Genomic DNA, 112782 nt, shown 5'->3' with positions numbered 1-112782 from the left:
TCCAGAAGGCGCCCATGATGGCCGCGACGAGCATCGCCGCCACGATCACGCCGCCCACCAGCGCGTTAGCTGCAATTCGCTTTTTCATTCGGCGGTCACTCTCGGGTCGAAGATGGGATAGCAGAGGTCGATCAGCAGGTTGACGATCACGTAGATCACGCCCACGAACAGCAGGCAGCCCTGGATCACGGGATAGTCGCGGGCGAAGATCGAGTCCACCAGCAGGCGGCCCAGGCCGGGAATGGTGAACACGGTTTCGACCACGGCGATGCCGCCGAGCAGGTTGCCCAGCACCAGGCCGATCAGGGTCCAGGTGGGGCCGAAGGCGTTGCGGAAGGCGTGGCGCATCAGCACCGCGGATTCCGACAGGCCCTTGGCGCGGGCGTGGGTGATGTAGTCCAGCCGCAGCACTTCCAGGGTGCTGGCGCGCGCCATGCGCATCAGCACGCCGATCTCGTGCAGGAACAGCGTCAGGATCGGCATGGCCAGGTACAGCAGGCCGGCCTTCCAGTCTTCGCCGATCGACACGTAGCCCACCACCGGCAGCCATTGCAGCTTCAAGCCGAAGAAGATCAGCAGCAGCAGGCCGAGCCAGAAGGTGGGAATGGACACCAGCAGCGTGGCGGCGCCGACCAGGATCAGGTCGGGCGCCTTGTTCTGCTTCCACGCGGCGATCATGCCGGCGGGCACGGCCACCAGGGCGGCGAACAGCACGGCCACCAGCACCACGCGGCCGCTGATCAGGAAGCGGTCCCACACCAGCGGCAGCACGGGCTGGCCGGTGTTGATGGACGAACCCAGGTCGCCATGCAGCATGTTGCCGAACCAGATGCCGAACTGGGTAGGCCAAGTCTGGTCCAGGCCCAGCCGCGCGCGCAGGTCGGCCAGGGCCGCCGGCGTGGCCAGGTCGCCCAGCAGCAGTTGCGCGGGGTCGCCGGGAATCAGGCGGATCATGACGAACACCGCCACCGCCACGATCAGCAGTGTCGGAATGGCCATGACGATACGGGATAGCGCGAAACGCAACATGGCCCTCTCCTATCGCGGCCGACAGGCGCAGGCGCGCCGGCGGCCGGTCTGGTTGTCGACGTTATTCATTGCGCAGCTTGCGCAGTTCGGCGGCCAGGAAGTCCTGCACCTGGCCGACGCACTTCAGGCCGTCGTGCGGCACGTTGTCGACCACGTCCAGCACGGCCTTGACGCCGGCGGCCTCGAACGAGCGGCGCAGCGATTCCAGGCGCTCGGGACGGGTGGCGCCAGCGGAGTTGGCGCCGGGCATGAAGAACTTGCCGCCTTCGCGGTGGGTGATCTCCCAGGTCTCCAGGTCGGCCTTGCCGACGATCATGTGCACCGCGACCTGGCGCAGGGCGTCGATGTCGACGCCCTTGCCGAAGCGGGCCTCGGCGTCGCGCACGCCGACCCACCAGTCCTGGGCGGGATCGAGCAGCGTGACCGAGCCGGGCGCGCCGATCGACACGGCCCACAGGGTTTCGGGATGCAGCAGGGCGTAGCGGTTGACGAACTGGCCGCCGCCGGAATAGCCGAACAGGGCGAAGCGGGTGAAGTCGCGGCCGAATTTCTCGCCGACTTCGGCGACCATGCCTTGCAGGATGTGGTCGTAGCGGATGTCGCCCTCGCGCAGTTGCTTGAAGCCGTCGCGGTTGCCGTCGCCGAGCGGGCTGACGGGAAACAGCGGGCACAGCACGATGCAGTCGTTCCAGCGGGCGAATTCGGCGAAGGCATCGCGGTATTCGACGAAGGCGCGGCCGGTGCCGTGCATGATCACGACCAGCTCCATGGGGTGCTTGGCCTGATCGATATGCGGGGGGACGTACATGCAGTACGAGAAGCGCGGGTCGGTGCGCGAGGCGAAGACGGTGCTGTGGCCGAGGTCGTAGATGGCGCGGGCGCGGGCGGCGTCGGGGGCCAGGGCGGGTGCTGCGGTGGACTGCATGGTTTCCTCGATTCCCGGGCGGGGTGTGCCGGGGGGTGTTGCGGGCGGGGGATGTTTGACTAAATTGGCGCCAATTTTAGGAACCAGGTTTGGGTTGGGGCAAGCGGGGGGAATCCCTAACCGGGGGGTTTGTCGCTCGGAGGGGGCGGGCGGCCAGGTCAGTAGTTCTTTTGACGCGTGGTGCCCGGGCCGGGCGGAGGGCGGGGCTACGATTGCGGTCCGGAGCGTTCGCTCCGGACTGCCCCTTCGTCATCTTCGTCACAGCCTTCGGCTGCTCCTTCAGATTCCCTCGGGCGCATCTACACGCCCCGCCCTCCGCCCGGCCCGGCCACCACGCTGCGTCAGTGTCAAGCGAAGCGCCGCTGGGGAGTCTTGCGTGCTTGGGCTTCGCGGCGACGCTGGTTTGTTCGATGGAAGATCTTGCGGGGTCGCCCAAGGCGGCCGCGCGGGCGGCCTTTTTGGGCGTTCAGTGGTGCGGCGTCGGCGTCCGGGTTTGCGGAGATGACGTAGGCGTCGTCAACAGGAAGGGCAGAGACAAGAGCGGCTATTCGCCGCTCTAAGTAGGAAAGTCGAAAAGATCGCGGTCGACTCAATCGAGCTTGTAGCTTTTCAGATGGATGCTGGTTTCCGTGGCGGAGATGGCCTTGATGAGACGGACGCGGTCCAGGACGCGGGACATTTCCTCGATGTTGGCGACGCGCAGTTCGGCCAGCAGGTCCCAGCGGCCGTTGGTGTCGTGCAGGGCGACGACGGCGGGATCGCCCAGGAGGATGCTGACGACGCGGCGGGTTTCGTTGCCGTCGACGGCGATGTTCATCCAGGCGCCGATCTGGTCGGGTTGGGACTCGGGGCGCAGCCGGACGGTGTAGCCGACGATGATGCCCTCGTCTTCCATGCGGGCGATGCGGTTGTTGACGGTGCCCCTTGATACGTCGAGCTTCTTGGCCAGGGTCGCGACGGTTGCGCGAGCGTCGGCGCGCAACAGACCCAGCAATTGCTGATCGAGTGTGTCCATGATTGTTCCAGCCTGAAAATTGGCGCCAATTTCACATCTTATACGGATTCGATGCGGCGCTGGCGCGCGCTGTCCGGCACGCGGGCCTGGCGGGCCATGGCGTGTTTTTGCCACGGCCCCAATTTACCCCGTTTGGATTGGCGCCAATTTTTGATATATTTCGGGCCGGTCCGACAGCGCCCTACTCGGCTCATGCATCCACCCTGGCTGACGTCCGTGCCGGACTCGTAAAGATTCTCAATGTGATTGACGCTCGTATTAATGACGAGCGCCCTTCCCCGCTTCCTGGACTTCCGATGCCGATTCCTTTTCCCCCGCGACGCCTGGCGCTCGCGCTGGCCATGTTGACGCTGGCCGCCCACAGCCAGGCGCAGACCGCGGCAGACGCCGCGCCCGCCGACAACACCCTGGGCGCGATCAGCGTCGTGGGCGACTGGCTGGACAACCCCAATGAAGAAAAGGTGCTTGAACACGGCGGCGCGCGCACGATCATCGAGCGTTCGTCGTTCCAGGATACCGGCGCGACCAACGTGCGCGATGTGTTGCGCCGGGTGCCGGGCGTGCAGGTGCAGGAAAGCAATGGCACGGGCGGCAGCGATGTGTCGTTGAACGTGGGCGTGCGCGGGCTGACCTCGCGCCTGTCGCCGCGCTCGACCATTCTGATGGACGGCATTCCGCTGGCGGTGGCGCCCTATGGCCAGCCGCAGTTGTCGATGGCGCCGGTGTCGCTGGGCAACCTGTCGGCGGTGGACGTGGTGCGCGGCGCGGGCTCGGTGCGCTATGGCCCGCAGAACGTGGGCGGCATCATCAACTTCGTGACGCGCGCGATTCCGGGGGACTTCACCGCCGACGCCACGGTCGAGACCGACATGTACAGCCACGGCGGTGTGAAGACCTCGCCCAGCGCGTTCATCGGCGGCACCAATGAGCGGGGCCTGGGCGGCGCCCTGCTGTATTCAGGCACGCACGGCAACGGCTTTCGTGAAAGCAACGACCGTGTGGACATCGATGACGTGATGCTCAAGGGCACCTATCGCATCGGCGCCGACGACAGCGTGTCGGCCGCGCTGCATCACTACGAAGGCCGCGCCGGCATGCCCGGCGGGTTGACCACCAGGCAGTATTCCGAGGACCCGTTCCAGTCCACCCGGCCGTACGACAGTTTCACCGGCCGCCGCACCGACGCCTCGTTCCGCTACAACCACGACGACGGCATCAATAAGTTCGAGCTGCTGACGTACTACACCGACAGCTTCCGCGGCAGCAGCATCGAAACGGAGGGCACCGGCGCCAACGCCGGCAAGCGCCGCCTGACCTTCAACCCGCGCAACTATCACACCTTCGCGATCGAGCCGCGCTATTCGCGCCTGTTTCGCGGCGCCGACGTGACGCAGGAGATCAGCGTGGGCTACCGCTACCTGAAGGAAGCCAGCGACGAGCGCGCCTCGCGCACCGCGTTCTACGTGCCGGACGGCGGCTTCGACCCGCTCGATGCCCCGAATCCGCAGTACCAGTACCGCACCGGCGGCACCACGGCGCATGCGGTCTACATCGACGACACCATCAATGTCGGCAACTGGACCATCACGCCGGGCGTGCGCTATGAATTCATCGACTCGTTCCTGAACGACAAGTCCAATCCCGCGGCCAGGACCCATACCAGCATCAAGTCCGAAGAACCCCTGCCCTCGCTGTCGGTGGTCTACCACGTCAGCGAACAATGGAGCGTGTTCGCCAACGCCGGCCAGTCATTCGGCCCGCTGCAGTACTTTCAGATCGCCTCGACCACCAACGGCCTGCATCCGGAAAAGGCCACCACCTATGAAGTCGGCACGCATTTCAATGGTGGCGGCTGGAAGGGCGAGCTGACGCTGTTCAACATCGACTTCGACGACGAACTGCAGCTGCGCGGCGGCACCAACGGCGGTTCGGACGCCTGGACCAACCTGGGCGCCACCCGCCACCGCGGCCTGGAAACCGGGCTGTCGTACGACCTGGGCGAACTGTCGGCGGCGCTGTCGGGCCTGTCGCTGTACGGCACCTATACCTACACCCAGGCCACCTACAAGGCCGGCGTGTTCGAGGGCCGCGACCTGCCCTTCTATTCGCGCAACGTGGCCTCGCTGGGCGCGCGCTACACGCGCAACCAGTGGACCTTCAACGTCGACACCTTCCTGCAGTCCAAGCAGCGGTCGCCCGGCGCGCCCGATCCCGGCGCCCGCTACCAGACCGAGGAAAGCGCCAACGGCGCCTACGGCGACATCCCGGGCTACGGCACGGTGCACGTGCGCGCCGCCTACGACTTCGGCAAGCAGATGCACAACCTGAACATCGCGCTGGGGGTGAAGAACCTGTTCGACAAGCGCTACTTCACGCGCTCCACCGACAACAACGCGGGCAAGTACGTGGGCATGCCGCGCACGGTGTACCTGCAGGCGTCGCTGGCGTATTGATCGGGCGCCGGCGCGTGCGGCGCCCCTTCGGCGCATGTGCCGGCGGCACGGCGGGCTGAACCCGCGCGTTCATGGCGGGATCACGGCGCCGCTATTTGCCCAACAGGCGCTTGACGCCAGCGACCACGCCCAGCGTCACCGCCCCCGCGACGATGCCGAACACGGCGCTGAGCAAGGTCGACACCAAGGGCGGCAGCAAGCCGCCGCCGCTGGCCGCCGCGACGTGTTCGATGGCCGCGCCCAGCGGCGCGATGCCGTGCGTCAGGATGCCGCCGCCGACCATGAACATGGCGGCGGTGCCCACCACCGACAAGGTCTTCATCAGATAGGGCGCGGCCGCCACGATGCGCTTGCCGAGCCAGGCGGCCAGCGCGGCGCGGCGGGCGCTCAGGTACAGGCCCAGGTCGTCGAGCTTGACGATGCCCGCCACCAGGCCGTAGACCCCCACCGTCATGACCAGGGCGATGCCGGCCAGCACCACCGTCTGGCGCAGCAGATCGGCGCCGGCCACCGCCCCCAGGGTGATGGCGATGATCTCCGCCGACAGGATGAAGTCGGTGCGCACCGCGCCCTTGATCTTGTCGCGCTCGAACGCCACCATGTCCACCGCGGCGTTCTGCAGGGCTTCGGCGCGGGCGGCGTGATTGCCCTCGGCGGTCTCGCCGTGCGGCAGGAACTTGTGGGCCAGCTTCTCGACGCCCTCGAAGCACAGGAACAGGCCGCCGGCCATCAGCAGCGGCGTCACCGCCCAGGACGCGAAGGCGCTGATCACCAGCGCCGATGGCACCAGGATGAGCTTGTTGATGAGCGAGCCCTTGGCCACCGCCCACACCACCGGCAGTTCGCGATTGACCGGCACGCCCGAGACCTGCTGCGCATTCAGCGCCAGGTCGTCGCCCAGCACCCCGGCGGTTTTCTTGGCCGCCACCTTGGTCATGACGGAGACGTCGTCCAGGATGGTGGCGATGTCGTCGAACAATGCGAAGAAGCTGCTGCCTGCCATGGCGGATTCCGCAAAGTGGAGATGCCCGAGTGTACAGGCGTCCGCGCGCCGGGAGCGGTCTGCCGGACGTGGCCGTTTCCGCCCGTTACCTGTCCGCGTGCGCGATGGGCGCGCCGCCGGGGCGCGGGTATGCTGGCGGACCGACCGTTCGGAGAGGACCGCCATGCTCGAATTGCGCCCCAGCTGTGAACATTGTGACGCCGACCTGCCGCCGGCCTCGACCGAGGCCCGCATCTGCAGCTTTGAATGCACCTTCTGCGCGCGCTGCGCCGACGAGGTGCTCGGCAACGTCTGCCCGAATTGCGGCGGCGGCTTTGCGCCGCGGCCGGTGCGCCCCGCCACCGACCGGCGCAATGGCAATTTCCTGGGCAGGTATCCGGCGGCGGCCGAGCGCAAGCACCGGCCGGCCGACCTGGCCGCCCACGCCGCGCTGCGGCAGGCGCTGCGCGGCATCCCGCCACAGGACCGCTGAAGCCGCCGGACCCACGCGCCGCGCATCCGTTGCCGCCACGGCGGGCCAGGGAGCCGGCGCGCATGTGTCCGCGCGCCGGCCGTGCTGGCGGCGCCGACTAGCCGCGCGGGCGGATCGCCTCGGCCTCGGCGTTCTCGAACAGGATGTTGTTTTCCAGGTGGATGTGGGCCATCAGGTCCTGCTTGAACGTGCCGATGCCCAGGTACAGCGCGCGCCAGGTGTTGCAGGCGGCGCGTGGCAGCGTCAGGTCATGCGTCAGGGCCATCAGGCGCTCCAGCGCCACGCCGTGGTCATCATGCTCCATGCGCATCATGGTGATGGGCATGACCGCCATGGCGCCATGGCCGCGCGCCAGCATCGGGAACAGCACCTGTTCCTCCTTCTGCATGTGGCTTTCCAGTTCCTGGTGCATATCGCGCAGGTGATCGGCCAGTCCGGCGGGGCAGTCGGGACTGTCCGCATGCACCTGTTCCACCTTCATCGCCAGCCGGATCAATTCGGGCAGCTGCTGCCGGTGCACCTCGTGATAGCGCGCCAGGATGTGATCGATCAGGTCGGCCGGGCTTGCCTGGCTCCAGTCGCGCTCGTCCGAGGCCGCGCCGGCCAGCGCCAGCAGCCGCGCCTCGATCTGGCTCGCATCCAGTGACCGTTGCGCCGCGGCCTCGGCCAGGCTTTTCTTGCCGCCACAGCAAAAATCCAATTGATATTCGTGAAACACCTGGGTGGCGCCGGGAATGCTGCGGGCCAGCTGGCCCAGGGACTGTTCAACCATGCTCATCGCGTTTCTCCATGCTTCATGAGGGTGCCTGATCAGTAGCGAGATCCGTGCCAGGAAAAACTTGCGCCAAATCAATGATTTGAAAATTAAAGGGTAAAAACCACCCGGCGCGCTTGCGGTATTTATCACCCCCAAGGGTACGATTGACCCATGCAGAACCTGTTGCTTACCGACCTGGTCGTGGACCTGCCCGCCGCCGTCCGCCTGCAGCGGCTGGCGGCCGGCCTGCGCGCCCATTTCCGCTGTGGCGCGGTCGCCCTGTTGCAACTGGAGGCCGACCACCTGCGGCCGGTCGCCGTCGATGGCCTGACCCAGGATGCGCTGGGCCGCCGCTTCGCGGTCCAGCAGCACCCGCGGCTGGCCGCCATCCTGGCGCGCCGCGGCGTCACCTGTTTCCATCACGACAGCACCCTGCCCGATCCCTACGACGGGCTGATCAACGGCATGGCAGGCGAACCGCTGCCGGTGCACGACTGCATGGGCACCAGCCTGCATATCGAAGGCCAGCCCTGGGGCGTACTGACGCTGGACGCGCTGGAGGTCGGCACCTTCGACGCCGAGGCGCAATCGGATCTGCGCGACATGATCGTGCTGGTCGAGGCCGCCCTGCGGGTGACGCGCCTGGAAGCCGAAACCCGCGCGCTGCGCGTGGCCCGCGGCGCGCTGCCGGCCGACAGCGCGCTGGCCGATGACAGCGAGATCCTCGGGCAGAGCGAGGCCATCGCCCGCCTGCTGCACGAGATCGAGGTGGTGGCGGACTCCGAACTGCCCATCCTGCTGCTGGGCGAAACCGGCGTCGGCAAGGAGTTGTTCGCGCATCGCGTGCATCGCCAATCGCGCCGCCGCGGCAAGCCGCTGGTGCACGTGAACTGTGCCGCCCTGCCCGAATCGCTGGCCGAAAGCGAACTGTTCGGCCATGCCAAGGGCGCATTCTCGGGAGCGCTGACCGAGCGGCCGGGCCGTTTCGAAGCCGCCAACGGCGGCACGCTGTTCCTGGACGAGGTCGGCGAATTGCCGCTGGCGGTGCAGGCCAAGCTGTTGCGCACCCTGCAGAACGGCGAAATCCAGCGGCTGGGCGACGACCGCCCGCGCACGGTCGACGTGCGCATCGTCGCGGCCACCAACCGCGACCTGCGCGATCGCGTGCGCCAGGGCGATTTCCGCGCCGACCTGTATCACCGGCTCTCGGTCTATCCGGTGCCGATCCCGCCGCTGCGCGAGCGCGGCCGCGACGTGCTGCTGCTAGCCGGCCGCTACCTGGAACTGAACCGCGCGCGGCTGGGGCTGCGCAGCCTGCGCCTGTCGCCCGAGGCCGAGGAGATGCTCAGCCGCTACCGCTGGCCCGGCAACGTGCGCGAACTGGAACATGTCATCAGCCGCGCCGCCATCAAGGCCGTGAGCCACGGCGCCCATCGCAACGAAATCGTCACGCTGGGCCCCGGCCTGCTGGACCTGGACGATGTCGCCATGCCCGTGCCCCCGCCCGAAACGCCCGCCTTGCCGGCCGGCGCCGCCCAGACCCTGCGGGCCGCGGTCGACGCCTGCCAGCGCCAGGCGATCCGGCGCGCGCTGGACGCGCACCAGGGCAGTTGGGCCGGCGCCGCGCGGGCGCTCGACATCGATTCCAGCAACCTGCACAAGCTGGCGCGCCGTCTCGGCCTGAAGGACTGAGCCTGCTAGCCAGCTAGGAGCGCGGCATGCGCTCCAGGCAGGCGTTCACCACCGTCATCACCGGTCCGCCGCGCAACTCGGCCTCGGCATGGGCCGCCCCCGAAGCCAGCAACTGGTCATAACGCAGGAAATCCTCCAATGGCACTTTCGCCTGCAGTCCGTCCAGCACGCACTGGCAATAGTCCTTGGCCTTGGCGTCGACGTCGCGCGCGGCGGCCGGCGCCTTGGCCTTGAAACCCTGCATGCAGGAGTTGTAGGTGGTGCGTTGCACCTCGGGCGGATACTCCGTCTTCTTGTTGCAGCCAGCCAGCAGGGCCAAGGCCATGGCACCGGCGCCCAGGGCGCGGCAGGAGCGGATCGGCATGGTATTCCTCGGATCGGGAGGGAATGGGAAACGCCGATTTTGGCACGGCGCGGCATGGCCGCATGCGCGGGCCGAGCCGGCGCGTCAGGATGCCTGGGGCGCGACTGGCATCCGCAGCGTGAAAACGGTGCGATCCTCGCCCGACCTGACGTCGATGACGCCTTGATGGGCCGTGGCGATGCACCGGCATATATACAGGCCCAGGCCGATTCCCGCCGCCATGCCAGTCCTGCCCGTGGCGCTGCTGGCCCGCGTCAGCGGGTCGAACAGCGTGGGCAGGGCGCGTCGCGGAATCGGCGGGCCGTCGTTCGCCACTTCCAGCCACACCCAACCGGCCGGCTCGGCCATTGCCGTCAACTCGATCTCGCCCGCGCCATAGCGAGCGGCATTGGACAGCAGATTGAACAACAGTTGGCCGATACGTCCGGGATCGCAGCGGACAATCAGGTTCTCCGGGCACTCGACGCGGATCACGGCCTCCGGGTAGAGCGCGCCGATCTCCTCAGCCGCGTGGCGGCATATCCGCGCCAGGTCCTGCTCGGAAAGCGCCACCGGCAACACACTGCCCAGCCGCGTCCGCGCGAACACCAGCAGGTCATCGATCATCCACTTCATGCGCACCGCGCTGCGCTGCACGTACGAAGTGGCACGGATACTGGCCGGCGAGAGATTGCGGTCGCGCGACAGGATCTCCGCGGAATTGAGCAACACGCCCAGCGGCGATCGCAGGTCATGCGCCAGCACGCCGGCGAACAGGTCGCGGATGCGTTCGGTGCGCTCGGAAAACTGGCGGACCGACTCGGTCAAGCCCTGGTCGATCGCCTCATTGAAGCGGATCATTTCCTGAAAGGCCTGCGGACCGGCCAGCGCGCTGTGTTCCCACCGGCGCAACACGCTGGCGCGCAGCGCCCGGTATTCCGCCAGCACTTCATTGATGCCGAACCCCTGTGACAGGCGGTCGTCGGCGTGCAACATGGAAACGGTGTCAAAGGCGCTGTCCTGCTCGCGCTTGGCGCCATGCGATTTTTGCCGCTGCTGCAGGGGAGTCTGCGCCTGGCGCATGTTGGCGGCCACCCTGGTCAACAGCTCGGCGCCTGAATTGCGCAGCTCGACGGCCGTAAGCCGGTGCTTGCCCTGGTTCAGCACCATGGCATATTCCACCCAGTCGTCGATCAGGGCTTCCAGATTGGCTTCGATGAAATCCGCCAGGTCCATATCGGTCTCCATGGATGAAGCGTGCGCGCCGGACGCACTAGTGCGCGACCAACAGCCGCGTCAGGGCTTCGATCGAATAAGGCTTCTGCATGACCTCCAGCGCCCCGGCATCGCGCCCCGCCAACGCTTCACTGTAACCGGTTGCCAGCACCACCCGTATCGCCGGCCATTGCGCCTTGATCATTTCAGCCAACTGCACCCCATCCATGCCAGGCAACACGATGTCGAGGATGGCGATATCGAAACGCCCCTGCCTCTCTTGCAACATGCGCAACGCGCTCTCGGCATCGGTGGCCCAGGTCAGGTCCTGGCCCAGATCGGTCAGCAAGGTCGACACAACCTCGCCGACCATGCGGTTGTCCTCGACCAGCAGGACGGCCTTGCGCGTCGTGACCCGGGCGGCGACGTCCGCATCGACAGGGCCGGCCACCGCGCTGGCCGGCGTCGCGGCGGGCAGGTACAGCGTGAACGTCGTGCCCTGCCCGACTTTACTGCGGACCGCGACATCGCCGCCCGATTGCCGCACGAAGCCCTGGACCTGGCTCAGCCCCAAGCCCGAATTCTGGTGCTTGCTCTTGGTGGAAAAGAACGGCTCGAAGACATGCGCCACCACATCGTCGGCAATGCCGACACCGGTGTCCTGTACCGATAGCGCCACCTGCGGCCCGGGTTGGCCGGGAGCGCCGTTCGCGGCGGGCCTGCCATCGACGTGCCGCACCGATATCGTCAGCTGCCCGCCCGCGGGCATCGCATCGCGCGCATTGATCACGAGATTGAGCAAGGCCGATTCCAGCTGGCCCGGGTCCGCGGAAATCGTGCAACTGCCCGGGTCGAGTTCATAGCTCAGGGCGATGCTCGACCCCAGCGACGCTTCGAACAACTGGCGCAACGACGCCAGGGTTTCGCGCACATCGAACACATGCGGCTGCAGCGGCTGCTTCCTGGCATACGCCAGCAGCTTGCGGGTCAGCTGCGCGGCGCGCTCGGTCGTATCGATGATGATTCCCAGGTAACGCGTGGCCGAGGCCGGCAGGTCCGGGGACCGCTTCATGAACTCGGCGGAAAACCGGATGGCGGTCAGGAAATTATTGAAGTCGTGCGCCACCCCGCCCGTCAGGCGGCCGATGGCCTCCATTCGCTGGGCCTGGTGCATGGCGTCGCGCGCGGCCTGGGATTCCTCGCGGCGCAGCGTTTGTTCGGTGATGTCCCGGGTGATCTTGGCAAAGCCCACCAGCCGACCCTGGCCGTCGTGGATCGGATCGATCACCGCGCTGCACCAGAAGCGGCTGCCATCCTTGCGCACCCGCCAGCCTTCGGTTTCGAACCGTCCAGCGCGCAATGCCGTTTCCAGGGCGCGCTCGGGCGCGCCGGCGGCGCGATCCTCTTCGGTGTAGAAGACGGAGAAGTGCTGCCCCAGGATTTCGTGCTCGGCGTAGCCCTTGAAGCGCTCGGCCCCGGGATTCCAGCTGCTCACCAGGCCGTTGGCGTCCAAGAGGTAGATGGCATAGTCCATCACCGCGTCCACCAACAGCCGGTAGCGCTCGTCGGAGGGAATTTGAGGGGCCATGTCTGCCTCGCGAAAGTCGAATGGATGCGATCCCGCCGCGCCAGCAAGAAACATGCCCCTTTGCGCGGCAGACGCCGCCGCAAGCCCACACCCCGGCCGCTCACCCCAGGCCGTGATACTTCCGGCCCATCTCCATGGTGGCGCGGTAGAAGCCCTCCTTGCTGCCACAGTCGTAGCGTTGACCCTCGTACTGGTAGCCAAACACGCGCCCCCGCTCGAGCAGGGCCGCGATGGCGTCGGTCAGCTGGATCTCGCCGCCGACGCCCGGCCGGGTCGCCTGCAACGCCGGGAAGATGGCGGGATCGAGGATGTAGCGTCCCACCACGCCCAGGTCGGTCGGCGCGTCCTCGGGCCGCGGCTTCTCGACGATGCCGGTCAGGCGCAGCACCCCGTACGAGGCCTGCGTGCCGGAGACGATCCCATACTGATCGGTGTTGGCCGGCGGCACCTTCTGCACCGCGATCACGCTGCCGTCGAACTCCCGCGCCACCTTCATCATCTCGCCGATGACGGGCGTTTCGGCGTCGATCATGTCGTCCGCCAGCAGTACGGCGAACGGCTCATTGCCCACGATCGAGGCGGCGCACAGCACGGCGTGGCCCAGCCCCAGGGCGGCGGGCTGGCGGGTATAGACGCACTTCACGGTTTCCGGAATGACATTGCGCACGCTGTCGAGCAGCACGGCCTTGTTCTTCAGTTCAAGGTCGCGCTCCAGTTCCGGCACGCGGTCGAAATGGTCTTCGATGGCGCGCTTGTTGCGGCCGGTCACGAAGATCAGCTCCGTAATGCCGGCGGCCACCGCCTCCTCGACGGCATATTGGATCAGCGGCCGGTCGACGATGGGCAGCATTTCTTTGGGCATGGCCTTGGTCGCGGGCAGAAAGCGCGTGCCGAGGCCAGCAACGGGGAAAACCGCTTTGCGTATGGGAAGCATGGTATGAACCTCAGTCGGGCGGCTCGCCGGAGCGGGAGCCGTGGCAGCGATTAGCAAATGCCGTGCCCGGTCGAGAGCTGCGCCGCGCCGGAAGTCCCGATCACCTGGCGGCGCCGAAAATGTAAGCGTCCATTACTCTGTCGGCGTCGGCGCGCCCAAACACCCGCGAGTGACGCCGCGTTCTGCCGCCGGCCGGTACATACGCACTGGTTTGCGGGCATCTCACCGGCCACGGGATGACGGCATAGCATGAAATTTAGTGAAACAAAGGTGAAGCATCCGTCCGACCACAGCAACTAAGCTGCCAGCAACAGGTTGAGGAGGACTCCATCCGTGACGATCCGCACGCCCAGGCAGGATACGGCCGGCACCCTATCGCAAAGCCCGCAGCCCGGAACCAAGGAAACAGGCCCGCCAATGCCGCTGCGGCCTTTGACCATCCTGCTCGCAGACGACAACCAGGACGCCGTCGAAACCCTGGCGGAAATCCTCAGGCTTGACCACCACCAGGTCCATACCGCGTTCGAAGGACGCACGGCCCTCGCCCTGGCGCAGGAGCACCGGCCGGACATCGTCCTGCTCGACATCAGCATGCCGGAACTGGACGGCTACACCCTTTGCCAACGGCTGCGGCGCGAACCCTGGGCAGCAGGCTTGGTGATCGTGGCGCTCAGCGGCTACGGCAGCCCGCAAGACCTCGAACGCGGGCGCATCGCCGGCTTCGACCGCTATTTCACCAAGCCTGCCGATCCCGGCGAACTGCTGGACTATCTGAATCGCTGCGCCGGCCACATTCAGGCAGGCACGGGCCGCAACGCCTCGCGCCCCACCTGAAGCAACTTGCGGTCAGCCAGGCGCAGGGCTGTCAATACGCCGCCGGATACGCACCCGGTGTCCAGGCACACCACGTCCGACCGCACCAGCAATCCCAGCGTTGCCCAGTGGCCAAAAAGGACCGGAGCCGGCCCCGCCTGCCGGCCCGGGACGTCGAACCAGGGCAGCATGCCGGATGGCCAGCGTCCCGGCGCGGCCTTGGCGTGCGGCGCCAATGTGCCGTCGGGGCGGCAGAGCCGCATCTGGGTGAACGCCCGGACAATGAACCTCAGCCTGGCCGCGCCCGACATCGTGTCGCGCCAGGACAGCGGCGACGGCCCCCGGATCCGCGGCAGGTGCTGGCGCCAGCGCGGATGGCGCAGCAACGCCTCGACCTCCCGCGCGCGCGCCATCGCCGTGGCAGGATCCCAGCGCGGATAGAGGCCGGCATGCACCAGCAGGTGGCCGGCTTCGGCGTGCAGCAACGGCTGTCGGCGCAGCCAGTCCAGCAGCGACGTGGCGTCGCGCGCGCGCAGCAGCTCGTCCAGCGTATCGCGGCGGCCCGGCCGCAGGCAGCCGGCGGCGACCGCCAGCGCCCGCAGGTCGTGATTGCCGAGCACGACGGTGGCGCGCTCGCCCAGCGCCCTGACCCGCCGCAACGTCGCGGCCGACGCCGGCCCGCGGTTGACCAGGTCGCCCACGAACCAGAACCGGCAGCGCGGATCGTCGGCGATCTCGGGACGCGCCAGCAAGGCATCCAGGGAGTCGCGGCAACCATGCACATCGCCGATCACCCAGATCGATTCCATGGCGTTCAGTCCTTCTGCACAGCGCCACGCGCAGGCACGCGCGGACGTCGGGACGATGTCAGCAATTGGCGCGCCCGGCCCCATCGCAAGATCCGGATAGCCGGCGCATCGCGGCTTGCCTATCGTCGCCAGGTCATTTACCTACAAGGATTCACCATGCATCAACTGACCGGCAAAGTCGCCATCATCACCGGCGCCAGCTCGGGCATCGGCTACGAAGCGGCAAAGCTGTTCGCCCGCGAGGGCGCCAGCCTGGTGGTGGTGGCGCGGCGCCAGGCCGAACTGGAACACCTGGTCGCGGCCATCGAAGCCGATGGCGGCCACGCCGTGCCGCTGGCCGGCGATGTGCGCGACGAGGCCGTCGCCGAGGCCGCCGTCACCCTCGCCGAGCGCCGCTTCGGCGGACTGGACATCGCCTTCAACAACGCCGGCATGACCGGCGACGCCCTGCCCCTGCACCAGGTTCCGCCCGATGCATGGCGCCAGATCCTGGACACCAACCTGAGCAGCGCCTTCCTCGGCGCGCGCCACCAGATCCCGGCGATGCTGCGGCGGGGCGGCGGCTCGCTGGTTTTCACGTCCACCTTCGTCGGCCACACGGCGGGCTTTCCCGGCATGGGCGCCTATGCCGCCAGCAAGGCCGGCCTGATCGGCCTGACCCAGGCGATCGCCGCCGAATATGGCGCCCAGGGCGTCCGCGCCAACGCCCTGCTGCCAGGCGGCACCGACACGCCGATGGGCCGCGCCTCGATGGACTCGCCCGAGGCGCGCCGCTACATTGAAAGCCTGCACGCGCTCAAGCGCCTGGCCAGCCCCGCCGAGATCGCCCGCTCCGCCCTGTACCTGGCGTCGGACGCGTCCAGCTTCACCACCGGCACGGCACTGCTGGTGGATGGCGGGGTATCGATCAATCGGGGGTGATGGCGCCCGCTCAACTCATGTACACGCCGCCGTTGATCGCATAGTTCGCGCCCGTCACGAACGCCGCCTCGTCCGACGCCAGCCAGGCGCACAGCCCGGCCAGGTCCTGGGCGGTGCCCAGGCGGCCCACCGGCACGCTTTCGATGATGCGGTCCAGCAGCGCCGGCGGGAACGCCTTGACGGTGTCGTCGGCGATGAAGCCCGGCGACACCAGGTTGACGGTGACGCCACGCGCCGCCACTTCCTGCGCCAGCGAGCGGGTGAAGCCGATCACCGCGCCCTTGGCGGTGGCGTAGTTGATCTGGCCGATCTGGCCCTTCTCGGCCGCCACCGAGCCGATGTTGATGATGCGGCCCCAGCCGCGGTCGGCCATGCTGTCGACCACCTGCTTGGTGCTGTTGAACAGCGTGTCCAGGTTGCTGCGCAGCACCGCCGACCAGTCGGCCTGGCTCATCTGGCGAAAGCGCATGTCGAGCATGGCGCCGGCGTTGTTGACCAGCACGTCGATCTCGCCGACCTCGCGCCGCACCTTGGCGAAGGCCGCCTCGGTCGAGGCCCAGTCGGTGGCGTCGCCTTCGGAGGCGATGAAGTCGTAGCCCAGCGACTTCTGTTCCTTCAGCCAGTGGTCCTTGCGCGACGAGCGCGGCCCGCAGCCGGCGATGACGCGGTGGCCCGCTTGGTGCAGCGCCTGGCAGATCGCGGTGCCGGTGTGGCCCATCCCGCTGGTGACGTAGGCAATGCGCAAAGCCATGAACGTTCTCCTTTCAAGAAACGTGGGAAGGCGCCGCCGTCAGGCGACGGCGCCGACCAGGGGGAACAGACCGAACGCCAGCGCGGCCGCCAGCATCACCAGGCACACCATGGTGGCCCACTTGAGCGAGTAGCGCTGGTGGTCGCCGAACTCCACGCCCGCCAGGCCCACCAGCAGGTAGGTCGAGGGCACCAGCGGACTGAGCAGGTGCACCGGCTGGCCGATCAGCGAGGCGCGCGCCATTTCCACCGGCGAGATGCCATAGCCCTGCGCCGCTTCGCTCAGGATCGGCAGCACGCCGAAGTAGAAGGCGTCGTTGGACATGAAGAAGGTGAACGGCAGGCTGACCAGCGCGGTGATGCCGGCCAGGTACGGCCCGAGCGCGTCGGGGATCACCGCCAGCAGGCTGCGCGACATGGCTTCGACCATGCCCGTGCCCGACAGGATGCCGGTGAAGATGCCCGCCGCGAAGATCAGCGACACCACCGACAGCACGTTGCCGGCATGCTGCGCCACGCGGCGGCGCTGCTCGGCCAGGTTCGGGTAGTTGATGATCAGCGCGACCGCGAAGGCGATCATGAACAGCACCGGCAGCGGCAGCACGCCCATCACCAGGCTCACCATCAGCGCCAGCGTCAGGCCGGCGTTGACCCACAGCAGCTTGGGGCGGCGCAGGTCGTGGTCGACTTCGATCTCGGGCAGGTTCTTGGGGCCGTCCTCGTCATAGCCGGCGTGCAGCGCGGCGCCGTCGGGCAGCGACAGCACGCCCAGGCGGCGGCGTTCGCGCAGGCCCAGGAAGACGGCCAGCAACAGGATCGCGACGATGGCCACGCCCATCACCGGCACCAGCGGCACGAAGATGTCGCCGGCGTCCACATGCAGCGCGCTGGCGGCGCGCGCGGTCGGTCCGCCCCACGGCGTCAGGTTCATGACGCCGCTGGCCAGCATCGCCAGACAGGTCATGGACAGCGCGTTCATCTTCAGGCGGCGATACAGCGGCAGCATCGAGGCCACCACGATCATGTAGGTGGTGGAGCCGTCGCCGTCCAGCGAGATGACCAGCGCCAGCACGGTGGTGCCGACCACGATCTTGAGCGGATCGCCCTTCACCGCGCGCAGGATGCGGCCGACGATGGGGTCGAACAGGCCGGCGTCGATCATCACGCCGAAGTAGAGGATGGCGAACATCAGCATGACGCCGGTGGGCGCGATCTTGCGGATGCCGTCGAGCATCATCTTGTCGATGCCGGCGCCGAAGCCGCCGAGCAGGGCGAAAATGATCGGAACAAGGATGAGCGCCACCAGGGGCGAGAGGCGCTTGGTCATGATCAGCGTCATGAACGTGATCACCATGCCGAAGCCAAGCAGGGTCAATAGCATGAGGGGGTATCTCCGGGCTCGTTGTTATTTGCGCTCGGGGCGCTGGGGCGGAAGACTAGGAAGAAAAGCTGTCTGGAACCTGTCGTTTTTTGGGGGCCGGGGTCGGGTGGGGAGTGGGTGACAAAGGAGATGTAGGCCGTCCGGGGCGGGCGGGTGTCGCGGGGCGCGCCTGCGATTGCGGTCCGGAGCCTTCGCTCCGGACTGCCCCTTTCTCATCCTCGTCCTCGCCTACGGCGACTCCTTCGGATTCCGTCGGGCGCATCTGACGGCGCGCCCCGCGACACCCGCCCGCCCCGGACTACCGGTTTCTGGGTTTGATGCGTTGCTGGACCTCGGCGGCATGGGGGAGTGGTGGCGGCCCGCCTTTTTGGGCCGCGCGGGCGGCCCAAACGGCATACGCGGTGGGGGATTGCGTGGCGGTGTGCGCTGCGCGCGGGTGGGGAGCGGGGCGCTATGACAGGGCGTTACAGGGGGACGGATGTGGCGGCGGGGGCCATGGGTGGCTGGGGACGCTATGCGACAATTCGCGCATGCGGATTCTGGTGATCGAAGATGATGAGGACCTGGCCGACGCGCTTGTGCGTCGGCTGCGTCGTCTTGGGCATGCCGTTGATTGCCAGAAGGATGGGTTGAGCGCGGATGGGGTGTTGCAGTACGAGACCTTCGATCTGGTGATCCTGGACATCGGCTTGCCGCGCATGTCGGGGTTCGAGATCCTGCATCGGTTGCGGGATCGGGGCAGCAAGACGCCGGTGCTGGCGTTGACGGCGCGCATCGATATCGAGGATCGGGTGCATGCGCTGGATACGGGGGCCGATGATTACCTGGCCAAGCCGTTCGACTTCCGCGAACTGGAAGCGCGCTGCCGGGCGTTGCTGCGGCGGCCCAGCGTGCAGGCGGCAGGGGTGTTGCGGTTTGGCGATCTGGTGATCGACAGCGCGGCGCGGCAGGTCAGCCTGGCGGGGCAGCGCATCGATCTGCCCAAGCGGGAGTACAGCCTGCTCGAGATCCTGTTGGGCGGCATGAACCGCGCGGTGAGCAAGGCCGAGATCGCCAACAAACTGTTCGCGTTCGATGATGATGCCGCGCCCAATGCCATCGAGGTCTACATCGCGCGCTTGCGCAAGAAGCTGGAAGGCTCGCCGCTGCGCATCGAGACGCAGCGCGGCACCGGCTACCTGCTGAAGGCGGTCGAGGATGCCGACGCCGACGCGGCGCCGCGGGACTGAGCCGGTGCCGTCCCGCCGCATTTCCGTGCGCCGGCGCCTGCTGGCGATGCTGCTGGCGCTGTTCGTGGTGGGATTGGGCGCGCTGTACCTGCTGGTGCGCGGCTATGCGCAGCAGACGGCCGACACCACCTACGACCAACTGCTGCGGGCCTCGGTGCTGTCGATGGCGGACAGCCTGCAGCTGGTGCAGGGCGAGTGGCAGATGGACATGCCGTACGCCGCCCTCGCGCTGTTGGAACAGGCGCCGCGCGACCGCGTTTTCTACCGCGTGGCGGCGGCCGATGGCGCGCTGATTTCCGGCTACGCCGACCTGCCTGCCCCGCCTGCTCACGGCGCCGACGCCAGCGCCGACACGCAACTGTTCACCGCCACCTACCAGGACCAGCCGGTGCGGGTGGCGTGGATGGAGCGCAAGATCGCCGGCCCGCGCGCCACCGAGACGGCGCTGATCCAGGTGGCGCAGACGCGCGAAGCGCGCAACGCGCTGGCCGCGAGCATCCTGTGGCAGGGCACGCTGACGCTGATCGGTTTCACCGCCGCGGCGCTGGCGCTGGCCTACTGGGGCCTGCAGCGCTCGCTGTCGCCGATCCAGCGCATCGAGCGCGAACTGGCCGCGCGCAGCGCCGCCGACCTGCATCCGATCGCCGCCCCCGTGCCCGAGGAACTGGACACGCTGGTGCATTCGCTCGACGGCTTCATGGCGCGGCTGTCCGAGAACCTCGACACCCTGCGCCTGTTCATCGCCGAGGCCGCGCACCAGCTGCGCACGCCGCTGGCGGCGCTGCACGCGCAGATGGAAGTGGCGCTGGACGAGGAAGATCCGGCCGAACAGCGCCGCAGCCTGTTGGCGGTGCTGCGCAATGCCGAGAAGCTGTCGCGGCTGGTGAACCAGCTGCTCAGTGACGCCAGCGTCATCCACCGCAGCAACGTGCGCAAGTTCGGCCCCGTGGACCTGGCCGAGCTGCTTTCGCAGGCCGTCTACGACACCGTGCCGCAGGCCGACCCGCAGCCCGATGTGCGGCTGCAACTGCCCGACGCGCAAGATGGCGCGCCGCCCCGCATCGCGGGCGACAGCCTGATGCTGCGCGAGGCCTTCAAGAACCTGATCGACAATGCCCTGCGCCATGGCGCCTCGGCGGACGGCCACATCGACGTGCGGCTCGAACGCGACGACGCCGGCTGGCGCATCACCGTGGCGGACCAGGGGCCAGGCATCCCGGCCGCGCTGGCGCAAAGCGCCTTCGAGCGTTTCTCGCGCGGCCCCAACCCGCGCACGCCCGGCGCCGGCCTGGGGCTGTCCATCATCAAGCGCGTGGTCGACATCCACCACGGCCGGCTCAGCCTCAGCAATCGCCCCGGCGGCGGCCTAGAAGCCGTCGTCCTCCTGCCCGCCAGCGCCCATGACGCCTAGATTTCCATTCCTCGCGCGCCTGGCAACGGCCGGCATTGCCCTGCTCCTGGCCAGCGCTGGCCAGGCCGCCGAGACCAGCGCCGACGGCCTGTCACTGGGCCCCGCCGACAGCAGGAACGTGCTGGTGCTGCACGCCTCCAACAGCGTGCAGGTGTTCCGGGGCGTGCTGGAGGACTTCAGCCAGCTCAATCCCGGCGTGCGCCTGGAGTACACGGAGCTGTCGACCCAGGCCCTGTATGCCGAAGTCGCCACTCGCGCCGCGCAAGCGCCGCGCGAGAAGGCCGGCCCCGACCTGGTCATCAGCAGCGCCATGGACCTGCAGACCAAGCTGGTCAACGACGGCCATGCCCAGCCGCACGTTTCGCCGGATACCCGCGCCCTGCCCGCCTGGGCCAACTGGCGCGACGAGGTCTTCAGCATTGGCACCGACCCCATCGTCATGGTCTACGACACCCGCCGCCTGGACGCCGCGCGCGTGCCGCGCACGCGCCGTGAATTGCTGGCGCTGTTGCAGGCGCCCGACCAGCCGCTGGCCGGCCGGATTTCGACCTACGACGTCGAAGGCAGCGGCATCGGCTACCTGGCCGCCACCCAGGACGCGCGCCTGGACAGCCTGGCCGGCGCGCTGCTGGCCGCCTTCGGCCGCAACGGCGTCGGCGTGCACGAGTCGACCGAACACGCGCTCGACAAGCTCGAACGCGGCGAAATCACGCTGGCCTACAACCTGCTGGAGTCATACACCCGTCACCGCATCGACCAGGGCGCGCCGCTGGCCATCATTTATCCGCAGGACTACACCCTGATGCTGTCGCGCTCGGCCATCATCCCGCGCCAGGCCCCGCGCCCCGACCTGGGCGCGCGCTTCCTCGACTACCTGCTGTCGCCGCGCGGCCAGGACATGATCGCGCGCCAATCCGGCATGCGGCCGGTCAGCGCCTCGGTCGTGCCGGCCGCCGGCGTGCGGCCGGTGGCGTTGGGCGTGGGGTTGCTGGTGTACCTGGATCCGCTCAAGAAACGACATTTCCTCGAAGTATGGCGGGCAGCGGCACAGGCGCCGCGCCAGGCGGACTGAAGCCGTCAGGCCAGGTAAGCCGTCACCTCATCCGGCGTCAGATAACGCACGAACGTCATCGACGGCTGCTGCGCATCATGGATCGCGCCGTTGAAACCCGACCAGTTGCGTTGCATGCCCTCTTCCGTCTCCAACGCGATCAGCACCCGCTTGCCATGCCGGGCCAGATTGTCGCGCAGCGCCGCTTCGCCCCAGGCAAAACGCATGTCGTTGACCAGCTTTCCCTGCGCATAGGCATCGGCCTGCAGCCACTGGAAATCGGCGCTGTCGCGTTCGGCGTCGGGTTCGCGCGCGGCGATCTCGCGGCGCACGCCCAGGGCCTGGACGCGGTCCCGCATCAGGTTCTGCAACAGCGTGAAGGCGTGGAAATTGTTGTTGATGCCGTGCGCCCGCGCCACGAAGCCCGTGCCGGAAGTGGGCAACACCACCACGAGTTCTTCCTCGTAGCTGATGCGCGAGGCCAGCCACAGGAAATGCAGCTGCTCGAACGGCAGGTTGTCGTTGAGCGTGGTCATGGCGTACAGCAGGTCCATCAGTTCGGCGTCGGCGACGAAGGCCTGGTGATTGCGCTGGTCGCGCATCAGCATGGCCATCATCGGCAGCACCAGCGTGTCGATGGCGGCGACCTGCGCATCGAGTTCCCAGCGCCGGTCCTCGGGAATGGCTTCAAGCCGCGCCACCGCCTCTTTCCAGGCCAGGCGGTCGGCTTCCTCGACCTCGGCGTCGTCATCCTCGACCTCCAGCGCGCAATACGGCCGCAGGGTCTGCAACCACGGGCCCAGCAACGCCTGCAACGCGGGGAACAGCAGCACGGGATCGGCGCCATCCTCCACCAGCGAACCGCACATCAGCGCCAGCGCCGCCGCCCGGCTGGGGTACAGCGACGGCAGCAGTTCGGCGCAGAACCGCAGGCTGGCGTCGGTGTGCGCCGGATCCTGGGCTTGCTCGTAGAACGCGCGGACCTCGGGGCGCTGGAAGAACGCGTCGAGGGTCTCCACGTCGTCGGCTGACGTGACCGGGGAACGGAGCGCGGCGGCAAGCGAGGCAAAAGAGGTCGGCATGGGCTGACAGGAATAGTGATTCGGGGGGCACCACTATGGCACAAACGGGCCCCACCCAAAACCGCCAGTTGCCGGCCGCGCCGACCGGCGCGGATCAATACCGGTAGTTCACCCCCAGCATCGCGCTGAACGGCGCGCCGTAGTAGTTGCTGTAGATGTTGGTGCTGGCGTAGTACTTCTTGTCCAGCACGTTGTTCAGGTTCAGCGTGGCGGACCACTGGCGGTTGAACTGGTAGCGCGCCATCAGGTCCAGCAGGGCGTAGCCGCTCTGCGACGAGTCCAATTGCTGGCCGCCCGGGCCGCGGCTGGTGAAGCCGCTCTGGCTTTCCCAGCGCACCCCGCCGCCCACGGTCAGGGCGCTCCAGTCGCCCGGCAGGCGGTAGGTGGTGTACAGCTTGGCGATGTGGCGCGGCAGCCCGACCTGGGTCGAGAAGCCCGTCGGCAAGCGGCGATCGACGTAGGCGTACGACAGCTGCATCTGCCAACCGGGCGCGAGTTCGCCGCTGAGCTCGGCTTCGACGCCGCGCAGCACGGCGCCGTTGGCGGCGACGTAGGCGCTGTCGCCATTGGGCGCCAGCTTGTCGCCGTCGACCATGGCGTAGTTGTCCTGGCGGGTGCGGAACAGCGCCAGCGCGCCGTTCAGGCGGCCGTCCAGCCAGGCACTCTTCAGGCCAATTTCGTAGGTGTTGCCCTTGATCGGCGCAATGCCGCTGCCCGACACGGTCTGCGCCTGCTGCGGCAGGAAGATGCTGGTGTAGCTGGCATAGGCGGACAGCGTCGGCGTCAGGTCGTAGACCAGGCCGGCATATGGGGTGTACACACCTTGCTCGCGCATGTTGTCCGGATAGGCCGAGCCGTCGTTGTAGGTGTATGAGGCCTGCTGGTCCCACCAGGTGACGCGCGAGCCCAGGATCACCGACAGCGCGTCGGTCGGCCGCAGGCGCAATGCGCCATAGACCGCGTTCTGCTTCTCGGTGTAGTAGCGCTTGCCGGTCGCCTGCCATTGGGGTTGAGGCATGTCGCCATCCCAGGCGCGCACGTCCGGGATGACCGGGTCATAGCCGGGCGCGGTCCACAGCGGATAGGTGTCGTAGTCGCCCCGGGTGCGCGACAGGCTCACGCCCAGCACCAGGTCGTGGCGGCGGCCCAGCGCGTCGAAGGCGCCGCTGAGGCTGGCGTCCAGCGCATTCTGGGTCTTGGGGATCGGCCATTTGGCGACCCAGACCGAGGCGCCCTGCCCGGTCTGCGGGTTGGCCCAGCCGTTGCTGCTGAACCAGCCATAGGTGCGGTCGTTGTCGTCGCCGGTGCGCGACAGCGTCAGCGACCCTTTCCATGATGACGAGAACTCGTGGTCGAGCGTGGCGAAGACGTTGTAGCGCGTGCGTTCCTGGCGGCTCCAGTTGGTGGCGGAATTGAACCGTTGCCGGAAGTCGGTCTTCGAACCATCGGCGTAGTACGCGGGAAAGCCGAAGTACGAGCACGCCGTGCACTTCTTGCGCTGGTATTCCGCGCCCAGGGTCAGCAGGGTGCGCTCGGTCAGGTCCGCCTCGATGACGCCATACAGCAGTTGCGAATCCTGCTTGACGCGGTCGATGAACGAGCCGCCCTCCTGCCAGGCGCCCACCAGCCGCCCGCGCAGCTTGCCCGACGCATCCAGCGGACTGCCCAGGTCGAACTCGGTGCGCTTGTAGTCCCACGACCCGACGCTGGCGCCGACGCCGGCCTCGAACTCGCGGGTAGGCCGCTTGCGCACCAGGTTGATGGAGGCGGCAGGATTGCCCGCCCCGCTCAGCAGGCCGGTGGAGCCGCGCACCACTTCGATGCGGTCATACAGCGCCGTGTCCAGCCCCAGGGCATTGAAGTCCTTGTGGGTCGGCACGCCGTCGACCTGCATGTTGGTGATCTCCATGCCGCGCGCATACAGGCCCTTCTCGTTGTCGTCGGCCGAGCCCTTCTTCTTGAAGGTCAGGCCCGGGGTGTTGACGATGGCGTCTTCCAGCGTGTTCAGGCCCTGGTCGGTGAGCCGCTGGCGCGTCATCACCGAGACCGACTGCGGCGTCTCGCGCAGCGTCATCGGCAGCCGGGTGGCGGTGTTCGACACGCCGACCGTATACGAATCGGTGCCTTCGCTGGGCGCGGGTTCGCGCGCGCCCAGCACTTCGACCGGCGCCAGGGTCTGCGCATTGGCGGCGCGCAGGCCATAGCGGTTGCCGCCCTGATTGACGGCCTCCAGCCCGGTGCCCGACAGCATCGCCGCCAGGCCCGCGGCCACGCCATAGTCGCCCTGCAGGCCGGCGCTCTGGCGGCCCTGGGTGAGCGTGGCATCGAACGACAGCACCACCCCGGCCTGGGCGGCGAACCGGCTCAGGGCCAGGCCCAGCGGGCCGGGCGGCACATCATAGTGGCGCGACGCCTGCGCGCTGGAAACGGCCTGTGCCTGCGCCGACGGCGTGGCGCCCAGGGCGCCCAGGGCGGTCAAGGCGATGACAACGGCGCGCGCCAGGGGCGCGAGTTTGGCGGAGTGACGAAGCAAGGGTACAGAAGGCATGGACTCAGGTTTCCGTATGGCAGATCCGACGTAATCCCTGCTAAGTCGGACGAGCGCGGAAAAAGGACAATGCCGAGCGAAAAAAATCAGCGGCGGGCGACGATGCGGACGTAATAACGGGTAAAGCGCGCGATGTTCACGGGCAGCGCGCGCGTCACGGCGGCCAGCGCCTGGTCGGTGTCGTCGACAGGAAACGCCCCCGACAGGCGCAGCGCCGCGACGGCATCGTCGCATCGCAGCAGCCCGGGCCGATAACGGTCGAGCCGGGCAATGAAGTCGTCCAACCGCCAGTTGTCGACCACCAGCAGGCCCCGCGTCCAGGCGTCGGGCTCGCCGGTGATGGCGCCGGCCGCCTGCGCCCCCGCAGGCGCCAGCGTGCCCTGCTCGCCCGCCTTCAGGATCACTGGCGCGCCGCCCGTGGCGGGTTCCAGCGCCACCGCATGGCGCAGCACCGCGACCCGCGTCAGGTCGTCCTGCCGCGTGACGATGAAACGCGTGCCCAGGGGACGCACCGCGCCGTGCGCGGTGAGCACGCGCAAGGGCGGCAGGCCAGAACGGACGTTTTCGGTATCGACCAGGATCTCGCCGGCATGCACGAAGATGCGCCGCTGGCCGGCGTCGACGGTCACGTCGACCGCGCTGGCGCTGTCCAGCCAGAGCAAGGTGCCATCCGCCAGCCGCAGTTCGCGGCGCTCGCCCGCCCCGGTGCGGTAGTCGGCCAGCATCCGCTCCATCGGCAGGTTGCGCCAGGCCGCCAGGCTGCCGACGCCCAGCAGCGCCACCGCGCCCAGTCCGTTGCGCAGCGCCGCGCGGCGGCGCGAGAAATGCTGGTCGGCACGATTGAGCGTGTCGGCAGCCAGGCGCGCCGGCGCGGCTCCCAGCGTGCCACGCAACCGTTCCACCTGCCCCCAGATGCGCGCATGTTCGGGATCGGCCGCCAGCCAGCGCCCATGCGCCGCCAGGTCGGCCGCGCTGACGTCGTCCGCGCAGAGCCGCGCGTACCATTGCGCCGCCGCGGCGATGGTCTTGTCCGCCATGGCCGCCTACTGCCGGGCCAGCGCGTACACCAGGCAATGCTCGGTGGCGCGCGCCATGTACTTCTTGATGGAACTGACCGTCACGCCCAGGCGGACGGCGATCTCGGCGTAGCTGGCCCCTTCCAGCTGGGACATCAGGAAAGCGCGCCGCACCTTGTCGCCCAGGCCGTGCAGCATGGCGTCGATCTCGCGGATGGTCTCGAGCAGGATGGCCTGCGTCTCGGGCGATATGGCGCTGGCCTCGGGCTGCTGCGCCAGGGTTTCGAGCCAGGCGCGTTCGAGCACCTGGCGGCGGATGTGGTCGACCAGCGTGCGCTGCGCCACCGTGGCCAGGAAGCTGCGCGGCTGCCGCACGCCCTGCAATTGCGCCATCGATGCCGGCGACGCCAGCAGGCGCAGGAAGGTGTCCTGGGCCAGGTCGGCGGCCTCGGCCGGCACGTTCAGGCGCCGCAGCAGCCAGCCGCGCAGCCAGCCGTGATGGTCGCGGTACAGCCTGCCAAGCTCGCGGTGTTCCAGGGATTCCGTGGACGACATGGCCGTCGCGTCAGCGCCTTGTGAATTTCGGTAATGGGAATTGTAATCATTATTGATGAAGGCGTTCAAATGCCCTTCCCATTACGGCCGACGCCGCCCGGTGTCTCACCACGTCACATAGAACATCGCCTTGGCCAGCACCACGATGCCGACCATGTGACAGAAAACGCTGATGTGAATGCGCCGCTGCACGGCCGGCGTCAGCCGCCGCTTGCGGGCCAGCGCCAGGGCCGTGACGACGTGCACCGCCACGCTCGCCGCCAGCGCGATCTTGATCGACAGCAGGATGCCCAGCGGCGAGCCGGCCGGATGCGCCAGCGCGTTGCCGTATTGCGATGCCAGGCCCAGGCCCGCCAGGTACAGCACCAGCACCGCCCACGGCACCGTGCCGCGCACGCGCGGGCCGAGCTGGGCGCCGAGCGCCTTGCGCACCTCGGGCGGCAGGCGCCGGTGCACCGGTTCCAGGAACAGCACCTCGAAGGTCACCGTGCCGACGAAGACGAAGGCGGCCAGCAGGTGCAGGATCAACAGCAAGGGATAGGTGTTCATGGCGGTGCCTGGATAGGTCATCAGAACCGGTAGGCCACGCCCGCGCTGAACGCCCTGCCGTTGCCTGGCAGGAAGATCGGCATGGCCGCCGTCGCGCTGTTGCGGATGGCGTAGCTGCTGGCGTAGGTCTTGTCGGTGAGGTTGTCGGCCTGCACGTAGGCGCTCCAATGCGCATCATGCTCGTAAGCGATCTTGAAACCCAGCAGCGCATAGGCGTTCTGCTGCGTGCCCGGCGCGTTGGCGTGGTTGGTCTCAGTGTCGCTCATCAGCCAGCGCAGGTTGGGCCCCGCGCGCCAGCCGCCTTTGCGGTACATCAACTCGGCGCTCAGCAGGTGGCGCGGCACCCCGGCGATGCGGTTGCCCTGGAATTCCCCCTCGCGGAAACGGAAGTCGCTGAAGGTGTAGGCGACGCGGTAGTCCAGCAGGCCGTCGCCCGGCGCCGGCAGGCTGCCGGACAGGCCCGCTTCGATGCCCTGGTGGCGGGTACGGCCGCGGTAGTTGTAGGTGCCGGCCGGCGTGCCGTTGGCGTTGGTGACGGACATGAGTTCATCCTCCACCCGGCTGCGATAGAGCGACACGGTCCAGCGCAGATCACGGCCGGCCACGGCGAAGGTGCCATCGCCGCCGAGTTCGACCGTCAGCGCGCGTTGCAGGTCGAGCTTGCTCATGGAAGTGACGGCGGTGGCCGGGTTCATGGGCGCGGGCACTTCGCCGTTGACGATTTCCCAGAAGGTCGGCGCCTCGTTGCTGCGGCTGACGTTGGCATACCAGCGCTGCGTCTGCGCCGGTTGCCAGACGATGCCCAGGCGCGGGGTGGCGTAGTTCCAGTCCTGGTCCAGCGTCTTGCCGCTGCCGCGCTCGCGCGCATCGCGCACCGCCTGGGTGTACTTCAGGTCGCCGACCAGGCTGAGCTGCCCGGTGAGGTGCCAATCCAGGCCGATCAGCGCGCTGCGGTTCTCGGCCGTCAAGGCATAGTTGCCGAAGCGTTGCAGGCGGCGGCCATCGGCGGGACGGATGGCGTAGAAGTCGCGGTCCATATTGCTACGCTGCCAGTCGAGCGCCACGCGGTAATCGACACTGCCCGCCTTGCCGGCCAGCTGCCACGCCAGGCCGTAGGTATCGCCGTCCGTGACGTTGGCGACCTGCGGGTTGGTGAAGTCGTCATTGGTGCGCTGCCAATAAAGGCCGGCGGTCTGGTTCAAGTCGTCGCTGCCCCAGTAGCTGCGGTTGGCGATGCGGAACTGGCTGGTCTCGCGGTGCGGGTCCCGGTTGTAGACGTTGTTGGCCAGGTCCTGCGGCGAATTGCCGTCGCCCAGCACGCCGCGCGGATCCGAATACATGCGGGCCTTGGGCACCGGCTGGGGAATGTCGAACCTGAGATCGGTGTAGGACAGATAGGTACGGTTCTCGAAAGTCCCGCGACGAAAGCCCAGATTGCCCTGGAAGCTGGAGCGTTCGGACGCCGAATGATGGCGATAGCCATCCGACTTGTCGTAGCCGAAGCTGAAGCGGCCATCCAGGCGCTCGTCCTCGAAGCCCTTGGACAAGGTGACCGAACGCGTGCCGAAGCTGCCAGTGCCAAGCCGGATCTGGTCGCCCTGGGTGCCTGTGAGCGACCGGAAGTCGACTTCACCGCCCAGCGTCGTGGCGCCGGGCGCCAGCGCATTGGCCCCGCGCCGCACGGCGACCAGGCCCGCGTTGCGAGGTTCGAGCAGGCTGATGACGAACGAGCCGTCGGCATCGTTCAGCGGCAAGCCGTCCTGCATCAGCAGGATGCCGCGGCTGAGGGGATTGCTCTGGATGCCGGAACCGCGGATGTTCAGCCGGGGCTGGTCCAGTCCGCCGAAGAATTCCTGCACCACCACGCCCGGCTGGTAGTCGAGCGCATCACGCAGCATGATCAGGCGCACCTCCTGCTGCGGCAGGATCAGGTTGGTGCCACCCGGCACGGCCTGTTGTTCGGCCTGGATCCGCCGGGGACCGGGATCGAGCCCGCGCGTGACGGACTCGCCGGACACGACCACCGGCGACAACGACGGCACGGCCTGGCCGGCCGCGGGAGGCTGCGGCTGGGCATGGGCCGCGGACAGGCCGAGCACGCCCAGGGTGAGGCTGGACGCCAACTGGCGTAGGAGGGGGGATGTCATGCGAGTACTTCCACGTAGCAAGGAAACAAAAGAGCGTTCATGGCGGAGCCGGCGAACGGGGAAATCGGAAAGACGGAAATCCTGGCAATGGCTGCGTCACGGCCCGGCGCCGGCCTCCAGCAACAGGGCGCGCAGGCGCACGGCCGACAAGGCGCCAGTGGCGTCCGGCTCGATGGCAATGACGCTCCCCTGCCGCACCAGCACGCAGCGGTCGACCAGGCCCAGCAATTCCTCGGGGTCGTGGCTGATGCACAGCAAGGCCGCGCCGCTGCGGACCAATTCCTCGCGGCAATTGGCGGCCAGCTGGCGGCGCAGCGCCGGATCGAGCGCGCTGAAGGGTTCGTCCAGCATCAGCAGGTCGGGTCCCAGCGCCAACGCGCGGGCCAGGGCGACACGCTGCGCCATGCCGCCCGACAACTCGCCCGGCCACGACTGCATCGCCGCGTCCAGCCCCACCCGGACCAGCCATTGCGCTGCCAGCGCCCGCGCCCTGGCGGGCGCATGGCCGGCAGCACGCAGCGGCAACGCCACGTTATCCAACGCGTGACGCCAGGGCAGCAGCCGCGGTTCCTGGAACATCAGCGCGGCGTGGCGAAAATCGTTGCGCAAGGAGCCGCCGCTGGGCCGCGCCAAGCCGGCGGCCAGGCGCAACAGGCTGCTCTTGCCGGCGCCGCTGGGGCCGATCAGGCCCAACCGCTCGCCCGGACGCAGGCGCAGGTCGACATCGCGCAACACGGATTGCGCGCCATAACGCAGGGACAGGCTGCGCAACTCAAGCATGGCTCGGCTCCATCCAGCGCCCCAGGCGCCGCTGCAGCGGTTGCAGGAAGGCGAATTCCAACAAGGCCACCAGGCCCAGGATCAGCAGCACCCAGGCATACAGTTCGGCCGTGTCGAAGGTGCTGCGGGCATTGGCCAGCGCGTAGCCCACGCCGTTCTCGGCGCCCAGCACCTCGGCCATGACCACCAGCCGCACGCCGCCGCAGGCGGCGATCAGAAGCGCCGCCAGCAACGGCGCGCTGAGCGCGGGCAGGTACAGGTGCCGCAAGCGCAGCCAGGGGCCATAGCGGTAGACCTGCGTCATCTCGATCAGCTTGCGATCCACGTGCAGCATGCCCTTGACGGTGTTGACATACATGCCGGGCGCCATCATCAGCGTGGTGATGAAGATCACCATTGACGAACCCAGGCCGAACCACAGCATTGCCAGCACCACCACGACCACCGGCGGCATCGCCATCAGCAGCCAGCGCAGGGGCTCGACCAGGCCGCGCAGGCGGGCGCTGTGGCCGGCCAGCATGCCCAGCGCGAAACCCAGCGATGCGCCGGCCAGCACACCGACGCCGATGCGCATCAGGCTGACGCCAGCGTTGGCGAAGAATTGCGGGCCGCGCACCAGCGGGCCGATGGCGCGCAGCGCCTCCCAGGGCGTCGCCATGAGCAGCGGCCCGAGCTGGCGCGCGGCCAGGTGCCAGGCCAGCAACAGCAGCAGCACGCCGGCCGCGCTCCAGGCGCGCGAGGTGCGCAGGGCCGGCGCCCCCTGGCGCGAAAAACGCGGGCCGCTCATGGCCCGTAGAAGCCGACCGGCGGCAGGCCGCCGCCGATGGCCTGGGGATAGCGGTTGGCCAGCAACTGGTACAGGGCCTCGATGTCGGCACGCGCCTCGCGAGCGCTGCGGCTCCGCAGGCGCGTCTGGCGGATCGCGGCTTCGAGGGCGGCCTGCGGCATGTGCGGCAGATGCTCGCGCACCAACGCCGCGCATTCGGCCGGATGATCCATGCACCAGCGCGCGGACGCGGCATAGGCCGTGTCGACCGCCTGGCACAGCGCCACGTCGTCGGCCACGCCCGCGGCGGCCATGATGCCCGCCTGCGGCAAGGCAGGCTGCGCGGGGAACGCGGCGCGCCAGGCCTGCTCCAGGCTCGGACCGCGGTGCAACGTGGGCGCGCCAGCCTGCTGCCGCGCCCGCCACAGCAGCAGCGACGCCATGGGTTCGACCAGCAGCGCCTGTTCGGTCTGGCCGTCCAGCATCAGCGCGATCGCGTCCTGGCCGTCGCGTGTGCGGCGCAGCCTGACGGGCGCCAGACCGCGCGCGGCCTGGGCCTCGAGCAGCGTATCCAGCAGCACCGCCGGCAGGTCGCGCTGGAATGGCACCGCCAGCTCGCGGCCGGCCAGGTCCTCGAACGACTGGATGGCGGGGTCGCGGCTGACCAGCCAGAGAATGCCCCACACCGAGATGTTCAGCAGCCGCACCGGCAGCCCGCGGTTGCGCAACAGCGCCGGCAGCGTGCTGGGCGCGGCGCTGAAGTCGACGTCGCCGTTCACCAGCAGCGTGCGCAGCTGGTCGGCGCTTTGCCACAGGCGAAAGCGCACCGCGTCCGCCTGCCCGGCCAGGGCGCCGGTCGCGGCCATGTGCATCAACGGATAGCTGACCACGGCGCCAGGCCCGGCCAGCGTGAGCGTGGCGCGTGGACGGGGGCCGGCCACGCCCCAGCGCGGCAGCAGCGCCGCGGCGCTGACCGCGGCGCAGAAACGGCGGCGCGTCGGGATGTTCTTCATGGAATTTCAAATGGGAATTGTTATCGTTTAAAATTTTCCCATTCACGCGCAAAGACCCAGAATGACAAATATCAATCTGCCCGACCCGGTCGCGGCGGACCTGCTCGCCCGCCATCCGCTGCTGCGCAGCCTGCCGCCGCCGGCGGTCGCCGAAGTCGCCACGTACCTGGTGGGCGACGCCGTGCCGCTGCGCGCCGAGGCCGGACAGATCCTGTTCGGCGAAGGCGACGTCGCCCGCCACTATCTGTTGGTGGGCCACGGCCAGGCCGAGGTCATGCGCTATGGCTACAACGGCGACGAACGCGTCTTCCGCGTGTTCGAGCCGGGCACGCTGATGGCCCATGCCGCCATGTTCATGCCGCATGGCCGCTATCCGATGCAGGCGCGGGCGCGCACGGCTTTCCAGGGCTGGCGGCTGTGCCGTCGCCGGCTGCATGAGGCCTGCCGCCAGTGGCCGGACCTGGCGCTGGCGCTGCTGGCAGGGCTGAGCAAGAACCTCTACGACCAGGTCAACAGGGTCGACTGGATGACGTCCAGCTCCGCGCCGGAGCGGCTGGCCAACTATCTGATGGGATTGCGCGAGCGCCAGGGCGACACGGTGACGCTGCCGCTGAACCAGCGCCAGCTGGCCGCGCACCTCGGTATCCGCGCCGAGACCCTGAGCCGCCTGCTGAACGACTGGCAGACCCAGGGCCATGTCAGCGGCAAGCGCCGCGAATGGATACTGCACACGCCGGCCTACCTGGAAAAACTGGCGACGACGGCCAAACGGCCGTTCTGACGGCCGGCTGCCACGCCCGGCGCGCCGCGAAGCCGGCCGTGATGCCGGGCCCGCCAATGACATTCGTCATCGGCGCCGCCCTCCCCTCCGGCCGACAATGGGACTGGTCTTGCCCCCTGCCCCATCATGCCGCCCGATTCCCCCGACCTTCCCGCCGCGCCGATCGGCGAGGATGACATCCGCCGCCTGGTCCACCGGTTCTATGCCCGCGTGCGCCAGGACGACACGCTGGCGCCTATCTTCGACGCGCGCGTGACCGACTGGGATGCGCACCTGGCCATGCTGTGTGATTTCTGGTCCGCGCTGCTGCTGGGCACGCGCCGCTTCAAGGGCGCGCCGATTCCGGCGCACGCCCGCATTCCAGACCTGTCATGGCCACTGTTCCAGCGCTGGCTGGCGCTGTTCCACCAGGTCACCGCGGAAGTCGGGCCGCCACTGCTGCAGGCGCAGGCCGACGCCATGGCCGAACGCATCGCCGCCAAGCTGTGGCACGCCTGGCAGCAGCGGCACGCCATGCCCGGCCTGCCGGATACCCTGCCCGCGAACGTGCGTCCCTACCGCGACAGCCCCATGTTCACGCTCGACAACCTGCCCGCCGCATTGCGCGCCGCGCATACGACCAAGGCGGGAACCTGGGGATTGTTGACCGTGTACAGCGGCGTGCTGCGCTACACGCTGGACGATCCGCCGCACACCGAAGTGGTGCTGGCCGCCGGACAGCGCGTGCTGATCGCGCCGCAAGTGCGGCATCACGTCGCCTTCGAACTGCCTGGAAGCTTCCAGATCACGTTCTGCCGCGCGGATGGGGCCTCGCCGGCAGACGCCGAACGTTCGGCGTAGTCGCCCCGGGGCCCTGGGAGGCCGCGCCCGATCGGGCGCGGCAGGTGCTTACTTCTTCTTGCCCGAGGCGTCCTGCTCGACCACCATGTCCAGCACGTACACCTTCGACGGCGCGTCGGCCGGCGGGTTCTTCCAGTCGTAGCGCTTGACCCGCAGCACGGTGCGCACGCCATCGCGGTGATCGTAGCCTTCGATCGACTGGTACAGCGGATGCCAGTCTTCCTGCGGTGGCAGCTGCACCCCGGCGTCGTTGTAGCGGCGCTCACGCACCATCAGGCACTGGTAGCGCGGAATCATGGGATGGCTGCAGTCGGCGCGCTTGGGCGCCACTTCCAGGAACATGATCTCGCCGGCGCTGCCGTACAGGGTCTCCGGCGTCGGTTCGCCGACGAACTTCAGCACGCTGCCGTCCCGCGCCACCAGCTCCAGCGCGGGCTCGGCCGGATCGCCGCCGAGCGTGGCGCGCAGGTCGCCCTTCAGGCGCTGGCCGATCTCGGCGTCCAACGTCATCAGGCTGGGCTCGCAGGCCTTCATGGTGGAAGCCAGATTGGCGACCTGCAGCACGCCGTTCTTGTAGGTATAGCCGCCGAACTGCGCATTGCAGCCGCCGCGCACGTTCAGGGCATCGGCCGTGAACGACAGGCGCAAGGGCTGTTCAATACCCTTTTGCAGGGCGGGGATGGATTTGCCGGCAGCATCGGTGGCCGACACCAGGCGCCAGTAGTAGGCGGGCAGGCTCACCGCGTTCGCGGCGGGCGTCGCGGAAGAAGTGGACATGGAGGACGATCCTTCGCCAGGGGTGGTAACCGGTGCGCAAGCCTGCAGCAGCGCGGCGCAGACAGACGCCAGGAGAATTGTTTTTTTCATGGTGGGTTCCTATCAGCCGTGCGGCACTGGTGAAAACCCGGATTCTACGTCCGCGCCATGGACGAAATGGACGGGTTCTGTCCTGGGACGTATCAAAATCTTGCCGCCTGACTGAACGCAGGCTGACACCTGCAAGCATCTCCGCCCGCGCCTTTCCCCTGCGGCGGCGCGGCCAATCCCGGTACGCGGCGCGGACGGATCGCGGCCCGCCGCGCAATTACAGTCTGACACTCACGGGCCACGCCCCGGCGCAACACTCTGCGCAGTAATGCAGATCTTTGCGGGCGCCCACGCGTGACGGGGCGCCCGCCGCGCTTCAATCCACCCGCAGCATCCCGGCATCGTCGCGCACCCGGCCTTGCGCCTGCAGCGCCGACAACGCCAGTCCCAGCCGCGCCTCGGCATCCGCCAGCGTGCGCGCCAGGCCCAGGAGGCGGCAGACCGACTTGATCACATCGGCCCGCGGCGCGTTGCCGGTCGTGGCCAGCACCCGCAGCACGCCGTTGGCCAGTTCTTCCAGGCAGACATCGTCGACGCGGCGGCGCGAGGCCTCGTCCTCGCCGGCGCCGCGAAAGTCCGCCCACGCCGCCGGCCGCGCGCCGGCGGGCCAGAGGAACGTGACCTCGCCTTCGCGCGTGCGGCCGCTGTCGGCCGGCGTCAGCTGGCGCAGGCGCTCGACGATGCGCGCGCCGGTGCGTTCCAGGCCCCAGGCCCGCGCCACCCGCCGATGCAGCACGCTTTCGGGCAGGGGGCCCTCGGTCTCGATCACCTGGCGCAGCCCGGCGGTCAGTCGCGCATTGCTGGCGCGGTCGTAGAACGCCTGCGCGTCGCCCGGCGCCAGGTCGGTCACCTGGTAGGTCGTGATGGCGCCCGCCGCCGTGTTCGGCCGCGGCGGCGCCTGGCCCGGCATCGTGCCGGAGCCGGCCGCGTCCACGCCATCCTCGGTGGTGATGGTGAAAGCCACGTCGTCCGCCTGCGCCGCGTCGTCCTCGCCGGAACCAGACTGTGGGCCAGGCTCCGGTTCGGGCGCGGGCGCTTCCTCCTCGCGCGCCAGTTCCGCGTCCAGGCGGGCCAGCAGCTTGTCCACTTCGCGTTCGGGATTGATCCACCAGTCGGTCGACCAGATCCGGTGCAGGCGCCACCCCAGCCCTTCCAGCACCACCTGCCGCAGGCGATCGCGGTCGCGCGCGGTGGCCCCGGCATGATAGGCGCGGCCATCGCATTCGATGCCCAGCAGGTAGCGCCCCGGCGCGCGCGGATCGACTACGCCCATGTCGATGCGGTAGCCCGAGCAGCCGACCTGCGGATGCACCACCCAGCCGCGCTCGCGCAGCACCTTGATCACCTGCGTCTCGAACGGACTGTCGGGCTCGCGGCCCGTGGGCAGCGACTGCGCCACCAGCGCGCGCGGCCCCTTCAAGGCGAACTCCAGATAGTGCTTCAGGTCGCGCACGCCGGCGGCGCGCACGCGCGACAGGTCGATCTGCTGCGGCGCCAGCGTGCTGTAGATCACCACGCCTTCGCGGGCCCGCGAGATCGCCACGTTCAGGCGGCGGTGGCCGCCTTCGCCGTTGAGCGGGCCGAAGTTCATCGTCATCTTGCCGGCCGCGTCCGGCCCATAGGTGATCGAGAAGAGGATCACGTCGCGCTCGTCGCCCTGCACGTTCTCCAGGTTCTTGATGAAAAGCGGTTCGCGCGCCTGCGCCGCAATGGCCTTGTCGAGCGCGGCATTGGCGCGGCGGCGCGCATCCAGCAGCGTTTCGATGAGCGACTGCTGCGGCTGGTTGAAGGTCACCACGCCCAGGCTCTGGCGGCGCCGCGCCGGGTCCAGGTAATGGCGCTCGATGCCCTGCACGATGGCCTCGGCCTCGGCGCGGTTGGTGCGGCTGCCGCCGCGGTCGTAGACGCCGGCCACGCGCTCGAGCCGCACCGCCACGTCGTCGGTGACCGGCGACGGGAAGGTGATGAGCTGCGAATCGTAGTAGGTCACGTTGCTGAAGGTGATCAGGCTTTCGTGGCGGCTGCGGTAGTGCCATTGCAGGCGCAGGCGGTTCATGTCGGCGCCCAGGCATTCGTCCAGGATGCTCTCCAGGTCTTCCACCTGGCCATCGTCGCCGGCGCCGTCGTCGTCGTTGGCCGACTTGCTGAAGAAGCTGGTGGGCGGCAACTGCTTGGTGTCGCCCACCACCACCAGCTGCTGGCCGCGCGCGATGGCGCCGATCGAATCCCACACCGGAATCTGCGAGGCTTCGTCGAACACCACCACATCGAACTGCGAATGGCCGGCGTCCAGGTATTGCGCCACCGACAGCGGCGACATCAGCAGGCACGGCTTGAGGCGCGGCAGCAGCGACGGCAGGCGCTGCATCAGCTGGCGCACCGGCACGTGGCGGGCCTTCTTCTGCAATTCCCGGCGCAACAGGCCCAGTTCGCTGTCGGGACTGACCAGGACGGCATTGCTGGCCGGCACCTTGCCGGCCAGCAATGCCGCGATATGGGCCGACGTGAGTTGCTGGAAGCGGTCATCGGCCTGGCGGAACTCGCGGATCTTGCGATCGTGGTCCGCGCTGGAGAACGACCGCAGCAGCGGCGAATGGTCGATGACCTTCTTGACCCACCAGTTGCGATAGCTGAACTCGAAATGCGCCTCGACCCGGGCCAGCGGCACGCGACCCTGCTCCAACGTCGCAACCAGGCCCTGCAACTGCATGCCGATGGCCTGCTCGCGCGCCTGGCGCCAGACGCACCACGGCATCAGGCTCTGCTTGTTCAGCCGCCATCCGGCCAGCACGGCCTGGATGCGTTCGAGCGCTCCGCCGTCGTGTTCCTGCCCCTGCAGCGGCATGGTGGGATGCGCCAGGCCCTCCACCACGGCAAGCTGGTCGCGCAGCGCGCGCCAGGCATTGCGGGTGTCGAGCAGGCGCCTGCCAAGCGCGGCGCCCGGCTGCAGGAAGGCGCGATTCTCGCCCACCAGCGGTTGCAGGCGCGCGCGCAGCGCGCCGGCCGCGGCCGGATCGCCGGCCATCAGCGTGACCGCCTCGGCGAAGCGTTCGGCCCATTGTTCGTGGCGCCCGACCTGTTCCCAATCCGTGTCCAGGCCGGCGTAATCGTTCAACAACAGGCGTTCGGCATCGGCCTTCAGGGACGCCAGTTCCCGGTCTTCGGCATTGACCCGCGCCAGCGGCGCCAGCATCGCGTCAATGGCGGCATCGTCCGGACCACGCGCGTCGACACGAAACGCCGCCAGCCGCTTGCGCAGGCGCCGCTTGGCGAAGGCCGACTTGGGCCACCAAGCGGCACGCGCGGCCTGCCATTCGGCCTGCAGCGCGGCGCCGTCCAGGTCCGCCAGGCGCGCCTGCCAGGACGCGCCGACCTCGGCCCAATGCGCATTGCGCGCCAGGCCGTGGCGGGCCAGCGCCTGCACCCGCTGGCGCGCCGCGGGATCATGCGCCTGCGCGGCCAGGCCTGTGGGCACCCGCGGCGCCGCCAGCAATACGTCGATCAATGCATCCAGGCGCGCATAGGCCTCCAGGCCTAGGCCGGCGACCGGCACGCCCAGTTCGGCGCCGGCGACGTCCACGCAGGCCTTGAACGCGTCCGCCGCCCGGTCCAGGGCCTGCGCCGCCGCCAGCAGCTCGTCCTGCCAGCTGGGGCTCCACCCGGTCATGCCGATGTGGGCCAGGGCGTGGCCATGCAGCGCGCCCAGTTCGCCCGACAGCGTCGACATGCGCCGCGCCGCCTCGCGCAACTGCGCCAGCTCGTCCTCGCCATGCGCCTGGGCATCGGGCCAGGACAGCGGCGACGGTTCCTCGCCGCTGTGTTGGATGCAGGTGCCGATGGCGTCGTAGACCGTCAGGCCGTTGCCATGCCGCTGATGCAGGGCTTGGACCAGGCCGTTCAGCTCCTGGCGCAGCGCCGCCAGGCGCTCGGCTTCGCGGTTCCATTCATCGCTGCTGCGCTGGCCGCCCAGTTCCAGCGCCCGACCGAGCTGCTGCAGCACTTCGGACTTGCGCGCCTTGGACGAATGCAATTCCAGGCAGAACGGTCCCAGGCCGATATTGGCCAGGCGGCGATGCACCACCTCCAGCGCCGCCATTTTTTCCGAAACGAACAGCACCGTCTTGCCACGCGCCAGCAGGTGCGCGATCAGGTTGGTGATGGTCTGGCTCTTGCCGGTGCCGGGCGGGCCTTCGAGCACCAGGTCGCGGCCGGCATCGACCGCGCAGATCGCCTTCAACTGCGAGGAATCCGACAGCAGCGGCGTCAGCAGGTCCTGCGGCCGGTAGTTTTCGTCCAGGCGCTCGAAGCGCGGATCCCAGGGTTCCTGCGCGAAAGCCTGGCCGGGGTGCTCGATCAGGTGCCGCACCACGCGGTTGGCCTTGAGCTGGCCGCTGCGGTCCTGCAGGTCCTTCCACATCAGGTATTTGGTGAACGAGAAAATCCCCAGGTGCACCTGCTCCAGCACTTCCCAGCCGACGATCTCGCGCACCGCCAGGCGGAACGCCTGCAACACCCGCGCCACGTCCACGCCCTTGTCGTCGGCCGGCAGCGCATCCAGGCCGGGGATGCGCAACTCGTAGTTGTTGCGCAGCATCTGCAGCAACGTGGGGTTGATGATGGTCTCGTCATCGTGGCGCACCAGCCGGAAACCGCTGCGCACCGACTGGCGCTGCAGCGACACCGGCACCAGGATCAGCGGCGCCAGGTGGCTGCTCTCGGCGGCGGGATGCTCGGTCCAGCGCAGCATGCCCAGGGCCAGGTACAGCGTATTGGCGCCGCCTTCTTCCAGCCCGGTGCGCGCGGCGCCGAAGATGGTCAGCAGGTTGGCGTCCAGCGCCTCCTGCGCCACGCGGGCGATCAGTTCCTTGTTGCCCAGCGCCTCCAGCGCCATGTCATCCAGCGGCGCGCGGCCGCCACGGTCGACGTGCACCTGCGCCACGCGCGGGTCGCTGCCCTCCATCAAGGCAGCGGGCAAGGGACGGATGCGGAACTCGCCGCCATCGGCAATGGCGTCTTCCAGCCGTCCCAGGTCGGGCACCACCAGCGGCAGGGTCGACTTGGTGTTCTTGAAATTCAGCAGCCGGTTGCGCAGCGTCAGGTCCAGCAGGCGCGATTTCCACTTGGCCAGGCGGCCTTCGGGCGTGTCGTCGGCCGGCTCCAGGCTGATGACGAACTCCGGATCCAGCGGCGGCAGCTGGGGCGTGGGTTCGATGGCGGCGGGCGCCTCGGAGGCATCGGCTTCGCCCGGCGCCGTGGCGCCGGCGCGCGACGGCAGCGGCTTGATCTGCAGCTCGCGCGCCCGGTGCACGTCGATGGCGTAGCGGAACGTATCGTCTTCGCGCAGGTGCGCGGCGCCCTGTTCCAGCGCCAGCCGCAGCGACGGCCGGAAACTCGGATGCTGGGCGATGCCGGTGGTCTCGAAGGCCAGGAATTCGCCGCTGTCCACGCGCTTGCGCACGGCCTGCACGTCGTCGGTCAGCGGATCGGCAAAGCAGGCCGGATGCAGCCACACGCCCACCCAGGCGTGGCCTTCCTTCATCAGGATCACGGGGCGCAGCCCGGCCTGCTCCAGGCACGACGAAAACAACATCGCCAGGTCCAGGCAGGTGGCCACGCGGGCCTCCAGGATGCGGTCGGGCGTGCGGATCTTCTGGCCGTCGACGCCGAACGATGCGGGCGGCTCGGCGTAATGCAGCGTTTCGGCCGCCAGCGTGCTGTAGATGGCCGACACCTGCTTCCAGACCACGTCTCGGCTCTTGGACTGGTAGCCGTTCATGGTCAGGTCGCTGTGCTGTTCGCGCAGCAGCCGGGCGGCCTTGCCGATGAGCCCGTCAACGGCCGGGTTGTTGGGCATGGAAAACGCGGCCAGCAATTCCGGCAGCGCGCGGGTGCCGGCCCACTGGTCATAGGCCAGCACCGCCACGGGCTGCGCGGCGCGGCCCACTTCGCGCCCATTGGCCTGCGCCGTCACCTCGATGGCGGCGCGCTGCGCTTCCTGCAGATCGGCCAGGTAGCCATGGTCGGGCGCCAGGTCCAGCGGCGCGATGCGGCGGATTTCGCCGGGCACCAGCACATCGAAGCGCAGCCGCACCGGCTGCGCGAAGGCCGGATTGCAGCAGATCTGGACCTCGACGTTCTCGAAAGTCTCCTGCGAGCGGTTGACCAGGCGCAGCGATCGCAGGACCGGCACCGCATTCTGGATGGAGGCGTAGCCCAGCGTCGGATCGGCCTCGATCTCGATCATCACGCCATCCCGTGTCGCGACGTCCTGTCCGACCGGCTCCAGCGCCGCCATGCCGGCGCCATGCGCGGCGCCCTCCCGCATCGCCGGGGATTCCAGGTCCAGTCGCTTGTCCATCGATTTCTCTCTGCTCGGTTCTTCGCCCATTGGGCAGGGACTATAGACCGAAATCGATGGAATATTCGCGTCCGCCCCAACGTCCACAACAGGAGGGACCCACGCCGCGACGGCGCCGCGCCTCGTATCCCAACCCACCGGCCAAGCGCCTCGGCGCGCTGGCCGGCCCGCCGGAGAATCCCCGACATGAAATCGAATCGATCGACATTGCAACAGACACTGGCCGGCGCCCTGCTGGCGCTGGCCGCCGTGTCCGGCCCCGCCGCCTGGGCCGCGCAGGACCTGAACGTCTATGGCCCGGGCGGCCCCGCCCCGGCCATGAAGGAAGCGGCCGAGGCGTTTGGCAAGCAGCGCGGCATCGAGGTCAAGGTCACCGCCGGCCCCACGCCGGCCTGGGCCGAACAGGCCCGGCAGAATGCCGACGTGCTGTTCAGCGGCGCCGAGAACATGATGAGCGGCTTCGCCGCCGCCCTGCCCGGCGTGTTCGACCTGCGCGATGCGCGCACGCTGTACCTGAGGCCATCCGCGATCCTGGTGCGGCCGGGCAACCCCAAGGGCATCCAGGGCTTCAAGGACCTGCTCAAGCCGGGCATCAAGGTCATGGCCGTCTCCGGCGCGGGCCAGACCGGACTGTGGGAAGACGTGGCCGGCCGCCTCGGCGACATCGAGACGGTGCGCGCCTTCCGCGCCAACCTGGTGCTGCCCGAAGCCGGCAACAGCGCCCAGGCGCGCAGCCAGTGGACCGAGGACAAGAGCATCGACGCGTGGCTGATCTGGAACATCTGGCAGGTGTCCAATCCGACGCTGGCCGACGTGGTGGCGGTGGAAGAGCCCTACCGCATCTACCGCGACGCCGGCGCGGTGGTGACGCGCCACGGCAAGGCCAATCCGCAAGCGCAGGCCTTCGTCGAATTCCTCGCGTCCGCCGAGGGCCGCGCGATCTTCAAGAAGTGGGGCTGGAAAACGGACTGACGCCGACGGCTGCGCGTCAGCGGCATTCGGCGATAATCGGGCAACTCCATGACCGCCCGGTCGCCGCCGGGTCACGCCGATGCGTATCCGCGCCGCCCTGCTGCTCTGCCCGCTGGCCCTTGCCCTGCACGCCCCGATGACGCGCGCCGACACCCGGGTGCAATCCCTGGACCAGGTGCCGGGCGCCATCAAGACCCAGGACGCCCGCAAGATGTACGACAGCCAGATGAGCGGCGCGACCCGACCCGACGGCCTGGGCGTGCAACTGCCGGCGGGCTTCAGCAATGCCTTCCTGTTGCAGCAACTGGCGCCCGGCCAGAATCCCGCGCGCCTGCTGCTGGCGGGCGCCAAGGCCTGGCCGCAGCGCCCCGGATCCTACGTGGCGCTGGTGTGCCTGGCGGCCAGCGCCGAACGGGCCGAGCGCCTCAAGCAGTTCGGCGGCGGCGACTGCGCCAACCTGTCGCGCGACCAGGACAGGAACGAGATATGGGTCGGCGTGTTCGAATCGACGCCCGGCGCCGCGCCGCGCCTGGTGGCGCGCACCGAGGCCCCGGTGACGGAACCGACCGACTGGAGCGACACCGACATCGACCCGCCCATGGACCTGGCCATGCAGGATGCCGGCGCGCCCATGCTGTCCACGCCCGACAGCTGGAAGCGCTTCGATCTGGCCGCCTACAGGATCGCCCCCGACACCACCGCCTTCGGCCTGCGCGCGGGCTGGAGCGAGGGTTATGCGGGCGGCGGCGCCGATTTCGAGGCCCTGTACCTGTTCCGCATCGACGGCGCGACCCTGAAGGTGGTGTTCGCCCGGCCCATGTCGTTCGTCAAGAGCATCGCGGGCGACTGGAACCCCGATGGCACGCGCGAACACGACGAATCCGACGCCAGCAATTCGCTGCTGGTGCTGCCGGGCAAGACCGGCGGCTACTTCGACATCCAGCTGCGCCAGCAGGGCGGCAAGTGGAAGCGCACGTTCAAGTGGTCGGCGGGCAAGCAGGCGTACGAATAGGTCCCGCGCCGCCGTTCAGGCCGCATCCACGTAATTCGGTTTGCCGCCCAGGAATTTCAACAGTTCCTCGGGCTGGCTGACCTGCGCCAGCGGAATGAAATACACCTCGTCCGCCACATCCGGACGCTGCACCGGAATGATCTGCAGATAATCCGGCGTCAGCGCGATCAACGAGATCTTGTCGTCTTCATAGCCGGATTCGAAATGGCTGCCGTTCTGGTCCAGCACGAAGCGGTCCGGGTAGAAACGCGCCGATCCCTTCAGGCTGGCGGCGCCCTTGAAGATGGTCTTGCGGATCATGCGCCTGAGCACCCACTTGGGCGTGGGCTGGCCGTTGCCCAGGCCCTTGATGATGCGCCGCGTCTTGGCGGCGGCGATGAAGCTCAAGGCCATCAGCAGCATCACGCTGGCGAAGACCGCCGTGTGCGCGCCCACCTTGCCGGTGGTCAGCTTCTCGATGCCGACGATGACGATGGAAGCCAGGAAGGCACCATGCCGTATCCAGGTCCAGGTGCGCGTGGCGGCGTTGACCACGTCGGCGGCGCGCTGGCGCTGCGCCAGCAGATGGGCCTCCAGCGTTTCCAGGGGCAGGTCGTAGTCGGCTTGGCTGATCGGTACGGCGTCGGTCACGGCGGGGCCTTTCTCTTTCTATATGCGGGCGGAAAACCCCGGATTATGCCTGCACGCGCAGCGCGTCCCGCTGCCGATGGCCGCATACACGGCGTCCCAGGGTCTGGCCGCCCGCTGTCGCCGGCCAGGGTTCAGCCAAAGAAAAACCCGCAGGTCCCGGAATCGGGACGTGCGGGTTTCGAGAGGGGCGGCCCGGCGCGGCGCGCCAGGCGCGCGCCGGTTCAGCCGACCACGCGGAAGCGCTCGGCGTCGTCCATGAAGGCCTTTTCGCCGAAGCCGTTTTCGTTCGAGCCGAACGGCATCTGCGCGCGCAGCTTCCAGCTGGCGGGCACATTCCATTCACGCGCCACGCCGGCGTCGATGAGCGGGTTGTAGTGCTGCAGGCTGGCGCCCACGCCGGCATTGGCCAGCGCGGTCCAGACCGACAGCTGGGCCATGCCGCCCGCCTGTTCCGACCACACCGGGAAGTTGTCGGCGTACAGCGCGAATTTTTCCTGCAGGCTGCGCACCACGTCCTGGTCTTCAAAGAACAGCACGGTGCCGACGCCGGCGGCGAAGCTCTTGAGCTTGGCTTCGGTCTGGGCGAAGCTCTCGGCCGGAGCGACCTTGCGCACTTCCTCGATGGCCAGGTTCCAGAGCTTGTCGCTTTCGGCGCCGAACAGGATCACGGCGCGCGAGCTTTGCGAGTTGAACGACGAGGGGCTGTGCTTGATCGCGTCCTGGATCAGGGTCGCCAGTTCCTCTTTCGAGGCGGACAGGTTGCGGCCCAGCGAATACTGCGTGCGGCGCTTCTTCAGTGCGTCGAGGTATGCGTTGCTCATGAGGATATTGCCTTTCGACTGGTAGATAGAGGGGTAGGGAGTGAACAAATTCTACTGGCCGGTGCCGCGGGCGACCACCGTTCAAGCGCGGTTTTTGCCGGAACAAACTGTTCCAGTTTTGTAGCGAATGCCGCCCGGTCTCACGCCGGCAGCAATCGCGCATTGCCCACGGGCGTGGCGCGCGCCTGCAAGGCACCGCCCGCCCCCACCCGGAACGCCGCGACGGCCTGCCGCAAGTCGGCCGCCTGCACCCGCAAGGCCTCGGCGCCGGCCGACGCTTCCTCGACCCGGCGCGCGTTCTTCTGGGTATCCTCGTCCAGTTGCGCGATGACCTGCGCGACGTGCTCGATGCGGCCGGTCTGCGCCACCGACGCCTGCACGATGCCATTCATGGTGGCCGTGGTCTGGGTGATCGCTTCCAGGATCAGGTCCATGGTCTGGCCGGCGGCGCCGACGCGGTCCACGCCCTGGCGCACCGTGTCGGCCGACTGCGAGATCAAGGCATTGATTTCCTTGGCCGCCGTGGCCGACCGCTGCGCCAGCGAGCGCACTTCGCTGGCCACCACCGCGAAGCCCTTGCCCTGCTCGCCCGCGCGCGCCGCCTCGACCGCCGCGTTCAACGCCAGGATATTGGTCTGGAAGGCGATGCCCTCGATCACCGAGGTGATGTCGGAGATCTGCGCCGACGCCCTGGACAGGTGTTCCATCGTGTCGATCACGGCATGCATGGTCTGGCTGCCCTGCCGCGCCGCGTCCATCGCCTGGCCGGCCATGTCGCCCGCCTCCTGGGCATCATGGGCATTGCGCTTGACCGCGCCGGTCAGTTCCTCCATGGATTCGGCCGTCTGGCGCAGCGCGCGCGCCTCGTCGCTGGTACGCGCAGACAGGTCGGCATTGCCCTGCGCCAACTGCACGCTGACCACCGATACGGCGTCGGCGTGCTGGCGCACCCCGCCCACCACCGAAGCCAGGTTGCGCTGCATGCCGGCCAGGGTGGCAAGGATGCTGCTGGCGTCGCCCTGCCTGACCTCGATCGGACTGGCCAGGTCACCGGCGCTGACGGTTTGCGCGATACGCTTGAGCGTCGCCGGTTCCGCCCCCAGGGCGCGCGTGATGCGGCGCGCGATCAACCAGGCCAGGCCGGCGCCCAGCAGGATTGCGGCGCCGGTCAGCGCCAGCATCAATTGCTGGAAATCGACGCCCACGCGCCGCGCCATATCGCTCTGGTCCTTCATCAGGCGTTCCTCCAGGTCGATCATGCGGTTGATCGCCGCCAGCCACTGCACGAACAGGGGCCGCGCCTGATCCAGCAGCGGCCGCGCCTGCGCGGCGTCGCCCCGCTCCAGCGCCGTCAACAGGCGCTGCACCACGGGCAGCGTGCGCGTCTCGATCGCCTTGATGCCCGCCAGCGTCTCGCGTTCCAGGGCCGACACGTCGGCGCCCTGCGCGAACAGCGCGTCCATGGGCGCCGCGGCCTCGTCGTATTGGCGCTTGAGGCGGTCGATCTCGGCCACCAGCGTCCGTAGTTCGGCGGGAGCGGCCAGCACGGCGTCCCGCAAGGCGATGGAGCGGTCATGCACGCTGCCCCGGAAGGTGATGGCATAACGCTGCTTGACGCCGTGGACATCGTTGATGGCGGCGAGCGCGCCATTCATCCGGTTGACCTGGGTGATGCCGACCACCGTCAACAGCACCATCAGGCAGAGAACGACGGTGAAGCCGAGCATGACGGAACCGCCCGTGCTGCGCACCCCGCGCGAAGGGGAATGGGAATCCTGCATGAAACCTCCTGCGGCAGCCCGCCGGATGAGCCGGGCGGTGCCTATCGATTTAATTTAATAAAACTATCAAATATAGTCTTTTAATTATATATAACTATCGTTACGAATACAGCCTTTTCGCCCCGTTCCGCGCATGGGTTTCGCGCTGCATCGACGTGCCCAGGACATGCCGAGAGCCCGGATCCGGTCGCGGTCCCGGCCGCGATGCGCGATCGGTAAACTAGGCGGCATCTTCCTCATCCGCTTACGTCGTTCCCCTGATCGCCACATGACGATGGCCAGAGCGCCGAGCCTGGTCGCCAACGCTGGAGCCCCATCGATGCTGAAAGACCGCCGATTCCAGATCTGGCTGGCCGTGTTCGCGCTGGTCGCCATGCCGCTCGTGGCCCTGCTGTGGCCGCGCAGCCCGCAATACCCGTCCATCGGCGGCGGCGGCTACGACCTGTCCGGGTTCGTCTACACGCTCGCCCTGCTCGGCTTCAGCGGCGTGTGGTCCTTGATCGCACTACTGGTGGCTTTCGGCCGTAACGAGGCCACGGCGGCCAGGCGGGCCTACGCACTGGCCGGCATCGGCGCCGCCACATTCGTGACGGCGGCCATCGCCTTCGGCCACCACCTGCACTAAGGAACGCATTACTTCAGGCCCGGGCGCGGATCCGAGCCGCAAGAAAAAGGCCGGCACGCGAGGTGCCGGCCAGTCACGATCGCTTTGCCATGGCGGCGGCGGACGCCGGGTCCGCGACCATCGGCAGCATCGTCGTCAGGTGCCGACGGCGGTACCGTCCTGCTTCCAGATCACCACCGTGGCCGGGCGCGGCCGGCTGGCAGTGGCGTCGTCGGGCCACTTGGAGGCCATCAGGGGATTGTTCTGCGCATCCGTCACGCTCGGGCCTTCGCCCGGGTGCTGGATGTTGATGAACAGGTACTTCTGGTCGGGCGTCCAGGTCAGTCCGGTCACTTCGCAACCGATCGGGCCGGTCATGAAGCGGCGGATTTCCTTGGTGGCCGGATTGGCGACCAGCATCTGGTTGTTGCCCTGCCCGGCGTAGGCGCCGGTGTTGGAGTAGTTGCCGTCAGTCTCGATCCACAGCAGGCCGCGCTTGTCGAAGGCCAGGCCGTCGGGGCTGTTGAAAGTGTTGTCCGTGGTGACGTTGGCCGAGCCGCTGCGCAGGTCGGTGCGCGGGTACAGCGTCGGGTTGCCCGCCAGCACGAAGATGTCCCATTCGAACGTCAGCGACGCCGGATCGCCGTTCTTCTCGCGCCAACGCACGATCTGGCCATACTGGTTGGCGGTACGGGGGTTGGCGTCGTCGGCGCCCGGATGCTGCGGGCCGTTCGGATAGCGGGTGCCGCCGCTGCCGCGCGAGCTGTTGTTGGTCAGCGTGACGTAGGCTTCGCGGGTGGTCGGATGGGTGGTGATCCATTCGGGCCGGTCCATTGGCGTGGCGCCCACCGCATCGGCGGCCTGGCGCGTCTTGACCAGCAGTTCGCCCATGTCCTGGTTGAACAGGGCGCCGAGCGTGCCGCCGGCCAGCGCCGGGGTATCGAGCTTGAGCGCAATCCACTCGCCCACGCCCATCGCGTCGCCCTGCGCGGCGCCGTCCAGGAAGCGCGCGACGTACAGCGTGCCCTTGTCCAGCAGCAGGCGGTTCAGGGCCGGGCGAGCCGGGTCGTACTTGCCGTCGGACACGAACTTGTAGATGTACTCGCTGACCTGGTCGTCGCCCATGTAGACCACCACGCGCTTGTCGTCGGCCAGCGTCATCGCGGCGTTCTCGTGCTTGAAGCGGCCCAGCGCGGTCAGCTTCTTGGGCGTGGAGTTCGGGTCGAACGGGTCGATCTCGACCACCCAGCCGCAACGGTTGTATTCATTGGGCTCCTGCGCCCAGTTGAAGCGGTTGTCGTAGTGGTCCCAGCGGTACGAGCTGCTGGAGGTCTTGCCCGAACCCTTGTAGCGTTCCATGTGGGCCTGGTACTCGGCATCGGGATAGTTCACCGTGGCCGGGTCGGCCGTGCCGACGCCGAAGTAGTCGGTGAAGTTCTCTTCGCACGTCAGGTAGGTGTTCCACAACGTGTAGCCGTTGCCACAGTTGCCGAAGGTGCCGAAGCAGCGCGTGCCCGTCGGATCGGCGTTGGTGCGCACCAGGCGGTTGCCCGCCGCCGGCCCCACCAGTTGCATCGCGACGTTGGCGTTGACGCTGCGGTTGAAGGGCGAATCCAGCACCGGTTCCCACTTGCCGTTGGCCAGGCGCATATGACGCACCGAAACGCCATGGGCGTGCTGCGACTTGCGCACCCAGTCCAGGTTCCATTGCGCGTTGCCCGGCTGCACACCCACCGGATAGAAGTAGTCCGGCGTGGTGTATTCGTGGTTGGTGACCATCAGGCCTTCCACGCTGCTGCCGTTGACGCTGTCGGTGCCATCGATCGGGAAGAAATGCATGCCGTCGTGGTTGTACCCGAGCTGGCGGGCCTGGTCGTCGCCGCCGTTGCTGGCGTCGGCCTTGAAGGCCGGCGCGCCGGCAAAGAGCGGATCGCCCCAACGGTTGATCACGGCGAACTGGTAGCCCTCGGGGACCACCACGGTATCGGCGGTGCTGATCGGCACGGCCTTGAAATTGAGTTCCACGGGCTTGGCCGGCGTCTCGCCGCCCGGGTTGGTGCCCGGGTCGGTGCCCGGATTGCCGCCCGACGAATCGTCATCGTCGTCATCGCCGCCACAGGCCGTCAGGCCCGCGCCCATGAAGCCGACCGCGCCGGCGCCCAGCCCGGCCTTGAGAAAGCCCCGACGCGACACCGCGCGGCGCACCACTTCGTTGAAATGCACTGCCTGGGAGGGGTTGGACGGGATGTCGTCCTGGTCCGAAGAACTCATCAGTTTTCCTGTCATTGTCGGTGTTCTTGGCTGGCGCACCCGCGGGCCAGCCTCACGGCATGATCGTTCCCGAACATGACGTAGCGATAACAGCAAAATGAAAGGTTGGAGAAATCGCCACTGCCATCCAATGGATCCGGCCCAGGGGGCGGCCCATGCGAATCGGTCGTCCCGATGCTCGCCAAGAGCTTCATTGGCGAAAAGCCAAGATATCGCGTTCAACGCCAGGATAAGGAGCCTGATGCATTGGCGCTCCGTCAGCTGATCGTCGATGGCTGGCCCCGCGGCCAACGATTAACGACTGAGGCAACAAAAAACCCGCATCCTCCAGGAGAGATGCGGGTTTTTACATGCGCCCAGGGACAAGCTGGGACAAATTCTTGGTGCCGACGGCGAGACTCGAACTCGCACAGCTTTCGCCACTACCCCCTCAAGATAGCGTGTCTACCAATTTCACCACGTCGGCTGACTTCATCCAGAAAAGCCGTGGCTTCCTGGAAAGTCGAACATTCTATCACGTAATTGACGATTCGCGTGCATCCGCTCGGCTTGTCGCCCCAGGCCCCGCCGCCCCGGGGCGAGCCTCGCCCGGGCAACAAGCCCTTACAAGCGCGACAGGCCATGGCATCAATCTGTCATGTCTTCGGGCAATACTGGCATCCCCATGCGCACACCCGGGATGTTCCCGGGGAATTTCCTCCGGATATTCATATAAAAGGGAATTCGTTGGCGCGCATGCCTGGCCGGCTTACGATGCCAGCCATACACAACAGGGCCTCAGGCCCGTAGAAAAGGTTCCACCATGCAACGTCTGATATCCCCCATCCTGGCCCGTCGCCCCACGCTGCTCGCCGGCCCGCGCAGCTCGCGCCGTTACGACGCCGTCGTGTCCCTGCGGGCCTACCGCGAAGCGCGCCAGTTGCGCGAATCCGCCGAACGCATCCTCGCGGTATCGGCGCGCCACATGCTGCCGGGCGCCTGAACACGCCTTTCCCGCAAAGGGCGCCATTGCGGCGCCGCCATGAAAAAAGGCCGGCTATCGCCGGCCTTTCTCATGCTGTCCAGGCTTACTTGGCCGGCGTTTCGGCCGGCTTGTCGCCCGCGGCGGCCGGAGCCGACGGCACCGAAGCGTCCGGCTTGGAAGCCGGGGCCGGGGCAGGAGCCGAACCGGCGCCAGGCACCGACGAAGCGGCGCCGGGGACGGACGAAGCGCCCGGCACCGACGAGGCGCCCGCGCCCGGCTGGGCCGGCGCGGCGCCCGGCACCTGCGGCACCGAACGGTCGGCCGGGAAGTTCTGCATCACGCCGGAATCGACGGCCGGGCCGCTCGTGCCCTTGTGGCTGACGTAGGCCAGGCCGGCGGTGGACGCGAAGAAGACCACCGCGGCCCACTTGGTGGCGCGCGACAGGAAGTTGGCCGCGCCGGTGGCGCCGAACAGGCTGCCCGACGAGCCGCTGCCGAACGCGGACCCCATGTCGGCGCCTTTGCCCTGCTGCAGCAGGACCAGCACGATGATAGCCAGCGCCGAGATCACTTGGACGGCCAGCAGAAGTTTGAGCATCAAGGGCATTACAGACTCCGGAACGGAAACTTAGATGGCGGCGATTCGCAAAAATTCTTCGGCCACGAGCGACGCGCCGCCGACCAGGGCTCCGTCGATATCAGTCATGGCGAACAAACTGGCGGCATTGGCAGCCTTGACGCTGCCGCCGTACAAAACCTGCACCTGGGCCGCGCCCAGCGCGACCAGGGCGGCGCGGATGGCGCCGTGGACTTCCTGGGCCTGCTCGGGGCTGGCGGTGCGGCCGGTGCCGATGGCCCACACGGGTTCGTAGGCCAGCACCATGCGCGAGACGGCCTCGGCGCCCAGCGCCAGCACCGGCTTGAGCTGGCGTTCGATCACGGCCAGCGTGTTGCCGGCTTCGCGATCGGCCAGCGACTCGCCCACGCACACCACCGGGGTCAGGCCGGCAGCCAGCGCGGCGCGAGCCTTGTCGGCGACCATCTGGTCGGTTTCACCGTGCAGCACGCGGCGCTCGGAGTGGCCGGCCAGCGCATAGCGGCAGCCGAATTCCTTGAGCATGGCGCCCGCGACTTCGCCCGTGTAGGCGCCCTTGTCGTGGGCGCTGACGTCCTGCGCGCCCCAGGACACGGCGCTGCCGGTCAGGGCCGAGGCGGCCTGCGCCAGGTACGGAAACGGCACGCAGACGCCGATCTCGCAATGGCTGGCGGCATCCGCGGCGCGCAGTTCGGTCAGCAACGCGGCATTCTCGGCCAGGTTGCCGTGCATCTTCCAGTTGCCCAGCACGAGGCGGGCGCGGTGTTCGACTGAAGTCATGGCGCAAATGTCAGAGTGGGTGAACCCGGGGGAAAAAGCACCCGCCCACGGGCTGGCCTGGAAATAATTCCAGGCGAAACCTGTGATTGTATCCTGTTGCGCGGCGCCGCGCCGAACGCCGCGCGTTTCTTACACGGTCAGGATGATTTTGCCGATGTTCTCGCCGCTTTCCATCATGGCGTGGGCCTGGGCGGCCTGGGCCAGCGGGAAGGTGGCGTGCACGATCGGCTTGATGGCGCCCTGCTCCAGCAGCGGCCAGGCGCGCTCGCGCAGCGCCCGGGCGATGGCGCCCTTGAAGTCCACCGGGCGCGGACGCAGGGTCGAGCCGGTGATGGTCAGGCGGCGGCGCATGACCTGGCTGGTATCGACATTGGCCTGCGCGCCGCCCAGCTGGGCGATGATGACGATGCGGCCGTCGTCGGCCAGGCATTGCATGTCGCGGGCGATGTAGTCGCCGGCCACCATGTCCAGGATCACGTCGACGCCGCGGCCACCGGTGGCGTCCTTCACTTCCTTGACGAAGTCCTGCGTCTTGTAATTGATGCCGCGCGCGGCGCCCAGGGCCTCGACCGCGCGAGCGCGGTCATCGCTGCCGACGGTGGCGTAGACCGGGTTGCCCATGGCGCGGGCCAGCTGGATGGCCGTGGTGCCGATGCCGCTGGCGCCGCCGTGCACCAGTAGGATCTCGCCGTCGGCCAGGCGGCCGCGGTCGAACACGTTGCTCCAGACGGTGAAATAGGTTTCCGGCAGGCCGGCCGCTTCGATATCGGACAGGCCCTTGGGAATCGGCAGGCACTGGGCCGCGGGCGCGACGCAGTATTCGGCATAGCCGCCGCCAGCGACCAGGGCGCACACCTTGTCGCCCAGCGCGAAGCCGCTGCCGGCCAGGTCGCCGCCGACGATTTCACCGGCCACTTCCAGGCCCGGCAGGTCGGACGCTCCGGGCGGCGGCGCGTAGTTGCCCTTGCGCTGGAACACGTCCGGACGGTTGACGCCCGCGGCGCTGACCTTGATCAGCACTTCGCCCTTGCCGGCTTCGGGCGTGGGACGTTCGGCGGGAACCAGGACCTCGGGGCCGCCCGGGCGTGAGATTTCTACACAGTGCATCGCGTGCCTCCTTCGCGGCAAATGGATTATTATTGCGCCCTTTACGGCAAGTCGCGTTTTCGTCAGGTAGAGTGTTTGCCTGGCGGCCGGATTGCCGCCCCCGCAGTACAGTGCGGCACCAGGAAGCGTGGCAGAGTGGTCGATTGCACCGGTCTTGAAAACCGGCAACGGGCAACCGTTCGTGAGTTCGAATCTCACCGCTTCCGCCAGGAATCCGCCCTCTCCCCCCTTTTTCGCGCCATCATGCGCCCAGGCCTATCGGCCGGCAGGATCGCGCTCGCCTCCGCTTGTGCGGGTCGCGGAGGCCGGTCAGCGGCGGGCCGCGTCGCGCCTTGTGGCACGGCGCCCGTCATTTGTTGATCACGGCGCCATCACCGCGATGCTCGCGGCCACGCGCCGCGGCGGGTGCCGCATCGGACGTTGGCGCGGCGGCGTCCGGCCGCTGGCGCTGGATCTGCTCCAGTTGCGCCGCCGCCTCGTCGCCCTTCAATTCGGCCACCCGGCCGCGCACGATCGCATCCATGTACTGGCGCGTGAACGTTTCGCCCACGCGCCAGGCATCGCCGTCGCGCACGAAATCGAAATCGCCTTCGAGCACCTGCCAGTCGGCGCGGCCGATGGCCGACAGCAGCCGGTCGCGATATTCGGCCTGCAAGCGGCACGACCATTTGCCGCCTCCCAGCTCCTTGCAGTCACCCAGCGGCTGGACGTTGCGCACCGTACGCGTATCGGTTTCCGGCGGCAGGCCCACGCGCTGGCGTTGGCGCTCGTACGCCGCCTTGCGCGCTTCGCCCCGGGTGGTCTGGTCGATTGCCGCCACGCCCTGCTCGAACGCGGCTGCCAGCCGGACGGCGCCGGCCGGCTGGCCCACGTCGCGCGGCTTGCCGCTGGCATCGAGCTGGCCGTAACGGGCCCGCACCACGCGCGGGTCCGCGCCGGCGATCATCATTTCGCCCTTGGCATTGGGCCCGATGGTGTAGGCCAGGCTGGAGGTGGCCTCGCCCACCTTCAACGTGGCGGTGCAACCGCGCGAACGTTCCGGCTTGATGTAGCCGACCTCCTTCACGTCCGCAAATGTCGCCAGGTACAGGTCCGCGGGCGCCGCGCCCCCGGCCAGGGGGTTCCTGGATATCTGCTGGATGCGCGAGGTGAACATGCTGGCGCGCAGGGTCTTCTGCACATCGGCGTCATCGCATTGCGGCGGCGATGCCGGCGCAAACAGGTACCAGCCCGCCGCGGCCACCGCGATCACGCCGCCGCCCAGCCATGCCCAGCGCGGGCCGGGAAAAGCGCGCTTGAGCGCGACCTGGCGCACCTGCCGTTCGTATTCTTCAAGCTTGCGCTGCATCAGCGCGTCCATCTCGGCCAGCGCCTGGCGACGGGTGGCGTTGCCGGCGAAGGCGGCTTCGGTCACGGACAGCTCGCCGATGGCCGCCAGGTCCTCGTCGGAAACGATGTGCTCGTCCACCAGCCAGAACAACGCCTCGCCAAGCGACGTCCACGGTTCGGCGCCCCTCTCGGCCAGGCGCTGGCGCGCGGCGGCGTGGTGGTCCGGGCGAATGACGCCGTCGGCAAGCAGGCGGTCGAGAAGCGGGGTCGATGCAGGGACCATGGATGTGCGGCGGGCTGCCAAGACGAGGATGGCACATGATACCGTCGCCGCATTCGCGCGCCCGGCCGGCGCGGCCTCATACCGCGCCGGCCTAAGGCGGCGCAGGTCTCAAAGATGCACTGCCGGACCGGAGCCGCGTCCGGGCGCGTGGATGCGCACCCGCAATGCGATCAGCAGCGCCGCCAGCAGCATCAGGATGCCGGCCGCCACGAACACGCCGACAATGCCGTTGGCGCTGAACATCGCGCCACCGGCCGCCGCGCCCGCCGCGATCGACGACTGCACCGACGCCACCACCATGCCGCCCGCGCTTTCGGCTTGGTCGGGCACCGCGCTGGCCACCCAGTTCGACCACGCCACCGGCACCCCGCCGAACGCCATTCCCCATAGCGCCACCAGCAGCGCCTGTCCCGTCACGGACGCCGGCAGCAAGGCCAGCGCCAGGGCCGCCGCCCCCACCAGCGCGGGCATCAGCACCAGCGTGGCGCGGGCGCTGTGCCCCAGCAACCAGCCCGCCAGCAGGGTGCCGGCGAAATTCGCCACGCCAAAACCCAACAGCATCAAGGCCAGTCCGTCGGCGCCGACGCCTGTCGTGGTTTCAAGGAACGGCCGGATGTAGGTGAACAACGCGAAGTGGCCGGTGTGCACCAGCACGCATCCCAGCATGCCGACGGCGATGCCGGGACGCAGCAATACCTCCAGCACCGTGCGCAGCCGCGCGGTCCGGCCCGGCGCCAGCCGCGGCAGCGTGAGCCACTGGAACGCCAGCGTCGCCACGCCGACCGCGGCGGCGGCGACGAAGGCGCTGCGCCAGCCATACCTGCCGCCCAGATAGCTGCCGAGCGGCACCGCCACCACGGTCCCCACGGCAATGCCACTGAAGATGATCGACAACGCGCGCGGCAGCAAGGCGGGCGGCACCAGGCGCATGGCCACCGCCGCCGCCATGCTCCAGAAACCGCCCAGCGCAACGCCGAGCAAAATACGCATCGCCAGCAGCACCGCCAGGCTGGAAGACAGCGCCACCAGCAGATTGGAGGCCACCATCAGGGTGCTGAAGGCCAGCAGCACCACGCGCCGGTCGAGCGCGCGCGTCAGGCCCGGCACCAGCAGTCCGGCAAACAACGCCACCACCGCCGTCACCGTCACCGCCTGCCCGGCCAGCGCCTCGGAGACACCCAGGTCGAGCGCCATCGGCGTCAGCAGGCTGGCCGGCAGGTACTCAGCGGTCAGCAAGCCGAACACCCCCATCGCCAGTGAAAACACCGCCGTCCAGGCGGGCGGCGCATCCGCCGCGCGCGACATGCGGCCATCGCAGACCGCTTCACAGACACCATGACTCATCGCAGAACATCCTCAGGAAAACATCACAGCGGCCAGTCTAGGGATGGCATCCAGGATGATCTATGATGAAGAATCTTTGATTTTTGATCCAAACACCTGAATGAATGCCACGGATGCCTTTGCGCTTTCGTCCGACCTGATCAGTGAACTGCTGACCGGCATGCGCCTGCGCGGCGTGCAATACCGCCGCATCCAGGTCGGCGCGCCGGTCGGCCTGGGTTTCCGCGCCCGCCCCGGCCACGCCTACTTCCACTACCTGGCGGTTGGCAACGCGGTGCTGCGCAGCGCCGACGGCGCGCTGCATCCGCTGTCCGCGGGCAACGCCGTGCTCATTCCCCAGGGCGACGCCCATCACTTGCTATCCGACCCGCGCGCCCCGGTGCGCGATATCGACGAGGTGGCCGCGGCGCCGCTGGGCGAGCAGGTCAGCGGCGTCGACACCTGCCCCAGCACGCACGACACGCCCAGCGCCGTGCTCTTCTATGGCTGCATGGCGTTCGACCTGGGCGGCATGCGGGGCCTCGGCCCCTTGATGCCTGGCCTGATGCGGGTGGACGCCGCCAGCGAACGCTACCCAGGCGCGCTGGCGCTGCTGGACGCCATGAAGCGCGAAATCTGCGCCGGACGCATCGGCTTTGCCGGCATCCTGGCGCGCCTGGCGGAAGTGGTGGCCGCCATGATCGTGCGCGGCTGGATCGAAAGCGGTTGCGATGATGCCGCCGGCCTGGTGGCCGCCCTGCGCGACCCGCGGCTGGCGCGCGCCATCCTGGCCCTGCATCGCCAGCCCGGCCACGATTGGACCGTGGAAGAACTGGCGGCGCAATGCAATGTCTCGCGATCGGTCTTCGCGCAACGCTTCCAGGCCACCATCGGCACGCCGCCGCTACGCTACGCCACCGAATTGCGCATGCGCCTGGCCAGCCAATGGCTATCCCACGAGCGCTTGCCGATCGACACCGTGGCCGAGCGCCTCGGCTATACCTCCCAAGCCGCCTTCAGCCGCGCCTATAAACGCGTCACCGGTCAATCACCGGGCGCCAGGCGCCGCGGCCCAACCGTAGCCCTGCAGCAGGCCCAGCAGGGATAGGCGTGCCACCGCCACGGCCTCATCGCGCAAGGCATCGGCGCGCCAGCCCATCTCGATGGCGTAGCCCGGCATGGCGACCGGGCACGGCAGCAGCCGCAGCCCCGAGACCGCCGCCAGGCCGCGCGCCGCGTGGGTCGGCAGGGTCGCCAGCGCGTCGCCGCCACGCAGCAGGAACGCCAGCGCCGCAAAGTGCGTGGTCGCGGCCAGCACCCGTCGCGTCAATCCCTGCGCGTGCAGCACCTCGTCAACCACGCCGATGAATCCGCCCGACGACACCAGCACGTGCGCACGCCCGGTGAAATCCTCCACGGACAACGCATCCTGGCCCGGCGCCAGGCTGGCCGGATCAACCAGGCAGGCATAGTCGCCCTGCCCCACGGTCACGCGCTGCAATGCGGGCGCGGTCAGTCCACCGGACGCGATCACCAGGTCGACGTCGCGCGCCATCAGCATGTCGGCGGCCAGGCGGCTGTGGGTCTGGCGAAAGATCAGACGTAGTCCCGGCGCAGCCTCGGCCAGCGCCGCGATGGCCTCGCGCCCCAGCGCGATTTCGAAGTCGTCCGACAGCCCCAGCGTGACCGAACGCCCGGCAAAACCGGCCGGCCCAGGCCGGGCCAGCGACAGGCTTTGCCGGCACTTGTCCAGCGCCTCGCCGATGATCGGCCGCAGCTCGCGGGCCCGCAGGCTGGGCGAAAGGCCGCGCCCGGTGCGCACGAACAGCGGATCCGCATACAGCGTGCGCAGCCGCGCCAGCGACGCGCTGACGGCCGACTGCGTCACCCCCAGCCGCAGCGCCGCGCGGCCCGCGCCGCCTTCGTCGTAGATCGCCTCGAACACCTTGAGCAGGTTCAGGTCGGTCGACTCGATATCGATCTGGCTCATATCATTTATCGTCAAATGGGATTGATCGATTTTAGGCTGGCGCCGACACTGGCAACTCCCAACACCCCGTCAGCCCCAGCCAAGGAACCCGCATGACCACCCAGACCGTTGCCGCGCTGCAGATCGGCGCCTCGCCCGAGGGCAAGGAAGCCACCCTGGAACGGATCCTGGCCTTCGAGGCCGAGATCACCGCCTCGGGCGCCGCGCTCGTGGTCATGCCCGAAGCCCTGCTCGGCGGCTATCCCAAGGGCGAGATATTCGGCACGCGCCTCGGCTACCGCTTGCCCGAAGGCCGCCAGGCCTATGCCCGCTATTACCAGAACGCCATCGACGTGCCCGGCCCCGAGACCGACGCGCTGGCCGCGCTGTCGCAACGCACCGGCGCCAGCCTGGTGATCGGCGTCATCGAACGCGCCGGCAGCACGCTGTACTGCACCGCGCTGTACTTCGATCCGGCCGCCGGCCTGGCCGCCAGGCACCGCAAGCTCATGCCCACCGGCACCGAACGCCTGATCTGGGGCCAGGGCGACGGCTCCACCCTGCCCGTGGTGGAAACCGCCGTGGGCCGCGTCGGCGGCGCCATCTGCTGGGAAAACCACATGCCGCTGCTGCGCACCGCCATGTACGCCAAGGGCGTGCAGATCTGGTGCGCGCCCACCGTCGACGAACGCGACATCTGGCAATGCTCGATGCGTCACATCGCCCACGAGGGCCGCTGCTTCGTCATCAGCGCGTGCCAGGTGCAGCCGTCGCCCGCCGAACTGGGCCTGGACGTGCCGGGCTGGGATCCGCAACGCCCGCTCATCAATGGCGGCTCGCTCATCGTCGGCCCGCTCGGCGAGGTCCTGGCCGGCCCGCTGCACGGCCAGACCGGCCTGCTGACCGCAACCATCGACATCGAGGACCTGGTGCGCGCGCGCTACGACTTCGACGTGGTCGGCCATTACGCGCGTCCCGACGTTTTCACCCTGGACGTGGATGAACGCGTGCGCCAGAGCGTGCGTTTCACCGCCTGACTTCACCCGGCCGGCGTCCGCCAGGGCGGGAAGCCCGCGGCTCCAGTGGTATAGTCACGGCCGCTGGATACCCATGCCGCGCCCGCGCGGCTCACCCGGTATCCCGTTGCCGCCCCGCCCGCGGGGTCGGCGATGCCCGAGTGGTGAAATTGGTAGACACAAGGGACTTGAATTCATTTGAGCCCTCCGGAGGAAACTCCAGAGGTGTAGCCCGTCAAACTCGGCGAATGCCCTGGACCCGGTCCGAGCCAACGCCGAGCCAAGCCCGCTTCGAAAGAACCGGGAAGGTGTAGAGAGCAGACGGCGGGCACCTAAGGCCGCAAGGCTATGGTGAAGGCGTGCTCCAGACCACGAACGGCGCTTGACGCGCCGGCGGCGAAAGTCGAAGTGGTACGAAAATCCCTCGGCCGCAAGGCCGTACCGGTTCGATTCCGGTCTCGGGCACCACCCCTATGCCAGGCGCCGCCGCGCCTGCCTTGCCTGCGCGCCCGGACCGCCCGATCTTGACCGCCACACCCGCCGCCCCGCCCTTCATCGTCCTGGACGCCTGTGTCCTCATGTCCGGCATCCTGCGCCGCCTGCTGCTGCGCCTGGCCGACGCCGGCGTGTTCCAGCCGGTCTGGACCGAGCGCATCGGCGAGGAATGGCGCCGCAACGCCTGCCGCATCTGGGACATTCCGCCCGAGGTGATGGCCGAGTTCTGGGCCGAGATGAACGCCCGCTTCCCGCAGGCCATCGAGCACGACACCCAGGTCTACGAGGCGGCGCTGCGCTACAGCGACCCCAAGGATTTCCACGTCATCGCCGCCGGCCTGGCGCGCCGCGCCCGCTGCGGCCTGCCGCAAACGCCGGTGGTGCAGGTGCTGACCTGGAACCTGAAGGATTTCAACCGCTCGGAACTGCGCCGCCAGGGCCTGGACGTGTACAACCCCGACCGCATGCTGGCGCAATGGTGGCAGGACGGCGCCGGGCGCATGCGCGACGCCATCGCGCAGATCCCGGCCGACTACGTGGCGCTGGGGCGCGAGCCCGAGCCGCTGGCCGCGACCTTGCACCGCGAGCGGCTGTACCGGCTGAAGAACCAGGTGGGCCGGGATCCGGAGCTGGGCCGCCCCTGACTCAATGGTCGTGGTTGCTGGCCGCGAAACCGGCCGCGTTCAGGATGTCGATCACTTCCTGGATGTGCTCCGGCCCGCGCGTCTGCAGCACGAAATCCACTTCCACATTGCGCACCGGCAATGAGGTGAACGCGCGCTGGTGATGCACCTCGGTGATGTTGGCCTGGGCATCGGCGATCAGCTTGGTCGCGTGGGCCAGCGCGCCCGGCAGGTCGCGCAGATCGACGCGGATACGGGCCAGGCGGCCGGCGCGCACCATGCCGCGCTCGATCAGCTCGCCCAGCATCAAGGGGTCGATGTTGCCGCCGGTCAGCACCAGGCCGATGCGCTTGCCCTTGAAGCGCTCGCTGCCCGCCTCCTGCGCGCGCAGCAGCGCCGCCAGGCCGGCCGCGCCGGCGCCTTCGACCACGGTCTTCTCGATTTCCAGCAGCACCACGATGGCGTGCTCGATGTCGGCCTCGCTGACCAGTTCGATGTCGTCGACCAGCCGGCTGACGATGGGCTGCGTCAGCCCGCCCGGTGATTTCACCGCGATGCCTTCGGCGATGGTGTACTGCCCCTGCGGCATCGACACGCCCTTGACGGCGGCATACATGGCGGGAAAGCGCTCGGTCTGCACCCCGATGATCTCGATGCCGGGCTTGAGCGCCTTGGCTGCCGTGGCGATGCCCGAGATCAGGCCGCCGCCGCCGATGGCGATCACCAACATGTCCAGCTGCGGCTGGTCTTCCAGCATTTCCAGCGCCACCGTGCCCTGCCCCGCGATCACGGCCTCGTCGTCGTAGGGGTGGATCATGATCAGCCCGCGCTGTTTGGCCAGCTCGTAGCCATGCGCCTTGGCGTCGTCGAAGGTATCGCCGGCCAGCACCACTTCGGCGCCGAAGCGGCGCGTGTTGGCGACCTTCACGGTCGGCGTGAAGCGCGGCATCACGATCACGGCCGGCACGCCCATGCGCTGCGCATGGTAGGCCACGCCCTGGGCATGGTTGCCGGCCGACACCGCGATCACGCCCGCGCGGCGCTCGTCTTCCGACAGCGTCAGCATGCGGTTGAGCGCGCCGCGCTCCTTGAAGCTGGCGGTGAACTGCAGGTTCTCGAATTTCAGCCAGATCTCGGCGCCGAAGATGTCGGACAGCGTGCGCGACAGGGTGAACGGGGTCTTGAGCACCTGGCCACGCAGGTTCTCGCGGGCGGTCTGGATGGAAGCGATATCGATCACGGTGGAAAAATCCTGTTAGCGCACCGGCAGGAAATTGAACAGCAAAAGGCCTTGCGCATAGTTGATGCCGATGCGCCGCGAATTCTCGCCCAGCAGATTGGCGATCAGGTCCAGCCGGCCGATGATGGCGCCGAACTCGCGTTCGAAACTGAGGTTGGTGGCCTGCGCCGACATCTCGTTGGCCAGCAGCAGCGGCTCGCCCTGGTTGTTGCGGCGCGACGCCAGCAGCCAGGCCGCCGCCTCGACGTTCCGTGCGGCATTGTAGACCCGCTGCCCGTCGAGCGCGTCGGTGGCGTACAGGCGGGTCTTGCCGTTGTGGGCGGCGATGATGGTGTCGGCCAGGCCGTAAATGAAGGCCCCGACGCGGTCGCCGCTGTAGTTGGGATCGAGCGACACCGCCAGGATCTGGATGTCGTGCAGGCCGGCCAGGTCGGCCGGCGGGATCCGCACCTCGATTGCATGCTTGACCCGCGACACCGCGGTCGCGTGGTCGGGCGCGCCGGTCTTGCGCCATTCGCGCGGGTTGCGTCGGTAGAGCTTGTCCAGCAGGCTGTAGAGGCTGGCCAGGTTGTCGCGCACCTCCAGGGTGACGGTGCGGTTGAAGTCGGTCTGGACCAGTTGGTCGGCCGACATGCCTTCGCCCTTGGGCGAACCCTGGCCCGGCCCGGGCGCGGACATGCATCCGGCCAACAACGCTCCCAGCAGCATGGCCGCCGCCGTGGCGGGTCCTCGCCATCGCGTCATGCTCGATCCATCCGTATCCCCCTCTGTCTGGCGCCCTGCCGGCTTGCGCCGCGCCGGCGCTCGTGTCACGCGCAAGACTTTACCGTAAGGCGCGCGAAGATGGGAGATGCGGGAGATTCGAAGACGAAAGAAGATGAATCCGCCTGCCACCAAAGCAAAGAAAAACGGCGCCTCGCGGCGCCGTTCTTGAGCAGGGGAAAGGCAGGCCTTATTCGGCTTGCGGTTCCGCTTGCGGGGCGGCTTCGGCAGCGGCCTGCTGCTGCTCGATGCCGCCGATCGCCTTGATGGACAGGCGCAGGCGGCCCTTGTCGTCGGCCTCGATGACCTTGACGCGGACTTGCTGGCCGACCTTCAGCACATCGTTGATGTTGGCGATGCGGTAGTTGGCGATTTCCGAGATGTGCAGCAGGCCGTCGCGGCCCGGCAGCACTTGCACGATGGCGCCGAAGTCCAGCAGGCGCAGGACCGAGCCGTCGTAGACCTGGCCCACTTCGACGTCGGCGGTCAGCTCGACGATGCGGCGCTGGGCTTCCTTGGCCTGCGCTTCGTCGACGCTGGCGATCACGATCGTGCCGTCGTCGGAGATGTCGATCTGGGTGCCGGTTTCCTCGGTCAGCGCGCGGATGGTGGCGCCGCCCTTGCCGATCACGTCGCGGATCTTCTCGGGGTTGATCTTGATGGTCAGCATGCGCGGGGCGAAAGCCGACAGCTCGCCGCGCGAACCGTCCAGCGCTTCCTTCATCTTGCCCAGGATGTGCAGGCGGCCTTCGCGGGCTTGCGCCAGCGCCACTTGCATGATTTCCTTGGTGATGCCCTGGATCTTGATGTCCATCTGCAGCGCGGTGACGCCGTTTTCGGTGCCTGCGACCTTGAAGTCCATGTCGCCCAGGTGATCTTCGTCACCCAGGATGTCGGTCAGCACGGCGAACTTGCCGCCGTCCAGGATCAGGCCCATGGCCACGCCGGCCACGTGATCCTTGACCGGCACGCCGGCATCCATCATGGCCAGCGAGCCGCCGCAGACCGAAGCCATCGACGACGAGCCGTTGGACTCGGTGATTTCCGAGACGATGCGGATGGTGTACTGGAAGTCTTCCGGGGCCGGCAGCAGCGGGATCAGCGCGCGCTTGGCCAGGCGGCCGTGGCCGATTTCGCGGCGCTTGGGCACGCCGATGCGGCCGGTTTCGCCGGTGGCGAACGGAGGCATGTTGTAGTGCAGCATGAAGCGGTCGCGGTACTCGCCCATGAGCGCGTCAATGATCTGCTCGTCCTGCTTGGTGCCCAGCGTGGCCACGACCAGCGCCTGGGTTTCACCGCGGGTGAACAGGGCGCTGCCGTGCGCGCGCGGCAGCACGCCCAGGCGTACGCTGATGGGACGCACGGTGCGGGTGTCGCGACCATCGATACGCGGTTCGCCGTTCAGGATCTGGCCGCGGACGATGGCCGATTCCAGCGAGAACAGGATGTTGTCGACGGTGACGGCGTCCGGCGCCGGCTCGCCCTTCTCGGCGGCGGCGGCGTTCAGCTTGGCCGACACGTCGGCGTAGACTTCACGCAGCTTGGTGGTGCGGGCCTGCTTTTCGCGGATCTGGTAGGCGGCGTTCAGGCCTTCCTGGGCAGCCGACGTGACGGCGGCGATCAGGGCCTCGTCCTTGGCGGGCGCTTGCCAGTCCCAATCGGGCTTGCCGGCGTCCTTGACCAGTTCGTGGATGGCGTTGATGACGGCCTGCATCTGCTCGTGGCCGTAGACCACGCCGCCCAGCATGATTTCCTCGGACAGCTGGTCGGCTTCCGATTCCACCATCAGCACGGCGTTTTCGGTGCCGGCGACCACCAGGTCCAGCTTCGACGACTTCAATTGCGACGCGGTCGGGTTGATGGCGTACTGGCCATCGATGTAACCCACGCGGGCGGCGCCGATCGGGCCGTTGAAGGGAATGCCGGAGATGGCCAGGGCGGCCGACGCGCCGATCATGGCGGCGATGTCCGGATCGATTTCGGGATTGACCGACAGCGTGTGGATGACCACCTGGACTTCGTTGTAGAAGTCTTCGGGGAACAGCGGACGCAGGGGACGGTCGATCAGGCGCGAGGTCAGCGTTTCCTTCTCGGACGGCTTGCCTTCACGCTTGAAGAAGCCACCCGGGATGCGGCCGGCGGCGTAGGTCTTTTCGATGTAGTCGACGGTCAGCGGGAAGAACGTCTGACCCGGCTTGGCCTTCTTGGAAGCCACGACAGTGGCCAGGACGACGGTGTCCTCGATCGACACCACAACGGCGCCGGAGGCCTGGCGAGCGATTTCGCCGGTTTCCAGGACGACCGTGTGCTGGCCGTACTGGAACGATTTAGTCACTTTATTGAACATGACGATTATTCCTTACAAATGAAAAACCGTGGCCGTCGCGACATGCGTCGCACCGACCACGGTTGCGTCATGGGGAGCCAGCCCCGTCGATCACTTGCGCAGACCGAGTTTTTCGATCAGTGCGCGGTACGAATCGGGATTGCGGCCCTTGAGATAGTCGAGCAGCTTGCGGCGACGGCTGACCATACGCAGCAGACCGCGGCGCGAGTGATGGTCCTTCATGTGTTCTTTGAAGTGACCGGTCAGTTCGTTGATACGGGCGGTGAGCAGAGCCACCTGGACTTCGGGGGAGCCGGTATCGCCTTGAGCGCGTTGGAACTGCGCAACGATATCGGATTTCTTGATGTCAGCTACAGACATTGATGACCTCTTCGGACATGCGACAGGGCCGAGGCGCCCTGACGTGGTTTGGAAAAAAATCGCGGCCGGCTAAAAGCGTTATTGCGTTCTCACTGCTGCTTCAAGGCTACCCTGGAAGTGCCGCAAGACAAGGCTTGGCGCCCCATTTGCCGCATGTCCAGCCCAGCCCCGTTGCCGGCGCAAAGCATCTTGCAAAATCAATACACTTGATAAAGCCTGACGATTATAGCCGATTCGCTAGAATTACCCCAGTGAGACCGCCGGCCCGCCGCCGGGCGTCGCGCCGCCGCCCTCGCGGGAGGCACCAGGAGCCATAATATGTCAAATTATTACAGACTTGCCCGCACCACTTTGGCCGCCGCGGCCCTGGCCGGCCTGGCCGCCTGCGCCAATCTTGCCCAGGTCGCCCCCGGCACCCCGCTGGCCGACGTCCAGGCCCAGTTCGGCCGTCCCAATTTCGAATGCCCGCAGGCCAACGGCGGCCGTCGCGTGATCTGGACGCAGCAACCCATGGGCCAGTATGCGTGGGGCGCCAACGTCGGCGCCGACGGCCGCGTCGACCGGGTCGTGCCGCTGCTGACCGACGCCCACTTCAAGGTGCTGGAACAGGGCCAATGGAGCCCCGAGCGCGTGCGCTGCGAGTTCGGCCCGCCGGCCCGCATCGATCAGGCCGGCCTGGGCGAAAAACGCGAGGTGATCTGGTCGTACCGCTACAAGGAAAACAGCGTCTGGAATTCGCTGATGTACGTCTACATGGGCCGCGACGGCAACGGGGTGACGCACTTCCATCCCGGCCCGGACCCGATGTACGACGATGACCGCTTCATGTGGCGTTGATTCCCCCACGAAAAAACCCGCCTTCATCCAGGCGGGTTTTTCTTTTGCCGGGCGGCGGGCTCAGGACGACTGGCCGCGGCGCTCCTGCTGCAGCCGGCGGGCGCGGTTCCAGCGCCAGGCCCAGATGACCCAGCCCGAAAATCCGTACAGCACGAACAGGCCGAACAGCACCACCGGGGGATCGCTGGACACGAACACGAACACCGCCACCACCAGCAGGATGCCCCAGAACGGCACGCTGCGGCCCAGGGCGAAGCTCTTGCCACTGAAGAACGGCGCGTTCGACACCATGGTGATGCCGGCGTACATGGTCAGCGTGAACGCGACCCAGGCCATCACGCTGTCGTGGATCGGCAGCTTGTTGTCGACCGCCAGCCAGACGAAACCGGCCACCAATGCCGCCGCCGCCGGGCTCGGCAGCCCCTGGAAGTAACGCTTGTCGACCACCGCGATATTGGTGTTGAAGCGCGCCAGGCGCAGCGCGGCTCCCGCCACGTAGACGAACGCCGCCAGCCAGCCCCAGCGTCCCAGGTCGTTCAGGATCCATTCGTACATCACCAGCGCCGGCGCCACGCCGAACGAGGTCATGTCGGACAGCGAATCGTATTGCTCGCCGAAGGCGGACTGGGTGTTGGTCAGGCGGGCCACCCGGCCGTCCATGCCGTCCAGCACCATGGCCACGAAAATGGCGATGGCGGCGACCTCGAAGCGGTTGTTCATGGCCTGCACCACGGCATAGAACCCCGCGAACAACGCCGCGGTGGTGAATGCGTTGGGCAGCAGGTAGATGCTTCGGTGGCGGTTCTCGGAATCGCGCATGGAAAAATTGGGCATGGTCTCAATTACTTACGACAGACATTGAAAGGTTAACTCATCTGGCCCCACAACGGGCCGCAGCAAGGGCCGTGCCCGCGCCGATCCGGCCCCGCCGGCGCGAAAAGCCCCGCTCGCGCCCCGCTGACGCGCCTGCCTCGCGCATTCTCCGCGCAAAGAAAAACGGCATGCCCTCGCGAGGCATGCCGCTTGCCGTCGGCGCGCGCGGGGCGCAAACCCCGCGCGGAAACCGGGATCAGTTCTTGGACTTGTCCACCAGCTTGTTGGCGGCGATCCAGGGCATCATGGCGCGCAGCTTGCCGCCCACCACTTCGATCTGCGATTCCGCGTTGATGCGGCGGCGCGAGGTCAGCGTCGGGGCGCCGGCGGCGTTTTCCAGGATGAACTTCTTGGCGTATTCGCCGGTCTGGATGTCCGTCAGGCACTGGCGCATGGCCTTGCGGGTTTCGTCGGTGACGATCTTCGGGCCGGTCTCGTACTCGCCGAACTCGGCGTTGTTCGAGATCGAGTAGTTCATGTTGGCGATGCCGCCTTCGTAGATCAGGTCGACGATCAGCTTCAGTTCGTGCAGGCACTCGAAGTAGGCCATTTCGGGCGCGTAGCCGGCTTCCACCAGCGTGTCGAAACCGGCCTTGATCAGTTCGACGGTGCCGCCGCACAGCACGGCCTGTTCGCCGAACAGGTCGGTTTCGGTTTCTTCACGGAAGTTGGTTTCGATGATGCCGGCACGGCCGCCGCCGTTGGCGCTGGCGTACGACAGGGCCACGTCGCGCGCGGCGCCCGACTTGTCCTGGTACACGGCCACCAGGTGGGGCACGCCGCCACCCTGCTTGTAGGTGTTGCGCACCGTGTGGCCGGGGGCCTTCGGGGCGATCATGATGACGTCGATGTCTTCGCGCGGCACGACCTGGCCGTAGTGGACGTTGAAGCCGTGGGCGAAGGCCAGGGCGGCGCCGGCCTTGATGTTGGCGTGCACTTCCTTGTTGTAGACCGAGGCGATGTTCTCGTCGGGCAGCAGCATCATGACGATGTCGGCGGCCTTGACGGCTTCCGCCACTTCCTTGACCTGCAGGCCGGCGTTGGCGGCCTTGTCCCACGAGGCGCCGCCCTTGCGCAGGCCGACGATGACCTTCACGCCCGAGTCATTCAGGTTCTGGGCATGGGCGTGGCCTTGCGAGCCGTAGCCGATGATGGCAACGGTCTTGCCTTTGATGAGGGAGAGGTCGCAGTCTTTGTCGTAGAAAACTTTCATGGGGTGCTCCAGATATTTTTGGATATTCGTTGGTTCGGGATGTAGGGTGCGGCTTGGCTTGGAAGGCCGGTCAAAGCTTCAGGATCCGTTCACCGCGGCCGATGCCGGACACGCCGGTGCGCACGGTTTCCAGAATGGCACTGCGGTCCAGGGCCTCCAGGAAGGCCTGTACTTTTTCCTGCACCCCGGTCAATTCGATGGTGTAGGACTTGTCGGTGACGTCGATGATGCGCCCGCGGAAGATGTCCGCCATGCGCTTCATTTCCTCGCGTTCCTTGCCGACCGCGCGCACCTTCACGAGCATCAGCTCGCGCTCGATGTGCGCGCCTTCGGTCAGGTCCACGACCTTGACCACGTCCACCAGGCGGTTCAGGTGCTTGGTGATCTGCTCGATGACTTCATCCGAGCCGGTGGTGACGATGGTCATGCGCGACAGCGTGGCGTCCTCGGTCGGCGCCACGGTCAGGGTCTCGATGTTGTAGCCCCGCGCCGAAAACAGGCCGACCACGCGCGACAGCGCGCCGGGCTCGTTCTCGAGGAGGACGGAAATCACGTGCTTCATGGTGGCCTCCTTACAGGTCTTCAGAGCCGAGCAGCATTTCGGTCAGCCCGCGGCCGGCCTTGACCATCGGCCACACGTTTTCGGTGCGGTCGGTGATGAAGTCCAGGAAGACCAGGCGCTCCTTGTGTTTCTTGAACGCTTCGCGCAGCGCCGGCTCGACGTCGGCCGGGCGCTCGATGCGCAGGCCCACGTGGCCGTAGGCCTCGGCCACCTTGACGAAGTCGGGCAGCGAATCCATGTACGACTCGGAATAGCGCGAGCCGTAGTCGATCTGCTGCCACTGCCGCACCATGCCCAGGAAGCGGTTGTTCAGGCAGATGATCTTGGGCGTCAGGCGGTACTGGGCGCAGGTCGACAGTTCCTGGATGTTCATCTGGATCGAGGCCTCGCCGGTGATCACGGCGATGTCATGGCCCGGATTGGCCATCTGCACGCCCATGGCGTACGGCAGGCCCACGCCCATGGTGCCCAGGCCGCCGGAATTGATCCAGCGGCGCGGCTTGTCGAACTTGTAGTACTGCGCGGCCCACATCTGGTGCTGGCCCACGTCGGAGGTGACGAAGGCGTCGCCGCCGGTCACTTCCCAGAGCTTTTCCACCACGAACTGCGGCTTGATGACTTCATCCGAATTGGCGAACTTCAGGCATTCCTTGCCGCGCCAGGTCTCGACCTGCTCCCACCACTTGGCGATGGAAGCCGGCTTGTGCTCGGCCGAGGCGGCCTCGTACTGCGCGCTCAGGTCGGCCAGCACATCCTTGACGTTGCCGACGATCGGGACGTCCACGCGCACGCGCTTGGAGATCGACGACGGGTCGATATCGATATGGATGATCTTGCGGGCGTTCTGGGCGAAGTGCTTGGGGTTGCCGATCACGCGGTCGTCGAAACGGGCGCCAATGGCCAGCAGCACGTCGCAGTGCTGCATCGCCATGTTGGCCTCGTAGGTGCCGTGCATGCCGGGCATGCCGACGAACTGGCCGCTGCTGGCCGGGAAGCCGCCCAGGCCCATCAGGGTGCTGGTGCAGGGCGCGCCCAATTGCGAGACGAGCTTGTTCAGCTCGGGCGCGGCGTTCGACAGGATGACCCCGCCGCCGGTGTAGATCATCGGCCGCTCGGCGGCCAGCAGCATCTGCACGGCTTTCTTGATCTGCCCCTGGTGGCCCTTGTTGACGGGCGCATAGGAACGCATCGAGATCTCGCCCTTGGGCGGGGTGTACTTGCACTGCGCGACGGTGATGTCCTTGGGGATGTCCACCAGCACCGGGCCGGGACGGCCGGTGCGCGCGATGTAGAACGCGCGGCGCATGGTTTCGGCCAGGTCCTTGACGTCACGCACCAGGAAGTTGTGCTTGACGCAGGGACGGGTGATGCCGACGGTGTCGCATTCCTGGAAAGCGTCCTCGCCGATGGCCGCAGTGGGCACCTGCCCGCTGATGATGACCATGGGGATGGAGTCCATGTAGGCGGTGGCGATGCCGGTGACGGCATTGGTCACGCCCGGACCGCTGGTCACGATGCAGACGCCGACCTTCTGCGACGAGCGCGAATAGGCATCGGCCGCGTGCACGGCGGCTTGCTCGTGACGAACCAGGATATGCTGGAATTTGTCCTGCTTGAAAATCGCGTCGTAGATGTAGAGCACCGCGCCGCCAGGGTAGCCGAAAACGTGTTCCACGCCTTCATCGGCCAGGCAGCGCACGACGATATCGGCGCCATTCATTTCCATGTTGTCATTCCTTTCAAAACCGGCCCTGCAACCCTGCCTGCTGCGCGCCCGGATACGGCGGCAACTGAACCCATACCGGCTGCGGCAACATGATCCGGCGCTTAGCGGCTCACGGAGCCACGCCACCCGGACACCCTGCCGACCCGGCACACGTTCGACAGAACGCAGTGCAAACGCCCCTGGGGGACGCTGGAGGTCGAAATGGAAGCCTTGGCAACACACGCTTGTGGCGCGGCCAACGGCAGATGTATCTGCTGCGGGATGGCTGGGAGGTGACCCTGGCCATCCGCCTCATCGCGCCGGTTTCGGATAGGCAGACCGGCGCAAGTGGAGCAATTTACCGCGTTGCGTCAAAGCTAGCAAATCGAGGTTTCGCGGACGTTGCACGGAAGTCGCGCCCGGCCATGCGGGAAAGTCTGGTAACCATCTGGCCCCTAAAACGCGACCGCTCTCTCTATACTTGACGCGTCACCCGGATTCGAGCCCCGCCGTCCATGGATCTGCGCATTGCCAGCATTCGCCGCTTTCTCTACAGCCACTACTTCTTCGGAGGGGTGCGGCAGGGAGTCGGCATGCTGTTGCCGGTGCTGGTGCTGGGCGGGCTGTTCGGCCACTACACCACCGGCCTGGTCGCCACCTTCGGCGCCCAGTGCCTGGCCATCATCGACCAGCCCGGGGGCCCGCAGCGGCACCGCACCAACGAGATGCTGGGCGGCGCCGCGCTGGGCACGCTGACCGTCATCATCACAGGCCTGGCCTCGACCAACCCGGTGCTGATCTGGCTGGTGGTCATCGCGCAGTGCTTCGTCTATTCCATGTTCACGGTGTTCGGCAAGCGCGGCGGCCTGATCGGCTTTGCCGGCCTGCTGCTGATGACGCTGACCATGCATTCGCCGCTGGAACCGCACGAGGTGCTGGCGCATGCCGCCGCGACGCTGGGCGGGGCGCTGTTCTACGTGGCATTCAGTCTGGGATTTTCACGGCTGTTCTGGCTGCGGGAAGAACAGCAGGCGATGTCGGTGGCGCTGTTCGCCACCGCCGACTACGTCGCCGCGCGCGCCGCCTTCTACGACGAAACCGCCGACCTGGACGAAGCCTACCGCAACCTGATCCAGCGGCAGTCCGTCATGACCGAAAAGCACCAGGCCGCTCGCGACATGGTGCTGCGCGCCCTGCCCCGCGGCAAGGGCCTGGGCGACCGCCAGCGCGTGATGATCTGGAACATGTTCGTCGACATGCTGCAACTGCTGGATACGCTGGTGGCCACCCACACCGACTACGCCGCGCTGCGGCGCGCGCTGGCCGGCAACGACTGCCTGATGTTCATGCGCGACGCGCTGGTGAAGATGTCGCTGGAGCTGAACCGCATCGCGCTGGACGTGTCGCGCGGCCGCAAGGTGCAGTACCGCAGCAGCGCCAAGGCCGAACTGCGCGCCATCGAGTACGAGATCGAACAACTCAAGCAGCAGGGCCTGGGCGAGCGCGAGCCCGAGATGCTGGCGCTGATCGTGCAGGTGCTGCGCCGGCTGCGCAACTCGGCCCGCATCGTCGACCGCCTGGCCGACCACACCGCCGCCTCGCCTCACGCCAAACCCACCGACGTGCTGCGCATCAACAAGTCGCTGACGCGCTTCATCTCGCGCCAGGAATTCCGCTTCGGCCTGCTGACCAGCAACCTGCGCCTGGATTCGCCGCACTTTCGCTATGCGCTGCGCGTGACCGCCGCGGCCGCCATCGCCATGACGCTGGCCAGCCGCTGGCTGTCGCCGGCGTTCTCGGCGCACAACTACTGGATCATGCTGACCATCGTCATCATCATGAAGCCGGGCTTCGCGCTGACCCGCCAGCGCAATGGCTGGCGCCTGATGGGCACGCTGATCGGCTGCCTCTGCGCGCTGCTGCTGTTCAACGTCACCGACCGCCCCGAGATCCTGTTCGCGGTGCTGCTGGGCGCCTGCGTCATGGGCAACAGCATGGTGCAGCTGAACTACATGGCCAGCGCCATCTTCAACACCCTGTTCGTGGTGCTGGTGTTCCACTTCGTCTCGCCCGGCACGGTGTCGATGGCGGTGATCGGCGAACGCGCCATCGATACGCTGATCGGCTGTGCGCTGGCGCTGGTGTGCAGCTACATCCTGCCCTGGTGGGAAGCGCGCTACCTCAAGCCGCTGGCCGCCGCCGCCACGCGCGCCAATCGTGAATACCTGATGGCCGGCATGCGCTACGTGGAAGCGATGCAGGCACACGGCGCGCCGATGGGCGCGGCCGCCGACGCGACGCCCGCGGTCACCGACGCCGACATTGCCTGGCGCCTGGCGCGCAAGAACGTGCACATCGCCTTCAGCAATTTCGCCGAGGCCTTCTATCGCATGATGAGCGAACCCAAGTCGCACCAGGTCAGCGTGCCCGAGCTGAACAACCTGCTGATCCAGAACCACGTGCTGGCCTCGCAGATCACCGCCGCCATTCCCATCCTGGCCGCCCTGCCCGCCACGCCCGAGGCGGTGCAGCGGGCGCTGGCCGGCATGGTCGACCTGCTCGACGAGAACCGCGCGCAGGCCCCCGCCGACCTGCCCACCCAGTTCGACACCGAAGGCGAGCAGGCGGCGCTGGTCTATCCCGTCAAGCAGATGATCAAGGCCGCGCACATGATCCGCCAGGAACTGCTGGCGCTGGCCGATCCGCAGCACGCGCCGCCGGTCGCGGCGCCAGCCTGAATCGAGCCGCCGCGCTTCGCGGGAACAAAAAAACCGGCCCTTTCGGGGCCGGTTTTCCGCGCTACCCGCGTCCCGCTCAGAGCTTGCGGCGAAACACCAGCCTGTCCTCGGTCGAGGCCGAGGCGTCGTACCTGTAGCCTTCCAGGTCGAAGCCGTGCAGGCCTTCGGGCTTGGACACCTTGTGCAGGATGGCGTAGCGCGCCATCAGGCCGCGCGCGCGCTTGGCGTGGAAGCTGATGATCTTCCAGGCGCCGTTCTTCCAGTCCTGGAACACGCACTGCACCACGCGCGCCTTGAGCGCCTTCAGGTCGACCGCCTTGAAATACTCTTCGGACGCCAGGTTGACGATGACCGGCGCCTTCTGCCCGGCCTGGCGTTCGTTCAGGTAGTCGGCGATGCCGCTGCCCCAGTATTCGTACAGGTTCTTGCCCTTGGACGTTTCCAGGCGCGTGCCCATTTCCAGGCGGTACGGCTGCATCAGGTCCAGCGGCCGCAGCACGCCGTACAGGCCGCTGAGGATGGCCACGTGTTCCTGGGCCCAGTCCAGTTGCTTGGCCGACAGGGTCGAAGCCTCCAGGCCCTCGTACACGTCGCCGTTGAAGGCCAGCACGGCCTGGCGCGAATTGGCCTGCGTGAAGGTGCGCTTCCAATGCGCATAGCGCTGCACATTGAGCTCGGACAGCGCCGGGCTCAGGCTCATCAGTTCGGCAATGTCGTCCGCGGTCTTGGTCTTGAGCACCTTGATCAGGGCGGCGGCCTGGTCCACGAACAGCGGCTGGGTATGGGTCTCGACATACACCGGCGAGTCGTAGTCCAGCTTCTTGGCGGGGGAAAGCAGAAACAGCATTCGAAGATTCCTTTGATCAGCGCGCCGTCCAGCCGCCATCGACGGAGACGGACGTGCCGGTGATTTGCGCGGCGGCATCGGAGGCCAGGAAAACGGCGGTGCCGCCCAGTTGTTCGGGCGTGACGAACTGCAGCGACGGCTGCTTTTCGCCGAGCAGTTCACGCGCGGCGGTTTCCTGGTCGACGCCGTTCTTTTCGGCCAGCGCCGAGATCTGCTTTTCGACCAGCGGAGTGCGCACCCAGCCCGGGCAGATGGCGTTGGCGGTGATGCCCTGGCCGGCGGTTTCCAGCGCGGTCACCTTGGTGAAGCCGACCACGCCGTGCTTGGCGGCGACGTAGGCCGACTTGTTGGCCGAAGCCACCAGGCCGTGCGCCGAGGCGATGTTGATGATGCGGCCGAAGCCCTGCTTCTTCATGTGCGGCAGCGCGGCGGCGGTGCCGTGGAACACGGCCGACAGGTTCAGCGCCAGGATCGCATCCCATTTTTCGGTGGGGAAATCCTCGATCAGCGCGGTGTGCTGGATGCCGGCGTTGTTGACCAGGATGTCGATGCGGCCCATCTGGCGCACCGCGTTGTCGACCAGGCCGCGCACGGCCTCGCCCTTGGACAGGTCGGCGCCGTCGTACAGCACCTTGACGCCATGCTGGGCCGCCAGGCCGGCGCGGACCTTTTCGATCTCGGCGGCGTCGCCGAAGCCGTTCAGGACGATGTCGGCGCCCTGCGCGGCCAGCGCGGTGGCGATACCCAGGCCGATCCCGCTGGTGGAACCGGTGACGACTGCGACTTTTCCTTTGAGCATAGATGTTCTCCTGTGGCGGGGCGCGAAGGGCGGATGACGGCCGGAACACGCCGGCCGGCGCCGTGGACGAAACACGGACTTAAAAACTGCGTCAAGTGTAGCTGCCCGGCAAGGCGCCCATGATGCCATGCCCCCACGGCGCGCGGGGTCAAGCGCGCGGCCGGCCCGGCGCCGTATCCGTCGCTGTATCCACCACAGTATCCGACGCGGTTGGCGGCGCTACGCGCGGCGACGCATCCGGCCGCCCGCCGGCCGTCGCCGGGTCCGGGTCCGGCTCGGGCAGGTCCGCCATGCCGCCCAGGCGTTCGGGCACCCGTTCGAGCAGCTTGATCAGGATGGGCACCACCCCCATCGACACCGCCACCACCACCGCCAGCACGTCGCGCTGATCCAGGTCCATCAAGTGGTTGTCCCAGGCTTCGTTGAAGATCGCGAAGCTGAATTCGCCGCCCTGCGCCAGCACCATCGCGAACAACAGGCGGTGGTAGCGGGGCAGGCCGAGCACGCGCGCAAAGCAATACAGCACGGTCACCTTGACCACCAGCAGCGCGCTCACCCCCGCCAGGATGAAGGCCCAGTGGTCCGCGACCACGCTCAGGTTCACGGACATGCCGATCGCGACGAAGAACAGGCCCAGCAGCAACCCCTTGAAGGGCTCGATGGCGGTTTCCAACTCGTCGCGGTAGCGCGATTCGGCCATCAGCACGCCGACCAGGAAACCGCCCAGGCCGGCCGACAAGCCCGCATAGTCGAACAGCTGGGCGGTGCCCACCACCATCAGCAGCGCCGCCGCCGTGAACAATTCCTTCAGCTGCGCCTTGGCTGCCCAGCCCAGGAGGCGCAAGCGGTAGGCCACCGCCACCACCGCGACGGCGACCAGCGCTTCCTTGAAGGACGGCGCCGATGCGCCGCCCGCGCCCAACAGCCCCGCCGCCACCAGCATCGGGATTGCCGCCATGTCCTGGAACAACAGCACCCCCAGCGCCGACCTGCCCATGGGCGTGCGCGTCAGGCCGCGCTCCTCCAGCAGCCGCAGCGCCACCGCCGTCGACGACAGCGCCAACGACAGGCCGCACAGGACCGCCGCCTGCCATCCCATGCCTGCCATGTGCCGCAGGGCCGCGCCGAACACCAGGCCCAGCAGCAGGCCGCAGGCCAGCATCTGCATCGCGCCCAGCGCGAACACTTCGCGGCGCATGGCCCACAGGCGCTTGGGCGCCAACTCCAGGCCGATGACGAACAGCATCATCACCACGCCCCATTGCGAGACGTTGACCATATCGCTCACGTCCGTCACCAGCTTCAGGCAGGACGGCCCGACCAGCACGCCGGCCACCAGATAGCCCGGGATCGCGCCCAGCCCCAGCCGTTGGGTCAGGGGCACGCACAGGACGGCGGCCAGCAACAGGATGAGAATCAGGTTCATCGGCGCGAAACGGGGCGGGTCGGAACAACCCGATTCTGCGCAAGGATCGCCCAGCTGGGAAGCGGATGAAACCCGCTGTAGCCGCCGATATCGACGGGCTTTACACAAAACTTTTTTTTACTGTAGAATTGCGGGCTTCGCTGCTCCGACAACGCAGATTCTTCCGACCAGGGATCTGATCGTGGGAAACCAGGAACCGCCAATGGGCTCAAGCCCGGCGCCGGCCACTGGAATTTCACCGTTGCGGAACCCAGCCACGGAGAGGTGGCAGAGTGGTCGAATGTACCTGACTCGAAATCAGGCGTACGGTATCCCCGTACCGTGGGTTCGAATCCCACCCTCTCCGCCAGTTTTGGCTTGTGAGCCCCACCGCGGTCTCGCAGGCAAGCAAAAACACAGACGACCCGCATAAGCCCCGCTTGTGCGGGTTTTTTGTTGGCCGGGTGTGTCGACCATATCCGACCATATCCGGCCAGCGGGCCTGCGGGCAGGGGCGCCCATGCCTCAGCCCTGCGCCTGGGGCACCGCCCCGGCATCGAGGATGGCGAGCGCGCCCATGATCAGCGCATGCATGCCCTGCGCGAATTCCGCCTCCATCTCGGCCTCTTCCGCCGCGCGTTCGGCCTCGACCAGTGGTTCGCGGCCCGCCACCGAATACACCGTGTCCGCCACCGCGATGCAATGGAACGCCACCGTGGCCAGCAGCCAGCGCGCCTGCTCTTTCGGAATGCCGTAGATGCGCGCGATGCGGCTCTGGTGCTCATCGATCTTGACGAGCATGGGCGGCGTCGCGGCCAACCGGCGCAGCACGTAGGGTGTCAGTCCGAGATTCTGCTTGACCAATTGCTGGGCCGACGCCGAGAACGCGAGCAGGTATTCCTTCAACCCGCTGCGTCCGTCATCACAGGGCAGCGGGATTCGCCAGCGGCTGAAGATCTCCTCGGCCACCAGGTGCTTGAGCGCCTCCAGGCTGGGCACATGCTTGTAGAGCGCCATGTGGCTGACCCCCAGCGCCGCGGCAACGCCGACGAAGGTGATGTTCGGCAGGCCGATGGCGATGCCCGCGTCCGCGATCCGTTCGCGCGTGATGGAGGGTGGACGCCCGCGCGCCGCGGGCCGGGGTGACGATTTCATATGGCAATTCCCGCTAATGGCGACGGACCCGCAATAACTTTGATCCGCCTGTCCATTTAGTTTAGTTGGATGCAAGTAACTCTTATTTAGTTTATAGTCATGCAACTAATTATTCAGACGCCTTATTTTTTGCATGAGCACGCGCGATACGGCTGCGGCCCCGCCCCAGAAATCCGGCCCGATCAGCCTGTTGTTGCGACCCATCCGCGCACGCCTGGCCCTCGCCGCCCTCTGCGCCGCCATCGGCACGATGCTGACGCTCGCGCCTTTGGCGGGCATCGCGCATATCGCGCAACTCGCCCTGGGCGAGCACTCCGCGGCGGCGTCGACGCGGGATGAAATCTGGCGGGTCGCCATCGCCAGCGCCGTATGCCTGCTGGCCGGCATGACGCTGGTCTTGGCCGGTGAGCTGCTCGCCCACCTGGCCGACAACCGGCTCACTGCCCAACTGCGCCTGGCTGTCACGCACCGGCTGGCGCGGGTTCCGCTGGGGTGGTTCACCAGCCGCGCCTCGGGCGAGGTCAAGCAGGCCATGCAGGACGACATCGCCACCCTGCACAGCCTGACCGCGCACTTCTACACCGCGGTGGGACGCGCGGGCGGCGCGATCCTGATCTCCGTGCTCTACCTGTTCGCCATGGATTGGCGCCTTGCGATCGTCGCGCTGTTGCCGTTTCCCGGCTTCTTCCTGTTCCTGCGCCGCGCCATGCGGGCCAGCGGCGCCAACATGCAGGCCTTCGTCACCCGCCTTGGACGGGTCAACAGCGCGACGATCGAATTCGTCAGCGGCATTCCGGTGGTCAAGGCATTCGGCGCAGACGGCCGCGCACATGACGGGTATCGCAAGGCCGTTGACGCCTTTGCCGAGGCATTCGCGGATTTCACCCGCCCGCTGGTCGTGGCCATGGCGCATGCCCATGCCATGATCGCGCCGGTGACCGTGCTGGGCCTGGTGCTGGCCTGCGGCGCATTGGTCGTGGGGCTGGGCTGGATGACGCCGCTCGAGCTGCTGCCGTTCGCCCTGGTGGCGCCGGGCATCTGCGCCCCAGTCCTGCTGCTCCACACGCTGCTGCACGACCTGGGTAATGCCGCTGGCGCCGCCCAGCGCGTCCAGGCGCAGCTGCGAACGCCGATGCTGGCGGCGCCCTCGCCCGATCGGCACAGCCCGCCGACGGGCCACGAGGTCCGTTTCGAAAACGTCAGCTACGCCTATGACGCCGAACAGCCGGCGCTGACGAATCTCGGTTTCACCCTGGAACCGGGCTCGGTGACGGCGATCGTCGGTCCCTCCGGTTCGGGCAAATCGACATTGGCGCGATTGCTGCTGCGCTTTTTCGACCCGACCGATGGGCGCATCACGCTCGGCGGCGTCGACCTGCGGCAGATCGAGACGTCGCGGCTGTACCGCCATATCGGCTTCGTGCTGCAAGATGTGCGCCTGATCCACGCCAGTCTCCACGACAACATCGCCTTGGGACGGCCTTCGGCAAGCCGACGCGAAGTCGAGGACGCGGCGCGCGCGGCCAACATCCATGAACGTATCCTGGCCCTGCCGCGAGGCTACGACTCGGTGGTGGGCGAGGATGCGCAGCTGTCCGGCGGCGAACGCCAGCGCGTGAGCATTGCCCGCGCAGTGTTGCTGGACGCACCGGTGCTGGTTCTGGACGAAGCCACCGCCGCCGCGGATGCCGGCAACGAGGTGGCGATCCAGGACGCGCTGTCGCGCTTCGCGCGCGGCCGCACCGTGCTGGTCATCGCCCATCGCCTCGATACCGTCATGCACGCCGATCGCATCCTGGTGCTCGACCGCGGCGTGATCGTCGAGCAAGGCACGCACCAACAACTGCTGGCTCGCCAGGGCCACTATGCGCGCATGTGGCGGCTGGGCGGCCACGCGGGCGCCCCTTTGCAGGAGGCGTCATGCTGAGAACATTGCTGCAATTGCTGGGCCCGGATGCCGTCCTCTTGCGCCGCTATGCCTGCCAGGCCGTGGCCTACAGCCTGCTGTGCGGCCTGACCATCAGCGCGCAGGTACCCGTGCTCAGCCATCTGCTGGCGGGCGATGCGCGCGCGGCGCTGCCTTGGCTGGCGTTACTGCTGGCCGGGGTCGCCCTCTGCTGGATCGGCCGGCGCTATGTGGAACAGGCCGGTGTGCGCGTTGGCGTCTGCGTGCTGCAAGGCGGGCGCCAGCGACTGGGCGACCACGTCGCGCGTTTGCCCGTGGGCTGGTTCACTGCCGACAACACTGCCTGGTTGGGGCACCTGATCACCCAGGGCATGATGGCGGTGGCTCAATTGCCGGCGCATGTCTTCACGCCCGTGATCGGCGGTCTGGTGACGCCGGTGGTCATCGTGGCCGTCCTGCTCGCGCTGCACTGGCAACTGGGCCTGATCGCGCTGGCGGCCCTGCCCTTGCTGGCCGGCGTGCTCGCGCTGAGTGGACGGTTGTCGGGGCGCGCGGACCGGGCTTTCCATCGCCACTTCGCCGATACCAGCCAGCGCATGGTCGAGTTCGCGCAGGCCCAGTCGGTGCTGCGCGCCTTCAACGGCGACGGCGCCGGCGCCCGCTTCGTCGAGCAGGCCGTGGCGCGGCAACAGCGCTCCGGCACGCGGCTGATCCTGCTGTCATCCCTGTCCTCGGTTCTCAATGCCTGGGCCGTGCAGGCGGTGTTCGCCGCGCTGCTGGTCGCGGCGACGCTATGGCTCAATGTCCAACTGGCAAACCCGCTGGCCGCCGCCGAGATCGTCGCGCTTGTCGTCTCACTGCTGCTGGTGGGCCGCTACATCGACCCGCTGCTGGAAGTCGCCGCCTACGGCGAAGCGCTGCGCGGCGCGCGCGGCCAGCTCGACGCCATACGCGAACTGCTGGCGGTCCCGCCGTTGCCGGCGGCGCAAGCGCCGCGGCCGCCGCGGGACGCCGGCGTGGAACTACGCGACGTTTGCTTCCGCTACGCGCCCGGCCAGACCGAGGTGCTGCGCGGCGTGAACCTGCGTGTCGCTCCCGGCAGCATGACGGCACTGATCGGCGCGTCCGGCTCGGGCAAGACCACATTGGTACGCCTGATTGCGCGCTTCTTCGACGCCGACCAGGGCAGCGTGCGGGTCGGCGGGGTCGACGTACGCGACATGTCGCAGACGCAACTGGCGGGCCAGATCAGCCAGATTTTCCAGGACAGCTATCTGTTCACCGGCAGCATTGCCGACAACATCCGCCTCGGCCGGCCCGAAGCGAGCGACGCCGACCTCATGGAAGCCGCGCGCCTGGCCGGCGTGACCGAAATCATCGAGCGCCTGCCGCAAGGGCTGGAGACGCCGGTCGGCGAAGGCGGCGCGCGGTTGTCCGGCGGAGAACGGCAGCGCATCGCCATTGCGCGCGCCTTGATCAAGAATGCGCCCATCCTGCTGGTGGACGAAGCCACTGCCGCGCTCGACGCCGAGAACCAGGCGGCCATCGCCGACACGTTGGCGCGATTGCGTGGCCGGCGCACCCTCATCGTGATCGCGCACCAGCTATCCACCGTGTCCATGGCCGACCAGATCGTGGTACTGGAAGACGGCCTGATCGTCGAATCGGGAACGCCCGCGCAGTTGCGCGCAAGCGCAGGGCACTACGCCCGTTTCCTGGCCCAGCGCCAGGCCGCCAAGGGCTGGCGCATCGCGCCGGCGGCGCCCGGTCGGGAACGCTGATGCCCGCGCGCCTGTGCTGCCTGCTGGCCATGCTGTGCGGCGTCTCCCTGCTGGTCGGCTCCAGCCCGCTGACGTGGTCGCAGGCGCTTGCCGGATCGGGCGAAGCCTGGCTGACGCTGACGGCCAGCCGCCTGCCACGCCTGGCGGCCGTGGTGCTGACCGGCGTAGGCCTGTCGGTCTGCGGCGTCATCCTGCAGCACATCGTGCGCAATCGCTTCGTCGAACCCGGCACTTCCGGTGGGCTGGATGCCGCCAAGCTCGGCATCCTGGTGTCGCTGACGCTGGCGCCGGCGGCCGGCACGACGAGCCGCATGCTGTTCGCGCTGGTGTTCTGCCTGGCCTCCAGCCTGCTCTACGTAGGCATCATTCGCCGCATTCGCTGGCGCAATACGGTACTGGTGCCGGTCATCGGCCTGATGTACGGCAGCGTGCTCAGCGCCGTGGCCGAGTTCTACGCCTATCGCCACAACATCCTGCAAAGCATGCAGGGCTGGCTGCTGGGCGATTTCTCGCGCGTCGTTCAGGGCCATTACGAGATCATCTATCTGGTCCTGCCCATCGTCGCCCTGGCCTATCTGTACGCGCATCGCTTCACCGTGCTCGGCATGGGCGAGGACATGGCATCCAGCCTGGGGCTCGGCTATGCGGCTACCGCGGCGCTGGGCCTCGTGCTGGTCGCGGTGACGGTGTCCGTAACGGTCATCATCGTCGGGGCGATTCCATTCGTCGGACTGGTCGTGCCCAACCTGGTGGCACTGCGCTACGGCGAGAACCTCGGCCGCACGCTTCCCATCGTCGCGCTGGGCGGCGCATCGCTGCTGCTCGCCTGCGACATCATCGGCCGCCTGCTCATCCACCCGTTCGAAGTGCCCATTGGCCTGACGGCCGGCGGCGTGGGCGGCGTCATGTTCCTGGTCCTGATCCTGCGGGGGTTGCGGTGAAGCGCGCCCCCCGGTTCTGGATGTTCGGCCTGGCATTGGCCGCCCTGGCAATCGCCTTCGTATTCGCGGGCGCCGGGTGGGACTTCGGTTACGTGATTCCCAAGCGCCTGATCCGCCTGGCGGCCATCGTCGTCGGCGGCATCTGCGTCGCGCTTTCGGCCATCGTCTTTCAGACGCTTGCCGGCAACCGCATCCTGACGCCCGCCGTGATGGGCTACGAGGCGGTGTATCTGCTGTGGCAGTCGCTGCTGCTTCTGCTGATGGGCACGCACGGCATGGCGATGCTCGGCGTGGCCGGGAACTTCCTGGTTTCGGTGGGGCTGATGCTGGCCTATTCCTGGGTGGTGCATCGCTGGCTGCTGCGCGGCGGCAACGATGTGTACCGGATGCTGCTGCTCGGCCTGGTGCTGACGATGGTGATCACGACTTTCACGCAGTTCGTTCAGCTGCGCATCAGCCCGGGCGAATTCGCCGTGTTCCAGGGACTGGGCTACGCCTCGTTCAATCGAGCGACGACCGAAACCCTGCTCTACGCAACGGTGGCGCTGGCGGCGGTGTGCTTCGCAGCTCGCGGCGGCCCGCCCGCGCTCGACGTGCTGGCGCTTGGCCGCGACCAGGCGATGTCGCTGGGCGTGCACCATGCCCGATATGTCCGTCGCTACCTGGCGCTGATCGCCATTCTGGTGGCGGTATCGACCAGCCTCATCGGGCCCACGGCCTTCATGGGCATCTTTGTCGCCAACATCGCCTACGCGGTGGCGGGCAGCAACCGGCACAGGATCACGCTGCCCCTGGGGTGCGGCGTCGCGATTGCCGTATTCATCGTCGCCCAGCTGCTGGTCGAACACGCCTTCAACTACAAGACCTCGGTCAGCATCCTCGTCAACCTGGTGTGCGGCGCGTACTTCCTTGCCCTGACGTTCCGAGGCCGAGCCACGCCATGATCACCGTCCGCAATCTTCGCAAGACCTACGGCGCCAGAACCGTCCTGGACGGCATCGACGCCGAATTCCCGGCGCGGCGCGTGACCTCGCTGATCGGGCCCAACGGCGCCGGCAAATCCACGCTGCTGATGCTGATGGCGCGGCTGCTGGAACCCAGCGGCGGCGAGATCCTGCTCGACGGGCAGCCGGTGACGAACTTGCGGATCGCCGAGTACGCGCGGCGTGTCGCCACCCTGCGCCAAGCGCCGGGGTTCGACCTGCGCCTGACGGTGCAGGAGCTGGTCGCCTTCGGCCGCTTCCCCTACAGCCGCGGCACGCTGACGGCCGCCGACCGCAACGCGGTCGACTCGGCCATCGATTTCCTGAGCCTGACGCCGCTGCGCGATGCCAACCTCGATGAACTCAGCGGCGGCCAGCGCCAGATGGCGTTCCTGGCGATGACGATCGCGCAGCAGACGGATGTGCTGCTGCTGGACGAACCGCTGAACAACCTCGACATGAAGCATGCCGTGCAGATCATGCGGGCGCTGCGTCGCCTGTGCGACGAGCAACGCCGCACCGTGATCCTGGTGATCCACGACATCAACTTCGCCGCCAACTATTCCGACCATATCGTCGCGCTCAAGGACGGCGCCCTGCATGGCAGCGGCCCGTCGGCGCAGGTGGTGACCGAGCCGCGCCTGCGCGCGCTGTACGAGCTGGATTTCGAGGTCTTGCGCAACGAACGCGGCTGTCTCTGCAACTACTTCAATCCATCCGGAGTTCCGATATGAGCTGGAAAAGCACCTGCCGCGCCGCGGGCCTGGCAATGATCGCGATGGTCGTCCTGCAGGCGTGCGGCGACAAGCCCGCCCAGCCGCCCCAGGCGGCGCAGGCCTCGCCGGCATTCGACTCGCCCATCAGCATCACCCACAAGCTGGGCACGACGACGATCACGCGCCCGCCCCGGCGCGTCGCGGTGCTGGACATGAACGAAGCCGATACGCTCGACCAGTTGGGCGTGCCGATCATGGGCATGACCAAGGACTATGTGCCGCACTTCCTCGCGCGCTACAAGGAAGACGCCAGCGTGCTGGACCTGGGCGCCATCGTCCAGCCCAACCTGGAACGGGTGCACGCGCTCAAGCCCGACCTGATCCTGATCTCCCCGATCCAGGCCAACCATTACCGTGAGCTGACCGAAATCGCCCCGACGCTGCATTTCGATGTGGACTTCGGCAACAGCAAGGGCCAGCACCTCGCCGTCATCAAAGATCACCTGATGACGCTGGGACGTCTCTTCGGCAAAGAGGACGTGGCCCGCCGCAAGGCTGCCGAACTCGATGCCAAAGTGGCAGCCGCCCGCCGCGTGACGGAAGGCCGTCCCGAGAGGGCCATGATCGTGATGTTCAACAACGGGGCCTTCAGCTCCTTCGGCGTGCAGTCGCGCTACGCCTTCGTCTTCGACGCGCTGGGCGTCAAGCCCGCCAGCACCCTCGTCGATTCCAGCCTGCACGGCCAGCCGATTTCCAGCGAGTTCATTCAGCAAGCCAATCCCGACATCCTGTACGTGGTCGACCGTACCGCGGTCATGGAACGGCGCCCCGTCATGGATGCCGAGCGCATGAGCAACCCGCTGCTGCGGCAGACCAATGCCTGGAAGAACGGCCGCGTGGTGTTCGTCGACGCCGACGCCTGGTACACCACCGCCGCCAGCGTGACTTCGTTGCAGCTGGTGATCGACGACGTCATCAAGGGCTACCAGGACTGAAACCCGGCCGTTTTTCCTGTCGGGTTCTTTCATAAACAATTCTCGATCTCACTCGTTTTCTTGTTTTCAAACCGAAGCAATTTTTCAACCTACATTGAAAGGAATCGGCATGAACGCACTGTGCCGTCAAAACCGTATCGCCCTCCCCGCGCCGCAGGCTATCCGCCGCACCACCGCCTTCGAGTTGAACCGCACCGCGGCCGCCGTACAGGCGGCGATCTGGCTGGGCGTGATACTCGCCGCGGCGGCGGTTCCGTCCGCGCGGGCGCAGACTGCCGGCTTGGCCGCGGACGCCCCTGAAACCCCGCGCGCGGCCGCCACGGCGGAGGGCGTAACCACCCTGCAGGCCGTCACCGTCCATGGGCAGGGCGAAACCGTGCAGCCCTACGCCGGCGGACAGGTGGCCACCGGCGGCCGTGTCGGCATGCTGGGCGACAAGGATTTCATGGAAACGCCCTTCAGCACCGTCAGCTACACCGACAAATTCGTCGCGGACCGGCAAGCGCGCGACATTACCGACGTGATTTCCGCCACCGATCCCTCGGTGTTCTCCACCGGCGTGCAAGGCACCATCGCCGAGAACTATTCGATCCGCGGCTTCAGTTCCAACATCAACGATGTCTCGTTCGGCGGGCTCTACGGCATCTCGCCCTACTACCGCGCCTCGCCCGAGATGTTCGAGCGCATCGAGGTCCTGAAAGGGCCCTCGGCCCTGCTCAACGGCATGCCGCCGGGCGGCTCGGTCGGCGGCGCCGTCAACCTCGTGCCCAAGCGGGCCGGCGACGTGCCGGTAGCGAGCCTGACCGCGACCTACATGTCGGACTCGCAGTTCGGCGGCCATATCGACCTGGGTCGGCGTTTCGGCGAAAACCAGCAGTTCGGCATTCGTTTCAATGGCGTCTACCGGGATGGCGGTACGGCAGTCAAGCAGCAGGACCAGAAGTCCCAGCTGGCCGCGCTGGGACTGGACCTGCGCGCCGACCGGGCCCGCATTTCCATCGACGTCTACAGCAGCCAGGACCGCGTGGACGGTCCAACCCGGGGCATCAACCTGGCGCGCGGCGTGAGCGTGCCCAAGCCGCCGAAGCCCGATACCCTGCTCAACCCGACCTGGGCCTTTTTCGACACCCGCGACGAAGGCTTGATGGCCCGTGGCGAGATCGACCTGAGCGACCAACTGACGGCCTACGCCGCGGTAGGCACCAGTGACACCAAGTACAAGACAACCAGCGTACAAACGGTGGAGGTCTTCAACAACGCCGGCGACTATCGCACCAACGTCAGCGACCTGCGCTTCGAAGTCGAGAAGCAGTCGGCCGAGGCCGGTTTGCGCGGCAAGTTCCGCACCGGCGCCGTCGCCCATGAATGGGCGCTGAACGCCACTTACTACGCTCACACCGACGAGCAATTCGGCCGGCGCAACGCGCTCGGACCCGATTGGATCACCAACATCTACCACCCGGTATGGGGTCCCGCGCCCGATACGTTCATCGCTCCGCAGATCACGAAGACCAAACTGCGCCTGAGCAGTTATGGACTGGCCGACACCTTGTCCTTCGCCGATGGCCGGGTGCAGCTAACGCTGGGCGCGCGGCACCAGCAGGTGGTGGCCGATTCGTACAACGTCGCGACCGGCGCGCGCACCTCGCGCTACGACGAAAGCGCCATCACCCCCGCGGCCGCGATCTTGTTCAAGGCCACCGACTCGCTCTCGATTTACGCAAACTACATCGAAGGCCTGAGCCAGGGCGCCACTGCCCCGATCAGCGCGGCCAATGCGGGCGAGGTGTTCGCCCCCTACAAGAGCAAGCAGAAGGAAGTCGGCCTCAAGCTCGACCTGGGCGATTTCGCGCACACGCTGAGTCTGTATGAAATTACCCGCCCCAGCAGCTACACCGACCCGGCGACCAACATCTTTTCCTTCGGCGGGGAACAGCGCAACCGCGGCATCGAATGGACCTTCTTCGGCTCGCCGCTGGAGGGCGTGCGCCTGATGGGCGGCATTGCCTACATGGATCCCAAGCTGACCAAGACGGCCGGCGGCATCAACCAGGGCAACACAGCGACCGGCGTTCCCAAGCTGCAAGGCAAACTGGGCGCGGAATGGGATGTTCCGCAGCTGCGCGGCCTGACGCTGACCGCCAACGCGACGTCGGCATCCAAGCAGTACATCGATACCTCCAATTCGCTGTCGGTGGCGGGACGCACGATCTACGATGTCGGCGCGCGCTATGCCACGAAGGTGGCGGGCCGACCGCTGACCTTGCGCGCCACCGTCCACAACCTGACCAACAAGGCCTATTGGTCGATGCCGCAATGGACCAGCCTGGCCATGGGCGCGCCGCGCACGGTCATGCTGTCGGCAACCGTGGATTTCTGATCCCGGCCGCCGATTTCAACCTTCCGCCACGATCTTCGCGTCCTGGATGGTCTTGGCGTATTTGCGCTGCTCGGCGCGCATGAAATCGGCGAATCGCTGCGCGCTGCCGCCGCCGTCTTCCGCGCCCGCCTGCGCCAGCTTTTCCTGCACGTCGGCCATGGCCAGCACGCGGTCGATGTCCCGGTTCATGCGCGCGACCATGTCGGCCGGCATGCTGGCCGGGCCGACCATGCCGAACCAGATGCTGGCCTCGAAGCCCGGGTAGCCTTGCTCGGCCACCGTCGGCACATCGGGCTGGCTCCTGGAGCGCTGCTGCAGGGTCTGCGCAAGCGCCATCACCTTGCCGGACTGGATCAGCGGCGTGGCCGTGGTCATGCCCTCGAAGCAATATTGCACGTGGCCGCCCAGCAGATCGTTCATCAGCGGCGCCGAGCCCTTGTAGGGCACGTGCAGCACATCGATGCCGGCGCGGGCCTTGAAGATCTCCAGCGCCAGGTGCTGGGCCGATCCGCTGCCGGCCGACCCGAAGATGATCTTGCCGGGTTGCGCGCGACACAGCGCCACCAGGTCGGGCAGGGTCCTGGCGGGCTGCGCCGCGCCGCCGATCAGCAGCGTGGGCGTCTTGCCCACCAGCGCGATGGGCGAGAAATCGCGTTCGGCCGAATAGGTCAGCTTGGGCTGCAGGCCCGGCGCGATGCCGTGGCTGTTGACGTGCGCCATCAACAGGGTGTTGCCGTCGCCCGGCTGGCGCGCGACCTGTTCGGCGGCGATGATGCCGGCCGCGCCGGCGCGGTTCTCGACGATCACCGGGATGTTCCACATCACGCCCAGCTTCTGTCCCAGCAGCCGCGCCAGCACATCCGTGCCGCCCCCGGCCGGAAAGCCGACCACGATCTTGACCGGCCCCGGCGGCAGCTCCTGCGCCCGGGCTGACGGCAGGACGAGCGCCGCCCCCAGCGCCGCGGCGCCGGTAATGAAGTCCCTACGTTGCATGCGTGTCTCCTCGCGCGCCGGGTTCATGCCCGGCGACTGTTGGTAAACCTTGCCCGCCCTCGCCTTCCATCGGCCACTCAAGGTGGCCGGCCGAAGATGCGGCGTCCTGCGATGCGGCTCAGGCCGCGGGTACCGCCAGCCGCTGGGCCAGTTGCGCCGCCTGCGCGGCGGTCAGCTCCACCAGCGGCGGCCGCACCGTGGCCCAGACCGGATCATTGCGTCGTTGCGCGATGGCCGTCTTCATGGCCGGGATCATCGGATAGGCCTGGAAAATGGCGCGGGTGTCGTTCAGGGCGCGCTGCCGCGCCTCGGCGTCGGGTTCGCGCCAGGCGCGGTAGAGCGCGACGATGGGCGCGGCGTTGACGTTGCCGGTGGCGGTGATGCAGCCCGCGCCGCCGGCCCGCATGGTTTCGAGCAGGACGGTCTCGGTGCCGGCGAACACGTCGAAGCCGCGCGGCTGGAAGTCCCGCAGCATCGCCGCCGTGTTGTCCCAGTCGCCCGAACTGTCCTTGATGCCGGCGACGATACCGGGGAACTCGCCCAGCAGGCGGTCGATGAGACCCAGGCTGATGGGCACGCCCGACACCGGCGGGATGTGATACAGGTAGATCCGCAGGCGTTCGTCGGCGACCCGTTCGATCACGTGGGCATAGGCGCGGAACAGGCCCTCGTCGCTGACGCCCTTGTAATAGAACGGCGGCAGCATGAGCACCCCGCCGCAGCCCGCGCTGACGGCATGACGGGTCAGCTCCACGGCGTCCGGCAACGCGCAGGCGCCGGTGCCCGGCATCATGCGCGCGGCCGGCAGCCCGGCTTCCAGCAAGGCATCCAGCAATTGGCGCTTTTCGGCCACGCTGAGCGAATTGGCCTCGGAGTTGGTGCCGAAGATCGCCAGGCCCGCGCCCTGCTCCAGCAGGGCGCGGCAATGCCCGACGAAGCGCGGCACGCTGGGCGACAGGTCCGCGTTGAAGGGCGTGAGGACCGGGGAATAGACGCCTTGCGGCCGGTCCGCGGCGCGTGTGCTCATGAAGACTCTCCTGTCAGCGGCCGATGCGGGTCCACTTGCCGTAGCGCTCGACCATGCGTTCATCGAAACCGAATCCCAGCCCCGGCTCCTGGTGCAGCACCACACGGCCCTGTTTGTGGCTCAGTTGGCGGTCCACCAGCTTGCGGAAATTCAGGACCTGGTCGTCCCAGAAAAATTCAACATAACGCGCATTGGGCGTGGCGGCCACCAGCGGCGCGTGCACGTCGTGGAACCAGTGCGGGCACACCACCACGCCATAGCTCGCCGCGGTCGCCGCGATGCGCTTCCATTCGGTGATGCCGCCGCACACCGCCGCGTCGGTCTGCAGGATGCCGGCCGCGCCCTTGTCCAGCAGCTCCTTGTGATACCAGCGGCCATAGCCGATCTCGGCGGTGGCGATGGGCAGGTGCGTCAGGCGCGCCAGCTTGGCGTGGCTGTCGATGTCATCGGGGCCGAACGGCTCCTCGATGAAGTATGGCTCGTACTGCTCGAAGCGGCGGATGTACTGCATGGCCTGGGTCACGTCCTGCCAGGCGTTGTTGCAGTCCATCATCAGCTCGACATCCGGCCCGACGGCCTCGCGCGCCGCCTTCAGCCGCGCCTCTTCCTCGCGCGGCGACAGGCGCCCGGTCTTCATCTTGACGGCGGAGAAGCCCTTGGCCACGTAGCTGGCCATTTCCTCGCCCAGGTGCTGCGGCGTCTTGCCGTCCAGGTAGTAACCGCCACTGGCGTAGGCCGGCACGGACTCCAACTCGACCGCGCCGAGGAACTTGTGCAGCGGCAGGCCGGCGGCCTTGGCATTCAGGTCCCACAGCGCGATGTCCAGCGCGCTGATCGCGCGCATCACCGTGCCCTGGCGCCCCTGCAGCAGGGCCTCCTGGTACATCGCCTGCCACAGCCCCTCGACCGCGTGCGAATCCTTGCCCAGCAGCACCGGCGCCAGCAGGCTTTGCACCGCGGCCTCGAAGATTGCGCCGCCGGCGCTGCCGACGTAGCAGAAGCCGATGCCTTCGATGCCGTCGGTGCTGCGGACCTTCACCAGTCCGTAGTGGCGGGTGGAGACGGTGCGGTTCGAAAACGAGGTGACCTTGTCCAAAGGCACGGCGGCTGCGCAAACGTCGATGGATTCAATGATGGGCACGGTTGGCTCCTGATGAGGGGAATATTGCGGGTTGCACGGCCGGCGCGCCTTGCGCCGGCGCAACGCTCAGACGCATTCTTGCCGCCACCAAAGAAACAAACAATTATCTTGACCCATATTTAGAATATGGAAAAAACATCTTCCGAGAGCGCCCGACGATGGATTCGAGATTCCTGCAGACCTATGTGCACGTGGTGGAGCTGGGTTCCATCGCGCAGGCCGCGCGCCACCAGGGGCTGACGCCCGCCACGGTGCAGCAGCGGCTGCGCGCGCTCGAGGCGGACATGGGCAGCGCGTTGATCGCCCGCTCGGGCCGCACGGTCAAGCCCACCGCCGCCGGCACCCGCATCCTGGAGCGGGCCCGCAACGTGCTGCGCGACCTGCGCGACCTGCGTTCGGCGGCCACCGAGTCCGACCTGCCCGCCGGCCCGCTGCGCCTGGGCGCCACGCCCACCGCGCTCACCGGCATCATGCCGCCGGTGCTGCGCACCTGGGCGGCGCGCCATCCCCACATCGAGATCTATATCGAGCCGGCCCCCACCACCCTGCTCTACGGCAAGGTGCTGTCGGGCGAGCTGGACGGCGCGCTGCTGGTGCATCCGCTGTTCGCCATTCCCAAGTCCTGCGTCTGGCGCGACCTGCGGCGCGAGCCGCTGGTGCTGGTGACCCCGGTCGACATGCCGGTGCGCGACCCGCTTGCGGTGATTGCGCGCGAACCCTATATCCGTTACGACCGCAGCGTGGTGGGCGGCCGCATGGCCGACGACTACCTGCGTGCCCGCGACCTGCGGCCGCAGGTGCGCTTCGAGCTGGACGGCATCGATTCGATCGCCAAGCTGGTCTCGGAGGGGCTGGGAGTGGCGCTGCTGCCCGACTGGGCCACCACGGGTGTGTCGGCGCCGGTCAAGCGCTGGCCGCTACCGGCGCCCTGTCCGGTGCGCACGGTCGGCGCGATCTGGCCGCGCTCGGGGGTGCGCTCCGAATTGATGCGGGTATTCGTGGAACTGGCCGAGGATCAGGCGGCGGCGCAACGCTGACGGCCAGGCGGCGCCTACGCCGCCGCGCCATCCAGCAAGCGGCCATCGCGCGCCACCACCTTGCCGCCCGAGATCACCAGGCGGCGCGGCGCGCGTTGCGCCACGGCTTCGGCCACGCCGCTCGCCGCCACCAGCACCAGGTCGGCGCGCGCGCCGGACTCCAGCCCGTAGTGCGCGAATCCGCAGGCGCGGGCCGCGGCGGTGCTGACGCAGTCGAAGACCCAGCCGATCTCGTCGTCGCGGCGCAGGTCGTTACGCAGGCCGATCATCATGGCGCGCGCCAGCATGTCGGGGCTGCCATAGGGCGTCCAGGTATCGCGGATGCCGTCGTTGCCGCCGAACAGCGTCACGCCGGCGTCGCGACAGGCGCGCAGCGGCGGCACCGGCCGCGACGGCGGCGCGGTGGTCAGCAGCGCCACGTCCAGCGCCGCCAGGCGCTTGAGCAGGCCATCCAGCCGCCTGGCATCCACGCCGCCCAGGCAGAACGCGTGGCTGATGACGACACGACCGCGCATGTCCAGCGCCCGCACCCGGTCCAGAATCAGGTCGAGCGAAAACGCGCCCAGTTCACCCGGTTCGTGCAGGTGGATGTCCAGCGGCTTGCCATGCTTGTCGGCCAGGCCGAACAGCACGTCGAGCGATTGCGCCGGGTCGCGGTCGATGGCGCAAGGGTCGAGTCCGCCCAACACGTCCGCGCCCTCCGCCAGCGCCCGGTCCAGCAACGCCGCCGTGCCCGGCCGCACCAGCAGGCCGGATTGCGGAAACGCCACGGTCTGGATCTCGATCCGGCCGGCCAGCGCCGCGCGCGTGCGGTGCACGCCCTCCAGGTGACGCAGGCCGGCATCCGTATCGACGTCGACGTGGCTGCGGATGCGCGTGGTGCCTTCACGCAGGAAGGCCAGCGCCAGCGCGCGCGAATGGCTGGCGGCGTCATGGCCGCTGGCGGCGCGCCAGGCACGTTCATTGTCAATGCGGTCGGTCAGCGCCGGGCCCACCTGGTTCACGTACCACGGAGAATCCCAGGTGGTCTTGTCCAGGTGCGTGTGCCCTTCGACCAGTCCCGGCAACAGCAGCGCGCCCGCCCCGGGCTCGCGCGCCACGCCGGCGGGCGCCTGCAGGTTTGGCCCGATGCGTTCGATACGGCCGCGGGAAATCAATACGTCGACCGCCGAGCCATCGGGCAGTCGAACGTCGTTTAACAACATGTCGGTCATGGGGACGTCCTTGGCCTCGCCTCTCGCCTGCATGCGCCGGGTATCCGGGCGGCGGCCGGATCAGGCTTGCTGCGGCGGTTCGATCCAGAAGAAGCGCTGGCCCTGGCGGAGCATGTCCGCGACGCCTTCGGCGCTGAGGCGATAGTCGGTGCCCATCAACGTGGCGCCGCCGTCGTCGTGAATATGGATGACGGCCAGCGGGTCGTTGGCCATGGTGTACCAGTAGTAACCGGGCTTGAGATCATGCAGGTCAGTATTCATGCCACGAGTATACAAACAACGCCGGGGCGTATTCAAAAAGACACACAAGTAACCCTTTGCCTGACACGACGATTGCGACGCGTCATACTGTTTCATGCGAGGTTTCGGAAAGCCCGCCATGTTGGCACGTGTCGACGCGGCCGCAGCACCATTGGTATGCAAGCGTCGGACGTGAGGGGAACAACACAGGTATGAAAAGGCAAGCACTCCAATTCAGCGAGCCACTCAAGCAAGCCATTCTCGATGGCTATAAAGTGCAAACCCGGCGCATCGTCAAACCGCAGCCCACCAAGCTGACAACCGCCTGGTATGCCGACGCGGCCGATTCCGGGAAGTGGGTCGCCATGGGTCCCGCGGAAGGCGAGGGCGAGTTGCGCAAGACTTCCCCCTGGATAAGTTGCCCTTATGGCAAATCCGGCGAAAGCATCACCCTCGAGGATGAATCCGGCAAACCCTTCGCCACCGCCGTCGTGGTCGGCGTGCGCATCCAGCGCCTGCAGAGACTGTCCGAAGCGGATGCGCGGGCCGAAGGCACGCAGGCGCTCTATCACTCCTCGGCGCTGTTGCCGGGCGTGCCCCTGCAGACCGCGTTCGCCCTGACCTGGTGCGAGCGCTATGGCGCGCATGCCTGGGCCGCCAATCCCTGGGTCTGGGTGGTCGAATTCCGCTGCCAACAGCCTGACGAGCGCTAGGGCGAAGTCGGGAAAACGACCCTCCGGAGCGAGGCACGGCCCCGGGGCACCGCCTTGGCGCAGGCGTACCGGTGTTGCCGACAGGGGAATCCGCCCGCGCTGATGGTGACTACCTGTAACCCGTCCGCCCCGCCGAAGTCGGCGCCGCTTTATTTCAGTCGATTTCACCCCTGGGTTCGCCAGAGTGGGAGCGGGCTGACGCGGCGCAACATCGGCGCCGCCGGCACGGTGGCAACCGTTGCGGATTGTCGCTATTGAGGACGGGTCGCTTACCTTCGCCGCGCCGAAAAGGTCGAAAATAGCGTCAACGAATACTCAACTTTGCTGCGTCACGCAGTAGGCAGGTGCAACATGAAAAAATGGTTAATCGCAGGGGTCGGCGCCGCCGGCCTGCTGATCTCCAGCGTCGCATTGGCCCGGGTCGACGTCGGCATCTCGATTGGCGTGCCAGGGGTGGTCTACCCGGCCCCCGTCTATGCGGCCCCCGCCCCGGTCTATGTGGCCCCGGCGCCCGTCTACGCGCCGCCGCCCCCGGTCTACTATCGTCCGGCGCCCGTCTACGTCGCGCCGCCGGTCGTGTACCCCGCCCCGGTCTATATCCGCGGGGGCGGCTACTGGGGCGGCCATCGAGGCCATTGGCGTGGTCCCGATCGAGGCTATTACCACGGTCGCGGCGGCTGGCATCGTTGATCCCGCGACGGCACGAAAAACAAAGGCCACTCCCAGGAGTGGCCTTTTTTCCTGCGGGGCAATTTCCGGTGCCCGGCGGGAATCGTGTCAGGTCGTGGGGACCTGGACGGACTTGCCCGTCATGACGGCGGGCGGTTGCTGCGACGCCGGATTGGGCTTGGCAACGGCCCAACGCGGCGATTCCTGGACGAGATCGATCCAGCGGCGCGGCGCGCTCGACGCCCGCCACCAACCATTATGCGGACGCATGAGCAAACTCCGGTTCACCGTTGAAACGAACGCCGTTGATTTCTTCAAACAGTTGCCGGCTTTCCTGTTCCGCTTCGTCCAGGCTTGCGAACGGCGCCTGCCCCGGCACGGTCCAGCATTTTTCCGGTGCGGTTCCGCCTACCCGGCGGGTCCATATCTGCACGCGGTAGCCCTGCTCGTCATCCTGACTCACAGCGCATCTCACCCGAAAATCTCCAATCATTCTTGAAGTCATGGACAACTCCTTGTTATATGTGTGAATGAGGCGTGTAAAACGCAGATGTATTGTGCCGAACTATCCGGCCCTTTTATTGAAAATACACAATTGCTCACATCAAAATCAGGCAGTCACGCCGCCAACATAATCCACGGACGCGACAGAAATATGTCTCGATCATAAATAGGCCGGACTTCCCGCCCCATCCGCCGTGTGGTCGACTTGCATAATCAGCAAGTGGCGTGCCCGGTCCTGGCGAACAATAAAAAACGGAGCCCGCGGGCTCCGTTTTTTATTTGTGGATTGCTCCAGCCAGGGTCAAGGCTTCAATACCGTCAGGCCGCCCATGTAAGGTTGCAACGCCTCGGGCACCAGGATGCTGCCATCGGCCTGCTGGTGGTTTTCCAGCACCGCCACCAGCGCGCGGCCCACGGCCAGTCCCGAGCCGTTCAGCGTATGCACGTATTCGGGCTTGCCCTGGGCGTTGCGGAATCGCGCCTGCATGCGGCGCGCCTGGAAGGTTTCGCAGTTGGACACCGACGAAATCTCGCGCCAGGTGTTCTGCGCCGGCAGCCACACCTCCAGGTCGTAGGTCTTGGCCGAGCCGAACCCCATGTCACCGGTGCACAGCAGCATCACCCGGTACGGCAGCCCCAGCAATTGCAGCACGCGCTCGGCATGGCCGACCATGCCCTCCAGCGCCTCATAGGACTGGTCGGGCTGCGTGACCTGCACCATTTCGACCTTGTCGAACTGGTGCTGGCGGATCATGCCGCGGGTATCGCGCCCGCCGCTGCCGGCTTCGGAACGGAAGCACGGGGTGTGGGCGGTGAGCTTGAGCGGTAGGTCGGCGGCGGCCTGGATGGTGTCGCGCACCACACTGGTCAGGGTGATTTCCGACGTCGAGATCAGGTACTGGTCTTCGCGCACGAACGGCTTGCCGTGCTCGTCGACCTTGGGATCGTCGTCGCCGCCGCCCTTGGACACGGCGAACATGTCATCCTTGAACTTGGGCAGTTGGCCGGTGCCGTACAGCGTCGAGGCGTTGACGATGTAGGGGGTGTAGCACTCGGTGTAGCCGTGCGTGCCGGTCTGCAGGTCGAGCATGAACTGCGCCAGCGCGCGGTGCAGGCGGGCAATGGGACCGCGCATGAACGAGAAGCGCGCGCCCGACAGCTTGGCGGCGGTATCGAAGTCCAGGCCCAGCGGTTCGCCCAGCGCGACGTGGTCGCGGGCCTCGAACGGCAGCGCGGGCGGGTTGCCATCGGCGCCCGCGGCGGCCGGCAGCCAGCGGCGCACTTCGACGTTATCGTCGGCGGACTCGCCCAGCGGCACGCTGGCGTGCGGCAGGTTCGGCACCGACATGAGCAACTCGTTGAGCGGCTGCTGCAGGGCGGCCAGCTCTTCTTCCAGCTGCTTCAGGCGCTCGGGCACGGCCTGCGATTCGGCCATGACGGCGCTGGCGTCCTCGCCCTTGGCCTTGAGTTGACCGATCTGCTTGGCCAGCGCGTTGCGGCGGGCTTGCAGGGATTCGGTTTCGGTCTGGACCGCCTTGCGGCGAGACTCCAGCTCGTTGAACCGTTCCGTGTCGAAGGACACGCCACGGCTCTTGAGGCGGTCTACGACGGTTTGCAGGTCTTTGCGCAGCAGTATCGGGTCTAGCATGGTGATGTCGGTGAGATTGCGGGAAGCAACGGGCGGCGCCCGTTACCGTTTCTTGGCGCGTTCCTGCGCGTCCAGCTCGCGCAGGAATGCCAACTTCTGCTGGATTTTAGCCTCCAGGCCGCGATCGGTCGGCCGGTAGAAGGAAGGCTTGAGCCCATCGGGGAAATATTGCTCGTCCGCGGCGTAGCCGTGCGGCTCGTCGTGGGCATAGCGGTAGGCCTTGCCATGGCCCAATTGTTTCATCAACTTGGTGGGCGCATTGCGCAGATGGATTGGCACCGGCGCGCTGCCATGCTCGGCGGCGAACTTGCGCGCCTGGTTGTAGGCGTTGTAGACGGCGTTGGACTTGGCCGCGCAGGCCATGTAGACCACCGCCTGGGCCAGCGCCAGCTCGCCTTCGGGCGAGCCCAGCCGTTCGTAGATGTCGGCGCCGTTGACCGCCAGGTCGGTGGCGCGCGGGTCGGCCAGGCCGATGTCCTCGACCGCCATGCGCACCAGCCGGCGCGCCAGGTACTTGGGATCGGCGCCGCCGTCGATCATGCGGCAGAACCAGTACAGCGCGGCGTCGGGATTGGAGCCGCGCACCGACTTGTGCAGCGCGCTGATCTGGTCGTAGAAGGCGTCGCCGCCCTTGTCGAAACGCCGCAGGTTCTGCGACAGCGAGATCTCGAGCCAGGCCGCGTCGACCGTGTCTCGGCCGGCGGCCTGGGCCGATTCGGCCACCACCTCGACCGCGCTGATCAGGCGGCGCGCGTCGCCGTCGGCCCAGGCCGCCAACTGTTCGCGCGCGTCGGCGTCGATGTGGATGCGCGCGCCCTCTTCGTGGCCGTCGTTGAACGCCGTGATGGCGCGGTCGACCAGTTGCTGCAGTTCCTCGGGCGTGAGCGACTGCAGCACGTAGACGCGGGCGCGCGACAGCAGCGCCGAGTTGACCTCGAACGAGGGGTTCTCGGTGGTGGCGCCGATGAAGGTGAACAGGCCGCTTTCGACGTAGGGCAGGAACGCGTCCTGCTGCGCCTTGTTGAAGCGATGCACTTCGTCGACGAACAGGATGGTGCGGCGGCCCTGCCCCTGCGCCACCTGCGCCACGGTGACGGCGTCGCGGATGTCCTTGACGCCGCCCAGCACGGCCGAGATGGCGATGAACTGGGCGTCGAAGCCGTCGGCCATGAGGCGCGCCAAGGTGGTCTTGCCCACGCCCGGCGGGCCCCAGAAGATCATGGAATGCGGGCGGCCCGACTCGAATGCCACGCGCAGCGGCTTGTCCGGCCCCAGCAGGTGCGACTGGCCGACGACGTCGGCCAGCGTGCGCGGACGCAGGCGCTCGGCCAGGGGCACGTAAGGCCGATGGGCGGGATCGGCCGCGAAGAGATCGTTGCTCATTGGCAGCAGATGGGGGAAGGCGGCAAGGAAATCAAGCCAGTATTACAACATGTCCGGCCGCCCTCCGCCCTGGCGGCCAGGCCGGGAACCGGCCTGCGGCGCCGGGCCCGGCGAGGCCGCGGGGAACCGCCGCTTCAGGCCAGTTCCGGCGTGGCGAAACGGCGGTTGGCCAGCACCGGCAGCACCTTGCGGGCATGCGCCAGGCGTTCGGGATCGATATCGGCGAACACCAGCGCCGGCGCCTCGCCGGCCTGCGCCGTGACCACGCCCAGCGGGTCCACCACCATGCTGCAGCCGATATTGCGTTCGCCGCACTCGCCCGTGGCGGCGACGTAGCAGGTATTTTCCAGCGCGCGCGCCGTCACCAGCACTTCCCAGTGCTTTTCCTTCAACGGGCCGCGCACCCAGGCCGCCGGCAGCGCCAGCAGGTCGGCGCCGTCCAGCGCCAGACGCCGGGCCAGTTCGGGAAAGCGCACGTCGTAGCAGGTCATCAGCCCGACCTTCACGCCGCCGATCTCCAGCAGCGGCGGGATGTCGTTGCCGGGCGTGACGTTGGTCGACTCCTTCATGGTGAAGGCGTCGTACAGGTGCAGCTTGCGATACTGCGACACGATGCGGCCATCCTGCAGCGTGACCAGGGTGTTCCACACCCGGCCATCGCCGGTCGGCACGTGCACGCACATCATGGACGCCAGCGACGAGCCGCGACTGGCCTCGAGCAGGCGCGTCATGAAGGGACCATCCAAGGGTTGCGCGGCCTTCAGCACGATCTGCGGGTCGGTGATGTCGCGGGCCAGGATGCCTTCGGGCAGCACCAGCAGGCCGGCGCCGCCAGCACGGGCGCGCGCCATGAGATCGACGCAGACCTGGGCATTTTCTTCCCAGACGCGGCTGACGGCGAACTGGCCCAAAGCGACTTTCAGCATGACTCTTCCTTGTGTGGGGCGGCAAAGGGGCGCCGCGACATGCCCCTATTGTCGCGCCAACCGGCGCCGGCGGCGGACTACGGGTAACTCCCAACTGCCGCTTGTAAATTTCTTTCAGGATAATTAAAAAAAACGGATTTGCCGTAAATATTTTCCAGAGACGAACCGCCGCCATGCCCCACTCCTCCATCACCGCAGCCCCCCTGGACGCCAACGGCAAGGGCCTGGGCGCCTTTCCCGCCGCCTGTACCAACGCCGGCGTGGCGGCGCTGAACTGGAACCTGCTGGCCGAGGACGTCAGCCTGCCGGTGGCGGTGCTGTACGAGGCCCGCGTGCGCCACAACCTGCAATGGATGCAGCGCTTCATGGAAGCCTACCGCGTCAAGCTGGCGCCGCACGGCAAGACCACCATGAGCCCCGCGCTGTTCCAGCGCCAGATCGACAACGGCGCCTGGGGCATCACCCTGGCGACCGCGCCGCAGGCGGTGGCGGCCTACAACCATGGCATCCGCCGGGTGCTGATGGCCAACCAGCTGGTCGGCCGCGCCAACATGGCGCTGATCGCCAAGCTGCTGCGCGACCCGGCGTTCACCTACTTCTGCATTGTCGATTCCGTCGCCAACGCCGCCCAGCTGGGCCGTTACTTTGGCGAGCAGGGCCTGGTGCTGCCCGTGCTGATCGAGCTGGGTCCGGCCGGCGGCCGCACCGGCGTGCGCGACGACGCGCAACTGCAGGCCGTGGCCGAAGAAATCGGCCGCTGGCCCGGGCTGGCGCTGGCCGGCATCGAAGTCTACGAAGGCGTGCTGCAGGAGGAAACCGCGATCCGCGCCTTCCTGCGCCGCGCCACCGACGCCCTGCGCGGGCTGGCCAGCACCGGCCGGCTGCGCAAGAACGGCCCCGCCCTGATATCCGGCGCCGGTTCGGCCTGGTTCGACGTGGTGGCCGAGGAATTCTCGCAACTGGACATCGGCGCGCCGCTGGAAATCGTGCTGCGCCCCGGCTGCTACCTGTCGCACGACGTCGGCGTCTACCGTTCGGCCGCCGAGCGCATCAACGCCCACAACCCGGTAGCCCACAAGATGGAGCCGGGCCTGCAACCCGCGCTGCAGGTCTGGGCCTACGTACAGTCGCTGCCCGAACCCGGCCGCGCCATCGTGGCCATGGGCAAGCGCGACGCCGCCTTCGATGCCGGCCTGCCGACGCCGTCGCTGCATTTCCGTCCCGGGCAAAGCGCGCCTGGCGCCGCGCCGTCCCAATGGAAGCTCACCGCCATGATGGACCAGCACGCGTTCATGCAGATCGGCGAGAACGACGACATCCAGGTTGGCGACATGATCGCCTTCGACATCTCCCATCCCTGCCTGACGTTCGACAAGTGGCGCCAGGTCCTGCTGGTGGACGAGCAGTACCGCGTCATCGACGTCGCGGACACCTTTTTCTGAGCCTTTGCGCGCGGCGCGGCCGCGCGTTCCGTTGCGCTACCGACAAGCCCCGCGCCCGGGGGGCAAGAACGAACTCGGGCATCCGGCGCCTTACCGGCCTTTCACTGAATCACGCGACAACCTGTTTTTGACCCTCTGGAGAGAGAATCATGAACTTCCGCACCTCCCGGCAAGGCGGTGGGCTGAAAAGCCTGCTCGTGGCCGGCGCAATTGGCTTGACCGCATTGTCGTCCCCCGCCCTCTGTGCCACGCCGGTCAAGGGAGGCACGATTTCCGTCGCCACCATCGGCGAGCCGCCCACGCTCGACCCGATGAGCAGCACCGCCGACCTGGTCGGCATCCTGACGCAGCACTTCTTCGAAACGCTGTACACCTTCGACGCCAAGTGGAACCTCACCCCGCTGCTGGCGGACAAGATGCCCGAAGTCACGCCGGACGGCCTGGTCTACACCATCGCGCTGCGCCAGGGCATCACCTTCCATGACGGTTCCAAGATGGATTCGTCGGACGTGCTGGCCTCGCTCAAACGCTGGACCGAGACCGCCACGCGCGGCAAGATGGCCGCCAAGGTCATCGCCAACATCGAGGCGCCCGACGCCAACACCATCCGCATCACGCTCAAGCAGCCCTACGCCCCGCTGACCGCGCTGCTGGCCATGAACAACGCCGCCGCCGTGATCATGCCCAAGGGCAAGATCGCCCCGGTGCTGACCGAGATCGTCGGCACCGGCCCCTACCAGCTCAAGGCGCGCGTGCCGGACCAGTACATCCAGCTGACCCGCTTCGAGGGCTACAAGCAGCGCGAAGGCGAACCCGACGGCTACGGCGGCGCCCGCAAGCAATACCTGGACGAGATCCGCTTCGTGCCGGTCGCCAACGCCAACACCCGTTCCGAAGCCGCCGCCGCGGGCCAGTTCGACTACGTCGACTCGCTGCCGGTGGAAGCGCTGGACAAGCTCAAGGGCGGCCGTTCCGATCCGGTCATGCTCAAGCCCTTCGGCTGGCCGCGCCTGGTGCTCAACACCAAGCAGGGCATCATGTCCAACCTGGCCGTGCGCCAGGCGGTGCAACTGGCGCTGAACGAAGAAGACATGCTGTTCGCCGCCTTCGGCAACAAGGACTTCTACAAACTCAACGGCGATCTGTATCCGGAAGGCTACCCGTGGGCCACGTCGCTGGGCGGCAAGGTCTACAACAAGGGCGACGCCGCCGCGGCCAAGAAGCTGCTGGACAGCGCCAACGTGGCCGACAAGAAGATCCGCATCCTGACCAGCCAGCAGTACGAGTTCCACTACAAGATGGCGCTGGTGGCGGCGGAATACCTCAAGGCCGCCGGCTTCACGGTGGACATGCAGGTGGTCGACTGGGCCACGCTGACGCAGCGCCGCCAGGATCCGGCCGTGTGGGACATCTTCATCACCCACAGCGTGTTCCTGCCGGAACCCGCGCTGATCGACTTCCCGTCCAAGGACGCGCCGGGCTGGTGGGACACGCCGCGCCGCGCGCAGGTGATGGATGCCTTCAACCAGGCCCGCACCCAGGAAGAACGCGTCAAGCGCTGGGCCGACGTGCAGCAGGCCGTGTATGACGAAGTGCCGTTCGTGAAGGTCGGCGACTTCAACGCCCAGGCGGCCCGTTCGCCGTCGCTGCAAGGCGTCAAGCCGGCGCCGTGGCCGTTCTTCTGGAACGCCTGGAAAGCGCAGAAGTAAACCAGGCCGCGGGGCGGTCCGCTCAGGGCCCGCCCCGCCTGAACCACAGCGCCGGCATCGGCGCGCCGATCCTTAGGATGCCACTGTGTTGCGTTATCTCTTGAACCGGCTGGTCGGGCTGGTGGCCGTGATGTTCATCGTCGCGACCATCGTGTTCGTCATCATCCGCGTCACGCCCGGCAACCCCGCCGCCGTGATGCTCGGGCCCCAGGCCAGCCAGGCCGACATCGCCGCGCTCGAACACCAGCTGGGCCTGGACCAGCCCCTGCCGGTGCAGTACGTCTCCTGGCTGGGCAAGCTGGTACAGGGCGACCTGGGCCAGTCCATCTTCATGAACAAGCCGGTGCTGGCGGCGCTGGCCGACCGCGCCGAGCCAACCCTGCTGCTGACGCTGATGTCGCTGTTCATCGCCACGCTGATCGCGCTGCCGGTGGGCATCCTGTCGGCGGTCAAGCGCGGCACCACGCTGGACCAGTCGGTGCTGTCGTTCTCGATGTTCACCTCCAGCGTGCCGAGCTTCTGGCTGGGCCTGCTGCTGATGCAGGTGTTCTCGGTCAAGCTGGGCTGGCTGCCGGTGTCGGGCTATGGCGGGCCGGACGCCTCGTTCGCCACGCGCGTGTCACACCTGATACTGCCCGCGGTGGTGCTGGGGCTGGTGAACTCGGCGCTGATCACGCGCTTCATCCGCGCCAGCATGCTGGACGTGCTGCGCGACGACTACGTGCGCACCGCCCGCGCCAAGGGCCTGCCGGAAAGCCGCGTGATCCTCAAGCACGCCGTGCGCAATGCGTTGATCCCGATCCTGACGGTGCTGGGCCTGACCACGGCCCTGCTGATCAGCGGCGCCGTGGTCACCGAGACCGTGTTCGGCCTGCCCGGCGTGGGCAGCCTGGTGGTGTCGGCCGTGCTGCGCCGCGACTATCCCGTCATCCAGGGCGCGCTGCTGATCATCGCGGCCATCTACGTGCTCATCAACCTGTTCATCGATCTGCTGTACCTGCTGGTCGATCCGCGCGTCCGTTATTGATGATGAATTGCGAACGAAACGACCGAAATGACTAGTCCAACTACCGTTAACGCCGGCACGGACCGCTGGCAGGTGCTGCGCCTGCTGGTGGCCCGCAAGACCGTGCTGATCAGCCTGATCGTGCTGATCGTGCTGGTAGCCGCGGCGCTGCTGGCGCCGTGGGTCAGCCCCTACGACCCGTTCAAGCTGTCCATCATGAACCGCCTCAAGGCGCCCGGCGCCGTGCACTGGTTCGGCACCGACGACTTCGGTCGCGACGTGTTCAGCCGCGTCATCTACGGCGGCCGGCTGTCGCTGATGGTGGGCTTTTCGGTGGTGATCGTGTCCAGCGTGCTGGGCATCGCGCTGGGCCTGATCGCCGGCTTCTTCCGCTCGGCCGACAAGTTCGTGTCGCGCCTGATCGACGCGATGATGGCGTTTCCCGACATCCTGCTGGCGATCTCGCTGGTGGCCGCGCTGGGACCGTCGCTGGTGAACGTGGTGATCGCGCTGGGCATCGTCTACACGCCGCGCCTGGCCCGCATCGTGCGCGCCTCGACCCTGGTGATCCGCGAGCTGCCGTTCGTCGAGGCCGCCCGCGCGCTGGGTGTGTCCACCTGGCGCATCGTCACCGTGCACGTGCTGCGCAACCTGCTGTCGCCGATCCTGGTGCAAGGCACCTTCATCTTCGCCTACGCGATCCTGGCCGAAGCCGGCCTGTCGTTCCTGGGCGTGGGCGTCTCGCCCGACATCCCCACCTGGGGCACCATGATCAACGCCGGCCAGCAGTACATGGGCTCGGCCGACTGGATCATGATCTTCCCCGGCATCGCCATTGTCCTGTCGGTGCTGTCGCTGCAACTGGTCGGCGACGGCCTGCGCGACGTGCTCGACCCGCGCCTGCGCAAGGAGCTGTAATCATGACCGCAAGCACCCGAGACATCGTGCTGTCGGTGGAAGGCCTGAAGACCTGGTTCCACAGCCGCGACGGCGTCGCCAAATCGGTGGACGGCGTCACCTTCGACCTGGCCCGCGGCGAAACGCTGGCCATCGTCGGCGAATCCGGCTCCGGCAAGTCCGTCACCAGCCTGTCCATCATGGGCCTGCTGCCCAAGCCGGCCGGCCGCATCGAAGCGGGCAAGATCCGCTTTCGCGACCGCCGCGGCCAGGAACACGACCTGGCCCACGCCTCGCCGGCCACCCTGCGGCGCATCCGCGGCGCCGAGATCGCCATGATCTTCCAGGAGCCGATGACGAGCCTGAACCCGCTGTACACGGTGGGCGACCAGATCGCCGAGGCCGTGCTGCAGCACGAGGGCGGCTCGCGCGCGGCCGCCATGAAGCGCGCCCGCGACATGCTCGACCGCGTCGAGATCCCGGCGGCCGACCGGCGCGTCAACGAGTATCCGCACCAGATGTCCGGCGGCATGCGCCAACGCGTCATGATCGCCCTGGCGCTGGCCTGCAACCCGGCCGTGCTGATCGCCGACGAACCCACCACCGCGCTGGACGTGACCGTGCAGGCGCAGATCCTGGACCTGCTGCGCCGGCTGCAGGCCGAGATGAACATGAGCATTCTGTTCATCACCCACAACCTGGGCGTGGTGGCCGAGATCGCGCATCGCGTGGCGGTGATGTACGCCGGCCGCGTGGTCGAGGACGCCGGCGTCTACGACCTGTTCGAAAAGCCCACCCATCCGTACACCCGCGGCCTGCTGTCCTGCCTGCCGACCGCGGCGCTGCTGGCTTCCGGCGAGCGCCTGCGCGCCATTCCGGGCAACGTGCCGAGCGTGCTGTCGCTGCCCGCCGGCTGCACCTTCGCCCCGCGCTGCGCGCTGGCCGACGACAACTGCCGCCGCGACGTGCCCGAACTGGTGCCGGTGCAGGCCCGGCACCACGCCCGCTGCATCAAGGTGACTCCGCTATGACCGCAAGCCCCCAACCCGCGCGCGCCGCCGAACCGCTGGTGCGCATCGAAGACCTGAAGGTCCACTTCCCCACCTCGCAGGCGCGCAACGCGCCGGTGGTGCGAGCGGTCGACGGCGTCAGCTTCGACGTGCCGCGCAACACCATCGTCGGCCTGGTGGGCGAGTCCGGCTCGGGCAAGACCACCACCGGCCGCGCCCTGCTGCGCCTGTTCGCGCCCACCGCCGGCCGCCTGCTGTTCGACGGCCAGGACATCACCAAACTGTCCGAGAAAGAAATGCTGCCGTGGCGCCGCCGCATGCAGATCGTGTTCCAGGACCCCTACGCCAGCCTCAACCCGCGCATGACCGTGGCCGAGATCCTGGGCGAGGCGCTCGACACCCATAAGTTGGCGCAGCATCGCCGCGAGGCCCGCATCGGCGAACTGCTCGAACGCGTCGGCCTGAACGCCGATCACCGCCGCCGCTATCCGCACGAATTCTCCGGTGGCCAGCGCCAGCGCATCGGCATCGCCCGCGCCCTGGCGGTGGAGCCCGACTTCATCGTGGCCGACGAACCGGTCTCGGCGCTGGACGTGTCGGTGCAGGCGCAGGTGCTGAACCTGCTGCAGGACCTGCAGCGCGACCTGGGCCTGACCATGCTGTTCGTGGCGCACGACCTGGCCGTGGTCGACTACCTGTGCGACGAGGTGGTGGTGATGTACCTGGGCCGCGTCATGGAACGCGGCCCGACCAGCGAGGTCTACGCGCGGCCGCGCCATCCCTATACCCGCGCCCTGCTGTCGGCCGCGCCGTTGCCGGATCCGCGCGCGCCGCGTTCGCGTATCCTGCTCAAGGGCGACATCCCCAGCCCGGTCAACCCGCCTTCCGGCTGTGTCTTCCGCACCCGCTGCCCGCACGCCATCGACGCCTGCGCCACGATCGAAGCGCGCGACGTCAGCGTCGGGCCAGGCCACTTCGCGGCCTGTTCGCGCCTCGGCGATCCCGAACTGGCCGCGTAAGGGCCGCGCCCGCCATGACCCAGGAACACCACATGAACATCATCCGCGACATCGTCTTCCAGATCCGCAGCCGCCGGGACGACCTGAGCGTGACCGAGCGCAAGGTCGCCGACGCCATCCTGGACAACATCATCTGGAGCGCCAGCGCCACCGTGGACCAGCTGGCGGCCAAGGCCGGCGTCAGCATCGCCACCATCTCGCGCTTTGCCCGCACCGTGGGCTGCGACGACACCCGCGACCTGAAGATGAAGCTGGCGCAGGCCAGCACCGTGGGCAGTCGCTTCCTGGACCAGAGCACGCCGGCCGAGGAAAGCACGTTCTACGCGCGCATCTACGCCGACATCGAAAGCACGCTGCGCGCGCACCTGCCGACCTTCACCGAACCGCTGTTCGAGGCCGCCGCCGGCATCGTCGACGGCGCCCGCATGATCTACGTGTTCGGCGTCGGCGGGGCATCGGCCGTGCTGGCGCAGGAAGTGCAATCGCGCCTGGTGCGCCTGGGCTACCCGATCGCGGTCTACAGCGACGCCGTGCTGCTGCGCATGGTGGCCGCCACGCTCGACGAGCGCGACGCCGTGGTGATCCTGTCGGCCTCCGGCCTGACGCCGGAAATCGTTGGCGCCGCGCGCATCGTCAAGCAGTACCGCGCCCGCATCGTCGCGGTCACCGACGCCACCTCGGAACTGGCCAAGCTGGCCGACGTGGTGCTGCCGATCCGCACCGACGAAACCGACTTCATCTACAAGCCCTCGGCCTCGCGCTACGCCATGATGCTGGCGATCGACCTGCTGTCGACCGAGCTGGCCATGCTGAACCAAGAAGAGAACCGCGAACGCCTGCGCCGCATCAAGCTGGCGCTGGACGAGCACCGCGGCGGCCCCAACCGGCTGCCGCTGGGCGATTGAAACTGGAACCCAAGATGTACGACACCCTCATCGGCAACGTCCGCGTGCTCGACGGCTCGGGCGGCGCCGAATACACCGCCGACGTGGCGCTGGCCCATGACCGCATCGCCGCCATCGGCAACCTGTCCGGCCAGTCGGCGGGTCGGATCATCAACGGCGCCGGCCTGGCGCTCGCGCCCGGCTTCATCGACGTCCATACCCACGACGACACCAACGTCATCCGCACCCCCGGCATGTTGCCCAAGCTGTCTCAGGGCGTGACCACCGTGGTGGTGGGCAACTGCGGCATCAGCGCCTCGCCGGTCTCGCTGCGTGGCGAGCCACCCGACCCGATGAACCTGCTGGGCCAGCGCGACGACTTCGCCTACCCGACCTTCGCCGACTACACCCGCGCCATCGAGGCCGCGCAGCCCGCCGTGAACGTCGCCGCGCTGGTCGGCCACACGGCCCTGCGCAACAACCACATGGACCGCCTCGACCGCAGCGCCACGCGCGACGAAGTGATGGCCATGCGCGATCAATTACGCGAAGCCCTGGCCCACGGCGCCATCGGCCTGAGCACCGGCCTGGCCTACGGCTCGGCGATCGAGGCCGACACCGCCGAGGTCAAGCTGCTGGCCGAGGTCCTGGACGAATTCGGCGCGCTCTACACCACCCACCTGCGCTCGGAATTCGCCGCCATCCTGGAAGCCATGCAGGAAGCCTTCGACATCGCCCTGCACGCCCGCGTGCCGGTGGTGGTGTCGCACCTGAAATGCGCCGGCGCCGGCAACTGGGGCCGCACCAAGGAAGTGCTGTTCAAGCTGGAGAACGCCGGCCGCATGCAGCACGTGGGCTGCGACTGCTATCCGTATTCGGCCAGCTCGTCCACGCTCGACCTCAAGCAGGTCACCGACGAATTCGACATCGACATCACCTGGTCGGTGCCGCACCCCGAACAGGCCCGCCGCAAACTGTCCGCCATCGCCGCCGACTGGAACGTGACGCTGCTGGAAGCGGCGAAGCGCCTGCAACCGGCCGGCGCCGTCTACCACAACATGCACGAGGACGACGTGCGCCGCGTGCTGTCGAACCGGCTCACCATGGTCGGCTCCGACGGCCTGCCCAACGACCCCATGCCGCACCCGCGCCTGTGGGGCGCCTTCCCGCGCGTGCTGGGCCACTACAGCCGCGACGTCGGCCTGTTCCCGCTGGCCGAAGCCGTGCATAAGATGACCGGCCTGTCCGCCGCCCGCTTCGGCCTGGCCGAACGCGGACTGGTGCGCGAAGGCTTCCACGCCGACCTGGTCCTGTTCGACCCCGCCACCGTCATCGACCGCGCCACCTTCGCCGCCCCCGTCCAGACCGCCGCCGGCATCGAGGCCGTCTGGGTCAACGGCGTCCTGTCCTACCGCCAAGGCCAGCCCACCGGCGACCGCGCCGGCCGCTGGCTGCCCCGCAACGGCGACCTGCGCGCCAGCTTCGCCGCCTCAACCCCCGCCCTTCAGGAGCCCTGACATGAGCAGTACCACCCCCACCCCCGACAACAACGGCATCACCCGCTACGGCGTCGCCGGCGGCACCGGCCAAGGCGGCTCCCACATGCCCTTCGCCCGCGCCGTCGCCGCCGACGGCTGGCTCTACGTCTCGGGCCAGGTCCCGATGGAAAACGGCGAAGTCATCGAAGGCGGCACCGTCGCCCAGTCGCACAAGGCCATCCAGCAGGTCCTCGCCATCCTCAAGGAAGCCGGCTACGGCCCCGAACACGTCGTGCGCTGCGGCGTCTGGCTCGACGACGCGCGCGACTTCCCCTCGTTCAACAAGGTCTTCAAGGAATACTTCGGCAACAATCCCCCCGCCCGCGCCTGCGTGCAGTCGCCGCTGATGGTGGATGCGAAAGTAGAAATTGACTGCGTGGCGTACAAACGCCCCCACGCCGCGCTCACTGCGTGAGCTAGCTGCCCCCAAAGGGGGCTGCCCGGCCTTCGGACGGCCGGGCGGCCGGGCGCGCCTCCTGGCCCAAGCCATCCGCTGCGCGCTTCAGGTACACCGCCCACACCGCGCCGCAAGCGCGCAGCGACCCACATCACGACGCAAGACACCACGTATGAAAAAAACGGCCGCCCGCGCGGCCGTTTTTTGCGGGCAACGCACACCTCTCCCATGCCCCCAGGGTCCAGCAGCGCGTCATTTCTCGAAACTGGTAGCCCGGCGCGGGGCACGCAGGCGGTGAGCGCGCCGTCGATGCGCCCGCGGGAATCTGAAGGCAGTCGCCGCAGGCGACAACGAAGATGACAAAGGGGAAGTCCGGAGCGAACGCTCCGGACCGCAATCGTTGGCGCGCTCACCGCCTGCGCGCCCCGTGACGGGCGGCCTACAAAGCAAGCACCGCCCAACTTCAACTACATCTTGACCACATCCACGCCCTTGGGCGCCACAAACCGAAACTCCCCCTCCCCAAGCTTGGGATTGGGAACGATCCCGGAAAGATCCACCCGCGTCGTCTGCCCGAACGAATCCAGCAGCTCAACCCGCACCGGCAGATTGTCCTTCATCCCGATATCGACCCGGGAGAACCCCGCGTCCGCCGTCCGCGGCTTCGCCCGCAGCCAGTCGACCCCATCCTTGGAAGGCAGCGCCGACACATCGAACGACTGCTCCAGCGACCCCGACCCGAACAGGATCGCAGCCGGCGACGTCCCGATGGCCGCATCCACCTTGCGCTCGGTCACCTGCGCCAGGTCCGGATCGAACTGGAACACCTGCTTGCCGTCGGAAATCACCAATTGCTCATAGGGCTTCTGCACCGCCCACTTGAACTTGCCCGGCCGCTGGAACGAAAACACCCCCGTCTGCGCCGGCTGCGTGCGCCCTTGCGTGCTGACGGTGTATTGGGAAAACGTCCCCGTCGCCGCCGTCACCGTGCTCACGAACGCGCGCAACTGTTCCTGCGCCGTGGCGGCCACGGCCGCAGTCGGCGCCAACGCCGGGGCCATGCACAGGGCCAGGCCGGCGGCCAGGCCACGAAACGTCTTCATCATGCTTCCTCTCGAGCGGCGGCGGGCACCAGGATCTCCCGGTTGCCATTGGACTGCATCGCCGACACGATACCCGATTGCTCCATCTGTTCCAGTAACCGCGCCGCACGGTTGTAACCAATGCGCAGATGGCGCTGCACCAGCGAGATCGAGGCGCGGCGATGCTTGAGCACCACCTCGCAAGCCTGGTCGTACATCGGGTCCGACTCGGCGTCGCCGCCGATGCCGGTGACGCTGCTGGCGCCTTCGCCGCCGTCGCCGTCCAGCCCGCCTTCCAGCAGGCCCTCGACATAGTTCGGCTCGCCCTGCGCCTTCAGGCTTTCGACCACGCGGTGCACTTCATCGTCGCTGACAAAGGCGCCGTGCACGCGCACCGGCAGGCCGGTGCCCGGCGGCATGTAGAGCATGTCGCCCTGGCCCAGCAGCGTCTCCGCGCCCATCTGGTCGAGAATGGTGCGCGAGTCGATCTTGGACGACACCTGGAACGCGATGCGGGTCGGGATGTTGGCCTTGATCAGGCCGGTGATGACGTCGACGCTGGGACGCTGCGTCGCCAGGATCAGGTGGATGCCGGCCGCGCGCGCCTTCTGCGCCAGGCGGGCGATGAGTTCTTCGATCTTCTTGCCCACCACCATCATCAGGTCGGCCAGCTCGTCGATGACCACCACGATGGTGGGTAGCGGCGACAGCGGCTCCGGCTGGTCGGGCGTCAGCGAGAACGGATTCGGGATCGGCTCCTCGCGCTTGATGGCGTCGCGGATCTTGGTGTTGTAGCCGGCCAGGTTGCGCACGCCCATCTTGCTCATCAGGCGGTAGCGCTTTTCCATCTCGCCCACGCACCAGTTCAGCGCGTTGGCGGCATGGCGCATGTCCGTGACCACCGGCGCCAGCAAATGCGGAATGCCTTCGTAGACGCTCATTTCGAGCATCTTCGGGTCGATCAGGATCAGGCGGGTATGCGAGGCGTCGGCCTTGTACAGCAGCGACAGGATCATGGCGTTGATCCCGACCGACTTGCCCGACCCGGTGGTGCCCGCCACCAACAGGTGCGGCATCTTGGCCAGGTCGGCCACCACCGGATTGCCGGCAATGTCCTTGCCCAGCGCCATGGTCACGACCGAATGGCTGGCGTGGTAGGTCTGCGACCCCAGGATCTCGGACAGCTTGACCACCTGGCGGCGCGGGTTGGGCAGCTCCAGGCCCATCAGGTTCTTGCCCGGAATGGTTTCCACCACCCGGATGCTGACGAGGCTCAGCGCGCGCGCCAGGTCCTTGGCCAGATTGACGATCTGGCTGCCCTTGACGCCGGTGGCCGGCTCGATTTCGTAACGCGTGATGACCGGACCGGCCTGCGCCGCCACCACGGTGACGGACACGCCGAAGTCGGCCAGCTTCTTTTCGATCAGGCGCGAGGTGAATTCGATGGTCTCGGCCGACACGGTTTCCTGGTTGGCCAGCGGCGGATCCAGCAGGCTGATGGCCGGCAGGTCGCCCTCGCCGCCCGGCGGCGGCGCGAAGAACAGCGATTGCTGCTTTTCCTTTTCGACGCGTTCGGACTTGGGCACCACCGTGATCGCCGGCTCGATGCGCACCGGCTGCTCGTGCACCAGCTTTTCCTGCTTGGCCACCACCTGCTCGGTGCGCACGGCCTTGGCCACCTCGCCGACCTTGCGGTCTTCGCGCGCGGCGTAGGAATTGCGCACCCGGCGCACCAGGCCTTCGATCCAGGTGCCGACGCGCTCGGCCACGGTCAGCCACGAGAACGAGAAGAACAGGCTCAGGCCGATCGCCAGCATCACCAGGAAGGCCAGGGTGCTGCCGGTGAAGCCGATGCTGCGGCTCATCAGGTCGGCCAGGGTATGGCCGATGACGCCACCGGCGCCGCTGGCGCTTTCCGAGGCGCCCGGCAGATGCGTGCCGCGGCTGGCCAGGCGCAGGGCCTCCATGCCCAGCGAGCCGACCAGCAGCAGGAAGAAACCGATGCCCTCTTCCCAGTGGACCCGAGGCAACACCTCAGGCTGCTTACCATTGGTAACACGAAGATGGCTGGCAAGGCGGCGGTAACCTGCCCGCACGCGGTGCAGCAGCAGGATCACCCACCACCAGGCGGAGAAACCGAACAGGTACAGCAGGATGTCCGCCAGGTAGGCGCCCAGGGTCCCGCCCTTGTTGTGGATGGCCCCCGCGGGGACCGAATGGGACCAGCCCGGGTCGGCGGCGCTCCAGGTGGCCAGCACCAGGGTGAGCCAGGCCGCCAGGGCGGCGAAGAGGATCCAGCGGGCTTCGCGCAGCAACGCGGAGATACGCGTCTGCAGCGGCGAGGGCCCGTTGCGGGTGTTGCGCGAAGCGCGCGGAGAAGCAGTCGAGATACGCGGCATGCGGCTCATTATAATTGGGCGTTAACCTAAAGATACCCGCCCATGTCCACGCCTACGCACGCTAAAGTTTTGATACTCGGATCCGGCCCCGCCGGTTACACGGCGGCCGTCTATGCGGCACGCGCCAATCTGAGCCCTGTCCTTGTTACAGGTCTGGCCCAAGGCGGCCAGCTGATGACCACCACGGACGTCGACAACTGGCCGGCCGACGCCGAAGGCGTGCAGGGTCCGGACCTGATGCAGCGCTTCCAGAAGCACGCAGAGCGCTTCAACACCGAAATGCTGTTCGACCACATCGCCAAGGTCGACCTCTCCAAGCGCCCGTTCACCCTGACGGGCGACACCGGCAAGGTCTACACCTGCGACGCCCTGATCATCGCCACCGGCGCCTCGGCCAAGTACCTGGGCCTGCCGTCCGAAGAGGCCTTCATGGGCCGCGGCGTGTCCGGTTGCGCCACCTGCGACGGCTTCTTCTACCGCAACCAGGACGTGGTCGTGGTCGGCGGCGGCAACACCGCCGTCGAGGAAGCCCTGTACCTGTCCAACATCTGCCGCAAGGTCACCCTGATCCACCGCCGCGACAAGTTCCGCGCCGAGCCGATCCTGGTCGACAAGCTGATGAGCAAGGTCGAGAACGGCAACATGGAACTGAAGCTGTTCCATACGCTGGAAGAAGTGCTGGGCGACGACAGCGGCGTCACCGGCGTGCGCGTGCGCCACGTCGACACCGGCGCCACCGAAGACCTGAAGGCCACCGGCGCCTTCATCGCCATCGGCCACCAGCCCAATACCGGGATCTTCGAGGGCCAGCTCGAAATGAAGGACGGCTACATCGTCACCAAGAGCGGCCTGTCCGGCATGGCCACCATGACCTCGGTGCCGGGCGTATTCGCAGCCGGCGACGTGCAGGACCACGTCTATCGCCAGGCCATCACCAGCGCCGGCACGGGCTGCATGGCCGCCCTGGACGCACAACGGTGGCTGGAGAATGCGGGGCAGTAAGGTCGGCGCGGCCGACCTGAAACGCCTCAAGAAAGACCTGCAGGCCGAGCAGGAGCGCGCCGCCCTCGCCCAGCGCGTGGCGGCGCTGAAGAAGACCGCGCCGGCGCCCGGCGCGGATACCGATCCGGCCGACGACATGGCCGCGTTCCGGCGCACCATGCAGTCGGTCAAGCCCATCAAGCAGGTCGCGCGCGCCGAACACAAGCCGGCGCCGCAACCGGCCCCGGCCCTGCGCCGCGCCAACGCGCTGGGCGAAACCGCCACGCGAGCCGACGCCGGCGTGTCGGATGGCGGCGAAATCACGCACCTGCTGTCCGAAGGCGGCACCGCCTTCGTGCGCGGCGACGCCGCCCCCGACACCGCGCGCAACCTGCGCCGCGGCCAGTGGCGCGCTGGCGCCGAACTCGACCTGCACGGCCTGCGCGTGGAACAGGCGCGCCACGCCATGCTGTCGTTCCTGGACGAGTGCCAGGAACACGGCATCCGCTGCGTGCGCATCGTGCATGGCAAGGGCTATGGCTCGCAGGGCCTGGAACCGGTGCTCAAGGACAAGGCCCGCACCTGGCTGGTGCAGAAGAACGAAGTGCTGGCGTTTTCCGAGGCGCCCGAGCGCGAAGGCGGCGCGGGCGCCCTGCTGGTGCTGCTGCGGCAATCCGAGGGGCCGCGCAAATGAAGTGGCTCTACCTGGG

The 112782-nt window shown here is 67.8% G+C and carries 99 protein-coding genes and 3 tRNA genes (2 of these 102 only partly in view); 43 read left to right on the top strand and 59 right to left on the bottom strand.

What is annotated here, in order from left to right:
* The 4 genes from ACVN9Z_RS13290 to ACVN9Z_RS13275 form a co-directional block, all read right to left on the bottom strand.
* Positions 1-88 carry the 5' end (the start) of an ABC transporter permease gene (locus ACVN9Z_RS13290; RefSeq protein ID WP_024068057.1) on the bottom strand. The gene continues 734 nt to the left of window position 1, outside the view, so the window shows 88 of its 822 coding nt (coding positions 1-88); it begins with the start codon at positions 86-88; its stop codon lies off the left edge, out of view.
* Entirely contained in the window at positions 85-1029 is a 945-nt protein-coding gene (locus ACVN9Z_RS13285) for an ABC transporter permease (protein ID WP_006389179.1), read from the bottom strand. Before ACVN9Z_RS13285 ends, ACVN9Z_RS13290 begins: the two co-directional genes overlap by 4 nt.
* Before the next feature lie 61 nt (positions 1030-1090).
* Entirely contained in the window at positions 1091-1954 is an 864-nt protein-coding gene (locus ACVN9Z_RS13280; RefSeq protein WP_026382620.1) for an alpha/beta hydrolase family protein, read from the bottom strand.
* Positions 1955-2543: 589 nt separating this feature from the next.
* The gene (locus tag ACVN9Z_RS13275) at positions 2544-2969 is read right to left on the bottom strand and encodes an Lrp/AsnC family transcriptional regulator (protein ID WP_006389177.1); all 426 of its coding nucleotides are present in this window, start codon (positions 2967-2969) and stop codon (positions 2544-2546) included.
* A 296-nt stretch (positions 2970-3265) separates the two neighbouring features.
* Here ACVN9Z_RS13275 and ACVN9Z_RS13270 point away from each other — a divergent pair, with 296 nt between their 5' ends.
* Complete coding sequence (locus ACVN9Z_RS13270) at positions 3266-5422, top strand: TonB-dependent receptor family protein (protein ID WP_054513381.1); 2157 nt, start codon at positions 3266-3268, stop codon at positions 5420-5422.
* A 91-nt stretch (positions 5423-5513) separates the two neighbouring features.
* Here ACVN9Z_RS13270 and ACVN9Z_RS13265 read toward each other — a convergent pair whose 3' ends face one another.
* Positions 5514-6425, bottom strand: a complete 912-nt coding sequence (locus tag ACVN9Z_RS13265) for a DUF808 domain-containing protein (protein WP_070781286.1) — start codon at positions 6423-6425, stop codon at positions 5514-5516.
* Positions 6426-6588: 163 nt separating this feature from the next.
* On the opposite strand from ACVN9Z_RS13265, the gene ACVN9Z_RS13260 reads away from it, so the two are divergent.
* Positions 6589-6897 carry a DUF1272 domain-containing protein gene (locus tag ACVN9Z_RS13260; protein WP_006389174.1) on the top strand — a complete coding sequence of 103 codons (309 nt, stop codon included), beginning with the start codon at positions 6589-6591 and terminating at the stop codon, positions 6895-6897.
* A 97-nt stretch (positions 6898-6994) separates the two neighbouring features.
* Here ACVN9Z_RS13260 and ytfE read toward each other — a convergent pair whose 3' ends face one another.
* Positions 6995-7675, bottom strand: a complete 681-nt coding sequence (ytfE, locus tag ACVN9Z_RS13255) for an iron-sulfur cluster repair protein YtfE (RefSeq protein ID WP_070781287.1) — start codon at positions 7673-7675, stop codon at positions 6995-6997.
* 150 nt (positions 7676-7825) lie between these two features.
* Between ytfE and norR the strand changes: the two genes are divergently transcribed.
* On the top strand, positions 7826-9346 hold the full coding sequence (norR, locus tag ACVN9Z_RS13250; RefSeq protein WP_070781288.1) for a nitric oxide reductase transcriptional regulator NorR: 1521 nt from the start codon (positions 7826-7828) through the stop codon (positions 9344-9346).
* Between the two features lie 13 nt (positions 9347-9359).
* On the opposite strand, the gene ACVN9Z_RS13245 is transcribed toward norR, so the two are convergent.
* From ACVN9Z_RS13245 to galU, 4 genes are all read right to left on the bottom strand, one after another.
* Complete coding sequence (locus ACVN9Z_RS13245) at positions 9360-9710, bottom strand: hypothetical protein (protein WP_006389171.1); 351 nt, start codon at positions 9708-9710, stop codon at positions 9360-9362.
* A gap of 84 nt (positions 9711-9794) precedes the next feature.
* The gene (locus ACVN9Z_RS13240; RefSeq protein WP_458213459.1) at positions 9795-10937 is read right to left on the bottom strand and encodes an ATP-binding protein; all 1143 of its coding nucleotides are present in this window, start codon (positions 10935-10937) and stop codon (positions 9795-9797) included.
* Between the two features lie 25 nt (positions 10938-10962).
* Positions 10963-12492, bottom strand: coding sequence for a PAS domain-containing sensor histidine kinase (locus tag ACVN9Z_RS13235; RefSeq protein ID WP_233436962.1), 1530 nt, complete (start codon positions 12490-12492; stop codon positions 10963-10965).
* A gap of 100 nt (positions 12493-12592) precedes the next feature.
* Positions 12593-13426: a UTP--glucose-1-phosphate uridylyltransferase GalU gene (gene galU / locus ACVN9Z_RS13230; protein ID WP_054480796.1), complete on the bottom strand. Its 834-nt coding sequence runs from the start codon at positions 13424-13426 to the stop codon at positions 12593-12595.
* Between the two features lie 333 nt (positions 13427-13759).
* Between galU and ACVN9Z_RS13225 the strand changes: the two genes are divergently transcribed.
* Positions 13760-14260, top strand: coding sequence for a response regulator (locus tag ACVN9Z_RS13225; protein WP_458213458.1), 501 nt, complete (start codon positions 13760-13762; stop codon positions 14258-14260).
* On the opposite strand, the gene ACVN9Z_RS13220 is transcribed toward ACVN9Z_RS13225, so the two are convergent.
* Positions 14221-15048 carry a symmetrical bis(5'-nucleosyl)-tetraphosphatase gene (locus ACVN9Z_RS13220; RefSeq protein ID WP_006389166.1) on the bottom strand — a complete coding sequence of 276 codons (828 nt, stop codon included), beginning with the start codon at positions 15046-15048 and terminating at the stop codon, positions 14221-14223. The two genes, ACVN9Z_RS13225 and ACVN9Z_RS13220, sit on opposite strands and share 40 nt — an antisense overlap.
* Positions 15049-15204: 156 nt before the next feature.
* Between ACVN9Z_RS13220 and ACVN9Z_RS13215 the strand changes: the two genes are divergently transcribed.
* Positions 15205-15969 carry an SDR family oxidoreductase gene (locus ACVN9Z_RS13215; RefSeq protein ID WP_047992152.1) on the top strand — a complete coding sequence of 255 codons (765 nt, stop codon included), beginning with the start codon at positions 15205-15207 and terminating at the stop codon, positions 15967-15969.
* 10 nt (positions 15970-15979) lie between these two features.
* On the opposite strand, the gene phbB is transcribed toward ACVN9Z_RS13215, so the two are convergent.
* Together phbB and ACVN9Z_RS13205 are read right to left on the bottom strand one after the other, a co-directional pair.
* Positions 15980-16720, bottom strand: coding sequence for an acetoacetyl-CoA reductase (gene phbB, locus ACVN9Z_RS13210; RefSeq protein ID WP_006389164.1), 741 nt, complete (start codon positions 16718-16720; stop codon positions 15980-15982).
* 39 nt (positions 16721-16759) lie between these two features.
* Positions 16760-18100, bottom strand: a complete 1341-nt coding sequence (locus tag ACVN9Z_RS13205; protein ID WP_006389163.1) for a CitMHS family transporter — start codon at positions 18098-18100, stop codon at positions 16760-16762.
* Positions 18101-18630: 530 nt separating this feature from the next.
* Here ACVN9Z_RS13205 and ACVN9Z_RS13200 point away from each other — a divergent pair.
* From ACVN9Z_RS13200 to ACVN9Z_RS13190, 3 genes are read left to right on the top strand one after another with little or no spacing between them, the layout of a single operon-like run.
* On the top strand, positions 18631-19329 hold the full coding sequence (locus ACVN9Z_RS13200) for a response regulator transcription factor (RefSeq protein WP_054473398.1): 699 nt from the start codon (positions 18631-18633) through the stop codon (positions 19327-19329).
* Positions 19298-20740 carry a sensor histidine kinase N-terminal domain-containing protein gene (locus ACVN9Z_RS13195; protein ID WP_458213457.1) on the top strand — a complete coding sequence of 481 codons (1443 nt, stop codon included), beginning with the start codon at positions 19298-19300 and terminating at the stop codon, positions 20738-20740. The genes ACVN9Z_RS13200 and ACVN9Z_RS13195 overlap by 32 nt, the downstream gene beginning before the upstream one ends.
* Complete coding sequence (locus ACVN9Z_RS13190) at positions 20730-21812, top strand: ABC transporter substrate-binding protein (RefSeq protein ID WP_458213456.1); 1083 nt, start codon at positions 20730-20732, stop codon at positions 21810-21812. The genes ACVN9Z_RS13195 and ACVN9Z_RS13190 overlap by 11 nt, the downstream gene beginning before the upstream one ends.
* Positions 21813-21817: 5 nt before the next feature.
* On the opposite strand, the gene ACVN9Z_RS13185 is transcribed toward ACVN9Z_RS13190, so the two are convergent.
* From ACVN9Z_RS13185 to ACVN9Z_RS13145, 9 genes are all read right to left on the bottom strand, one after another.
* Positions 21818-22873 (bottom strand): hypothetical protein, encoded by a 1056-nt coding sequence (locus tag ACVN9Z_RS13185; RefSeq protein ID WP_458213455.1) that lies wholly within the window; start codon positions 22871-22873, stop codon positions 21818-21820.
* Between the two features lie 94 nt (positions 22874-22967).
* On the bottom strand, positions 22968-25421 hold the full coding sequence (locus tag ACVN9Z_RS13180; RefSeq protein WP_458213454.1) for a TonB-dependent siderophore receptor: 2454 nt from the start codon (positions 25419-25421) through the stop codon (positions 22968-22970).
* Between the two features lie 86 nt (positions 25422-25507).
* A complete protein-coding gene (locus ACVN9Z_RS13175) occupies positions 25508-26458 on the bottom strand; it encodes a FecR domain-containing protein (protein ID WP_155866967.1) in 951 nt (316 codons plus the stop codon).
* A gap of 6 nt (positions 26459-26464) precedes the next feature.
* Positions 26465-26992 (bottom strand): sigma-70 family RNA polymerase sigma factor, encoded by a 528-nt coding sequence (locus ACVN9Z_RS13170; protein ID WP_427199978.1) that lies wholly within the window; start codon positions 26990-26992, stop codon positions 26465-26467.
* A 105-nt stretch (positions 26993-27097) separates the two neighbouring features.
* Positions 27098-27541, bottom strand: coding sequence for a CopD family copper resistance protein (locus ACVN9Z_RS13165; RefSeq protein ID WP_006389155.1), 444 nt, complete (start codon positions 27539-27541; stop codon positions 27098-27100).
* A gap of 20 nt (positions 27542-27561) precedes the next feature.
* Positions 27562-29688: a TonB-dependent receptor family protein gene (locus ACVN9Z_RS13160; RefSeq protein WP_458213453.1), complete on the bottom strand. Its 2127-nt coding sequence runs from the start codon at positions 29686-29688 to the stop codon at positions 27562-27564.
* A gap of 96 nt (positions 29689-29784) precedes the next feature.
* Positions 29785-30468: an ABC transporter ATP-binding protein gene (locus ACVN9Z_RS13155; RefSeq protein WP_458213452.1), complete on the bottom strand. Its 684-nt coding sequence runs from the start codon at positions 30466-30468 to the stop codon at positions 29785-29787.
* The gene (locus ACVN9Z_RS13150; RefSeq protein WP_054440255.1) at positions 30461-31255 is read right to left on the bottom strand and encodes an ABC transporter permease; all 795 of its coding nucleotides are present in this window, start codon (positions 31253-31255) and stop codon (positions 30461-30463) included. The genes ACVN9Z_RS13155 and ACVN9Z_RS13150 overlap by 8 nt, the downstream gene beginning before the upstream one ends.
* Positions 31252-32247: an ABC transporter substrate-binding protein gene (locus ACVN9Z_RS13145; RefSeq protein ID WP_053499937.1), complete on the bottom strand. Its 996-nt coding sequence runs from the start codon at positions 32245-32247 to the stop codon at positions 31252-31254. The genes ACVN9Z_RS13150 and ACVN9Z_RS13145 overlap by 4 nt, the downstream gene beginning before the upstream one ends.
* A gap of 61 nt (positions 32248-32308) precedes the next feature.
* Between ACVN9Z_RS13145 and ACVN9Z_RS13140 the strand changes: the two genes are divergently transcribed.
* Both ACVN9Z_RS13140 and ACVN9Z_RS13135 read left to right on the top strand, forming a co-directional pair.
* Positions 32309-33028, top strand: coding sequence for a Crp/Fnr family transcriptional regulator (locus ACVN9Z_RS13140; RefSeq protein ID WP_024068035.1), 720 nt, complete (start codon positions 32309-32311; stop codon positions 33026-33028).
* Positions 33029-33154: 126 nt separating this feature from the next.
* The gene (locus ACVN9Z_RS13135; protein WP_458213451.1) at positions 33155-33868 is read left to right on the top strand and encodes a DUF1971 domain-containing protein; all 714 of its coding nucleotides are present in this window, start codon (positions 33155-33157) and stop codon (positions 33866-33868) included.
* 48 nt (positions 33869-33916) lie between these two features.
* Here the strand turns inward: ACVN9Z_RS13135 and ACVN9Z_RS13130 are convergent, their stop codons facing one another.
* On the bottom strand, positions 33917-34645 hold the full coding sequence (locus tag ACVN9Z_RS13130) for an META and DUF4377 domain-containing protein (RefSeq protein WP_047992141.1): 729 nt from the start codon (positions 34643-34645) through the stop codon (positions 33917-33919).
* 406 nt (positions 34646-35051) lie between these two features.
* Positions 35052-41093: a DUF3320 domain-containing protein gene (locus ACVN9Z_RS13125; protein ID WP_458213450.1), complete on the bottom strand. Its 6042-nt coding sequence runs from the start codon at positions 41091-41093 to the stop codon at positions 35052-35054.
* A 186-nt stretch (positions 41094-41279) separates the two neighbouring features.
* Between ACVN9Z_RS13125 and ACVN9Z_RS13120 the strand changes: the two genes are divergently transcribed.
* Complete coding sequence (locus tag ACVN9Z_RS13120; RefSeq protein ID WP_020924802.1) at positions 41280-42065, top strand: extracellular solute-binding protein; 786 nt, start codon at positions 41280-41282, stop codon at positions 42063-42065.
* Positions 42066-42144: 79 nt separating this feature from the next.
* Complete coding sequence (locus ACVN9Z_RS13115) at positions 42145-43077, top strand: hypothetical protein (RefSeq protein WP_054440263.1); 933 nt, start codon at positions 42145-42147, stop codon at positions 43075-43077.
* Between the two features lie 15 nt (positions 43078-43092).
* Here the strand turns inward: ACVN9Z_RS13115 and ACVN9Z_RS13110 are convergent, their stop codons facing one another.
* The 3 genes from ACVN9Z_RS13110 to ACVN9Z_RS13100 all read right to left on the bottom strand — a co-directional run bounded on the left by ACVN9Z_RS13110 (position 43093) and on the right by ACVN9Z_RS13100 (position 46309).
* A complete protein-coding gene (locus tag ACVN9Z_RS13110; protein WP_006389143.1) occupies positions 43093-43707 on the bottom strand; it encodes a hypothetical protein in 615 nt (204 codons plus the stop codon).
* Between the two features lie 221 nt (positions 43708-43928).
* Positions 43929-44528: a nitroreductase family protein gene (locus tag ACVN9Z_RS13105; RefSeq protein WP_006389142.1), complete on the bottom strand. Its 600-nt coding sequence runs from the start codon at positions 44526-44528 to the stop codon at positions 43929-43931.
* 140 nt (positions 44529-44668) lie between these two features.
* The gene (locus ACVN9Z_RS13100; RefSeq protein ID WP_458213449.1) at positions 44669-46309 is read right to left on the bottom strand and encodes a methyl-accepting chemotaxis protein; all 1641 of its coding nucleotides are present in this window, start codon (positions 46307-46309) and stop codon (positions 44669-44671) included.
* Positions 46310-46628: 319 nt separating this feature from the next.
* Here ACVN9Z_RS13100 and ACVN9Z_RS13095 point away from each other — a divergent pair, with 319 nt between their 5' ends.
* Positions 46629-46934 (top strand): hypothetical protein, encoded by a 306-nt coding sequence (locus ACVN9Z_RS13095; protein ID WP_006389140.1) that lies wholly within the window; start codon positions 46629-46631, stop codon positions 46932-46934.
* 135 nt (positions 46935-47069) lie between these two features.
* On the opposite strand, the gene ACVN9Z_RS13090 is transcribed toward ACVN9Z_RS13095, so the two are convergent.
* Both ACVN9Z_RS13090 and ACVN9Z_RS13085 read right to left on the bottom strand, forming a co-directional pair.
* Positions 47070-49184, bottom strand: a complete 2115-nt coding sequence (locus ACVN9Z_RS13090; RefSeq protein WP_346507362.1) for a PhoX family protein — start codon at positions 49182-49184, stop codon at positions 47070-47072.
* A gap of 381 nt (positions 49185-49565) precedes the next feature.
* Positions 49566-49650: transfer RNA gene (locus ACVN9Z_RS13085), tRNA-Leu, on the bottom strand.
* A gap of 336 nt (positions 49651-49986) precedes the next feature.
* Between ACVN9Z_RS13085 and ACVN9Z_RS13080 the strand changes: the two genes are divergently transcribed.
* Positions 49987-50166: a hypothetical protein gene (locus ACVN9Z_RS13080; protein WP_006389135.1), complete on the top strand. Its 180-nt coding sequence runs from the start codon at positions 49987-49989 to the stop codon at positions 50164-50166.
* Between the two features lie 85 nt (positions 50167-50251).
* On the opposite strand, the gene secG is transcribed toward ACVN9Z_RS13080, so the two are convergent.
* From secG to ACVN9Z_RS13065, 3 genes are all read right to left on the bottom strand, one after another.
* The gene (gene secG / locus ACVN9Z_RS13075; RefSeq protein ID WP_024068027.1) at positions 50252-50755 is read right to left on the bottom strand and encodes a preprotein translocase subunit SecG; all 504 of its coding nucleotides are present in this window, start codon (positions 50753-50755) and stop codon (positions 50252-50254) included.
* Positions 50756-50776: 21 nt separating this feature from the next.
* Positions 50777-51523: a triose-phosphate isomerase gene (tpiA, locus tag ACVN9Z_RS13070; RefSeq protein ID WP_006389133.1), complete on the bottom strand. Its 747-nt coding sequence runs from the start codon at positions 51521-51523 to the stop codon at positions 50777-50779.
* Positions 51524-51652: 129 nt separating this feature from the next.
* A complete protein-coding gene (locus tag ACVN9Z_RS13065; protein WP_006389132.1) occupies positions 51653-52630 on the bottom strand; it encodes an NAD(P)H-quinone oxidoreductase in 978 nt (325 codons plus the stop codon).
* A gap of 121 nt (positions 52631-52751) precedes the next feature.
* On the opposite strand from ACVN9Z_RS13065, the gene ACVN9Z_RS13060 reads away from it, so the two are divergent.
* A tRNA-Ser gene (locus ACVN9Z_RS13060) sits at positions 52752-52839 on the top strand.
* Between the two features lie 140 nt (positions 52840-52979).
* On the opposite strand, the gene ACVN9Z_RS13055 is transcribed toward ACVN9Z_RS13060, so the two are convergent.
* Both ACVN9Z_RS13055 and ACVN9Z_RS13050 read right to left on the bottom strand, forming a co-directional pair.
* The gene (locus ACVN9Z_RS13055; RefSeq protein WP_458213448.1) at positions 52980-54242 is read right to left on the bottom strand and encodes a hypothetical protein; all 1263 of its coding nucleotides are present in this window, start codon (positions 54240-54242) and stop codon (positions 52980-52982) included.
* Between the two features lie 108 nt (positions 54243-54350).
* On the bottom strand, positions 54351-55586 hold the full coding sequence (locus ACVN9Z_RS13050; protein ID WP_458213447.1) for an MFS transporter: 1236 nt from the start codon (positions 55584-55586) through the stop codon (positions 54351-54353).
* 100 nt (positions 55587-55686) lie between these two features.
* On the opposite strand from ACVN9Z_RS13050, the gene ACVN9Z_RS13045 reads away from it, so the two are divergent.
* A complete protein-coding gene (locus ACVN9Z_RS13045; RefSeq protein ID WP_458213446.1) occupies positions 55687-56673 on the top strand; it encodes an AraC family transcriptional regulator in 987 nt (328 codons plus the stop codon).
* On the opposite strand, the gene ACVN9Z_RS13040 is transcribed toward ACVN9Z_RS13045, so the two are convergent.
* Positions 56614-57555, bottom strand: coding sequence for a LysR substrate-binding domain-containing protein (locus tag ACVN9Z_RS13040; RefSeq protein WP_020924810.1), 942 nt, complete (start codon positions 57553-57555; stop codon positions 56614-56616). The two genes, ACVN9Z_RS13045 and ACVN9Z_RS13040, sit on opposite strands and share 60 nt — an antisense overlap.
* 92 nt (positions 57556-57647) lie before the next feature.
* Here ACVN9Z_RS13040 and ACVN9Z_RS13035 point away from each other — a divergent pair, with 92 nt between their 5' ends.
* On the top strand, positions 57648-58571 hold the full coding sequence (locus ACVN9Z_RS13035; protein WP_458213445.1) for a carbon-nitrogen hydrolase family protein: 924 nt from the start codon (positions 57648-57650) through the stop codon (positions 58569-58571).
* A gap of 557 nt (positions 58572-59128) precedes the next feature.
* Positions 59129-59689, top strand: a complete 561-nt coding sequence (locus ACVN9Z_RS13030; RefSeq protein ID WP_230846741.1) for a PIN domain-containing protein — start codon at positions 59129-59131, stop codon at positions 59687-59689.
* A 1-nt stretch (position 59690) separates the two neighbouring features.
* Here the strand turns inward: ACVN9Z_RS13030 and ACVN9Z_RS13025 are convergent, their stop codons facing one another.
* The 4 genes from ACVN9Z_RS13025 to rpsO all read right to left on the bottom strand — a co-directional run bounded on the left by ACVN9Z_RS13025 (position 59691) and on the right by rpsO (position 64377).
* Positions 59691-60908 (bottom strand): threonine ammonia-lyase, encoded by a 1218-nt coding sequence (locus ACVN9Z_RS13025; protein ID WP_006389123.1) that lies wholly within the window; start codon positions 60906-60908, stop codon positions 59691-59693.
* Between the two features lie 15 nt (positions 60909-60923).
* On the bottom strand, positions 60924-61652 hold the full coding sequence (locus ACVN9Z_RS13020) for a hypothetical protein (RefSeq protein ID WP_006389122.1): 729 nt from the start codon (positions 61650-61652) through the stop codon (positions 60924-60926).
* 208 nt (positions 61653-61860) lie between these two features.
* Positions 61861-64017: a polyribonucleotide nucleotidyltransferase gene (pnp, locus tag ACVN9Z_RS13015; protein WP_020924855.1), complete on the bottom strand. Its 2157-nt coding sequence runs from the start codon at positions 64015-64017 to the stop codon at positions 61861-61863.
* 90 nt (positions 64018-64107) lie between these two features.
* Complete coding sequence (gene rpsO, locus ACVN9Z_RS13010; protein WP_006223612.1) at positions 64108-64377, bottom strand: 30S ribosomal protein S15; 270 nt, start codon at positions 64375-64377, stop codon at positions 64108-64110.
* A gap of 318 nt (positions 64378-64695) precedes the next feature.
* On the opposite strand from rpsO, the gene ACVN9Z_RS13005 reads away from it, so the two are divergent.
* A complete protein-coding gene (locus ACVN9Z_RS13005; protein ID WP_020924856.1) occupies positions 64696-65214 on the top strand; it encodes a hypothetical protein in 519 nt (172 codons plus the stop codon).
* Between the two features lie 60 nt (positions 65215-65274).
* Here ACVN9Z_RS13005 and pssA read toward each other — a convergent pair whose 3' ends face one another.
* The 4 genes from pssA to ACVN9Z_RS12985 all read right to left on the bottom strand — a co-directional run bounded on the left by pssA (position 65275) and on the right by ACVN9Z_RS12985 (position 69588).
* Positions 65275-66048, bottom strand: coding sequence for a CDP-diacylglycerol--serine O-phosphatidyltransferase (gene pssA / locus ACVN9Z_RS13000; protein WP_006389119.1), 774 nt, complete (start codon positions 66046-66048; stop codon positions 65275-65277).
* Positions 66049-66283: 235 nt separating this feature from the next.
* Entirely contained in the window at positions 66284-67300 is a 1017-nt protein-coding gene (gene ilvC / locus ACVN9Z_RS12995; protein ID WP_006389118.1) for a ketol-acid reductoisomerase, read from the bottom strand.
* Between the two features lie 70 nt (positions 67301-67370).
* Positions 67371-67862, bottom strand: coding sequence for an acetolactate synthase small subunit (gene ilvN, locus ACVN9Z_RS12990; RefSeq protein ID WP_006389117.1), 492 nt, complete (start codon positions 67860-67862; stop codon positions 67371-67373).
* Positions 67863-67872: 10 nt separating this feature from the next.
* On the bottom strand, positions 67873-69588 hold the full coding sequence (locus ACVN9Z_RS12985) for an acetolactate synthase 3 catalytic subunit (protein ID WP_020924857.1): 1716 nt from the start codon (positions 69586-69588) through the stop codon (positions 67873-67875).
* A 494-nt stretch (positions 69589-70082) separates the two neighbouring features.
* Here ACVN9Z_RS12985 and ACVN9Z_RS12980 point away from each other — a divergent pair, with 494 nt between their 5' ends.
* Positions 70083-72305, top strand: a complete 2223-nt coding sequence (locus ACVN9Z_RS12980) for an FUSC family protein (RefSeq protein ID WP_047992511.1) — start codon at positions 70083-70085, stop codon at positions 72303-72305.
* 76 nt (positions 72306-72381) lie between these two features.
* Here ACVN9Z_RS12980 and yaaA read toward each other — a convergent pair whose 3' ends face one another.
* The 3 genes from yaaA to ACVN9Z_RS12965 all read right to left on the bottom strand — a co-directional run bounded on the left by yaaA (position 72382) and on the right by ACVN9Z_RS12965 (position 75377).
* The gene (gene yaaA, locus ACVN9Z_RS12975; protein ID WP_458213444.1) at positions 72382-73152 is read right to left on the bottom strand and encodes a peroxide stress protein YaaA; all 771 of its coding nucleotides are present in this window, start codon (positions 73150-73152) and stop codon (positions 72382-72384) included.
* Between the two features lie 16 nt (positions 73153-73168).
* Positions 73169-73951, bottom strand: coding sequence for a 3-hydroxybutyrate dehydrogenase (locus ACVN9Z_RS12970; RefSeq protein ID WP_076467645.1), 783 nt, complete (start codon positions 73949-73951; stop codon positions 73169-73171).
* Between the two features lie 148 nt (positions 73952-74099).
* Positions 74100-75377: a cation:proton antiporter domain-containing protein gene (locus tag ACVN9Z_RS12965; protein ID WP_458213443.1), complete on the bottom strand. Its 1278-nt coding sequence runs from the start codon at positions 75375-75377 to the stop codon at positions 74100-74102.
* 258 nt (positions 75378-75635) lie between these two features.
* On the opposite strand from ACVN9Z_RS12965, the gene ACVN9Z_RS12960 reads away from it, so the two are divergent.
* A tRNA-Ser gene (locus tag ACVN9Z_RS12960) sits at positions 75636-75726 on the top strand.
* A gap of 155 nt (positions 75727-75881) precedes the next feature.
* Here ACVN9Z_RS12960 and ACVN9Z_RS12955 read toward each other — a convergent pair.
* Positions 75882-76511, bottom strand: a complete 630-nt coding sequence (locus tag ACVN9Z_RS12955) for a TetR/AcrR family transcriptional regulator (RefSeq protein ID WP_395500824.1) — start codon at positions 76509-76511, stop codon at positions 75882-75884.
* Positions 76512-76644: 133 nt separating this feature from the next.
* Between ACVN9Z_RS12955 and ACVN9Z_RS12950 the strand changes: the two genes are divergently transcribed.
* The 7 genes from ACVN9Z_RS12950 (at position 76645) to ACVN9Z_RS12920 (ending at position 86213) form a co-directional block, all read left to right on the top strand.
* Entirely contained in the window at positions 76645-78438 is a 1794-nt protein-coding gene (locus ACVN9Z_RS12950; RefSeq protein WP_458213442.1) for an ABC transporter ATP-binding protein, read from the top strand.
* The gene (locus ACVN9Z_RS12945) at positions 78432-80198 is read left to right on the top strand and encodes an ABC transporter ATP-binding protein (RefSeq protein WP_458213441.1); all 1767 of its coding nucleotides are present in this window, start codon (positions 78432-78434) and stop codon (positions 80196-80198) included. Before ACVN9Z_RS12950 ends, ACVN9Z_RS12945 begins: the two co-directional genes overlap by 7 nt.
* Entirely contained in the window at positions 80198-81139 is a 942-nt protein-coding gene (locus ACVN9Z_RS12940) for an ABC transporter permease (RefSeq protein ID WP_458213440.1), read from the top strand. Before ACVN9Z_RS12945 ends, ACVN9Z_RS12940 begins: the two co-directional genes overlap by 1 nt.
* 20 nt (positions 81140-81159) lie before the next feature.
* Positions 81160-82083, top strand: a complete 924-nt coding sequence (locus tag ACVN9Z_RS12935) for an iron chelate uptake ABC transporter family permease subunit (protein WP_049052720.1) — start codon at positions 81160-81162, stop codon at positions 82081-82083.
* Entirely contained in the window at positions 82080-82856 is a 777-nt protein-coding gene (locus tag ACVN9Z_RS12930; protein ID WP_006389106.1) for an iron ABC transporter ATP-binding protein, read from the top strand. The genes ACVN9Z_RS12935 and ACVN9Z_RS12930 overlap by 4 nt, the downstream gene beginning before the upstream one ends.
* Complete coding sequence (locus ACVN9Z_RS12925) at positions 82853-83833, top strand: siderophore ABC transporter substrate-binding protein (RefSeq protein WP_155871546.1); 981 nt, start codon at positions 82853-82855, stop codon at positions 83831-83833. The genes ACVN9Z_RS12930 and ACVN9Z_RS12925 overlap by 4 nt, the downstream gene beginning before the upstream one ends.
* A gap of 109 nt (positions 83834-83942) precedes the next feature.
* Entirely contained in the window at positions 83943-86213 is a 2271-nt protein-coding gene (locus ACVN9Z_RS12920; protein WP_458213439.1) for a TonB-dependent receptor, read from the top strand.
* A 15-nt stretch (positions 86214-86228) separates the two neighbouring features.
* Here ACVN9Z_RS12920 and ACVN9Z_RS12915 read toward each other — a convergent pair whose 3' ends face one another.
* The 3 genes from ACVN9Z_RS12915 to ACVN9Z_RS12905 form a co-directional block, all read right to left on the bottom strand.
* Positions 86229-87206, bottom strand: a complete 978-nt coding sequence (locus tag ACVN9Z_RS12915; RefSeq protein ID WP_054447231.1) for a Bug family tripartite tricarboxylate transporter substrate binding protein — start codon at positions 87204-87206, stop codon at positions 86229-86231.
* 118 nt (positions 87207-87324) lie between these two features.
* Positions 87325-88233: a dihydrodipicolinate synthase family protein gene (locus ACVN9Z_RS12910; protein ID WP_437262881.1), complete on the bottom strand. Its 909-nt coding sequence runs from the start codon at positions 88231-88233 to the stop codon at positions 87325-87327.
* A 13-nt stretch (positions 88234-88246) separates the two neighbouring features.
* On the bottom strand, positions 88247-89374 hold the full coding sequence (locus tag ACVN9Z_RS12905; RefSeq protein ID WP_251200510.1) for a mandelate racemase/muconate lactonizing enzyme family protein: 1128 nt from the start codon (positions 89372-89374) through the stop codon (positions 88247-88249).
* 158 nt (positions 89375-89532) lie between these two features.
* Between ACVN9Z_RS12905 and ACVN9Z_RS12900 the strand changes: the two genes are divergently transcribed.
* The gene (locus tag ACVN9Z_RS12900) at positions 89533-90411 is read left to right on the top strand and encodes a LysR family transcriptional regulator (RefSeq protein WP_006389100.1); all 879 of its coding nucleotides are present in this window, start codon (positions 89533-89535) and stop codon (positions 90409-90411) included.
* 14 nt (positions 90412-90425) lie between these two features.
* Here the strand turns inward: ACVN9Z_RS12900 and ACVN9Z_RS12895 are convergent, their stop codons facing one another.
* The gene (locus tag ACVN9Z_RS12895) at positions 90426-91625 is read right to left on the bottom strand and encodes an amidohydrolase family protein (RefSeq protein WP_458213438.1); all 1200 of its coding nucleotides are present in this window, start codon (positions 91623-91625) and stop codon (positions 90426-90428) included.
* A 60-nt stretch (positions 91626-91685) separates the two neighbouring features.
* The gene (locus tag ACVN9Z_RS12890; protein ID WP_006389098.1) at positions 91686-91886 is read right to left on the bottom strand and encodes a hypothetical protein; all 201 of its coding nucleotides are present in this window, start codon (positions 91884-91886) and stop codon (positions 91686-91688) included.
* A gap of 191 nt (positions 91887-92077) precedes the next feature.
* Between ACVN9Z_RS12890 and ACVN9Z_RS12885 the strand changes: the two genes are divergently transcribed.
* Complete coding sequence (locus tag ACVN9Z_RS12885) at positions 92078-92578, top strand: ASCH domain-containing protein (RefSeq protein WP_006389097.1); 501 nt, start codon at positions 92078-92080, stop codon at positions 92576-92578.
* 351 nt (positions 92579-92929) lie between these two features.
* Complete coding sequence (locus ACVN9Z_RS12880; protein WP_006389096.1) at positions 92930-93268, top strand: virulence factor; 339 nt, start codon at positions 92930-92932, stop codon at positions 93266-93268.
* Positions 93269-93355: 87 nt separating this feature from the next.
* Here the strand turns inward: ACVN9Z_RS12880 and ACVN9Z_RS12875 are convergent, their stop codons facing one another.
* The 5 genes from ACVN9Z_RS12875 to ACVN9Z_RS12855 form a co-directional block, all read right to left on the bottom strand.
* Positions 93356-93517, bottom strand: a complete 162-nt coding sequence (locus ACVN9Z_RS12875; protein WP_153228617.1) for a hypothetical protein — start codon at positions 93515-93517, stop codon at positions 93356-93358.
* Positions 93504-93752 carry a hypothetical protein gene (locus tag ACVN9Z_RS12870; protein ID WP_080564301.1) on the bottom strand — a complete coding sequence of 83 codons (249 nt, stop codon included), beginning with the start codon at positions 93750-93752 and terminating at the stop codon, positions 93504-93506. The genes ACVN9Z_RS12875 and ACVN9Z_RS12870 overlap by 14 nt, the downstream gene beginning before the upstream one ends.
* Positions 93753-94052: 300 nt before the next feature.
* Complete coding sequence (serS, locus tag ACVN9Z_RS12865) at positions 94053-95399, bottom strand: serine--tRNA ligase (protein WP_006389094.1); 1347 nt, start codon at positions 95397-95399, stop codon at positions 94053-94055.
* Between the two features lie 42 nt (positions 95400-95441).
* Positions 95442-96782 carry a replication-associated recombination protein A gene (locus ACVN9Z_RS12860; RefSeq protein WP_020924876.1) on the bottom strand — a complete coding sequence of 447 codons (1341 nt, stop codon included), beginning with the start codon at positions 96780-96782 and terminating at the stop codon, positions 95442-95444.
* 134 nt (positions 96783-96916) lie between these two features.
* Entirely contained in the window at positions 96917-97708 is a 792-nt protein-coding gene (locus ACVN9Z_RS12855) for a deaminated glutathione amidase (protein ID WP_026382309.1), read from the bottom strand.
* 173 nt (positions 97709-97881) lie between these two features.
* Here ACVN9Z_RS12855 and ACVN9Z_RS12850 point away from each other — a divergent pair, with 173 nt between their 5' ends.
* From ACVN9Z_RS12850 to ACVN9Z_RS12810, 9 genes are all read left to right on the top strand, one after another.
* On the top strand, positions 97882-99150 hold the full coding sequence (locus tag ACVN9Z_RS12850; RefSeq protein ID WP_047992523.1) for an amino acid deaminase: 1269 nt from the start codon (positions 97882-97884) through the stop codon (positions 99148-99150).
* Between the two features lie 149 nt (positions 99151-99299).
* Positions 99300-100859 carry an ABC transporter substrate-binding protein gene (locus tag ACVN9Z_RS12845; RefSeq protein ID WP_006389090.1) on the top strand — a complete coding sequence of 520 codons (1560 nt, stop codon included), beginning with the start codon at positions 99300-99302 and terminating at the stop codon, positions 100857-100859.
* 85 nt (positions 100860-100944) lie between these two features.
* Positions 100945-101886, top strand: coding sequence for an ABC transporter permease (locus ACVN9Z_RS12840; protein WP_020924879.1), 942 nt, complete (start codon positions 100945-100947; stop codon positions 101884-101886).
* A 27-nt stretch (positions 101887-101913) separates the two neighbouring features.
* Complete coding sequence (locus ACVN9Z_RS12835) at positions 101914-102783, top strand: ABC transporter permease (RefSeq protein ID WP_054447229.1); 870 nt, start codon at positions 101914-101916, stop codon at positions 102781-102783.
* A gap of 2 nt (positions 102784-102785) precedes the next feature.
* A complete protein-coding gene (locus tag ACVN9Z_RS12830) occupies positions 102786-103793 on the top strand; it encodes an ABC transporter ATP-binding protein (RefSeq protein ID WP_458213437.1) in 1008 nt (335 codons plus the stop codon).
* Entirely contained in the window at positions 103790-104791 is a 1002-nt protein-coding gene (locus tag ACVN9Z_RS12825) for an ABC transporter ATP-binding protein (protein WP_458213436.1), read from the top strand. The genes ACVN9Z_RS12830 and ACVN9Z_RS12825 overlap by 4 nt, the downstream gene beginning before the upstream one ends.
* A gap of 32 nt (positions 104792-104823) precedes the next feature.
* Positions 104824-105696 (top strand): MurR/RpiR family transcriptional regulator, encoded by an 873-nt coding sequence (locus ACVN9Z_RS12820; RefSeq protein WP_006389085.1) that lies wholly within the window; start codon positions 104824-104826, stop codon positions 105694-105696.
* Between the two features lie 14 nt (positions 105697-105710).
* Positions 105711-107192 carry an N-acyl-D-amino-acid deacylase family protein gene (locus ACVN9Z_RS12815; RefSeq protein ID WP_054480753.1) on the top strand — a complete coding sequence of 494 codons (1482 nt, stop codon included), beginning with the start codon at positions 105711-105713 and terminating at the stop codon, positions 107190-107192.
* A gap of 1 nt (position 107193) precedes the next feature.
* Positions 107194-107628 (top strand): RidA family protein, encoded by a 435-nt coding sequence (locus ACVN9Z_RS12810; protein WP_006389083.1) that lies wholly within the window; start codon positions 107194-107196, stop codon positions 107626-107628.
* A 449-nt stretch (positions 107629-108077) separates the two neighbouring features.
* Here the strand turns inward: ACVN9Z_RS12810 and lolA are convergent, their stop codons facing one another.
* Positions 108078-108713 (bottom strand): outer membrane lipoprotein chaperone LolA, encoded by a 636-nt coding sequence (gene lolA, locus ACVN9Z_RS12805; RefSeq protein ID WP_024067998.1) that lies wholly within the window; start codon positions 108711-108713, stop codon positions 108078-108080.
* Positions 108713-111091, bottom strand: a complete 2379-nt coding sequence (locus ACVN9Z_RS12800) for a DNA translocase FtsK (RefSeq protein WP_458213435.1) — start codon at positions 111089-111091, stop codon at positions 108713-108715. The genes lolA and ACVN9Z_RS12800 overlap by 1 nt, the downstream gene beginning before the upstream one ends.
* 42 nt (positions 111092-111133) lie before the next feature.
* Between ACVN9Z_RS12800 and trxB the strand changes: the two genes are divergently transcribed.
* The 3 genes in view from trxB to ACVN9Z_RS12785 are tightly spaced (each overlapping or abutting the next) and all read left to right on the top strand, a layout consistent with a single transcriptional unit that may run on beyond the window.
* The gene (gene trxB, locus ACVN9Z_RS12795; protein ID WP_269860033.1) at positions 111134-112093 is read left to right on the top strand and encodes a thioredoxin-disulfide reductase; all 960 of its coding nucleotides are present in this window, start codon (positions 111134-111136) and stop codon (positions 112091-112093) included.
* Entirely contained in the window at positions 112080-112766 is a 687-nt protein-coding gene (locus ACVN9Z_RS12790; protein WP_076415352.1) for a Smr/MutS family protein, read from the top strand. The genes trxB and ACVN9Z_RS12790 overlap by 14 nt, the downstream gene beginning before the upstream one ends.
* Positions 112763-112782: the beginning of a DMT family transporter gene (locus tag ACVN9Z_RS12785; protein ID WP_076467631.1), read on the top strand. Its footprint extends 310 nt past the window's final position; only the first 20 of its 330 coding nucleotides appear in the window; it begins with the start codon at positions 112763-112765; its stop codon lies beyond the right edge, outside the window. Before ACVN9Z_RS12790 ends, ACVN9Z_RS12785 begins: the two co-directional genes overlap by 4 nt.

This window comes from Achromobacter sp. KK8 (assembly GCF_054188005.1).
This window is presented reverse-complemented; position numbering and strand designations above follow the sequence as displayed.

Bases quoted from the DNA above. Each gene is read 5' to 3' on its own strand.
- ACVN9Z_RS13285 (WP_006389179.1), bottom strand. From the start codon at position 1,029: ATGTTGCGTTTCGCGCTATCCCGTATCGTCATGGCCATTCCGACACTG.
- ACVN9Z_RS13280 (WP_026382620.1), bottom strand. From the start codon at position 1,954: ATGCAGTCCACCGCAGCACCCGCCCTGGCCCCCGACGCCGCCCGCGCC.
- ACVN9Z_RS13275 (WP_006389177.1), bottom strand. From the start codon at position 2,969: ATGGACACACTCGATCAGCAATTGCTGGGTCTGTTGCGCGCCGACGCT.
- ACVN9Z_RS13270 (WP_054513381.1), top strand. From the start codon at position 3,266: ATGCCGATTCCTTTTCCCCCGCGACGCCTGGCGCTCGCGCTGGCCATG.
- ACVN9Z_RS13265 (WP_070781286.1), bottom strand. From the start codon at position 6,425: ATGGCAGGCAGCAGCTTCTTCGCATTGTTCGACGACATCGCCACCATC.
- ACVN9Z_RS13260 (WP_006389174.1), top strand. From the start codon at position 6,589: ATGCTCGAATTGCGCCCCAGCTGTGAACATTGTGACGCCGACCTGCCG.
- ytfE (WP_070781287.1), bottom strand. From the start codon at position 7,675: ATGAGCATGGTTGAACAGTCCCTGGGCCAGCTGGCCCGCAGCATTCCC.
- norR (WP_070781288.1), top strand. From the start codon at position 7,826: ATGCAGAACCTGTTGCTTACCGACCTGGTCGTGGACCTGCCCGCCGCC.
- ACVN9Z_RS13245 (WP_006389171.1), bottom strand. From the start codon at position 9,710: ATGCCGATCCGCTCCTGCCGCGCCCTGGGCGCCGGTGCCATGGCCTTG.
- ACVN9Z_RS13240 (WP_458213459.1), bottom strand. From the start codon at position 10,937: ATGGAGACCGATATGGACCTGGCGGATTTCATCGAAGCCAATCTGGAA.
- ACVN9Z_RS13235 (WP_233436962.1), bottom strand. From the start codon at position 12,492: ATGGCCCCTCAAATTCCCTCCGACGAGCGCTACCGGCTGTTGGTGGAC.
- galU (WP_054480796.1), bottom strand. From the start codon at position 13,426: ATGCTTCCCATACGCAAAGCGGTTTTCCCCGTTGCTGGCCTCGGCACG.
- ACVN9Z_RS13220 (WP_006389166.1), bottom strand. From the start codon at position 15,048: ATGGAATCGATCTGGGTGATCGGCGATGTGCATGGTTGCCGCGACTCC.
- ACVN9Z_RS13215 (WP_047992152.1), top strand. From the start codon at position 15,205: ATGCATCAACTGACCGGCAAAGTCGCCATCATCACCGGCGCCAGCTCG.
- phbB (WP_006389164.1), bottom strand. From the start codon at position 16,720: ATGGCTTTGCGCATTGCCTACGTCACCAGCGGGATGGGCCACACCGGC.
- ACVN9Z_RS13205 (WP_006389163.1), bottom strand. From the start codon at position 18,100: ATGCTATTGACCCTGCTTGGCTTCGGCATGGTGATCACGTTCATGACG.
- ACVN9Z_RS13200 (WP_054473398.1), top strand. From the start codon at position 18,631: ATGCGGATTCTGGTGATCGAAGATGATGAGGACCTGGCCGACGCGCTT.
- ACVN9Z_RS13195 (WP_458213457.1), top strand. From the start codon at position 19,298: ATGCCGACGCCGACGCGGCGCCGCGGGACTGAGCCGGTGCCGTCCCGC.
- ACVN9Z_RS13190 (WP_458213456.1), top strand. From the start codon at position 20,730: ATGACGCCTAGATTTCCATTCCTCGCGCGCCTGGCAACGGCCGGCATT.
- ACVN9Z_RS13185 (WP_458213455.1), bottom strand. From the start codon at position 22,873: ATGCCGACCTCTTTTGCCTCGCTTGCCGCCGCGCTCCGTTCCCCGGTC.
- ACVN9Z_RS13180 (WP_458213454.1), bottom strand. From the start codon at position 25,421: ATGCCTTCTGTACCCTTGCTTCGTCACTCCGCCAAACTCGCGCCCCTG.
- ACVN9Z_RS13175 (WP_155866967.1), bottom strand. From the start codon at position 26,458: ATGGCGGACAAGACCATCGCCGCGGCGGCGCAATGGTACGCGCGGCTC.
- ACVN9Z_RS13170 (WP_427199978.1), bottom strand. From the start codon at position 26,992: ATGTCGTCCACGGAATCCCTGGAACACCGCGAGCTTGGCAGGCTGTAC.
- ACVN9Z_RS13165 (WP_006389155.1), bottom strand. From the start codon at position 27,541: ATGAACACCTATCCCTTGCTGTTGATCCTGCACCTGCTGGCCGCCTTC.
- ACVN9Z_RS13160 (WP_458213453.1), bottom strand. From the start codon at position 29,688: ATGACATCCCCCCTCCTACGCCAGTTGGCGTCCAGCCTCACCCTGGGC.
- ACVN9Z_RS13155 (WP_458213452.1), bottom strand. From the start codon at position 30,468: ATGCTTGAGTTGCGCAGCCTGTCCCTGCGTTATGGCGCGCAATCCGTG.
- ACVN9Z_RS13150 (WP_054440255.1), bottom strand. From the start codon at position 31,255: ATGAGCGGCCCGCGTTTTTCGCGCCAGGGGGCGCCGGCCCTGCGCACC.
- ACVN9Z_RS13145 (WP_053499937.1), bottom strand. From the start codon at position 32,247: ATGAAGAACATCCCGACGCGCCGCCGTTTCTGCGCCGCGGTCAGCGCC.
- ACVN9Z_RS13140 (WP_024068035.1), top strand. From the start codon at position 32,309: ATGACAAATATCAATCTGCCCGACCCGGTCGCGGCGGACCTGCTCGCC.
- ACVN9Z_RS13135 (WP_458213451.1), top strand. From the start codon at position 33,155: ATGCCGCCCGATTCCCCCGACCTTCCCGCCGCGCCGATCGGCGAGGAT.
- ACVN9Z_RS13130 (WP_047992141.1), bottom strand. From the start codon at position 34,645: ATGTCCACTTCTTCCGCGACGCCCGCCGCGAACGCGGTGAGCCTGCCC.
- ACVN9Z_RS13125 (WP_458213450.1), bottom strand. From the start codon at position 41,093: ATGGACAAGCGACTGGACCTGGAATCCCCGGCGATGCGGGAGGGCGCC.
- ACVN9Z_RS13120 (WP_020924802.1), top strand. From the start codon at position 41,280: ATGAAATCGAATCGATCGACATTGCAACAGACACTGGCCGGCGCCCTG.
- ACVN9Z_RS13115 (WP_054440263.1), top strand. From the start codon at position 42,145: ATGCGTATCCGCGCCGCCCTGCTGCTCTGCCCGCTGGCCCTTGCCCTG.
- ACVN9Z_RS13105 (WP_006389142.1), bottom strand. From the start codon at position 44,528: ATGAGCAACGCATACCTCGACGCACTGAAGAAGCGCCGCACGCAGTAT.
- ACVN9Z_RS13100 (WP_458213449.1), bottom strand. From the start codon at position 46,309: ATGCAGGATTCCCATTCCCCTTCGCGCGGGGTGCGCAGCACGGGCGGT.
- ACVN9Z_RS13095 (WP_006389140.1), top strand. From the start codon at position 46,629: ATGCTGAAAGACCGCCGATTCCAGATCTGGCTGGCCGTGTTCGCGCTG.
- ACVN9Z_RS13090 (WP_346507362.1), bottom strand. From the start codon at position 49,184: ATGAGTTCTTCGGACCAGGACGACATCCCGTCCAACCCCTCCCAGGCA.
- ACVN9Z_RS13080 (WP_006389135.1), top strand. From the start codon at position 49,987: ATGCAACGTCTGATATCCCCCATCCTGGCCCGTCGCCCCACGCTGCTC.
- secG (WP_024068027.1), bottom strand. From the start codon at position 50,755: ATGCCCTTGATGCTCAAACTTCTGCTGGCCGTCCAAGTGATCTCGGCG.
- tpiA (WP_006389133.1), bottom strand. From the start codon at position 51,523: ATGACTTCAGTCGAACACCGCGCCCGCCTCGTGCTGGGCAACTGGAAG.
- ACVN9Z_RS13065 (WP_006389132.1), bottom strand. From the start codon at position 52,630: ATGCACTGTGTAGAAATCTCACGCCCGGGCGGCCCCGAGGTCCTGGTT.
- ACVN9Z_RS13055 (WP_458213448.1), bottom strand. From the start codon at position 54,242: ATGGTCCCTGCATCGACCCCGCTTCTCGACCGCCTGCTTGCCGACGGC.
- ACVN9Z_RS13050 (WP_458213447.1), bottom strand. From the start codon at position 55,586: ATGAGTCATGGTGTCTGTGAAGCGGTCTGCGATGGCCGCATGTCGCGC.
- ACVN9Z_RS13045 (WP_458213446.1), top strand. From the start codon at position 55,687: ATGAATGCCACGGATGCCTTTGCGCTTTCGTCCGACCTGATCAGTGAA.
- ACVN9Z_RS13040 (WP_020924810.1), bottom strand. From the start codon at position 57,555: ATGAGCCAGATCGATATCGAGTCGACCGACCTGAACCTGCTCAAGGTG.
- ACVN9Z_RS13035 (WP_458213445.1), top strand. From the start codon at position 57,648: ATGACCACCCAGACCGTTGCCGCGCTGCAGATCGGCGCCTCGCCCGAG.
- ACVN9Z_RS13030 (WP_230846741.1), top strand. From the start codon at position 59,129: ATGTCCGGCATCCTGCGCCGCCTGCTGCTGCGCCTGGCCGACGCCGGC.
- ACVN9Z_RS13020 (WP_006389122.1), bottom strand. From the start codon at position 61,652: ATGACGCGATGGCGAGGACCCGCCACGGCGGCGGCCATGCTGCTGGGA.
- pnp (WP_020924855.1), bottom strand. From the start codon at position 64,017: ATGTTCAATAAAGTGACTAAATCGTTCCAGTACGGCCAGCACACGGTC.
- rpsO (WP_006223612.1), bottom strand. From the start codon at position 64,377: ATGTCTGTAGCTGACATCAAGAAATCCGATATCGTTGCGCAGTTCCAA.
- ACVN9Z_RS13005 (WP_020924856.1), top strand. From the start codon at position 64,696: ATGTCAAATTATTACAGACTTGCCCGCACCACTTTGGCCGCCGCGGCC.
- pssA (WP_006389119.1), bottom strand. From the start codon at position 66,048: ATGCCCAATTTTTCCATGCGCGATTCCGAGAACCGCCACCGAAGCATC.
- ilvC (WP_006389118.1), bottom strand. From the start codon at position 67,300: ATGAAAGTTTTCTACGACAAAGACTGCGACCTCTCCCTCATCAAAGGC.
- ilvN (WP_006389117.1), bottom strand. From the start codon at position 67,862: ATGAAGCACGTGATTTCCGTCCTCCTCGAGAACGAGCCCGGCGCGCTG.
- ACVN9Z_RS12985 (WP_020924857.1), bottom strand. From the start codon at position 69,588: ATGGAAATGAATGGCGCCGATATCGTCGTGCGCTGCCTGGCCGATGAA.
- ACVN9Z_RS12980 (WP_047992511.1), top strand. From the start codon at position 70,083: ATGGATCTGCGCATTGCCAGCATTCGCCGCTTTCTCTACAGCCACTAC.
- yaaA (WP_458213444.1), bottom strand. From the start codon at position 73,152: ATGCTGTTTCTGCTTTCCCCCGCCAAGAAGCTGGACTACGACTCGCCG.
- ACVN9Z_RS12970 (WP_076467645.1), bottom strand. From the start codon at position 73,951: ATGCTCAAAGGAAAAGTCGCAGTCGTCACCGGTTCCACCAGCGGGATC.
- ACVN9Z_RS12965 (WP_458213443.1), bottom strand. From the start codon at position 75,377: ATGAACCTGATTCTCATCCTGTTGCTGGCCGCCGTCCTGTGCGTGCCC.
- ACVN9Z_RS12955 (WP_395500824.1), bottom strand. From the start codon at position 76,511: ATGAAATCGTCACCCCGGCCCGCGGCGCGCGGGCGTCCACCCTCCATC.
- ACVN9Z_RS12950 (WP_458213442.1), top strand. From the start codon at position 76,645: ATGAGCACGCGCGATACGGCTGCGGCCCCGCCCCAGAAATCCGGCCCG.
- ACVN9Z_RS12945 (WP_458213441.1), top strand. From the start codon at position 78,432: ATGCTGAGAACATTGCTGCAATTGCTGGGCCCGGATGCCGTCCTCTTG.
- ACVN9Z_RS12940 (WP_458213440.1), top strand. From the start codon at position 80,198: ATGCCCGCGCGCCTGTGCTGCCTGCTGGCCATGCTGTGCGGCGTCTCC.
- ACVN9Z_RS12935 (WP_049052720.1), top strand. From the start codon at position 81,160: ATGTTCGGCCTGGCATTGGCCGCCCTGGCAATCGCCTTCGTATTCGCG.
- ACVN9Z_RS12930 (WP_006389106.1), top strand. From the start codon at position 82,080: ATGATCACCGTCCGCAATCTTCGCAAGACCTACGGCGCCAGAACCGTC.
- ACVN9Z_RS12925 (WP_155871546.1), top strand. From the start codon at position 82,853: ATGAGCTGGAAAAGCACCTGCCGCGCCGCGGGCCTGGCAATGATCGCG.
- ACVN9Z_RS12920 (WP_458213439.1), top strand. From the start codon at position 83,943: ATGAACGCACTGTGCCGTCAAAACCGTATCGCCCTCCCCGCGCCGCAG.
- ACVN9Z_RS12915 (WP_054447231.1), bottom strand. From the start codon at position 87,206: ATGCAACGTAGGGACTTCATTACCGGCGCCGCGGCGCTGGGGGCGGCG.
- ACVN9Z_RS12910 (WP_437262881.1), bottom strand. From the start codon at position 88,233: ATGAGCACACGCGCCGCGGACCGGCCGCAAGGCGTCTATTCCCCGGTC.
- ACVN9Z_RS12900 (WP_006389100.1), top strand. From the start codon at position 89,533: ATGGATTCGAGATTCCTGCAGACCTATGTGCACGTGGTGGAGCTGGGT.
- ACVN9Z_RS12895 (WP_458213438.1), bottom strand. From the start codon at position 91,625: ATGACCGACATGTTGTTAAACGACGTTCGACTGCCCGATGGCTCGGCG.
- ACVN9Z_RS12890 (WP_006389098.1), bottom strand. From the start codon at position 91,886: ATGAATACTGACCTGCATGATCTCAAGCCCGGTTACTACTGGTACACC.
- ACVN9Z_RS12885 (WP_006389097.1), top strand. From the start codon at position 92,078: ATGAAAAGGCAAGCACTCCAATTCAGCGAGCCACTCAAGCAAGCCATT.
- ACVN9Z_RS12880 (WP_006389096.1), top strand. From the start codon at position 92,930: ATGAAAAAATGGTTAATCGCAGGGGTCGGCGCCGCCGGCCTGCTGATC.
- ACVN9Z_RS12875 (WP_153228617.1), bottom strand. From the start codon at position 93,517: ATGCGTCCGCATAATGGTTGGTGGCGGGCGTCGAGCGCGCCGCGCCGC.
- ACVN9Z_RS12870 (WP_080564301.1), bottom strand. From the start codon at position 93,752: ATGACTTCAAGAATGATTGGAGATTTTCGGGTGAGATGCGCTGTGAGT.
- serS (WP_006389094.1), bottom strand. From the start codon at position 95,399: ATGCTAGACCCGATACTGCTGCGCAAAGACCTGCAAACCGTCGTAGAC.
- ACVN9Z_RS12860 (WP_020924876.1), bottom strand. From the start codon at position 96,782: ATGAGCAACGATCTCTTCGCGGCCGATCCCGCCCATCGGCCTTACGTG.
- ACVN9Z_RS12855 (WP_026382309.1), bottom strand. From the start codon at position 97,708: ATGCTGAAAGTCGCTTTGGGCCAGTTCGCCGTCAGCCGCGTCTGGGAA.
- ACVN9Z_RS12850 (WP_047992523.1), top strand. From the start codon at position 97,882: ATGCCCCACTCCTCCATCACCGCAGCCCCCCTGGACGCCAACGGCAAG.
- ACVN9Z_RS12845 (WP_006389090.1), top strand. From the start codon at position 99,300: ATGAACTTCCGCACCTCCCGGCAAGGCGGTGGGCTGAAAAGCCTGCTC.
- ACVN9Z_RS12835 (WP_054447229.1), top strand. From the start codon at position 101,914: ATGACTAGTCCAACTACCGTTAACGCCGGCACGGACCGCTGGCAGGTG.
- ACVN9Z_RS12830 (WP_458213437.1), top strand. From the start codon at position 102,786: ATGACCGCAAGCACCCGAGACATCGTGCTGTCGGTGGAAGGCCTGAAG.
- ACVN9Z_RS12825 (WP_458213436.1), top strand. From the start codon at position 103,790: ATGACCGCAAGCCCCCAACCCGCGCGCGCCGCCGAACCGCTGGTGCGC.
- ACVN9Z_RS12820 (WP_006389085.1), top strand. From the start codon at position 104,824: ATGAACATCATCCGCGACATCGTCTTCCAGATCCGCAGCCGCCGGGAC.
- ACVN9Z_RS12815 (WP_054480753.1), top strand. From the start codon at position 105,711: ATGTACGACACCCTCATCGGCAACGTCCGCGTGCTCGACGGCTCGGGC.
- ACVN9Z_RS12810 (WP_006389083.1), top strand. From the start codon at position 107,194: ATGAGCAGTACCACCCCCACCCCCGACAACAACGGCATCACCCGCTAC.
- lolA (WP_024067998.1), bottom strand. From the start codon at position 108,713: ATGAAGACGTTTCGTGGCCTGGCCGCCGGCCTGGCCCTGTGCATGGCC.
- ACVN9Z_RS12800 (WP_458213435.1), bottom strand. From the start codon at position 111,091: ATGCCGCGTATCTCGACTGCTTCTCCGCGCGCTTCGCGCAACACCCGC.
- trxB (WP_269860033.1), top strand. From the start codon at position 111,134: ATGTCCACGCCTACGCACGCTAAAGTTTTGATACTCGGATCCGGCCCC.
- ACVN9Z_RS12790 (WP_076415352.1), top strand. From the start codon at position 112,080: ATGCGGGGCAGTAAGGTCGGCGCGGCCGACCTGAAACGCCTCAAGAAA.